We start from the raw sequence: 88883 nt of genomic DNA, 5'->3' as shown, positions 1-88883 counted from the left end.
GCTCCTGTGAATGGGTGTGTGACAACCTCATTCTGGCACACTGATGCCGTAGGGGGCCGTCCACCCCATCACCACAGGGAGTGGTTTGGCGAAGATTGGTTATTATGGGTACTCGCACCGACACTGTGTCGATAGATCACGCGGTATGGGTCTCGGCGTTCGCCGGGACGACACCGAGTGTTTCGCTAGCGGTGCGCCGAAACTCAAAAGCCTAATGCGACCGCGCCAGACAGAACGCCACCACCTGCTCCAGCGCGCTCTTCATCGGGGAGGACGGGAATAGCGCCAGCGCGTCCACGGCCATGGCGCCGTAGTGCTGGGCGCGGCTGAGCGTGTCCTCGAGCGCGCGGTGCTTGTTCATCAGCCCGATGGCGTGATCGAGATCGCTGTCGCCGATCTCGCCGCGCTCCAGCGCGCGGATCCAGAAGGCGCGCTCGGTGTCGTTGCCCCGGCGGAAGGCAAGCACGACGGGCAGGGTGATCTTGCCCTCGCGGAAATCGTCGCCGGTGTTCTTGCCGAGCTTTGCGCTCTTGCCGCCATAGTCGAGCACGTCGTCGACGAGCTGGAAGGCGATGCCGAGATTCATGCCGACCGAGCGGCAGGCGGTCTGCTCGGCCTTGGGACGGTTGGCGATGACGGGGCCGACCTCACAGGCGGCGGCGAACAGCTCGGCGGTCTTGCCGCGGATCACGGCGAGATATTCGTCCTCGGTGGTCGCTGTGTTCTTGGCGGCGGCCAGCTGCATCACCTCGCCCTCGGCGATGGTGGCGGCGGCCGCGGAGAGGATGTCGAGCGCGCGGAGCGAGCCGACCTCGACCATCATGCGGAAGGCCTGGCCGAGCAGGAAGTCGCCGACCAGCACGCTCGCCTCGTTGCCCCAGAGCATGCGCGCCGACAGCTTGCCGCGGCGCATCTCGCTCTCGTCGACGACGTCGTCGTGCAGCAGCGTGGCGGTATGCATGAACTCGACCGAGGCGGCCAGCTTGATATGGCCGTCGCCGGTGTAGCCGGCGAGGTTGGCCATGGCGAGCGTCAGCATCGGCCGCAGCCGCTTGCCGCCGGAGGAGATCAGATGGTTGGCGACCTCCGGGATCATGGTCACGTCCGAACCGGTCCGCGACAGGATCGTGGCGTTGACGCGCTCCATGTCAGGGGCGACAAGGGCAACCAGCTCTTCGATCGACGCGCCGGGAGTTTCGAAAGGTACGATGACGGCCACGCCGGTCTCCAATATTTGCCCCGGAGGGGCTATTCTGACGGAAAGACAATAGAAACTGGCGGCGGATGCGGCAAGGCCCGCGGAACCATTGACATTTGCCGCTTTAGCCCCCTTTCAGGCAAGGAAACCTGCGTTTTGCGTGAACTGGTTCGGACCAACGATATGGTGCTGGTGTCGGCGATCGGCGCGCTGCTCGACGGCGCCAACATCCATCACCTGGTGCTGGACCAGAACATGAGCATCATCGAGGGCTCGCTCGGCATTTTGCCGCGGCGGATCCTGGTTCATGAGGACGACGCCCAGGAGGCGAGGGAGCTCCTCACCGAGGCCGGCCTCAGCCACGAACTGCGCGGCGATGAGTGAGGCCGCAGATATTACCGAGGACGCTTTTCTCGGCGGGCAGTTGCGCCTGAGGCAGAAGCGGAGTGGCCACAGAGCCGGGCACGACGCCATTCTGCTTGCGGCGGCGACGGAGGCCCGTCCCGGGGACCGCGTGGTCGATTTCGGCGCCGGGATCGGCACGGCCGGGCTGGCGCTGGCCCGGCGCGTCGCTGGTATCGGGCTGAGCCTGGTCGAGATCGATCCGGAGCTGGCCGAGCTCGCGCGCGCCAATGCAGCCGCGAATGCGCTTGCCGCCGAGACCATCGTGCTCGATGTCACGGCCGACGCCACCGCCTTTGCGGCAAACGGGCTGTCGCCCGACAGCGTCGACGCGGTGCTGATGAATCCGCCCTTCAACGATCCGGCCCGGCATCGCGGCTCGCCGGACCAGGCGCGTCACACCGCGCATGTGGCGACCGAGGAGACCCTGCATGCCTGGGTGCATGCAGCGCGTCGCATCCTCCGATCGAATGGTGTGCTGACATTGATCTGGCGCGCAGATGGCATCGCCGATGTCCTGGCGGCGCTGTCACGCGGCTTCGGCAGCCTTTCGATCCTGCCGGTTCACGGGGAGGCGGGGCGGCCTGCGATCCGCGTGCTGGTGCGTGCGGTCAAAGGCGGCCGGGCTCCGACGCGATTGCTGCCGGGCCTCATGCTCAACGACGAGTCGGGCGCGTCCAAAAAAGAGGTGACGGAGATTCTGGAGGGGAGAGCGGCCTTGCCGCTGGTGGAACCGTGACGGCTTACTGCGGAAGCGATTCCGGCTGCTGCTCTTGCGGGGACGTCAAGCGGATCGCCATGAACAGCGCACCGACCAGCAACATCAGCAGATAGATTTTCATGGTGTTCTCCGCTGCCCCATTGCAGCCTCCCGACGGGAAATCTGCAAAACACGTTCCAGGCACTTCCAATGACAGTCGCGTGATAAGAAATGGTTAATCAGAGGTAACGGCATGGCCGAACAATTGAAAGATCGTGAGAGTTCCGGCCTGGCCGACAAGCTCATGCAATATCTGCCGGCGCGTTTCCGCCCGGGCACGGCTGTCGTGCCGGTGGTGCGGCTGTCCGGCGTGATCGGCGCGGTGACGCCGCTGCGCCCGGGCATGACGCTGGCGGGCGTCGCGCGGGTGCTGGAGCGTGCGTTCTCATATCGGCACGCCAAGGCGGTGGCACTGGTGATCAACTCGCCTGGCGGCTCACCGGTGCAGTCGCGCCAGATCTATCTGCGCATCAAGCAGCTCGCGGCGGAGAAGAAGCTGCCGGTGCTCGTGTTCGTCGAGGACGTTGCGGCCTCCGGCGGCTACATGATCGCCTGCGCCGGCGACGAGATCATCTGCGATCCCTCGTCGATCCTCGGCTCGATCGGCGTGGTCGGCGGCAGCTTCGGTTTCCAGGAGGCGATCAAGCGGCTCGGCATCGAGCGGCGCCTCTATACGGCCGGCGCGCACAAGGCGATGCTCGATCCTTTCCTCCCCGAGAACCCCGACGATGTCGCCAAGCTGAAGGCGCTCCAGCGCGAGATCCATCAGATCTTCATTTCCCTGGTGAAGGAGAGCCGCGGCGCGCGCCTCAAGGGCGCGGACGACGCCCTGTTCACGGGCGAATACTGGGCCGGCGAGAGTTCGATCGCGCTGGGGCTCGCCGACAGCATCGGCGATCTCCGCTCAACTCTTCGTGCCCGCTACGGCGAGAAGGTTCTCACCCCTGTGATCGCGCAGCCGACCGGGCTGCTCTCCGGCATTCTGGGCCGGAAATCGCCCGGCGCGGGGCAGCTTTCGGCCATGGAATCAATGGCCGGCCTGCCGGACGATCTGATCTCGGCGCTTGAGACGCGAGCGATCTGGGCGAAATTCGGGTTCTAGGCCGAGCCCTCCCGCGCCATTTGGCCTCTTGGCCTCCCGATTGCGGCGCAGCCCCGACTGCGCAACAATGTGCGTGGGGGCTGAGCACTAGACGAGGATCGACAGATGCCGCCGTTCGTCGCTTTCGCGGGCGTCCTGGGTGGGCTTGCCGTGGTCCGCTGGGCCTACAAGACCGCTGTCCGGATCAATCAGGAGCTGGAGGAGATGCGCCTGTCGCGTGTCGCCGAGGCCGCCCATATGGGGAACATCCAGACGCTGAAACGTGACCCCGTGACTGGAGCTTACCGGCCGGGGTAGCGCTCTCAACACGTAAGGTGCCGTAGGGTGGGCAAAAGCAAAGCGTGCCCACGACAGCACCTCAATCCTGGAAAGATGGTGGGCACGGCGCAAGCGCGCCTTTGCCCACCCTACGGCACCTCCCGGGATGAGGCCTGATTGGCCCGAATCCGCCCCGTTTGCCTTGATTCCCACCCCCGCCGTCGATACGGTCCCGCGCGATTCAAACCCCCCCGCGAGAGCCTGATCTGACGATGGACGCCTCATTGCCCGCCCATATGCGCCCGGAACGCTCGTTCCAGGGCTTCATCCTCGCGCTCCAGCGGTTCTGGGCCGAGCAGGGCTGCGTGATCCTGCAGCCCTACGACATGGAGATGGGCGCGGGTACCTTCCATCCGGCGACCACGCTGCGCGCGCTCGGGCCAAAGCCCTGGAACGCGGCCTATGTGCAGCCCTCGCGCCGTCCCAAGGACGGCCGCTACGGCGAGAACCCGAACCGGATGCAGCACTATTACCAGTTCCAGGTGATCATGAAGCCGTCGCCGCCGAACCTTCAGGAGCTGTACCTGAAGTCGCTCGCCGCAATCGGCATCGATTCCGCCGTGCACGACATCCGCTTCGTCGAGGACGATTGGGAGAGCCCGACGCTGGGCGCCTGGGGCCTTGGCTGGGAGTGCTGGTGCGACGGCATGGAAGTCAGCCAGTTCACTTACTTCCAGCAGGTCGCGGGCTTCGAATGCGCGCCGGTTGCGGGCGAGCTCACCTACGGGCTCGAGCGTCTTGCGATGTATGTGCAGGGCGTCGACCGCGTCTACGACCTCAACTTCAACGGTCGCGAGGGCGACGCCAAGGTCACCTATGGCGACGTCTTCCTGCAGGCCGAGCGGGAATATTCGAAGCACAACTTCGAAGTCGCCGACACTGCGATGCTGTTCGAGCAGTTCAAGATGGCGGAAGCGGCCTGCCGGAAATATCTCGACGCCGGCTGGAAGGACGACAAGCGCGAGGCGCATCTGATGGCGCTGCCGGCCTACGACCAGTGCATCAAGGCCAGCCACGTCTTCAACCTCTTGGACGCGCGCGGCGTGATTTCGGTGACGGAGCGGCAGAGCTACATTCTGCGCGTGCGCGAATTGGCAAAAGCCTGCGGCGAGGCCTGGATCCATACTGAAGCGGGCGGAGCGGCCTGATGCCCGAACTTTTGCTTGAACTGTTCTCGGAAGAGATTCCCGCGCGCATGCAGGCTAAGGCGGCGGACGATCTGCGCCGTCTCGTCACCGATAAGCTCGTTGCCGAAGGCCTGGTGTACGAGGGCGCGAAAGCGTTCGCGACGCCGCGCCGCCTTGCGCTCACCGTGCACGGAATCCCCGCGCGCCAGCCTGATCTCAAGACCGAACGCCGCGGGCCCAAAGTCGGCGCGCCCGAGGCGGCCGTGCAGGGCTTCCTGAAAGCGACGGGCTTGAAGTCGCTGGATGAAGCAAAAATCCAGCGCGACCCCAAGGGTGATTTCTACATCGGATTGATCGAGAAGCCCGGCCGCGACGCGATCGACGTGCTCGCGGAAATCCTGCCCGTCATCATCCGCACCTTCCCCTGGCCGAAATCGATGCGCTGGGGCGCGCGATCGGGCAAGCCGGGATCGCTGAGCTGGGTGCGCCCGCTGCACGCGATCACCGCGACGTTCGGGCTCGAGACCGAAGAGCCTGATGTCGTGAAGTTCGAGGTCGACGGCATCGAGACCGGCCAGACCACCTACGGCCATCGCTTCATGGCACCGGACGCGATTTCCGTGCGCCGTTTTGAAGACTACGAAGCGAAGTTGAAAGCCGCAAAGGTCATCCTCGATCCGCAGGCGCGCAAGGACATCATCTTCGCCGACGCCAAGGAGCTGACCTTCGCGCAGGGCTTCGAGCTGGTTGAGGATCAGGTGCTGCTCGACGAGGTCTCGGGCCTCGTCGAATGGCCCGTTGTCATGATGGGATCGTTCGAAGCGGAATATCTCGCCATCCCGGACGAGGTGATCCGCGCCACCATCCGCAACAACCAGAAGTGCTTTGTGGTCAAGGATACCAAGACCGGGAAGCTGACCAACAAGTTCGTCCTCACCGCCAATATCGAGGCGACCGACGGCGGCAAGGTCATCGTATCAGGCAACGAGCGCGTGATCCGTCCGCGCCTGTCGGATGCGAAGTTTTTCTACGAGACCGATCTGAAGACGAAGCTCGAGGATCGTCTGCCGAAATTCGAGCAGATCGTGTTCCATGAGAAGCTCGGCACCCAGGCCGCGCGCATCGGTCGCATCGAGAGGCTCGCCGCCGAGATCGCGCCGCTGGTCGGTGCCGACGTGGCGAAGGCGACGCGCGCCGCGCATCTGGCCAAGGCGGATCTGCTGACCGAAGTCGTCGGCGAATTCCCTGAAGTGCAGGGGCTGATGGGCAAGTACTACGCGCTGGCGCAGGGCGAGGATGCCTCCGTCGCCGCGGCCTGCGAAGAGCACTACAAGCCGCAAGGGCCCACCGATCGCGTGCCGACCGATCCGGTGAGCGTCGCGGTGGCTTTGGCGGACAAGATCGATACGCTCGTTGGCTTCTGGGCGATCGACGAAAAGCCGACGGGGAGCAAGGACCCCTATGCGCTGCGCCGCGCGGCGCTGGGCGTGATCAGGCTGATCGCCGAGAATGGGCTGCGGCTCTCGCTCACGAAGGTTGCGGCTTCCGCACTTGCTGGCTTGTTGGTGAAGCCTGCCGATGCCACGAGGCTTCCGAGCGATCTGCTCGCCTTCTTCGCCGACCGCCTCAAGGTCCAGCTCCGCGAGCAGGGCGCGCGGCATGATCTTGTCGACGCCGTGTTCGCGCTCGGCGGTCAGGACGATCTCCTGATGATCGTCCGCCGGGTCGAGGCGCTGGGAAAATTCCTGGAGAGCGACGACGGCAAGAACCTGCTCGCCGGCACCAAGCGCGCCAGCAACATCCTCTCGATCGAGGAGAAGAAGGACAAGCGTAGCTTCGACGGTGCGCCCGATGCTGCGCTTTATGGTCTGACCGAGGAGAAGGCGCTGGCAAAGGCGATCGGCGAAGTGCAGGCGGAGGCCAGCGCCGCCGTTGCCAAGGAGGATTTTGCCGCCGCGATGAGCGCGATGGCAAAGCTGCGCCCGCCGGTCGATGCGTTCTTCGACAAGGTTCGCGTCAACGACGACGATGCGAAGGTGCGCGAGAACCGCCTCAAGCTGCTGAACGAGATCCGCAGCGCCACGCGCGCGGTGGCGGATTTCTCGAAGATCCAGGATTGAGGCCGCGGTCGCGCGGCAAACACCGCTGTCATTCCGGGGCGCGCGTAGCGCGAGCCCGGAATCTCGAGGTTCCGGGTTCGGTCCTCCGGACCGCCCCAGAACGACAGAGAAGAAAAAGCCCCGCCCGGCGGGGGGAAGACCGGGCGGGGCCTGATGTCCGATTTAACACTGCTCGCGCCAGCCTGATGTGACGCGCCGGACATCTAGTGTCAGCCAGTCGATGTCAGTCCAGCACCTCGACGATTCGGCGCGAGCGCGGCTCGACCAGCACGGTTTCGCCGTTCACGACGGTGTAGCGATAGGTGGTGGCACCGAAGCGTTGCGGCACGTCATAATAAGTGACGCCGCTTTCGGGTAGGGTGGCGCCGACCACGATGCGATCCGGAATGCGGAAGGCTGGCACACGTTGCTCGACGACATAGTCGCGGAAGGCGGGCCGCTGGTCGGCCGCAATGGTCGGAGCGCTGTCGACCACGGCGGGCGCGCGTCCGACGGTGACACCGCTTTGCGCCTGCGCCGCAACGGGCGAGCCGATCGCGGCCGCGAGCGCTGCAAGAGCGAGAATCCTGTTCCGCATGGACAACTCCTTCGACGTGATTTTATTTTCGGGCGCGTCATTGGCGCGACCGGTTGGCCAATGCATGCACCCTTCGCAATGTTCCGGGAAAAGGCCTGCCGCATTCGCGGCAATTTCAGGCAGTTTTCGTGGGTGCCGGAACTCGCATCGCGTCTTGCGCGTCTCTACTCGCGGAACCGGGAGGGCTATGATCCGCCCGCGATTCGCCCCACCTCCACAGAAAGATAGTTCATGCACATCACCGTCGCCCACATTTCGCCGATCCTGTCGTTGATTGCGGGCGTGCTCATCCTGATCATGCCGCGACTCCTCAACCTGATCGTCGCGATCTTCCTCATTGTGAACGGTGCGATCGGGCTCGGGCTCCTGAAATGGCTCCGCTTCTAGGCGTTCATTTTCCGGAACTGTCCGACTTGCGCGGGCCCGCCCAAAATGGTGTAAGGCCCGCGAATTCCCATTCCTCTCGCAGGTTGTGTGCAAGCTATGGCCAAAGCCGCCTCGAAGCCCAATAAAACTCCAGCGAAATCAAAGTCTTCCGCCAAGGCGAAAGCCGCGCCGGCGGCCCGCAAGACGCTTGCCAAGAGCGCACCCAAGCCGGTCGCCAAAACGGCCGCGAAGGCTGCTGCCAAGCCGGCCGCGAAGGCTGTGACCAAGGCGGCTCTGCCGAAGGTTGCCGCGAAGCCTGCACCGAAAAAGACTGTACCGGCCAAGGCCGCGCCAGCCGCGGGCAAGGCCGGCAAATGGGTGTACACGTTCGGTGACGGCAAGGCCGAAGGCCGCACGGAGATGCGCGACCTGCTCGGCGGCAAAGGTGCGAACCTCGCCGAGATGGCCAATCTCGGCCTGCCGGTGCCTCCGGGCTTCACCATCCCGACCTCGGTCTGCACCTACTTCTACGCGCACGACAAATCCTATCCGAAGGAGTTGCAGTCGCAGGTTGAGAAGGCGCTCGACTATGTCGGCAAGTTGACCGGCAAGATCTTCGGCGATGCCAAGAACCCGCTGCTCGTCTCCGTGCGCTCCGGCGCGCGCGCCTCGATGCCGGGCATGATGGACACCGTGCTCAATCTCGGCCTCAACGACCAGACCGTGGAAGCGCTGTCGGAATTGTCGGGCGACCGCCGCTTCGCCTATGACAGCTATCGCCGTTTCATCACCATGTATTCGGACGTGGTGCTCGGCTTCGAGCACCATCACTTCGAGGAAATCCTCGACACCTTCAAGGACGGCCAGGGCTACACCCTCGATACCGACCTCGCCGCCGAGGATTGGGTCGAGCTGGTCGGCAAGTACAAGGACGCCGTCGCACGCGAGACCGGCAAGGACTTCCCGCAAGACCCGCACGATCAGCTCTGGGGCGCGATCGGCGCCGTGTTCTCATCCTGGATGAACGCGCGCGCGGTGACCTACCGCAAGCTGCACGACATTCCGGAATCCTGGGGCACCGCGGTCAACGTGCAGGCCATGGTGTTCGGCAACATGGGCGAGACCTCGGCGACCGGCGTTGCGTTCACCCGCAACCCCTCGACCGGCGAGAGCAAGCTCTACGGCGAGTTCCTGATCAACGCGCAAGGCGAGGACGTGGTGGCGGGCATCCGCACGCCGCAGGACATCACCGAGGAGGCGCGCCAGGAATCGGGCTCCGACAAGGCGTCGATGGAAGCGGCGATGCCGGAGGCCTTCAAGGAGCTGACGCGGATCTACACGCAGCTCGAGAAGCACTACCGCGACATGCAGGACATGGAGTTCACCGTCGAGCGCGGCAAGCTCTGGATGCTGCAGACCCGCGGCGGCAAGCGCACCGCCAAGGCGGCGCTGCGCATCGCCGTCGAGCTCGCCAATGAAGGCCTGATCTCGAAGAAGGAAGCGGTGACGCGCATCGATCCGGCTTCGCTCGATCAGCTGCTGCATCCGACCATCGATCCCAACGCCAAGCGCGACGTGATCGCGACCGGCCTGCCGGCATCCCCGGGTGCGGCCTCCGGCGAGATCGTGTTCTCCTCGGACGAAGCGGCCAAGCTTCAGGGCGACGGGCGCAAGGTCATTCTGGTCCGCATCGAGACCAGCCCGGAAGACATCCACGGCATGCACGCCGCCGAAGGCATTTTGACCACCCGCGGCGGTATGACCTCGCACGCGGCGGTGGTCGCCCGCGGCATGGGCAAGCCCTGCGTCTCCGGCTGCGGCACCATCCGCGTCGATTACGGCCGCGGCACCATGAGCATCGGTTCGCGCACCTTCAAGACCGGCGACGTCATCACCATCGACGGCTCGCTCGGCCAGGTGCTCGCCGGCCGCATGCCGATGATCGAGCCGGAGCTGTCCGGTGAGTTCGGCACGCTGATGGCCTGGGCTGACCAGGTCCGCAAGATCGGCGTCCGCGTCAACGGCGACACGCCCGATGACGCGCGCACCGCGATCAAGTTCGGCGCCGAAGGCATCGGCCTGTGCCGCACCGAGCACATGTTCTTCGAGGAGACGCGCATCCGCACGGTGCGCGAGATGATCCTCTCCGAGGACGAGCAGTCCCGCCGCGCGGCGCTGGCAAAACTGCTGCCGATGCAGCGCGCCGACTTCGTCGAGCTGTTCGAGATCATGAAGGGCCTGCCCGTCACGATCCGTCTGCTCGATCCGCCGCTGCACGAGTTCCTGCCGCACACCCACGCCGAGGTCGAGGAAGTGGCACGCGCCATGAATACCGACCCGCGGCGCCTGGCTGACCGCGCGCGCGAGCTCTCGGAGTTCAATCCGATGCTCGGATTCCGCGGCTGCCGCATCGCGATCGCCTATCCGGAGATCGCCGAGATGCAGGCGCGTGCGATCTTCGAGGCGGCGGTCGAAGCCGAGAAGCGCACCGGCAAGGCCGTCGGCCTCGAGGTGATGGTGCCGCTGATCGCGACCAAGATGGAGCTCGACCTCGTCAAGGCGCGGATCGATGCGACCGCGCAGGCGGTGATGCGCGACACCAACACCAAGCTGACCTATCAGGTCGGCACCATGATCGAGCTGCCGCGCGCCTGTCTGCTCGCGGCCGAGATCGCAGAGTCGGCGGAGTTCTTCTCGTTCGGCACCAACGACCTGACGCAGACCACCTACGGCATCAGCCGCGACGACGCGGCGAGCTTCCTCGGTCCCTATGTCGCAAAGGGCATCCTGTCAGTCGATCCCTTCGTCGCGCTGGACCAGGAAGGCGTCGGCGAGCTCGTCAAGATCGGCGTCGCGCGCGGCCGCAAGACGCGGGCGAAGCTCAAGGTCGGCATCTGCGGCGAGCACGGTGGCGATCCCGCCTCCGTCGCCTTCTGCCACAACATCGGTCTCGACTACGTCTCCTGCTCGCCCTACCGGGTGCCGATCGCCCGGCTCGCAGCGGCGCAAGCCGCACTCGGCAAGGCAATCGCCAGCCAGGCGTAAGCAGAGCTAAATGCTGGAATGAGAGAGGCGGGGCCGAAAGCCCGCCTCTTTTTCGTTTTCGCGATGCTCTCGCCAACCCGTCATTGCGAGCGCAGCGAAGCAATCCTGAATCTCTCCACGGCGGCAGCCTGGATTGCTTCGTCGCAAGAGCTCCTCGCAATGACGAGGTGGAAGCTCGGACAACTAGGAACCACGCGCGCGTCCCGTAATGATACGCGCCAGCAAGAGTTCCTTCACCATTCGCGTTGACCTCTTGTTTACCGCTTCGCGTGACGACGCATTTACCACCGTGCGCGATCACCCCGTGAAAACACCTGCGATCGCTTGAGTGTGCTGCACGCGCAACGCCGATTAACGCCCCGGCAACCTAAATTGGATACTTACGATAAAGATCGAATTGCACGGATGTACTGCGTTTCGATTTTTCTGGCGTAAGCGTAGCGTGAGCGTATCGATGTCTGTGTTGCGTAACCATCCGAAGGGCGCGCGGTTCGCGTCCTTCGGCATCGGTCTCTGCATCTTCGCATTGATGCCGAGAGAGACCGGCTATCAGGATATTGCCTCTCTGCTGGCGCGCCAACCCGGCGTCGCCGAGCGTTGGCAGAAGCAGGTGTTCTCTGCGGCGTCCTCGATCCAGCTCGCCACCTACAGCTTTTCCCGCCCCATCGGCACCTCGGTTCCGCAGAGCGCGATGGTTCGCCTGGCGAGCCTCGATGGCCGCGACGTCACCGGCGCGATCAGCCGCAATCCGGCGCTGCAGGCTGCGCCGCGCTACCAGGCTTCCGACTTTCCCAAGGTCGATCGCTCCATGAAGGGGGATCGCCTCGCCACCGTGACCCCGACCGAGACTCCCGAAGCGCCCGCTGCGGCGCCGGCGCAGCAAGATCCCGCGACGTCGAACAGCTCGGTGTTCGGCGCCAAGACTGCCGCGCTGCCGCAGGCGATGTCGCCGGAATCCGCGGCCGCGCTCGATCCCGAGCTGCAGGAAGCACTCCGCGCGCCGCCGCTGCCGCAGTACTCCAATCCACCGCGCGCCAGTGACGCGGCGCGCGCGCTCGCGACCGCGCCGCTCGAGGCGCTTAAGCGGACCACTGCGCCGACGACGCCGGTGCGGGATCCCTTCAGCGTCAAGACCTCCAACCTGTTCTTCGGCAGCTCGTCGCTCGGCGGCAATCTCGAAAGCATCGAGAGCTGGCAGCCCGGCGCCGAGCCGCTGATCGTGATGCCAGATCCCGACATGAAGGTGACGGCCTCGCTGTCGCCGCCCACAGTGGACATCGCCAAGGATATCGAGAGCGGCGAGAGCGTCGCGCCGAAAGGCGAGGTCAACGCCGACAACCAGCGCGCCAGATCGCCGGCGGAGCGTCTCGCGCTCGACGACAAGTCGCGCGCGAAGTCCGAGAAGTGCCTTGCGGAAGCCGTCTATTTCGAGTCGCGCGGCGAGGCCGTGCGCGGCCAGATGGCCGTCGCGCAAGTCGTGATGAACCGCGTGTTCTCCGGCAAGTATCCCGATACCGTGTGCGGAGCTGTCTATCAGAACAAGCACCGCCATCTTGCCTGCCAGTTCACCTTCGCCTGCGACAACAATGCCGACGTGATCCGCGAGCCCGAGATGTGGGAGCGCGCCAAGAAGATCGCCAAGGCGATGCTCGACGGCCAGATCTGGCTGCCCGAGGTGGGCAAGTCCACGCACTATCATGCCTACTGGGTGCGCCCGTCCTGGGTCGCCGAGATGAAGAAGATGTACAAGACCGGCGTGCACACCTTCTATCGCCCGCGCGCCTGGGGCGACGGCAGCGAGGAACCGAGTTGGGGCACGCCAGCCCAGACCGCCGCGCTGTCGGCCGAGCTCGCGCAGGAAGCGAAGAGTTCCGCGGAAATGGGTGCGAGCGAGCGGCGCTGAGGCAATCAATCGTCGCGGCAGTGAAGGTGCGCTCCCTCTCCCGCTCGCGGGGGAGGGTGGGGGAGGGGGTGTTTCCACAGGCGAGAACCCCAGTGTGGAGAGAGCCCCCACCCGGCGCTTCGCGCCGACCTCCCCCGCAAGCTGGAGAGGTGCAGCCAACCCCGGGGCTCAGAGCGGTGATCTCACATCTCAATATCCAGCGCGCAATCAAAGTTCGGCGCTGAGTGCGTCAGAGCGCCTGCAGAAGCGTAATCGACACCGGTCGCCGCGATGGCCGCGATCGAGTCCAGCGTGACGCCACCGGACGCCTCCAGCTTGAGACGACCCTCGTTGATCCGCACGGCCTCACGCAATGTTGCAAGGTCCATGTTGTCGAGCAGCACGGCGTCGGCCATCCCGGTATCGAGCACCTCGCGCAATTGCGCCAGCGTATCGACCTCGATCTCGATCTTGACGAGATGGCCGGCATGGGCGCGGGCGCGCTCCAGCACCGCACCGATGCCGCCGGCGACCGCGATGTGGTTGTCCTTGATCAGGATCGCATCGTCGAGGCCGAAGCGGTGGTTGAAGCCGCCGCCGCAGCGCACCGCGTACTTCTCCAGCGCGCGCAGCCCCGGCGTGGTCTTGCGCGTGCAGCAGATGCGCATTTTCGTGCCTTCGGTGCGGGCGACATAGTCGGCCGTGAGCGTCGCGACGCCCGACAGGCGGCCGACGAAATTCAGCGCGGTCCGCTCCGCCGTAAGAATGGCACGCGCCGGCCCCGAGATCGTCAGCACCTGCTGTCCGCGGACAACGCGTGCGGCGTCACGGACGTGCGCGCGCACGTCGATGTCGGGCGAGAGCTTCTGCAACGTCGCCAGCGCCAGCGGCAGGCCTGCGATCACGCCCGACTGGCGCGCGACCAGAATGGCTTGCGCCCTGGTCGCTTCCGGGATCGTCGCCAGCGAGGTGATGTCGCCGGCGCGGCCGAGGTCCTCGTCGAGCGCGCGCTGCACGGCTTCGCCGATCGCAAGCGGTGAGAGGAAGGCGTCGGGATAGAGCAGGGAGGTGGGGGTAATCATGGCAAACTCCGTCAAGCGATCATGGGTTGCGCAACGCGCGGCAGGAAGTTCATGCTCTCCGCGATCTCGCGCACTGCGGCGAGGGTCGTCATCGTTCGCCGCGCCTGCGCAGGGACGTCAGCGGGATGGTCGGAGCGGAAATGCGCGCCGCGACTCTCGCGCCGGCTCCACGCCGAGGCGGCCACGAGCAGGGCGGACGTCGCCATATTGCGCAGCGCGAGGCTGGTTGCCTCGCGTTCGAGCGCGGCGAAGTGGTGCACGGCCTCGGTGAGGCCGTCGCCCTTGCGGATCACGCCGACATGGGCGCTCATCATCGCGCGCAGCCGCTTCCCGGCCAGAGCATCCGGCGTGCCGCCGCGCGGTGTCACCAATGCGTCGGGGAGGCGGGCGGGCGCGGGGATCGAGCGGCCGGCGATGTCGTCGGCGATGCGCGCGGCGTAGACCACCGCCTCCAGCAGCGAGTTCGAGGCGAGCCGGTTGGCGCCGTGCGCGCCGGTCGACGACACCTCGCCGCCGGCCCAGAGTCCGTCGATCGAGCTGCGGCCGCGCGCATCCACGGCGATGCCGCCCATGTGGTAGTGCGCGGCGGGCGCAATCGGGATGGCTTGCGTGGCCGGATCGATGCCGGCGGCAATGCAGCTCGCATGCACGGTTGGAAATTTGTCAGCGAAGCGCGCGCCCAGCGCCTGCCGCGCATCGAGGAGGGCGCCGCGACCGGCCGCGATCTCGGCGAATACGCCGCGGGCCACGATGTCGCGCGGCGCCAGCTCCGCGAGCGGGTGACGCGCCGGCATGAAGCGCTCGCCATTGCCGTTGATCAGCGTTGCCCCTTCACCACGCAGTGCTTCGGTCGCGAGTGGTGCGGGATCGCGGCCGACCATGATGGCGGTCGGGTGGAATTGCACGAATTCCGGATCGGCGATCACGGCACCGGCACGCGCGGCGATGGCGAGGCCGGAGCCGCTGGCTTCCATTGGATTGGTCGTGACGGCGTAGAGATGTCCGATGCCGCCTGTGGCAAGCACCACCGCGCGCGCAGCGAGCAGGAACGGTCGAGCCGTGGGATTGCCGGCTTCGCGCAATTGAAGGCCGGCGACGGCGCCGTTCTCGGCCAAGAGGGCTTCGGCGACGAGCCCTTCGATGACGCGGATCGACGGCGTGCGGCGTACCGCGTCGCTCAAGGCCGCGATGATCGCGGCACCGGCACCATCGCCTCGCACATGCACGATGCGCCGGGCCGAATGTGCCGCTTCGCGTCCCACGGCGAGCCTGCCTTCGAGATCGCGATCGAAGGGGACGCCATAGGTCAGGAGATCGTGGATGCGCGGCGCGGCCTCGCGCGCGATCCCAAGTGCGACCGCCTCGTCGACGAGGCCGCCACCGACCGCGATGGTGTCGGCGGCGTGGGCTTCGGGCGTGTCACCCTCGGCCACCGCCGCGGCGATGCCGCCTTGCGCCCATGCGGATGATGCGCCCTGTCCGAGCGGCGCGGCCGAAATCAAGGTCACCGGCCGCGGCGCGAGCTTCAGCGCGCAGAACAGTCCGGCAAGGCCGCCGCCGACGATGACGATATCGTCGGTGCGGGTGAGGTTGTGGATGTTGTTGGTCATTGTTCTCTCCATTCACTCTGCCGTCGTCCCTGCGAACGCAGGGACCCATACGCCGCGGCGGAAGTTGTTGTGCGAAGCTGCGCGTTGCCTTTCTTCGCCAAACATCTTCCTGTGGTCAGCGCGACGAGCGCGAGCGCTCGCGCGGGGGTCCCGGATCTGCGCTACGCTTGTCCGGGACGACAGCTGTGTGTGACGCTGCATGTGTTGTTAATTCTTCAGATTGATCATCCGCTCGACCGAGCGCCTTGCGCGATCCGCAAGTGCGGGATCGATCGTCACCTCTTCGCGGAGCGTCAGCAGGCTGTCCAAAATGTTGGCGAGCGTGATGCGCTTCATGTGCGGGCAGAGATTGCAGGGGCGCAGCATCTCGACGTCAGGCAGCTCGGCGCGCACATTGTCGGCCATCGAGCATTCCGTGATCATCACCAGCCGCCGCGGCCGCTTTTCGCGCACCCAGTTGATCATGTGCGCGGTCGAGCCGGTGAAGTCGGCTTCCGCCAGCACGTCCGGCGGACATTCGGGATGTGCGATGATCTGCACGGACGGATCGGCCTCGCGAAAGGCGCGCAGCTCTTCGCCCTTGAAGCGCTCGTGCACCTCGCAGGCGCCTTTCCAGGCGATGATCTTCACGTCGGTCTTCGAGGCCACGTAAGTGGCGAGATAGCGATCGGGCAGGAAGATCACGCTTGGCGCGTTCAGGCTCTCGACCACCTGCACCGCGTTCGAGGAGGTGCAGCAGATGTCGACCTCGGCTTTCACCTCCGCCGAGGTGTTGACGTAGGCGACGACAGGCACGCCCGGAAATTTTTCGCGGAGCAGGCGCACGTCGGCGCCGGTGATGCTGGCGGCCAGCGAGCAGCCGGCGCGCGAATCCGGGATCAGCACCGTCTTGTCCGGGTTGAGCAGTTTTGAGGTCTCCGCCATGAAGTGCACGCCGCACTGCACGATGACATTGGCCTCCACCTTGGTGGCCTCGACCGCGAGCTGCAGCGAGTCGCCACCAATGTCGGCGACGCAGTGGAAGATCTCCGGCGCCTGGTAGTTGTGGGCGAGGATCACCGCGCCCCGCGCTTTCTTCAGGTCGTTGATCGCCTTGATCGTCGGCGCCATCAGCGGCCACTCGATCGGGGGGATGACGTGCTTCACGCGCTCATAGAGCGGGGCGGTGGCGCGTTCGATCTCCGCCGTCCATCCCAGCGAAGGCGTCGGCAGCGCGCGCGCTGCGGGCGCTGGTGCGGGGCGGGGAGAGGAGGCGAGATGGCCCTGCGGCCGGTTGGCAAAATCGTCTGGACCGTAGATTTCAGTGATCGGCATTAAAGCCTCCCTCGTATGTCATTTATACTCAATATGAGTATATGTAGGGCCTGAGTAATCCGGCCGAGGGGCCGGAGCGGGTTTCATCGATCCTCATATATGCTCAATATGAGTAAATCAAAAGTAGCACGCTCTGCCGAGGACGGCTAGGTCCTGCCGCACACAATCTCGTCAGGTCGTCGTCGGACGCGTCTGGCGAGGCCAGATTGAAACGCAATGCTCCCGCGGCAGCCCCTCGTGGAATGCAACCGTTTTTGATTTGGGATTTTCATGCAAATGCATTAAATGACGCATTCGCGGCCGCCTCTTTGCGAATCCGCCAATGACAGACGGGGAAATACCATGTCGACATCAGTGGGCGAACTCGCTCCGGCCTCACGTTCCTCCAGCTGGCGTACCCCCGCCGTCATCATTTTGTGCGGCTGCGCGATCGGCATGCTCGGCTTTGGCCCGCGCTCGGCGCTCGGTTTCTTCGTGCAGCCGATGAGCCATGAATTCTCCTGGGGCCGCGACGTGTTTGGCCTCGCCATCGCCTTTCAGAATTTGCTGTGGGGACTGGGTCAGCCCATCGCCGGCGCGGTCGCCGATCGCTTCGGCCTGTTCCGGGTGATGTGCGTCGGGGCGCTGCTCTATGCCGGCGGCCTCTTGCTGATGCGCTATTCCTCGACGCCGCTGTCGCTCAACATCGGTGCCGGCGTCATGGTCGGCTTCGGACTCGCCGGCTGCTCGTTCAATCTGGTGCTGTCGGCATTCACCAAGCTGCTGCCGGCCGAAAAGCGCGGCCTCGCGCTCGGTGCCGGCACGGCCGCGGGATCATTCGGGCAGTTCCTGTTCGCACCGATCGGCGTCGCGTTGATCGACAATTTCGGCTGGCAGCAGGCCCTCTCCGTGTTCGGCTTCCTGATGCTGCTGATCATCCCGCTGTCACTGGCGCTCTCGACGCCGCCGGCTGCAACTACGGCCAGTGCGACGCCGGCGGATGAGCAGACCATCACCAGGGCGCTCGCCGAAGCCTTCGGTCACCGCTCCTATGTGCTGCTGGTGCTCGGCTTCTTCACCTGCGGATTCCAGCTCGCCTTCATCACTGTGCATCTGCCGGCCTTCCTGGTCGATCGCGGCATCTCGACGCAAACCGGAGGCTGGGTGATCGCGGCGATCGGCCTGTTCAACATCATCGGCTCGCTCAGCGTCGGCTATCTCCAGAACTCGCTACCCAAGCGCTACATCCTCTCGGCCATCTACTTCACGCGTGCGCTCGCAACCCTCGCCTTCATTTCGTTCCCGATCACGCCGTTCTCGGCGATCGCGTTCGGTGCGGTCTCCGGCCTGACTTGGTTGTCCACGGTGCCCCCGACCTCGGCGCTGGTGGCGCTGATGTTCGGCACGCGCTGGCTTGCGACGCTGTACGGCTTTGCCTTCGTCAGCCATCAGGTCGGCGGCTTCCTCGGTGTCTGGTTAGGGGGCATCGTCTTCGAACGCTTCGGTTCCTATACGCCGATCTGGTGGCTCTCGATCCTGTTCGGCGTGCTTTCCGCGCTGATCAATCTTCCGATCGTGGAGAAACCTGTCGTTCGGGCGGTTGCGCAGCCTGCCTGATCGGCTAAACATCCCGGTCAAACCAGTCAGGGAGTTCAGCTGTGGCCACATTCAAGGCGATCCGGATCGACAAGGCGGACAAGGGCACCACTGCCGCGCTGACGCAGTTCGATGAAGCCGAACTGATGGACGGCGACGTCACCGTCCGCGTGGAATGGTCGACGCTGAACTACAAGGACGGCCTCGCGCTCACCGGCAAGGCGCCGGTGGTGCGCCGCTTCCCGATGATCGCCGGCATCGACTTCGCCGGCACGGTCGAGCAATCCTCGCATCCGCAATGGAAAGCGGGCGACAAGGTCGTCTGCACCGGCTGGGGCATGGGCGAGACCCATCTCGGCGCCTATGCCGAGATGGCACGGGTGAAGGGCGACTGGCTGGTCGCCTTGCCGCAAGGCCTGTCGGCCCGCGATGCCATGGCAATCGGTACCGCCGGCTTCACTGCGATGCTCTCGGTGCTGGCACTCGAGAAGCACGGTCTCTCGCCGAAGAGCGGCCCTGTGGTGGTGACGGGTGCTGCCGGTGGCGTCGGCTCGGTCGCCACCGCCGTGCTCTCCAAGCTCGGCTACCACGTCATCGCCTCGACCGGCCGCGCCTCGGAGGCCGACTATCTGAAGCATCTCGGAGCAGCCGAAATCATCGACCGCAACGAATTGTCGGCGCCGGCTAAGCCGATCGCTAAGGAGCGCTGGGCGGGTGGCGTCGACAGCGTCGGCTCGACCACGCTGGCGAATCTGCTCTCGATGACGAAATACGGCGGGGCCATAGCGGCCTGCGGCCTGGCCGCCGGCATGGACCTGCCGTCATCCGTCGCGCCCTTCATTTTGCGCGGGGTGTGCCTTCTCGGCATCGATTCCGTGATGTGCCCGATCGAGCCGCGGAAAGCCGCCTGGCAGCGCCTGGCGTCAGATCTTGATCGGACTAAACTATCTGAAATCACTCATGAAATTTCCCTCGACCAGGTTTCGGAGTGGGGCGCAAAAATCCTGGCCGGCAAGGTCCGCGGCCGCATCGTGGTAAAAATTGTCTAACGGCGTTCAGACTTTACCAACCAAGCTGCTTCAATGTCGCCATGGTTAGTATGGTAAGCAGCGGGTAAAGAGATAAGGCATCGCCCGCCGCGGGGGTTAGTTCGGAGTTGAGCATGCTTGCGCGTATTGTGTTGGGGGCTGTCACGGCGGCAGCAACGTTTGCGCCGGCCCTTGCCGGAAGCATGAACGCCGACGAGGCGCGTCGCTTCGTGGCAGGCAAAGTGTTTGCCTTCACCTGTTTCGACGGCACCCGCGGCGCGGGCCGCATCCTGGACGATCTCGGCGCCGCCGGTGCGGTGCAGTTCTCCGGCGCGGGCCCGGTCAAGCATCTCCGCCTGCCCGGCAATACGCTCCAGATCCGTGGCCAGAATGTCTGCGCCTCGATCAAGGGCATTCCATTCGAGCCTTGTTTCAACCTGGAAAAGACCGACGATCGCAGCTTCCGCGGCTCGGTATCGGGGATGGGCTTCGCCTATTGCGACTTCCATCACCAGGGTGGCAACCAGATGCTGATGGCGCGCGCTGCGGCGCGTCCGCGCTCGCTGCACAGGACAGAGCACACCGGTTCCGTCGGCGCGTCCAACACCGAAGTTGCCGCGCGCGTCGAGACGCCGCGTGTCGAGAGCGGCCGGCTCGAACCGGTGAAGTCGGAGATCAAGTCGGAGCCCGCCAGGAACGAGGGCCCGCTGGAGCTGCGCCGTTCCACTCAGTGAGACGGCTGCGCGGGATAGCCCGCGTACTTTGTCGTTGAAGACGTTCATCGAACGCCAAGCCGCCGCGCCGTAGTCATACGGACGGCGGCTTTCATGCGTTGGTAGCTGTTCGCGCGCCAGTTTGCGGACGGCCGGGGGGCGCGGCCCGATAAAAGGGTTCAACGATGTCGCTGTACTTTTTCCGCATCAGCACCGGTCGCTATTCCGGCGCCGCCGACCAGCCGTACGAGTTCGACGATCGCACAGCCGCCTGGACCGAGATGACCGAGGTCTGCGCCAATCTGCTCGGCGGCATCGCGCGCAGCCTGAAGCCGAACGCCGAGTGGTGCATGGAGCTGCTCGACGAGGACAAGAAGCCGGTCTTCCGCATCAGCCTCGTCGGTGAGAGCGTAACGCAGCGGGGCGGGGGTCCTATCACTGCGTGTGATTAACCTGTTAAGCGCGCATACCGTGCTGAAATTCAAGGGGTTTTCCTACCGATCCCGTATTTGCCGGGAGGCCGCGTTAACCAAATTGGAATGGTGAACGCATAGTTTTTGGACAAGGGCGATCAACGCCGAGGGCGGCTGGCAATGACTCGGCCGCGCATTCCCTAGGGGAAGCATGCCCATGTTGAGCCTCGTTCAGAATTTGCGGATTGGGACCAAGCTGGCGATCTCATCGGCGGTCGGCATCCTCCTGGTCCTCGCGATGATAGCAGGTCAGGTGATCGGAAACGGCAACGTGCGCCGGTCAAGCCAGACGGCGTCCGAGCAGCAGGAGCTCGCACGCGAGGCAGTCGAATCCAAGCTCGCGGCGCGCGCCATGCAGCTCGCCGCACGCGACATCCGCCTCGCCAATAATTCAGATGAGCTGCAGAAGGCGCGCGACGCGCTGGTCGAACGCGCCGGTCATTTGGTGAAGGTTGCCGACGCAATGCTCACGCTCTCGCACGTGCCGGAAAACCGCGCGAGGATAGAGAAGCTCAAGGTCCTCACGGCGAACTACCTCAAGGGAGCTCAGCAGCTCGCATCCGTGCGCGGTGCCGCCCTGGCTCTCACGGGTGAGGATGCCGCTACTCGCCTCGCCAAGCTCGTCGATGAGGGGACGCGTCTCGCCCGCGAGGTCACGTTGCCGATCGCAGGCGAGATAGACCAGGCTGCCAATCAGATTGCCGACGTCGCCAGGCACAGAAGCGAAGAGGAGATTGCGGCCTCCGCGCGGGAGATGGCGTCCAGCGAGCATATCGCAATGGTCGTCGGCGCTTTCACGGCGCTCGTCCTCCTCGGCTCCTGGCTCACGTCGTTCCTGACCATCGCACGGCCGATCCGCGCGCTCACGGTGGCCATGGACAAGCTCGCCGGCGGCGACTTTTCCGTGGTGCTGCCCGGTCTCGGCCGCAAGGACGAGGTCGGTGGTGTCGCGGCGGCTGTCGAGAAGTTCAAGATCGTGTCCGAACAGAAGGCGCGCGAGGAGGCCGAGGCCAAGATCAGGCAGGATCAGGCTGCAGCCGCGCAACGCAAGGCCGAGATGTCCAGGCTGGCCGATGGCTTCGAGGCGGCGATCGGCGAGATCGTCGATACCGTGTCATCGGCCGCGACTGAACTGGAAGCGTCTGCGTCGACGCTCACGTCGACTGCGGCGCGCGGACAGGAACTCACCACCATGGTTGCTGCCGCCTCCGAAGAGGCGTCCACCAACGTGCAGTCGGTGGCGTCAGCGACCGAGGAGCTGTCGTCGTCGATCACGGAGATCAGCCGCCAGGTGCAGGAATCCGCGCGCGTCGCCAGCGAAGCGGTCAGCCAGGCCCGCACCACGACCGACCGCGTCGGCGAATTGTCGAAGGCGGCGGCGCGGATCGGCGACGTGGTTGAATTGATCAACACCATCGCCGGCCAGACCAATCTCCTGGCGCTCAATGCGACCATCGAGGCCGCGCGCGCCGGCGAGGCGGGCCGCGGTTTTGCCGTCGTCGCCTCCGAGGTCAAGGCGCTCGCCGAGCAGACTGCGAAGGCGACCGGCGAGATCGGCCAGCAGATCGCCAGCATCCAGACCGCGACCGAGCATTCGGTCGGCGCCATCAGGGACATCAGCGACACCATCGAGAAGCTGTCGGAGATTTCCTCGACCATCGCGGCTGCCGTCGAAGAGCAGGGCGCGGCGACGCAGGAGATCTCCCGCAACGTGCAGCAGGCGGCGGAGGGCACCCATCAGGTGTCCTCCAACATCACCGACGTGCAGCATGGCGCGAGCGAAACCGGCTCGGCATCCTCGCAGGTGCTGGCGGCGGCGCAATCGCTGTCCGGCGACAGCAACCGCCTCAAGCTCGAGGTCGGCAAGTTTCTCGGCACCGTGCGCGCCGCCTGAACCGCGACATTCCTCGGCAGATCTGCTTGCAACCGCCGCGTGACTGCGCGGCGGTTGCGCGCGTTCGTAATTCGACGCCGCGACCCTTGGCGCGCGGGGTTAACTTTCCGGAAAAGCGACGCAGTCATGATTGCCGCAATTTCCCGGATGCTGAGTCGTCCTTCGCGTATTGCGTCTCAATCGTTGGAGCACATTCATGAGTGGCATTTCCATTCGCCTCACTCACAAGGTCATGGCGATCGGACTGTTCGGCCTCATCGGGCTCGTCGCCTTCGGCACGATCTACCAGATTGGCAGCCTCTCCCAGGACACGTCTCGCGACGCCGCCGAAGAGGCGCGCAGGCTGTCCGATCTGAACCAGCGGATCACCCATCAATTGCTCGAAGCGCGCCGGGCCGAGAAGGATTTCCAGCTTCGCCGCGATCAGTCCTATGCGAAGCGTCACGCCGAACTTGCTTCCAACATTACCCACAATCTTGATCGTCTCGGCAGCGCGACGCGTGCGGCAGGGTACGCGGCAGTCGGGGAAAAGGCGTCACTGGTCCGCGCCGGCTTCGAGAGATATGTGAGCGAATTCGCGGCCGTCGAACGGGCCGAGGTCAAGCTTGGATTGAACGAAACCCTCGGGTTGTCAGGCTCGTTGCGCACGGCGGTGCACGACATCGAGACCAAGCTCAAGGACGTCGACGATCCCAGGCTCACCAGCGGCATGCTGACGATGCGTCGTCACGAGAAAGATTTCATGTTGCGCCGCGACCCGAAATACCTCGACGCCCTGAAGAAGACGGCGACGGAATTCTCCAGGCAAGTCGAGGCTTCGGCGATCCCGCCGGCCGTCAAGGCCGATATCGGCAAGAAGCTCTCCAAATACCAGGACGACTTCGTGGCGTGGGTAGCCGGCGCGCAGGATCTGGCCGCGCACGGCTCGGCGATGTCCAAGGAATTCCGCACCATCGAGCCCGTGCTCGACGAGATCGAAAAGACCGTCAGTCAGCGATATGACGCGGCGAAGGCCGCCGAAGAGTCGATGCGGGCCTCGATCAAGCTCTGGATGTGGGTCGCACTCGGATGCTCCATCCTGCTGGTGGGGAGCGTGTCCTTCTTCACCGGCCGCTCGATCTCGACCGCGCTGATCGCCATGGTGCGGTCGATGACCGGTCTGGCAAACGGTGACACCTCCGTCGTGATCCCCGGCGTCGGCCGCAAGGACGAGATCGGCGAGATGGCCGGCGCGGTGGCGGTCTTCAAGACCAACATGGCGGAAGCCGATCGGCTGCGCGCCGAGCAGGCCGAAGCGGACGCGCGTGGGCGAGAGCAGCGCAAGCTCGACATGCAACGGCTCGCCGATACGTTCGAAGGCGCCGTCGGCGAGTTCATCGAGACGGTGTCGTCGGCGGCCACCGAGCTCGAGGCGTCGTCGAATACGCTGACCCACGCCGCCGAGCGCGGCAACGGGCTTGCCACCGCCGTGGCGGCAGCCTCGGAGGAGGCGTCCGCCAACGTGCAGTCGGTGTCGTCCGCGAGTGAGGAATTGACCTCCTCGGTCTCCGAGATCAGCCGCCAGGTGCAGGAATCGGCGCGTGTCGCCGACGTCGCCGTCGGCCAGGCTCAGCGCACCAATGCGCGCGTCGCCGAACTGACCAAGGCGGCTTCCCGCATCGGCGACGTCGTCGAGCTGATCAACACCATCGCCGCGCAGACCAACCTCCTGGCACTCAACGCGACGATCGAAGCGGCGCGGGCGGGCGAAGCCGGCAAGGGTTTTGCGGTGGTCGCGACCGAAGTGAAGGCGCTTGCCGAGCAGACCGCGAAAGCCACCGGCGAGATCGGTCAGCACATCGGTGCGATCCAGACTGCGACAGACGAGTCCGTCGGCGCGATCAAGGAGATCGGTGACACCATCGCGAAGATGTCGGAGATCTCGTCGACCATTGCCGCTGCGGTGGAGGAACAGGGCGCCGCCACGCAGGAGATCTCCCGCAACATCCAGCACGCCGCGCAAGGCACTTCCGCAGTCTCGTCGAACATCGCCGACGTCCAGCGCGGCTCCGGCGAAACCGGGGCTGCCTCGGCGCAGGTGCATTCGGCCGCGCAGTCGCTGTCGCAGGAGAGCAACCGGCTCAAGAGCGAGGTCGCGCGCTTCCTGGAATCAGTACGGGCGGCTTGAGGCGGTCGTCCGGTGCATGTGGTGGTGCGTCGTGTTTCGCATCGCAGCACGAGGTGTCCTTGCAGCAGCAAGAGACGGTTGCGGAGAAAATAACGCCCGACGAGACCGACCCGTAGTTTTACGTAGGCTCCTGTTAACGCCTGCTTGCAATTATAGGGCGCAATCTTACGGGATAAGAACCAGCCAGCATTGTTGAACTGACCTTCGCCCGGTCGTCCGTCGTGACGCCTGCGGCGCGGGTGACGTGCGCGCTGCCAGGGTATCATCGGGATTTGTGTGATGTCGAAGTTGTCGATCGTTTTCAAGCTTCTGACCGTGCTGTCGGTCCTCGTTCTGTCGCTCGCCGGGGTCGGCGTGACGGCGATCGGCACCATGCAGAATATCAACGCTCACACGGTCGAGATTGCACAGAGCTGGCTGCCGAGCGTGCGAGCGCTCGGGTCCATGCGCGCCGACATCAACGAGCTGCGCGTTGCGCTCCGTTTGCACCTGATGCAGGACACCGCCGAAGGCAAGGAAGCCGCCGAGAAGCGGCTGGCCGGCTTGCGTGAGCGCATCGAGAAGACGCGCAAGGTCTACGAGCCGCTGATCACGGCCGCCGAAGAGCGCGCGCTCTATGAGCAATGGAGCAAGGCGTGGGGCGAATATCTGAACGGCGTGCAGGAGACGATGGCGCTGTCGCGCAAGAGCGTCGGCCGCTTCCCGACCGACGCCAACGAGATGTTGCAGACCAAGGTCGCCAAGATGGCCCAGGCCGCCGATCCCCTGCTTCAGAAGGGCATCGAGCTCAATAACCAGGGCGCCGAGCTGGAGACCAGGCAGGCGGCCGACAGCTACGCCACCATCTTCCGCGTCCTGGTCGGCATCATCGTGCTGTCGGTCGTGATCGCGATCGGCGCCGCCTATTATCTCGTGCGCGACGTCTCTCGCGGCATCGCCTCGATCATTCGTCCGATGCAGTCGCTCGGCGAAGGAGACCTCTCGGCCGAAGTGCCGCATCGCGGCGAGAAGACCGAGATCGGCTCGATGGCGGATGCGCTCCAGATCTTCAAGGAAGCGCTGGTTGCCAAGAAAGCCGCCGATGAGGCGGCCGCACGCGACGCCGAGGCCAAGATCGAACGTGGTCGCCGCGTCGATGCCATCACGCGCAATTTCGAGGCCATGATCGGCGAGGTCGTCGAGACCGTGTCGTCGGCCTCGACCGAGCTCGAGGCCTCCGCGGCCACGCTGAGCGGCACGGCGCAGCGCGGCCAGCAACTCGCAACCGTCGTTGCGGCTGCGTCCGAGGAAGCTTCCACCAATGTCCAGGCGGTCGCGTCCGCCTCGGAGGAGCTGTCGTCCTCGATCACCGAGATCAGCCGCCGCGTGCAGGATTCGGCGCGGATGGCCGCGGAAGCCGTCGAGCAGGCGGCGCGGACCAACGATCGCGTCAACGCGCTGTCGCAGGCGGCCTCCCGCATCGGCGACGTCGTCGAACTCATCAACACCATCGCCGGCCAGACCAACCTGCTGGCGCTGAATGCGACCATCGAAGCGGCGCGCGCCGGCGAAGCCGGTCGCGGCTTTGCCGTCGTCGCCTCCGAGGTCAAGGCATTGGCCGAGCAGACCGCGAAAGCGACCGGCGAGATCGGGGCGCAGGTTGCAGGCATTCAGTCCGCAACGCAGGAATCCGTCAGCGCCATCCAGGAGATCGGCGGCACCATCGAGCGGTTGTCCGAGGTGTCTTCGGCCATCGCCGCCGCCGTCGAGGAGCAGGGCGCCGCGACGCAGGAGATTTCGCGCAACGTCCAGCAGGCCGCGCTCGGCACGCAGGAAGTCTCGTCCAACATCACCGACGTGCAGCGCGGCGCGATCGACACCGGCTCGGCCTCGGGCGAAGTGCTCTCGGCGGCGAAGTCGCTGGCGACCGACAGCACCCGCCTGAAGGTCGAGGTCGCGCAGTTCCTGGAATCGGTCCGCGCGGCCTGATCTTTACGCGCTCGCCTGCGGAGCCGGCGGCGGTGCGACCTGCCGCCGGAACAGGATGCGCTGGTAGAGCCAGCCGATCGCGACCAGCACGACGCCGAGGCACATGAACGACAACGCGCGGTAGACGCCCGTGAGCGTCGACATGTCGATGACGAAGGCCTTCAGGATCGTCAACGCGATGACGGCAGCCGAGGCCAGCCGTGCGCGCTCCGAGTTGACGAGAATGCCGACCCCCAGCAACGCCACGCCGAAGGCGAGCCAGCCGATCGAGTAGGTGTATTGTTCGGCGCCCGTCGTCGCGCCGGTGGAGAGGATCGGGCCGTGATAGAAGCGGCGGATCTCCAGCGTGACATAGGCGAGCGCGAACACCAGCGCGCCGCCCGCAATCGTGTTGGCGTAGACCTTGCCGCGCATCCCCACCACTGCGTAGGACAGCAGCAGCATCAGCACCGCCGGCAGCGCATAGCCGAGCAGCAGCAGGTTGAACACGGCGCCGCCGACGTCGATGTGCCAGATCAGCGGGTTCTCCAGGATCAGGAGGCCGAACACGCTGATGAGCCCGCCGATCGCCGTCAACACGACCGCGCCGACATTGTGCACGATGCTGCGGCTGCGCAGCCGCAAGCGCTCCAGCCCGATCGCCATCGCGAGCGTGACGCAGACCTGCAGGGCGAATTCGAGCAGCGACGGCGGCGAGGTCATCCGGCCATTGGTCGCAAAGTGCCGGATCTCCATGAAGGCGAGCAGCGCGGTGAACAGGATCGCCGCGGTCTCGACCATGCGCAGCGGCGCATCGTCGGCGCGGCGGCGCAGGAAGATGCTCGCGGCCCAGAACGAGGCCGCCGGCAGGCCATAGCCCCAGAGCAGCCAGTTGAAGATCGGCGTGGTGCCGACGGCATCGCCGACGATGCGCGGATCGTAGCCAATGCGCGCGGTGACGATGCCGGCGAAGATGGCAGCGAGCCAGCGCAGGAATGGGATCGGCCGCTGCATCGAGATCCAGGCGGTGCCGAGCGACATCAGCGCCAGCGCAATTGTGAGCCAGCCCTTCTCCAGCGCGAAGGTCAGCGCCAGCGCCAGCGCGCCGAGCGTGCCGGTCGCGAACAGGGCGGTGGAGACGGCGACGCCCGGCCGGGTTTCGCGCCGTGTAAGCGCTTCGGTCGCAGCACCGAAGGCGGCGGCAAGCAGCACCGCGAGGATCGCGAACGGGATCGAGCGGTCGAGATGGGCGATGCGCGCGTAGAGCGCGATGAGGATCGCGATCGGCGTGGCGACGGCTGCGGCCGACCACACCACGGGAATGATTGCAGAGTTGGAGCGGCCCTGCGCGAGGAAGCCCGCAACGCCGAAGCCGATGGCGAAGATCGCGGCCATCACCAGATGCAGCGTCACCGAGCTGTCGATCGCGGCCGGTCCAACACCTGCGATGGGGCCGCCCGGCAGCACCAGCATGTCGGGATTGGCGCGCACCGCCCATTCGGCGAACACGATGAAGACGGTCGCTGCGGCCGCACCGAGCGCGCCGGTCGCCGCCGGCGCACGCCAGGCGACGAGAAGCGTCGCGCCGACGAGAAGCGTGAACGCGATCAGCGCCAGATCCGCATGTGCGCTCGACAGCACGATCAGCATGGCGCCGAACAGGTAGGCGCCGAGCGAGCTCGATGAGACCGGCTCGATCTCGCCGTCCTCGATGCTGGGGCCGAACATGAAGCCGCAGACGACGAGCAGCGCGGCGAGCACGAAGCCTGCGATGACATGGAAGGCGTGCGGCGCGACCTGCAACTCTTCGCTATCCAGACCCGGGAAGATCCAGAGCACGGCAAAGGCGATCGTCGTGACCGCCAGCCAGCGCCACAGCCGGATGCGCGCGAGGCCGAAGCTCGCGGCGGTGACGATTGCGAGATAGATGTAAAGAGCCCAATAGTCCGGCTTGCCACTGGAGACGAGCAGCGGCGTCGCGAAGGCGCCGACCACGCCGAGGCCGGCCAGCGCCGGCCCGTGCAGCAGCGCGGCGGCGAGCGTGCACATGGCCACGATGCCGAGCAGCACGAAGGCGGTGGCGGGCACGAGGAAGCCGTAGAGCGCATAGGCGGCATAGATGGTCGCGAACGCCACCGCCGTACCCGCGGCGGTGAGGATCGCCGGGATGTTGGCGATCGGCAGCGCCTGGATGTTGGAAATGCTTTCCTTGCGCCGCGACCACTCGCCGGCCCCGAGCAGCGCAGCTGCGAACAGGCCGCCCAGGAACACGCGCACGCCGGGGCCGAGCAGACCGGCCTCGATCGAATAGCGCACCATGAAGAAGCCGCCGAGCGCCAGTGCCAGGCCGCCGATCCAAACCACCCAGCGGGTGCCGAGCTGCTCCTCGAAGCCGGGCGCAGCAGCCGGCACTGGAGGTGGTGCGGCAGCCGCGGGGCTCGCTTCGAGCGGCGGCGGTGAAAGCTCTTCGGTGACGAGTGGCGGCGGCGCCGGTTCGGCTTCGGGCGCAAGCGGCGGCGGCTCGGCGGCCGTCGTCGCGGGCGCGGGGGCCTGCTCCTGCGCGGGCATGAGCGGCGGCGGCTGCACCTGCCGTTGCGCGTAGAACATCTCTTCGAGCGAATTCAGTCGCCGGCGCAGCTCGGCCGCCTGGCTGGAGGCCTTGATCGCGATCAGGAAGGCGGCGATCGCAATGATCCACGCAAAGACGTCAAACGGGCCGTCGAACATAAAGCCTCCAGGCGACCGGCGGGCAGGGGCCGGTCACATAGTATGTCGGGTCAACGCCGGGAGCGCACGCGCAAGCCCGGCGCGGGCCGCTCCTGGAGCACGTCACGCCGGAAGCGATAGAGCGCCGCCGGCCGTCCGCCCGTCTGTGTCGACATCACCCCGGTCGGTTCGACCAGGGCTTCCATTTCGACCAGGCGGCGGAAATTCTGCTTGTGCAGGTGCCGGCCTGAGATTGCCTCGACCGTATGCTGCAGTTCGGTAAGTGTGAATTCGGGCGGCAAAAGTTCAAAGACGACAGGACGATACTTCAGTTTTGCACGCAGCCGCGCGATCGCCGTGGCGAGAATCCGGCGGTGATCGAACTGCATCGAGGTCCCGAGCGGGGGAAGCGTCTTGCGCGCTAATGCCGCAGGGCGGCCGTCGCGCCGCGCCTCCTCGACCAGCCCGGCCTCGTACAGGAGCTCGTAGCGGTCGAGCACCCGCTCCTCGTCCCAGGCCGCCCCGTCGAGGCCGAAATAGAACCGCACGCGATCCCTGCGCGGCAGCGCGCGCGTCGTCTCCGGCGTCTCCTCCGCGGCCCATTCGGTCAGCGCGGGAATGATGTCGCGGGCGATGATCGCCGGCGGCTCCTCGCGCCGGTCTTCCCACGGGAAGAAGCGATACCATGGCGCGAAGCTCGCCGCATTGGCTGCAAGCTCGCCGTCCACCGCGCGCGTCAATGCGAGATAGCCGATCGACACCATATGCGCGCCGGTATCGCCGGCCTCGGCATGGCGGCCGCGATCGCCGAAGGTGTAGAGCTGCTCGACATAACCAAGCCGCAAGCCCGCCTGTTCCTCGACCCAGGCGCGCAGGCCGATGTCGAAGGTGCGGTGCGCGAGCGCGTCGAACGGGCCGAACGGCAGGCCGGCAAGCCCGTCACTGCCGCGCGCGGTGAGGATCAGCGGCTCGTGCCCCTCGATCGCGACGATCGCCGCGGTCAGGCCGATCTCGATCGGCGTCAGCAGCGTCTCGCTCATGCGGCTGATATCGCGGGGGTTGAGAGAAAAATATGCCGATTGATTGAGCCGGCCTCTCCACGAACTCGCTGCACCTCTCCCGCTTGGGGGGGAGGTCGACGCGCTCGAAGAGCGCGGCGGGTGGGGGCTCTCTCCCCACGGGGGTCCTCGCTTGCGGATATACCCTCTCCCCAACCCTCTCCCGCAAGCGGGAGACGGGGCGCACCTGCGATGTGGCGCGCAGCTGTCATTCGAGCTCGATCACGAAGGGGCGGCCCTCGACCATCATCGCGCCGGGGCCGATCTCGTCGAGCGCGCGCAGCATGCGGCCGTCGCGTCCCAGCGCACGATCGGCAAGGCCGACGATGCGCCGGTTCGGCGAGGCGATCGGCGATGCCGAGCGGATCTTCCTGGCGATCTCGAGCTCGTCGCGGTTCGGATTGAGCGCGCACACCGCCGCAAACGCGCTCGCAGTGGAGCGGCTGATGCCGGCATAGCAATGCACCACCAGCGGCGCACTGCGGTCCCAGCCGCGGACGAAGTTCAGCACCTGATCGATATGGGTCTCGGACGGTGCGACGAAACCGTCCATCTCCTCGGTGATGTCGTCCATCGAGACCTTGAGATGGTTGGCGGGCAGCACGGACACCGGCCGTGCCACCTGCTCGACATTGGCCATCACGGTCAGCACGTGGCTGGCCCTGGTGAGGCGGACGGTTTCGGGAAGCGCGGCGAGGGAACAGACGTGGATCATGGGGGACCTTTTTGCCGCCGAGTATAGCCGGTGCCGTAGGGTGGGCAAAGCGGAGCGTGCCCACCACCTTTGTCGCAAACGCGAAAGGACGTGGGCACGGCGCAAGCGCGCCTTTGCCTACCCTACGGCGCCTACGCGAACACCGCGCCAAACCGCTCCAGAAACTGCTTCTCGGCCCGGGCCGCCGTCCACGGCGTCAGATAGTCGCGCCGGACGCTGTCGGAGAGGCCGGGATCCTTGCCGAACAGACGCCGCGCCTCGCTTTCGCTGAAGCCGGCAAGCTCGGTCGCTTCCAGATAGGCCGCCCCGCGATCGGCGGCCTTGATCGCCAGCGTGATCTCCTCGGGCAGCACCGGCGGCAGGCCGAAGCGGACATGGATGGCGCCGAGCAGGCGTTTCTCCACCGCCTTGTAATGGCCGTCGAGCACCGCCTTGAACGGCGAGATCATGTCGCCGATGACATATTCGGGCGCATCATGCAGCAGCGCTGCGAGCCGCATGCGCTGGTCGACCCGCGGCATCTCGTGCCGCATCACGGTCTCCACCAGCAGCGTGTGCTGCGCGACCGAAAAGATGTGCGTGCCAACGGTCTGCCCGTTCCAGCGCGCGACGCGCGCCAGCCCATGCGCGATGTCGGCGATCTCAACGTCGAGCGGGGAGGGATCGAGCAGATCGAGCCGCCGTCCCGACAGCATGCGCTGCCAGGCGCGGGACGCCACGTCGCGTGCAGTCTTCTTGGCCGTCATTTGACCTTGAGGCGCGGCTTGCGCTGCGACTTGCTGCAGCTGGCGTGACAGTGGCAGTCGACGAGGTGGTCGTTGACCATGCCGGTCGCCTGCATGAAGGCATAGACGATGGTCGGGCCGACGAATTTGAAGCCGCGCGAGGACAGATCCTTCGAGATTTGCACCGACAGCGGCGTCGAGGCCGGCACGCTCGCGGTGGTCTTGAAATGATTGACCTTGGGCCGTCCGTCCATGAAGTCCCACAGCAGTTTCGAGAAGCCGGGACCCTTCTCCATGATGTCGAGATACGATCTCGCGCTCGCGATCGTGCCGTCGATCTTGGCGCGGTTGCGCACGATGCCGGCATCGTTCATCAGCGCGTGCACCTTCTTGGCATTGTAGCGCGCGATCTTCTCCGGCTGGAAATCGTCGAAGGCTTTGCGGAAATTGTCGCGCTTGCGCAGGATCGTGATCCAGGACAGGCCGGCCTGGAAGCCGTCGAGGATCAGCTTTTCGTAGAGCGCGCGGTCGTCATATTCCGGCACGCCCCATTCGGTGTCGTGATAGGCAACATAGAACGGGTCATCGCCGGGCCAGGGGCAGCGGGTTTTTCCGTCGGGATGCAGGCGGGGAGCGCGGCTCATGCGATGGGTTGCTTGGCTGGAATGCGAACGACGTCCGGTTCCGCAAGCTTCAAGATGAGGCCGCCTGCGGTGAGGGGCTGGCCGGCATCGAGCGCGTCTGCGACACGGTCGATGCGCACCAGGGCAATGCCCTTGCCGCCGGATGTCGAGCCGATGGTGCCGACCGGCTTGTCGCCGGCAAGAATGGTCGCGCCTGCCTCGGGCGAGGGACCATCGAGCAGCACCTTCACGCTGCGGGTACGCGCGGTGCCGCGATGCTGCATGCGCGAGACGACCTCCTGGCCGACATAGCAGCCCTTGTCGAAGTCGACGCCGGCAAGACGGTCCATGTTGGTCTCGTGCGGAAACGCATCGCTGTACATGAAATCAAGCCCGCCGCGCGGCACGCCGAGCGCGATGCGGTGCGCCTCGTATTCGGCGGCGTCGACCAGCTCGGCCCCGATGAGGTCGGAGAGTTTCTGTTTGAGATCCTCAGGGATCAGGATGCGGGTGCCGAGCGCTTCGTTGCGAGGATCAGCGAAGGCGAGGTCCGGCTGCGCCGCAGGCTGGCCGTCCCAGGCGGCGAGCACGCCGAGATCAAGGTTTTCCACCGTGACCTTGGCGCGCAGCTTGTAGAATTTCAGCTTGGTGGCGAAGCTCTCGGCCAGTGCTTTGGGGCAGTCGATCAGGAACCCGCCGCCGTGACCTGCGGGGACTTCCGTGATCAGGAAATCCACGATGATCTTGCCCTGCGGCGTCAGCAGCGCGCCGAATCGCCCCAGCCCCGGCTTCAGCCTGTCGAGGTCGGTCGTGACCAGGCCGTTGAGGAAGTTGCGCGCATCCTCGCCCGCGACCTTGACCACGCCCCGGTCGGGAAGAAACGCTGATTTCATGCGAAAATCTCTTGCGACATGTTGCTCCGGAACGTAAGCCCGCGAGGCATAAACGACAAGACCTCGAGCCCTGCGCTTGGGGATGAGAAGGGCCTTCAGCCATGACCCAGCGTTTCGATGTGATCCTCAAAGGCGGCACCGTCGTCAACCAGGACGGCGCGAATGTTCGCGATATCGGCATCACCGGCGGCCGCATCGCCGAGCTGGGGCCATTGTCGCAGGCCTCGGCCGCGGAGGTCATCGACTGCAAGGGCCTGCACATCCTGCCCGGCGTGATGGACACGCAGGTGCATTTCCGCGAGCCCGGGCTGGAGCAGAAGGAAGACCTCGAGACCGGTTCGCGCAGTGCCGTGATGGGCGGCGTCACCGCCGTATTCGAGATGCCGAACACCTCGCCGCTCACCGTGACTGAAGCCACCTTCACCGACAAGGTGAAGCGCGCCCATCACCGCATGCATTGCGATTTCGCTTTTTTCATCGGCGGCACGCGTGAGAACGTGCAGGACCTGCCGGTGCTCGAACGTGCGCCTGGCTGTGCCGGCGTCAAGGTGTTCATCGGCTCCTCGACCGGCGCGCTGCTGGTGGAGGACGACGAAAGCCTGCGCCGCATCTTCCAGGTGATCCGCCGCCGCGCGGCCTTCCATGCCGAGGACGAATACCGCCTCAACGACCGCAAATCGCTGCGCATCGAGGGCGACCCGCGCTCGCATCCGGTGTGGCGCGATGAGACCGCGGCGCTGATGGCAACGCAGCGCCTGGTCAAGCTCGCGCACGAGACCGGAAAGCGCATCCACGTGCTGCATATCTCGACCAAGGAAGAGATCGAGTTCTTGCGCGACCACAAGGACGTCGCCTCCTGCGAGGCGACGCCGCACCACCTCACGCTGGCTGCGCCCGAATGCTACGAGCGGCTCGGCACGCTCGCGCAGATGAACCCGCCCGTGCGCGGCGCCGATCACCGCGCCGGCATCTGGCGCGGCATCGAGCAGGGCATCATCGACGTGCTCGGCTCCGACCACGCCCCGCATACGCTGGAGGAGAAGCAGAAGACCTATCCGGCTTCGCCCTCCGGCATGACCGGCGTGCAGACGCTGGTCCCCCTGATGCTCGATCACGTCAATGCGGGCCGGCTTTCTCTGGCGCGCTTCGTCGATCTCACCAGCGCCGGCCCCGCGCGCCTCTACAACATGGCCTGCAAGGGCCGCATCGCCGCCGGCTACGACGCCGATTTCACGGTCGTCGATCTGAAGCGCAGCGAGACCATCACCAACAAATGGGTGGCGTCGAAAGCTGGCTGGACCCCCTATGACGGGTTGCGCGTCACCGGTTGGCCCGTCGGCACCTTCGTCCGCGGCCGCCGCGTGATGTGGCAGGGCGAGCTGGTCACGCCCGCGCAGGGCGAGCCGGTGCGGTTTCTGGAGACGCTGAAGCAGTAGCTTGCCGCGCTCGTTGTGATCCGTCATCCTGAGGTGCTTGCCATGCAATGCTCTCGCATTGCATGGCAAGCCTCGAAGGATGAGCGGCCCCGCTAGCGGCCGTGCCCTTCGAGGCCTCCGCTACGCTCCGGCACCTCGGGGTGACGGGGATAGTATGCGTATGATGGGAGACTATCCAATGAGCCAAAGTGCCCTCATCGCCACCGAACAACTTGCCGCCATCCTCGGCGATCCCAACCTGCGCCTCTACGATTGCACGACCTACAACGAGCCGGTGCCGCCGGGCAGTGACGTACCGTATCGCGCAGTCCCCGGCGACAAGACCTTCGCCGCAGGCCACATCCCCGGCGCCGATTTCCTCGACCTGCAAGGCGAGTTCGCCGACACCTCCGCGCGCCCCCTCTTCATGATGCCTGATGTCGGCCAGTTGGAGGCCGCCTTCGGCCGCCATGGCCTCGATGCGAGCAAGACCATCGTGCTCTACAGCATCGGCACGATGATGTGGTCGACGCGGTTCTGGTGGATGCTGCGTTCGCTCGGCGTCGATGCGCTGGTGCTCGACGGCGGCTTCGACAAATGGAAGGAGGAGGGACGTCCAGTCGAGACGGGCGCACCGAAAGGCTATCCGGCCACGACCTTCAAGGCCACGCCGCGCGCGGGCTTCTTCGTCGACAAGAATGTCGTGAAGGCACGGATCGGTGATCCCTCGACGGCAATCGTCAACGCTCTCTTGCCGCAATTTCACCAAGGCCTCGAGCCGAGCCGCTACGGCCGGCCGGGCCGCGTGCCGGGCAGTATCAACGTTCCCGCCCCATCGCTCGTCAATGCCGACAAGACGCTGACAAGTCTTGCGGATGCGGAAGCAAAGTTCGTCGCCCAGGGCGTCACGCGCGACAAGACCGTGATCTGTTATTGCGGCGGCGGCATCTCGGCGACGATCAACCTCTTGCTGCTGACGCAGCTCGGCTACGACAAGCTGACGCTCTACGACGGCTCGATGGGCGAATGGGCACGGGACCTTTCGCTCCCGATCGAGACGGATTAGGTGGGCGGCTCTTACCTCCCCTGGAGGGGAGGGTAAGAAAGTCAGGAACTTTTTTCCTTGGTTTGCATCCAATGTCCGGAACCAATGGAGATAAGGTGCCCGCCATGCCAGGGACCGCAGCCGGCCTGTCCGCCGGCGTCAGGACATCGGAAGTCGAGCTGATCGAGCGCGCGCGGCGCCGTGACGAGGCTGCGCTCCGCGAGATCATGCAGGCCAACAATCGCAGGCTCTATCGCCTCGCGCGCGGGATATTGCGCAGCGACAGCGAGGCCGAGGACGTAGTGCAGGAAACCTATGTCCGCGCCTTCACGCATCTCGATGGCTTTCTGGGTGAAGCCGCGCTGTCGACCTGGTTGTCGCGCATTGCGATCAACGAGGCGCTCGGGCGCTTGCGCAGTCGGAAGCCGCAGGTCGAGCTGGGATCGGTGCCGGAGGCAACGCTGGAAGCACAGATCATCCAGTTTCCCCTTTCGTCCGCCGCAACCGATCCGGAAAAATCCATGGCCCAACGCGAGATCCAGCGTGTCGTCGAACACGCGGTCGATGAATTGCCCGATGCCTTCCGCATGGTCTTCATCGCGCGGGTGATGGAGGCCATGAGCATGGAGGAGACGGCCGAACTGCTCGGCATCAGGCCCGAGACCGTCAAGACGCGGTTGCACCGTGCGCGCACCCTGCTGCGCGAGAACGTCGAGAAGAAGATCGGCCCCGTCGTGATGGACGCGTTTCCGTTCGCCGGACAGCGCTGCGAGTGCCTGACGGAGGCGGTGCTCAGGCGCCTTGGCATCGGCTCATGATTTTTCGGGAACGTTCGCGCAAAACACCCATCCAATCCCTGTGAAGCAACGCGCCGGCCAACGTCCGGCACCACAGGAGCATCGAGCCATGTTCACCCGACGGAGCGCGGCGATCGCCGCGGCCATTCTGTTGTCGAGTCCCGCGCTGCTGCAAAGCGCCGGCGCAGCCGACAAGCCCACCGATCCTCAGATCGCCCACATCGCCTACACCGCCGGCGTGATCGACATCAACGCCGCCAAGCAGGCGCAGAAGAAGGCGAAGAGCAAGGACGTCAAGGCATTTGCCGAGGACATGCTGCGCGACCACGAGGCCGTCAACAAGCAGGCGCTGGCGCTGGTCAAGAAGCTGAACGTCACGCCGGAGGATAACGACACCAGCAAGACGCTGTCGAAGCAGGCGAGCGACAAGCTGGCCGAGCTCGACAAGCTGGACGGCGCCGCCTTCGACAAGGCCTACGTCGCCAACGAGGTCGCCTACCACAAGGCGGTCAACGGCGCGCTGGAGACCCAGCTGATCCCGTCCGCGAACAATGCCGAGCTGAAGAGCCTGCTACAGACGGGCCTGAAGATCTTCCAGGGACACCAGCAGCACGCCGAGCACGTCGCGGCAGAGCTGAAATAGGGGAGTGGCAATGATGCCGGAGCGACTGGCTTCGATCGCCATAGCACTTGTCCTTGCGGCGATGGTCGCGCCGGCACACGCCGCGACGATCGAGATCACGATGGACAATCTCGTGATTGCTCCGGCCGAGGTATCGGCGAAGATCGGCGATACCATTACCTGGGTCAACAAGGACGTCTTCGCCCACACGGCCACGGCGAAGAACGGCGACTTCGACGTGACATTGCCGCCGAAGAAATCGGCGACATCGGTTCTGAAGAAGACGGGAGTGATCGACTATTACTGCCGCTATCATCCCAACATGAAAGCGACGCTCAAGGTCGAGCCGTGAGGGGAGGGAGCAGGTTCCTGATCGCCGCGGGAACATCTCCCGGCCGCCGCGAGACTAATGCTTGTCGGCGGCAAGCGGCTTCCGTGCGATAAACGCGGCAGACTTCGCGAAGGCTTTCGCCAAATCCGTTCGCAAAGTCATTCATCCGTTGACTGGCCCCGCCCGCGTGGCGGGGTCATTTTCGCGGAAAGCTCACTGCCTTGCGAGCGTGACCGAGAACTCGCCGTTGCGGATGCGACCCGGAAAACCCTCGACGAACTTGGCGACCGCGTCCTCGCCATAGGTCCCGACGAGCTCGGCGAAGGCCGCAAACAAGCTCGCCTGCGCCAGGCAGTCGCCGTCGACGCCCTCATGGCGCGCTTCGGCCCAGGCCTCGTTGAGATAGCTCAGTGCGGCCTGCTTCTGCTCGTGATCGGGCAGCGGCGCGCGGTCGGGGGCGTAGGAAATCGGCTGGCTCATGAAACTCGATCAGGGCTGGGGCGCGATCCACGGCGATGCGCTGTGCGAGAGGTGTAGCACGCACATTAACGACCGCTAGGCCACATCTTTAAGAACGGTTAACGGCTGTGAACAAAGTCGATGACAGGGTTCCACCGACTGCCCCAATCCTCATGGTGATAAGGCGCGTCAGCGCCGTCTCGAACCATGGAAGGCCCCGCTGCCGCAGCTGGGCCTTCCATCCTTCGAGACGCGCGTTCCGCGCTCCTCAGGATGAGGAGTTACGGCTGAGAGTGCAGTTGGTGAGAGCTCAGTTCGCGTAGCGCGCCGTCAGATCGCGCGAGATCTTCGAGCCTTCCTCGATATAGCGGCGGATCGCCACCGTCGCCGCCGGCGTGCAGCTCCGATAGGTCTGCTGAAAGCCGTTATAGCCGCGGTTGAAGCCGGCGATCATGCGGGTGCGGCGCTCCCCGGAGGGGGTTTCGGCATCGATCAGCGCCTGCATCTCGTTGCGCCATTTGTTGCCCTCGTTGGACCCGCAGATGCCGCGCAGATAGTGCAGCCCGCCGAGGATCTCCGCCAGCCGCTGCAAATCGCCGTCAAACGGCGCCGCCCCGTCCTGGGCCCTCGCGGGTCCGGAGGCGCAGGCGAGAATCAGGGCAAAAATGGCCAGAAATCGCGTGGACATCGGCGGGGTGTATGCCTCTTCGAGGCTGTTGACGCAAGGCGACGCGAGGGCGGTACGCTCCCTCTCCCGCTTGCGGGGGAGGGCTGGGGAGGGGGTGTCGCCGCGGGCGAGAACCCCCAAGAGGAGAAAGGCCCCACCCGCCGCGCTCTTGCAAGCGCGTCGACCTCCCCCGCAAGCGGAAGAGGTGCAGCGGAGCCCGGAGCTGGCTTCAGGTTATTACGAGCCGCGCGGCGGACTGGATGACCTCGTCCAGCCCCCCGGTCAGCTTGAGGTCTCCGAGGCCCGCCAGAACGTCGGGGGCGATCCAGCGGTAGTCGTCGAGCTCGTCGTTCAGGACCGGCTCCCGGGCCACCCAGCGGGCGGCAAACGACATGATCAGATAATGGCCGGCGCCAGCCGTCGCCGGCAGCACCTCGCGCCAGCCGGCGAGGCCGACGATTGCGATGTCGAGCCCGGTCTCCTCGTCGACCTCGCGGCTCAGGGCCTGATGCAGCGATTCGCCGAATTCGACCCGGCCGCCCGGGAGCGAATAGAAGCCCTTGGCGGGCGAGCGGGCGCGGCGGGTCAAAAGCACCTTGCCGTCGCGGAAAATCGCGGCGCTGACGGCGAGCTGGGGATGGGTGGGCTGGATAACCGAAGCCATTTCTCAAAGGACCTAATTCTTAAAGGACCTAATTCTTAAAGGAGTTGGCTCAGTTCGCCATGATGGTGTCGACGTCGGCTTCCGCCCCGCCATTGATGATGCCGCCGCAGGCGGCGATCAGCGGCTTGACCCAGAGCGTGGCCTGCTCGGCGAGGCGGACGCGGGTCGTGTCCTTCTCGACCTCGCGCATGGCCGAGCCGACCGCGGTCAGGATCGAGGTCATGGTATCGGTGATGTGGTCGAACTGGGCGCGCACGTTGGGGTTGGCCTTCTCATAGGCCTCGATAGCCAGATCCCGCGCCTTGAAGTTCGACGCCGTGAAATGCTCGGCATAGGACAGCGGCGACCAGGTCAAAAAATCTTCCGCGCATTCCGGCATGTCCGGAACCATTTCCAGCAGCATCACGGCTTCATTGAAATGGTTGAGATAGTCGGTGGCAAGCCCGGTCCGCGGGTTGATATTGGCCACGCGCAGCCGTTCGGCCCAGTCGGCGGCCTCGGGGCCCGTCTGTGCATGCGTCCGCGCGGGTTGGGAGGCCGTTGAGCTCATCTGCCGCAGTGTTAACGTTCGGGGTTAAAAGGACCTGAACGGACCCTATATAGACACCCTGGGATGTGTGGACGCTTCGTCATAACTTCGGCCCCCGCGGCTTTGCGGCAACTGTTCGGCTATGTCGAGCAGCCCAACTTCCCGCCCCGGTACAATGTCGCCCCGACACAACCGATTCCGGTCGTGTTGATGGAGAATGGCGCGCGCCATTTCCGCCTGATGCGCTGGGGATTGCTGCCGGGCTGGGTCAAGGACCCCAAGGGCTTTACGCTCCTGATCAATGCCCGCTCCGAGACGGTGCTGGAGAAGCCCGCCTTCAAACGCGCGATTCGCCGGCGCCGCGGCCTGATCCCGGCCGATGGCTATTACGAATGGAAGGTGGAGGACGGCCGCAAGCAGCCCTTCTTCATCCACCGCGCCGACGGTGCGCCGCTCGGCTTTGCCGCATTGTTCGAGACCTGGGCCGGGCCGAACGGCGAGGAGCTCGACACGGTCGCGATCGTCACGGCTGCGGCGGGCGAGGATCTCGCCGCGCTGCATGACCGCGTACCCGTCACCATCAGCGAGCGCGATTTCGAGCGCTGGCTCGACATCAGGGGCGACGAGGTCGATGCCATCCTGCCGCTGATGACCGCGCCGCGCATCGGCGAGTTTGCCTGGCACCCGGTCTCCACCCGCGTCAACCGCGTCGCTAATGACGACGATCAGTTGCTGCTGCCGATCAGCGCGGAGGAGATGGCGGCGGAAGCCGAGGCGGCGAAACCAAAGAAGGCAGCGCGGAAGGCGGCGGCCGGGCCGGCCGATGACGGGCAGGGGTCGTTGTTCTAGCTCTGCCGCCGTAGGGTGGGCAAAGCGAAGCGTGCCCACGATCACTCACCGAAGGAAACGGATGGATTGGTGGGCACGGCGCGTTGCGCCTTTGCCCACCCTACGACAGCGGAGTTCTAAACAATCTCCCTTGCCCGCAGCGCCGCGATCTCAGCCGCATCGAATCCGAGCTCGCCCAGCACCGCGTCCGTATCCGCGCCGAGCTCCGGCGCCATCCGGTCGAGCCTGCCGCCGCCATGGGCGAGCTTGAAGCCGCTGCCGGCAAAGCGCAGGCGGCCGTATTGCGTGTCCAGCTGCTGGATCGCGCCGCGCGCCTTGATCTGCGGATGGTCGATCACCTCCTCGACCTTCCAGATGCTCGCGCAGGGCGCGCCGGCGTCTTCCAGGATCGTCTCCCATTCGCGCGCCGGCCTGGCCGCGAGCGCCGCTTCGATGATGGCGCGCAGCGCCGGCTCGTTCTCGTTGCGCGAAAACCAGTCGGCAAAGCGCGGGTCGCTCAGCGTGTCCTCGCGGCCGAGCGCGCTCATCAGCGCGCGGTACTGCTTCTCGTTGTTGACGGCGAGCAGGATGTGGCCGTCGCCGCACTTGAACAAATTCGCCGTGGTCCTGCGGCTCACGGCCTGGTTGCCCGAGAGTGTCTGGCGATGGCCGGCGACCGACCAGTCCGCGATCTGTCCCGACAGAAACGCCATCGTCGCCTCCAGCATGGAGACATCAATGAGCTGGCCCTTGCCGGTGCGGTCGCGCTGATACAGCGCGCTCGACACGCCGAACGCGGCCGTGGCGCCCGACAGCACGTCGCACACCGCAAAGCCCGCGCGCGTCGGTCCCGTCTCGGGATGGCCGGTGATTGCCATGATGCCTGACAGCGCCTGCATCTTGCCGTCATAGCCGGGCCGCAGGCGATCCGGGCCGGTCTGGCCGAAGCCTGAGACCGCGCAATAGATCAGTTTTGGATTGATCGCCGACAGTGCCTCGTAGCCGATGCCGAGCTTGTCCATCACGCCCGGACGGAAATTCTCCATGACGACGTCGACCGATGCCGCGAGCTTCTTCACGATCGCGATCGCCTCCGGCTTCTGCAGATCGAGCGTCAGGCTGCGCTTGTTGCCGTTGACGGCCTGGAACGCCGGCGCGAGGCCGCGGTCGGCCCATTCGCGGCTGAGCGGGGTGCGGCGCATGTCCTCGCCTTCGCGCCGCTCGACCTTGATGACATCGGCGCCCAGCAGCGCGAGCTGGTAGCTGGCATAGGGGCCGGCCAGCACTTGCGTGAAATCCAGGATCTTCACGCCCTCGAACGGTCGCGTCACGTCGCTCTCCCCTTGTTTGTTTTTGTCGGAGGACGTCAGGCGGCGCGGTTGCCGCGCGCGATCTCCTTCTGCTTGTCGAATTCGGCGCGGCGGCGGGCCAGCTCTTCCGGCGACAGCTGCGCGACGTTGTTGTAGTCGAGCTTCCAGGAGGCGTCCTCGCTCCAGCGCAACGGCGACTGCATCGTCGTTTGCGGGCCGCTCGCGCTCTCCAGCAGCTTGAGCGCCAGTTCCAGCGTCTGCGCCTGCGAGGCGACGTCGTGTGGCTTGCCGGCGGAATTGCCGAGCGGGAAGTCGGAGAACAGGAAGCGCGGCACGGCGGCGTGCTCGATGATGTCCTTGGCGCAGCCCATCACCACGGTCGGAATGCCGTTGGCCTCGAGATGCCGCGCCACCAGCGCCGTGGTCTGGTGGCAGACCGGGCAGTTCGGCACCAGCACCGCGACGTCAACCTTGTCCGCAAGGCAGCGCGCCAGGATGTCCGGTGCGTCGGTGTCGAGCGTGACGCGATGGCTGCGGTTGGTCGGCGCGCCGAAGAAGCGCGGGGCGACCTCGCCGATGCGGCCGGCGGCGGACGCCTTCAACAGCTGCGGCAGCGGAAACCAGGTGCCGTTGTCGGTCGCCGAGGTGTGCTTACGGTCGTAGCCGATATGCGAGATGCGCAAATCGTGCTCTTTCGACGTGTCGCCGTCATAGACCTGGTAAAACTTTGCGCTGCCGTTGTACGCCGCGCCCGGTCCCTGGTCGCCCTTGGCGGGATCATACGGCGCAGCGGTCGTGATGATGGTCACGCGCGACTTTGCCAGCGGCTTCTTCAGCGGCTGGAACGGCGCCTCGGTGTAATGCGCCCAGCGATACGCGGTGGTGTAGCCAATCGCCGCGTAATAATCGCGGGTGCGCTGCATGTAGGGGACGGGGGAGTCGTAATCGGGCGCAAAGCCGAATTCGTCGTCGCGCGGCGCGGACATGGCGCGTCTCCTGGTTCTTGGTTGGCGACAGATTAGAGATAGTTTTGGGGTTGCTCAACGGGGGGAGGGGAGATGCAGGCCTGAATTGCAGATGACGATGGTGCGGCACGCGCGGTGCCACTTACCCCTCCCTGGAGGGGGAGGGTCGGCTCACATTGAGCGCAGCGAAAATGTGAGACGGGGTGGGGTGACGGTCTCACCACATCCAACAGTGCCCGAGTGGAGAGATCACCCCACCCCGCTCGCGCTTCGCGCGATCGACCCTCCCCCTCCAGGGGAGGGTAAGTCACTTGAACACGTGCAGTGCCACATATTGCAGCAGCATGATCGCCTTGGCGTCGATGATGCGGCCGTCGGCGATCATCGCCAGGGCCTCGTCGATCGAGAGCTCCAGCACCTCGATGTCCTCGCCCTCGTGCTCGAGGCCGCCGCCGTCGCTGACACGCATCGAAGGCTCGTATTCGGCGACGAAGAAATGGAGTTTTTCGGTGATGGCGCCGGGGCTCATGAAGGCCTCGAACACCTTGTGGACGTGGTGCAGGCGGTAGCCGGTCTCCTCCTCGGCCTCGGCGCGGATGCGCTCTTCGGGCTCGGCGTTGTCAAGCACGCCGGCGGCGGCTTCGATCAGGAGATCGTCGTAGCCGCGGATGAAGGCCGGCAGGCGAAACTGGCGCACCAGGATCACGGTACGCCCAGCGCGGTTATACGGCAGCACGGCGGCGGCGTTGTCGCGCTCATAGGTCTCGCGGTGCTGCGTCTGCCACTCGCCACTGGCGCGCCGGTACTCGAACGTGGTGTTCTTCAGCGTGGTCCAGCCGTCCGAGAGCACGCGGACGTCCTTGATGCGGACGCGGTCGGAAATGGTCATTTGCTTGATCTCAGTTGCTTGGCGTGGTCGCGCGGCCGTCGAGCCACTTCTGGAACATCACGGATGTCGATAGCTCGAAGCCCAGCGAGCCGTAGAACGCATTGGCCTGCGCGTTCTCGCGGCGGACGAGGAGTTGCAGCTTCGAAATTCCCGCCGCGCGCAGCCAGTCCTCGGCCGCGGCCATGATGACGCGGCCATGGCCGCGCTTGCGGCCGTCGGGATCGACCGCGACGTAATAGACCCAGCCGCGGTGGCCGTCATGGCCGACCATGACGGTCGCCACGATCGCGCCGCCATCGCGGCCGATCAGCACGGTGGAATTGTCGCGCCGCCGCGCCAGCGCGATGTCGGCATGCGGGTCATTCCAGGGACGCGTCAGGCCGCAGCGCTGCCACAGCGCGACAACCTCCTCGACATCCGCATCCCCGATCGCGTCGATCGCAAGAGCGGTCACAGCACCTTCCCCGGATTCATGATGCCGAGCGGATCGAGCATCGCCTTGATGGCGCGCATCAGCTCGATCGCGGTCTTGTCCTTGACGTCAGGCAGCTCGTCGCGCTTGAGCACGCCGATGCCGTGCTCGGCCGAGATCGATCCGCCCATGCGCAGCACGATCTCGAACACGACGGCGTTCATGTCGTGCCAGCGCGCCAGAAAATCCGCGGTGTCGGCGCCGATCGGCTGGCTGACATTGTAATGCAGATTGCCGTCGCCGAGATGGCCGAACGGCACCGGACGCGCCCCAGGGATCAGCTTCACCACGGCAGCATTCGCTTCCTCGATGAAATCGGGCACGGCGGCGATCGGCACCGAGATGTCGTGCTTGATCGAGCCGCCCTCCGGCTTCTGTGCCGACGACATCTCCTCGCGCAGCTTCCAGAAGCCGTTGCGTTGGGTAAGGTTGGCCGCGATCACGGCGTCGTCGACGATCTCCTCTTCCATGGCGCGGGCGAGGATCGTCTCCAGCGGCGTGCGGGCGTCGTCGCCGGGGGACGACAATTCCATCAGCACGTACCAGGGATGCTTCTCTGCGAGCGGATCGCGCACGTCGATGCCGTGTCGCACCGAGAAATCGACCGCCATCTCCGACAATAGTTCAAAACTCGTCAGCGCATTGGCGGCCTCGCTCTGCGCGATGGTCAGCAGCTTCAGCGCCGCCGCCGGCGACTTCAGCCCGACATAGGCGGTCTCGACCGCCCGCGGCTTTGGAAACAGTTTCAGCGTCGCCGCCGTGATGATGCCAAGCGTGCCTTCGGCGCCGATGAAGAGATTGTGCAGATTGTAGCCGGTGTTGTCCTTTTTCAGCTTCGACAGCACGTTGAGCACGCGCCCGTCGGCGAGCACGACCTCGAGCCCCAGCGCCATCTCGCGCGCCACGCCATAGGCGAGTGCGGCGGTGCCGCCGGCATTGGTGGAGAGATTGCCGCCGATGGTGCAGCTTCCTTCCGCGCCGAGCGAGAGCGGAAACAACCGGTCCACCTCAGCCGCCTTCGCTTGCGCGATCTGCAGCACCACGCCGGCCTCGCAGGTCATGGTATTGGAGGCGGTGTCGACCTCGCGGATCTTGTCCAGGCGTCGCAGCGACACCACCACCTCGCCATTGTGCGGCGTCTGGCCACCGACCAGCCCGGTGTTGCCGCCCTGCGGCACCAGCGCGATTTTATGCGCGGAGGCGAGCTTGCAGATTTCGGAAACCTCCGCCGTCGAGCCCGGACGCAGCACCAGCGGCGAGCGGCCGTGAAACAAATTGCGCTCCTCGGTGACGTAAGGCTCGATGTCGTTCGCATCGGTGATCGCATGGCGCTCGCCGACGATCTTGCGGAATTGTTCGATCAGCTCGGGCGCAAGTGGAGGGATCGCAGGCTTATTGATATTCATTGTCTCGTCTCTACTTCCACTCTTGTCTCTTGCGCATGGTCTTATCGGAAAACCGCTGCGCACTTTTCCGGATCATGCGCTATCTTGCCACCGCAGCCCGGCGCAGCCGGTCATTGATCGCTTCGCCAAGTCCTTCCTCGGGAATCGCCATCACCGCAATCCCCCGCGGGCTCTTCACGTCGAGGCTGCGAAGATAGCCGAATAGATTGGCGGCGGCTTCATCGAGATCACCGGTGGGCGACAGATTCATGACGGCGACGGCCGCATCGACGCCGTGCAGGCGCTCAGAGCCGAACGCCAGCAGCGCTTCTCCGGGCGCAACGTCCTGCGCGCGAAGCCGCACATGGGCGCGCGGCGCGTAATGCGAGGCCAGCATGCCCGGCGCCAGCGGCTGGCTGTCGTCGCTCTCGGCCTCCACCGGCGGCCGCGCCAGGGGCGCGCCCAGCACCGCCTCGATCCGCTCGCGCGACAGCCCGCCGGGCCGCAGCAGCATCGGCGCATCGAAGCAGCCGACGATGGTCGATTCCACGCCGACCATAACGGGCCCGCCATCGACGATCAGGTCGATCCGCCCTGCAAGGTCGCTCTCGACATGGGCCGCCAGCGTCGGCGAGACATGGCCGGAGATGTTGGCGGACGGCGCCACCACGGCGCCGCCGAAAGCGCGGAGGATTGCCTGCGCCACCGGGTGCGCGGGAATGCGAATCGCAACCGTGTCGAGGCCCGCGGTGGCGAGATCGGCCACCGGGCAGCCCTCCGTCTTCGGCACCACCAGCGTCAGCGGTCCCGGCCAGAACGCTTCCGCGAGCTTCAGGGCGCGCGCGTCGAACAGGCCGATCCGCCGCGCGGCGGCGATGTCCGGGACATGGGCGATCAGCGGATTGAAGGCCGGCCGCCCCTTGGCGGCGTAGAGATGGGCGATCGCGGCGGCATTGGCCGCATCCGCCCCGAGCCCGTAGACGGTCTCGGTCGGAAACGCGACCAGCCCGCCGGCGGCCAGCGTGCGGCCCGCAGCCTCGGCGCCGGCCGCGCCGGCCGGTAAAATCAGCGTTTCAAGATCCGTTTTCACAGGGACAAAATTCCTCATGCCGGCCGCTTGCGGTGCGCCAAACCCGACGCTATAAGCCGCCTTCTTGTCGGAGTGTGGCTCAGCCCGGTAGAGCACTGCGTTCGGGACGCAGGGGTCGCAGGTTCGAATCCTGCCACTCCGACCAGAAATCATTAGGCTTTTTCTTCTGATTTCGATCCTCGGTCAAGTTGACCACCGTTTCGGCCACCGGAACGTATCGGCTCTTTTGGCCAATGGCCGCGGCTGCTCCCTGGAGGAAGTCCGGGTGGTGATGGCCATAGGTGTCCTGCAGGACTTCGGGTGACATGCCCAGGAACCCTGCCGCCTCCCAGATTGGCACGCCACGCTGCATGAGCCACGTCGCAGCGGTATGGCGCAGGGTGTGGGGTGTGACCCTCCCGGGGAGGCGGGCAAGCCCTACGGCGGTCTTGAAGCCCTTTTTCACCGAAGCTACCGGCTTGCCGTTGAACTCAACAAAGCACTCTGTGATCAGCTTACGGTTCCACCAACGCCGAAGGTGGGTGAGCAGCCGAGGCGGGATGGGGGCTGGCGTCTGTCGCTTCTTTGTCACGCGCTTGCCAATGGCCTTACGATAAAAAATGCCGCGCTCGAGATCCACGTACGAACGCCCAGTTGTCGCATATGGCGACGCCGATGCGATCGCGCCTGCACGAGTGCCAGTATACAGGCCGATCAAGATAAACCGCGCGATATGACGCAGAGGCCTTCGGTGCGTGGCGACCGGGCCGCCCTTTGACGTTCCCGAGTGGATCGTCTGCTTCTCGCGATACCTCCAACAATGCCAAAGCAACGCTGCGGCCTCCTTGCGAGTCAGCCATCGGTCGCGGGCCTCACCTTTGGGAGGGAGCGACACTCGCACTACGCCGCGGTGAAAGCCTTCCTTTGCATGGTGATTGATCGCGGCGCGCAGTGTCTCAAGGTCGCGGCGAGCACCACCCGGACTGCCACGATGCTTGGTGTAGCCTGCACAAGTCTGGGCATTAACCTGCGCCAGCTTCTTGCCACCCCAATACTCGTTGAGTCGCTCAATTCGGGCCTCGATCTCGAACTGGTCGCCGGGCTCGCCAATGTCTGTCAGATAAATCGAGAGGACATCAGCACAATCGATGTCCTCAATATCTTGGCGGCGCCGTTCGGGTTGATACTTACGAGCGATGTAGTCTGCTAGGGCTTGCTCCGCTTTTGCTGGCGGCTTTTTTTCAGACGTGCTCGCAACGCATCCTGTGGCGATATGGCGATTGCCGTCTTTGATGATCCAGACAGCTTGGTGGACGACCTTGCCGTCTCTATATCTGGGCTTGCGTTTGTAGAGCCGAGCTCCCTTGCTTGGACGCGGCATAGTTTCCTCATTTCATTGATGGCTTCCAGGGTGGTGTAGTCTTTTCCGGCAATACGCTCCACGCACAGGCGACCGCGCATGGCTTCGCGCCGCAATCCTGATGCAGTCATTGATCCGTCGGGAAAGGCCAATTTGGCTGCAGTTGATAGGCGCAGAGGTGCGTCAGACGCTACGTTCTCGAGACTCGACTCCATTTGACGTGCTCAGTCGCCGGTACCAGCGGCGATTGTTTCACGTGACTCGTCCTAAGACTGAGTGGGAGAGAAAGGTCGAAACACCGGATAACCGTGTGTACTTGTAAGATATGTTAGCTACGAGCAGGGATCAATAGATCATCAGCTCGGCGAAGCTCGCGCGCTCAGTCGCTATCGTAAATGTCAGCTTCACTTGCAAGCAAGCGCGCATGCCGGGCGAAATCAAAGTCGTCATTTTGAATGAACCTCAAGTCGTCAGTGCCGACTTCCTCAAACAATCGCTTCGACGATAGGCGGGACCAATTGAGCACTGCTGATGTCTTGATGGCTGCGTATGTGGAGCCCGCAAAAAAAATTGTCCATCCACCTCGAAACAACCACTCCTGAACTTCCTCCACGAATTCTCTATCCAGGCGATGGCGCCCCCATAAGCGGCGTAACGTGAGATCAGAGAGACGTACGCGGCTAGTCGGCGTACCTTCCTGATTTCGAAGCTCAATCAGACGCAGCAGCAGGATTGCACACTCCTGTGCCGTCAGAAGACGAGGCGTTAAGGGGGTTCTCATGTCGCACCATAGCACATAAAAATGTTATTGACAGCATATTATAGGGCCTATAAAACCAAAAAGCCGATGCCGGGTTCGTCCTAGCATCGAAATTGCTCAATGGTCGGAAAGCGGACGAAGCAGGGTGTGCCGGTCCAATACCGGGCTCCATGTTAGACCTTTGATGCGCCTATTGCTGAATTCGTGGCAGCGCAGTCATGCGCGAGGCGCGTCAAAAAGCGATTCCGATCTAGGATTCAATCAATCGAGTAGCATCTAAGCTGCGCGAATGACGAAGTGCCGGCTGGCGTTTTGCTTACACAAAGTAAGGAGACGTGAGCCTATGTCCCAAGAACTAGTTGCCACACCGCACTCATACGATGAACTGCTAGACCGCCTTGACCATATCAAGGAGGAATACCGGCGGGTTGATCAGCGCTACCGGCTAGCTCTGTACGAGATGTTCGCGGACGCAATGAAGATTGCGATGGCGATCGAGGCTGACCGCGAGCGCAAGGATCAGTTTCTGAAGAGCGTTGGACAAAAATCGGACGTCGTTTATGCCGCAATGATCTTCATCACGGGCGCCAAGTCGGAGGAGGCTCGCAAGAAAGCCTCAAAAGCGGCGCGCGCCCTCCGGTACTTGGTCGAGCAAATTGGAGTTTCGGTCAACAACATCCCTGAAGCCCTACAGAAGCATGGCGGCATCCAGAAACTCGCTGGGCTGGCAGCTATCAACGATCCACGCAGGAAATCACCGCCTATCGCACCTGGGTCCAATACTGCAGAGCAGGGCGAAGCGGATCATTCTGACGCAGGGCACCGGAAAGAGCAGAAAAATGTGTTTGATAGGCAGGTTCAAGTTGGTCTGCCGCCAAAACTCAGGGCTAAATTGGACCGCCTCGCCGATAGCACAGAGATAGAAATTATCGGCCTTGTTCGTGTCCCAACCGGTGGGCGGCCGACCATCGAAGTTCGGCAGATAACCCCTTTGAGTAGTTCGGGCGAGCACGAAGAGGACGAAGACGACTGGGGGGAATGATGGCGCGTGCCAAGGTTCGCTTTAAGCGAACCTTGGCACCGCTCGTTTTAGTGCCGCGTCGGATGGATCGACTCCCATCTTAACTCTTGGTCACTCTGAGATCACATGAAATTCAACTTCTACTCCGCCGATATCAACGAAGACTACGATCCTGCAAAACATCTGAAAAAATTCGAGACGCTGAGTGAAGCTCACGACCGGCGCCGCCGCTTGATCAGTGTTCTTCCCGAATATGGAGAGCCTGGCCGCGCCCTCGCCGAACGTCTAATTGAATGCGGTTTTTTCAGATGCCGTTCGGCCGGGTGTCCAGTCTGCCTGCGCGCCTTCCGCCGCTGGTGGGGCTCAACGCTGGCCGAATACATGGCCCGCGACCCAGAGTTCTGGTTTACGGTCAGCATTGTACCGCCAGACCTGTTCGACCTCGGTCATCTCGACGGCTTCAACTGTGACAGGCTTAAAGATCGCGTACGTAAACAAATTGGTCGAGGCCCAATAAGCGCGCCAGTAGTCCTGGGCGGCATCGATTACGACCTCAAGCACTTTGACGATGGCCGCTCTGCGAGATGGTGCCCTCATCTATATCTTCTTCTTAGCGGAGGAGGGAAAGCTCTAGTTGAAGGTACCTTCCGTCGCCACTACCCAAAAAGTGGGGACGTTGAAAGGCCCGTGGTCGTCACCTCTCAGAAGACCCGTGACAAAGACTTGGTGACCACCGCCACTTATACCTTCAAGGCGCGCTTCAAGAATCGAATGCCATCTACGGATTCCCGTGGCAACGCAGATACGAAAGAGGACGAACTGGCAGTGCATCACCAGGCAGAACTCGCGATTCTCCTGGATCGACAGGGCTTCCTCGGCCGGATGATCCGGCATGGTGACGATCCATCCTTTCCTGCGATGAAACTTCGTTAAGCAGTGAAGACTCTTGTGACGGACCGGTCCACGGCTGAGCAGAATCCTGGTCGTGGACACTGACCAGTCCTCCTGTCAGACCATGGCTGAAAGCAAGAGCCAGTCGCGGACGACATGCCAGTAACGGACCTGTCCGCGACTGGACTTGCTCGGCTCGCCTATTAGAAGGCTCTCAGAAGCGAGTTGAGGGGCGTCGTCGCCCTGCAGTGTATAATGTAAACTGTCAGCATGGCTTTCTGAGTAGACGACAAGCGCACTAATTTTGCTGCGGCGATGCACGATACCAGACCTTTCTACACATTCGAGCTCGTCAATATTTCATTCTCTAATAGGAAGAGCCACGCGACTGTTGCTTGATTCCGTGGTTTCGAACGCTCAAGCTTTGTTTTTCGAAATCAGTGCTGCCTCAGACTCACACCGGCGTGCGATTACTCTGGATGCCCGGAATACACGGTAGAGTCTCGTGACATAACTTTCCGCCTCCACTAACCGTGAATTCGATCAACGCGGTCAAACGCAATTTGGAGGGGCGGTTCTCACCATGAAATGTTGTGTGAGCCTGTGCCGCTACCGCCGATGCGGACGCGCCTGAGCGAGCACCTTAGCCGGAAGGGTGCGCTTGCGCCTAGGTCGTTAGCCTGTCCCGCGAGAATTTCGCGATCTTGTAAATGCCCGTTGGGAATGCAGCCGCGAAGCTGCGGCGAACCACGGAGAAATGATCATGAGTTACGACAGCATCCTCGCCGGACTAAACGCGCTCGCGGACAGCGAGCTAAGAGCAAATGCTATTAAATGCAGTCCGCAGCAGTTTCAGGAGCTTACCCACGCTATCGCAGCATGCGAGAGAAGCCCGCTGCTCCCCGATGAGATTGAAGAATTATTCGATTTCATTGCAGATAGCGGGAGTTTGAGGTTCGAGGCCCGAAAGATAAAGGACGACTCGCCATTCATTTTGCGGACGAGCTCGGCAGAAGGGTTGTCCGAGTTAACGGCTAAGCTATGGGGGTGCGCTGGCCTCGCCCGAAAGGTGGCGGAGCTGCGGTCGGACTTGGCGCTTGCGGTACGTCGCATCACCGAGCTCGATAAGGGGCTCTTAAAGCTGGCGGGCCACGTTGAGGATATGGCAGCGGAAGCGGATATAGCGTGAACTGGGCGCGTCGGTTGAGCCGAGTCGCTAAAGATGTTTAGAATAGAAGGCGCGGGCTCTACATTTTAGTGGGGCCCGTTTTCTTTTTTGCCCGCACGCCGAGAGCACTGAGCGCCTCGACCGCATTGCCGGGCTAGACGGGCGTCGAAATACTTGGATTCCCGTTGTGCCGACGATAGCCTGTTGCAGATGATCGCAGCTCAGTCACCCCAATCGCCCTCTGGAAAATCGCGCAGCGAGCGCCTCCGCTTCCTTTTAATCTCCACGGCTGCCCGCGCACATCCGGCCAATCCATCGTGCCGTCGCGCGAATTGCCGGAGCTTGGTGGCCGGGACATCCCGAGAGTAGATGTATTCCAGAGCTCTTACCCAGCGGCTCTTTTGCTTGTGGTTCGCGTTAGGCAAGACTGCTTCGATCAAAACGCGGATCGAGGTCATGCCTTTGCGCTCTGCGATGCCCAGCTGGCCGGCGAGGGCGCGAGCCGACCGCTTTGCGATTTTGCGGTGCTTCCAATCCCTGTAGACGGAATAGACCGCTTCCATCACGTTGTAGATTTCGAACCGTCCGCCACGCAGCCTCAGTCCTGTTGCTGCTTCCATTGCGGGGCGAATGGCCGCTGCGAGTTCGGGCGACAAGCGCCTAGCGAGTCTTTTGTCTTTTTGGGTGGTCTGCATGATGATTTTTCCCATTTTTTCTCAGGCGATATGTCTGAGAAATTAGGGTCGCCTGAGGCGATCATTCGTGCGGAAAAACAGGTATTTCTCATCCAGAATAGATTGCCGATACAGATCAGCAAAATTTCGCGAAAACAGTCGAGAACGCGTTGTTGGGCGGCATTCTCGACGACAGAAAAGATATGCGGCCACCGGGCAGGCTCAATGAATCGTATGAAGAAGCGCTCCCGCGACCCGGAGGTTGTCTTGCTGGGCAGCAAGTCGTTCCGCCGCCAATATCGCAACATAGAGCTCGCGGCGGATGTTCGGCAGGAACAACGTTACCATCTTGCCCGAGCCAAACACATGTCCTACCGGCAGTTTTCTGGCTACTGCGCACACCTCGGCGGGCTGTCGAATTAGAACCCGGCAGTTTGTGATATCCATGGCCGCGGAAACGATACTGTCCCTTAAAATAGTGAACCGCGCGCCGAGCGGTCTCCCATCGTCGTCCAGACCGACGACATAGACCTGTTCGAATGCAGCAGGTTCCGATTTCTGACCCATGACAAGATTCTGGGACAAGCTATCATCGGAGCTCGACGCCTTTGGCGAACTTCTTGGTTTTGATCGCTGAGATATTGGTCTGCATCATATCCTTTTCTGCGGTCGGGCTGTAGCTGAGGTGCCAGCCCATGAAATCGTGTGCAGGCGCATTCACCGGGAAGCCATGAGTCGCACCTCCGTACTCGATCATCTGCACCGGAACCGACCGCTTCTTCTGCGCCAGTTCCAGACACCACTTTGGATCATTCGCATCGTCTTGATCGCCCATAAAGATGACAATCGGTCCGGTATACACCGCGGAATGCTGCAATGATGGACTGCAACCTGGAGCAACCGCGAATGCCGCCGCAAAGTGCTGCCTGTGATCGTTCTCCTGGCTGGTCATCGACACGAGTGCGGTCGTAGCTCCGTTGCTGTAGCCCATGATGTAGACCTCATCAGCTTTGGCGAGCTTCTTGGCGATGAGGTAATCGAGCGCGGAATAGGCATCGTCGGCACGGCGACGACCCCAGTGCAGGTCAGCGGGCCCGCAACTGCGATCAACATAACGCGTCGTGAAACTGTCGAGCACCAGCGCACCGCTGCCTTGGACATTGAGCACATCGGCAACATGCTGCGTCCACTCTTTAGTAAGCGTCGACAAGCCATCGCAGCCATGGAGCACGAGCACGAATGGCACCGGATTCTTCGTATCCTTTGGGTAGATGAAAGCGTTCAACTCGCCATCCCTCTGCACTTCGGCGAACTCCTCCGGCGCGCCGTTCTTGAAGTTCTTCGAGAAGCCGGAGCCGTAGGGCCTGTCCTTAGACCAGTGTTTGGCCGAATTGTGTGGGTAGTCACCCTTCCAAGGAATTCTCACTTGTTCGGCCGACGCTTCCGTGGACAATAGCAGCAGGATCAAAAGGAATGCACGTTTCATTCTTTGGCTCGCTGTTTGGAGTTTCCAGATGAATGATGAGCAAAGACGCACGCCGGTCGCCCGGGTGAACCAGTATGGATGCATGGGTTGACAGGGCCGGGCTCGCAAAAGGAGCCCGGCATCAGCATTACGTCTATCCCTCGACCGAAGCGTATATCAGGAAGCCAGCAATAAAACTGATGATCCAGGCGACGGCGTAGTACGGCCGCTGCTTGAGGCGCTTAGCCCTTAGAAACAGATAGACGGGCTGGAATAGCACGGCTGTGACACGGGTTACCCGAGAACCGTACCCGGCCTGCTTTAATTTTCGATCATCGAGCCAACCGAGCAAAGCATTGACGAGAAGAGGAATCTGGAACGGCAGCCCTTTGCTCGGGTGATAGGGAAGTCCCAGTACCAACGACCGAGCCGCAGCTTCCTGATTGCTCGCGGTCACGACTGCCTCGATTACTCCGATGAGCAGAGGCAAGAGCGCGAGCGTCCAGACGTAACCATTACCGATGTACTGACCCGAAATCGCGGGCGGCTCCGCCGCAACAAACTCCGCGAGATCGCTTTCACGCAGGCTTTTCCATTCGGACATGCCTTTCCGCCAAACCTGCGTGTCGGTCTTGAGCTCCTTCCTCTTCAATAGCTCGCTGATAGCCGAAGCGGGCACAGGTCCTTGCCGGGAGCCATTCGCCACGTAGTACCACTCTGTTGATGGCTGGTTGTTCGGGTCTCCGAAGTTTGGCAGCGGGGGTGGTGCAGACAGTTCTTCAGTCATTTGGTTTTCCTGTTTCAAGGCAGTCTTTTGGAATTCGCCCTCGCTTCGATCCAAAATCTCGCTAATATGGAATATAGTCCCTAGAGACTATATGCCCGATGGTGCTCCATCGTGCAATGCACGATTGGCGCGTCATTGTTGGCAAGAATGTCCGGCGTATTCGCCAGCAGCGTCGAATGACCCAAGAGAAGCTGGCGTTCGAAGCTGACCTGGACTTGACCTACATCGGCGGGATCGAGCGAGGGCGGCGTAACCCCAGCCTTTTGGCGATGGCCCGAATTGCTGAGGCTTTGTCGGTGCCGCTCGTCAAGCTCTTGAGCGAGCAGTGAAGCATATTTTGGATAAATACCGAGGGAGTTAGTATTCGTCAGCCCTCATGATCGTGATTATCCGTTCGGTGACGGAGGGATCTGCTGGGTTGGGCGAATGGAAGGTAAGAGATTTGTCGTAGTAGTCGATCTTGAACGCGACGTGCGTCCCTTCGAAATCAAAGACGCCAAAATCGTGCTCCTTGTGTGGGTCGTTGGCCTGACAGAAGTCGTCGAACACTGCAATGGTTTTGACCAGACGTTTGACCGCCTCAGCGCCTAGTTCTGCGATCCCCGTGGTGATCACGGCTCCGCCGCCGAGAAGGTGCTGCCGAAGTTCGTCGTTGAGCGCGCGAATGCGATCCGTGTCCGTCTGCATGGACATGGCTGTTTCTCCATCTCTGTTTTGGTGGTTCTGCCTGGGTCGGCGTTGATCAGCGCCCGGCATGGTCAGCGTATAAAAGCCCGGGCCGTGGTCCGGGCTTGGCGACAAGTTTCGAAGGCTACTCTGGGCCGGGGTTGACGAGGCCTACCTGGGCGATGTGCCGCACGTAGGTCCCCTTGTCGGGGTAGTCGCGTAGCCGAAGGGTCAAGACTTGGCCCTCGCGCTTGGTCACCAAGCAGGGCCACCAGCCGTATCCGGGGTCATCGTCCTCAACGAGCACCAGTTGGCCGACATCGATGCTCTCCCACGTGCGCGGCAGGCCAGCAGCACCAACGCCACCAGCTCTTGCCTTTTCGGGCGCCGGTGCGGGTTGATGAACGTGGCTATCGTCTTCGGGCGCCTCGAGCGCTGCCTTAAGCTTGCTAAGGAGATCGCGCCGGATCGGTGGTACGAATGCCTTACCGCTTGCGTACAGCCTCCCCACGGGCAGCTTCATTCCGATCTCGGTGACTGCTGGCGAGGCCGCGTGCACGGACGCCAACTTCATTTGAGTCGCGGCGCTAACGACCTTCTCGTTGAACTCCGGAAACCGGGCGCCCCGTGGTTTTCCATCCTCATCAAGGCCGAAGACAAAGAGCTTGTCTGGGGCGTTGGCCGTTTTCTTCTCTGGCTGTTTTCCCATATTTCTCCTCCTTAAAAACGGACGGGGCCCGATAAGCGAGCCCCGTGGTCGGCAATTCTAGCGATGTCGTGGCTTGGCCACAGTGGCGGGTCAGATGCCCGCCGAGACAAACTAATCACGGATTGTTCTCCACTATAAATTGCAAAGTCGTTACTAGACCTTGTAGAGCGAGTATAGACGAATCGCGTTTCTGCCTCAAGCAAATCATTCGCCGCAAACGTGTTCTAAGTGACTGTTTTTACGTCTATTTTTGCCTTCTTTAACGGTATTCGGTCGCACCTCTGGTGCAGGTGGCAGTAGCCGATTTGGCAGGCATGCCGGTCGTCAATTCGGTTGCCGTTGCAAAGGTTCAGGCAGTCGCCTGAGCAAAACCGCCAGATAGCGTTCTGCACAAATCGCGCGAACCTCTTCGGGAAGACAGGGTTCAATGTGCGCGCATCGATACGGCCGGCTAACGTCCTGATGATCTCAGCGCACCCACCCGGTCTGTAGCAGGCCGCGCCATAAGCATGAGAACTATCGCAGTCCTGTAGAATGCCCGTGCGATGCAGGAAGTTGTGAACCAACGTGTCCACCGCGATCATCGCGGTACCAGTTTCAAGCCAGAGTGATCGGTGCTCGCGCGCTCCGATCAGCAAGGTCGAAAGCGTCATCATCAGTATCTTGTCGGAGACGCCGTAGACGTTGCGAAGGGGGCCGATCAAGGCTTCCTGCCGCGCGGCTTCCAGCTCGGCCCTGGTCGTACCCCTCGCGCCGTCCAGTTGGCTGTCGATCCAGCCCACCAGGTCGTCGTTCGCAAGGTCGCGAACGAACAAGAAGAGCGAGTACGCGGTTTGATTCAGTCGGCCGTTGCGAAGGTGCGGCCGGGGCAGGGGGCACGCATCGATGTGGTCGGGCTCGGCGCAGGTGAAGCTTGTCTTGTCGTATCGACAACCCTCGAAATGCCAGTAGCTGCGCAGCTTAGGGCAGGCGGACGGATTCATCTCGTTAGCTGCAATCGCCGACCAGGACGCGGTGCCATGCCTGTGTATGTAGTCGCGCGCGACGCGATCTGAGATGCCTTGGAAGCTAAACGTCGTAACGAGCCAATCAAAAATCGGCGGTGTGTCGGCGAGCCCGACAGCTCGATCTAGACCTGCGTGCCGAACCTCCTCGTCGATCTCGTCAAGGAACGACATCGATCCGGCGACCGCGCAAACAGTCCGGATCAAACTTTCGGCCCGTCCCAGCGGATCAATGGTTTTCGCCGGGACCAGCCTTTTGCCGGAGGGACCCTTTGCCGAGCGTCGACCCGAAACGCTGGTTGCTAGATAAGAGATATTAGCCTCCGTTGAGCATCACTATCGCCATCGATGTAGCGCTGCGTCGTCTGGATGGATCGGTGGCCGGCCAGCAATTGGACGTCGCGCAGCGAGCCGCCTGCCTTGTGAACCGAGCGAGCCGCTCGCGTAATGAAAGTTCGACGCCCCGAGTGCGAGGAGCATCCTTCGAATCCAAGTTCGTCATAAGCGCGACTGAACCAGACAACGATGCTCATCGGTGTCATCGCGCCGCCGCGCTCCGATCGAATGAGGGGGCCGTGCCCCTCACACCGCCGCCGTGCATCGACGAGGGTCTCTCGGAGATCTGGATGAATCGGAATTGACCGACCGCTGCGCTTCTTGGCGATTTTGTCGCGAACTTCAAGCGTGCCGGCTACTTCGCCACTTGGGTCCAATAGCATGGCCCATGTCAATTTGGCGATCTCGGCGGCGCGAAGACCTGCCTTGACCGAGAGCAAGACGATGAGACGGTTGCGAAGCGGGTGGCGAGAGTGCGCGGCGAAAAACAAGAGATCGTCGATGTGATCAGTCGAAAGCGTCTTCGCTTGCTTGCCAGCCATTTCATTCAAACCAGTTACGAGCAGATTCTAGAGAATCTGACTATGAGCGCAAGGGGAATTTGCGCGCTGCAAGCTGAACAGATTGTCCGCCACTGGAAGCTCCTCATCCGGTTCGATGAACGCGATCTTGTAAATGGGATCTGCGATCGCGTTCGCGACGCATAAAGCCATTTAGGAGAATGAAAATGAACAAAGATAAGCCGACGACAAAAAAGGCGATCAGGAAAAAAATCAAGCTAAGCGACGCAACAGCAGCGGTGGCAATCGGAATGACGGATAAGACGATGACGGAGTGTATGGATATCATTCGTAGGTATCGGGGAAAATGCAGTGTCTTTCGTCAGCGCTTCCTTGACTTGAAGAAGGCCAATCGAGTTACGAAGGTGAGAATAGCGAGGGAGTTCGTCAAAACACTTGAAGAAATGGAGTATGAGGCTCGCGTTGCCGCGCAAAATTTGAGAGTTCGCTTGCCAACACATAAACCGCTCGTTCAGTCTGAGATCGTAACGTATCTCGCAGGCCGAGCGGCGCGAGAAGCCTAGTGCATCACTTCGATGGGGTCAGGACAACTGTCCCCATCATTGCTCTGATGTCAAACCAGCAAGCTAAGAGTGTGTCTTCGCGCCAAGACCATAGCCTCCGTGCGACACGCGCAGCAACTGATAAGGAAATCAGAATTTTCTTATCAGTGTCGACTGACTCCGCTTTGGTAGAAAGCTTGTCAGTCATTTTGGGACCCGGACGCATTTGGCGGCTCAAAAAATCAAACTTGTAAATGATGCCGTGATGGCAATTTGCGCATCACCGCAATGTATCAGGAGAGAGATCAATGTCGAGAAAAGCGAGACTGACGGATCGAAGGATGATAGCGAGAGTCCCGACCAAAGGAGACGAGATGACAACAGACGACGACGTCGACAATTGGCTGGAAAACGCCGTCGCCGCCGACAGTGTCGGAAAGAGCGAAGTCGAATTGCGCGCCCAGCGCGCCTACGCCTTAGAGGGGCTCGTGACGGCCCTCGCCGTCGATGTTGCCAAAGAACTGACGGTGCTGAGCGCGATGGATATCGAAACTATCGACCCCGACCAGCATGTCGAGACGATGACCGCGCTGCTCGAGGCGGATGAATTCGTCACTCTCTTGTTGCTCTCGATTGACGAGATCAGCCGGCAAGTCGCTAAAACTCGGAACACTCGGCGGCAGTCCGGGACAGGACGTCGCAAGCGAACGGAAAAAGACAAGAAAACGTCGCTCCATTAGAGACTGACAAAGAAGAAACTGTCTCGGCGCAGAACTCGGCGTCGAGACTTTTTTAGCTCAATAAAGATCTAACATGCTCTTCAAGGCAGTCCAATGACCAGTCTAAAACCTGATCTCATCCGATGCTTCGCTGGAATTCGGTGGCATCGGGCGATTGCCTGAAGGTAGCAGTATTAAGATGAATGGCAATCGCGGGCTACCAGCGCCCGCGATTACGACATATTAGTCCCTGCGCGCAAGACGATTGACGCCATCCTCAAAAGCAGGTGCATCTGGGACGCGTGGCAAGAAAGCGAGCGGACGCAGGTTCCGACTGATAAGAAAATGAGAGAAAGCTTATCAGTTCGCGTTTGGCCCGATGCTTTAAATTGATTTCGCTACGGGGTTTGCGGGCTTGCAGCGATCTTAGCAAGGGAATTTAACAAACGCTAATCAAGCGAGGGCAGCTTCGCGATCATTCGTCAGGCTCATGACCTTGAGGTCAGGGGGACGACTTCCTCCCTCTCCACCACAACAAAACGTTTAGGGACGAATAGCGTAGATCGTTGATCAAAGCCGTCCCTCACGGGCCGAAGGGCCTGCTCTTGCGAGCCCGTAAACGCTCGCCTTCATGCGCGCAGGCGCGCTTCCTTGTTGGATGATCGTCAGACGTTCGTTTGTATCCTGGAAATGCCCTTACCGTACCAATTGCCAATACTTTACGATCTGGCAATTCACCAAAGGTTGTGAGAGACTTGTTCACAACGGGGGGCGCTTTGGCACGTATTCGTTACATCGAAATCAAGAACTTCAGATCCATTCGCGAATTCAACTGGTGGCCGTCGCCTGGTATCAATTGTCTGGTCGGGCCGGGGGATATCGGCAAGTCATCGATCCTGGATGCTATTGATTTGTGCCTTGGCGCGCGCCGCAATTTCCAGTTCACCGACGCAGACTTCTATAATCTTGACGTGGACAAGCCGGTTATCATCACAGTTACGCTCGGCGAACTCGATGACTCTCTCAAGAATATGGAAGCCTATGGCAATTACCTGCGTGGGTGTAACGCAGAAGCTAAGACGATTGAGGACGAGCCAGAAAAAAGCTGTGAAACCGTTCTTACGTTCCGCTTAACGGTCGCAGGCGATCTCGAACCGGTGTGGACGTTGGTTTCCGATCGCGCTGAGGCGCAGTCGCAATCTCGTAACCTCAACTGGAGCGACCGAGTCCGGGTAAGCCCGACGCGGATTGGCGCGCTAACCGACTATAACCTCGCATGGCGTCGCGGCTCGGTCTTGAACCGCCTCTCCGAAGAGAGAGCCGATACTTCCGCCGCCCTCGCAAAGGCGGCGCGCGAAGCTCGATCCGCATTCGGAGACGAAGCCGACGCTCAGCTTGGCGAGACTCTTGGGATCGTTGCGAAGGCTGCAAAAGAGCTCGGCATTCCTGTGGGGGACAAACTCAAGGCTATGCTGGATGCTCATTCGGTGTCGTTCGGCGGCGGAACAGTATCGCTTCACAGTCAGGAAGGAATTCCCCTTAGAAGCTTAGGACTCGGCTCAACGCGCCTTTTGATTGCGGGGCTCCAGCGCAAAGCAGCAAAAGACGCCACAATCGTTCTTGCCGACGAACTGGAGCACGGCCTTGAGCCTCATCGAATTATCCGGCTTCTTAGTTCACTGGGTGCCAAGGAAAAGAAACCACCTTTGCAAGCGTTCTTGACCACGCATTCGCCTGTGGCTGTCCGTGAACTGTCTGGTGGCCAGCTCTTTGTGGTCCGCGAGGTTGACGACAAGCACTGCGCAACAGTGCTCGGCACGGAGGACGCCGTACAGGGAACCATTCGCAGTTTTCCCGAGGCGTTCCTTGCCAAGTCCGTCATCGTCTGCGAAGGGGCTAGCGAAGTTGGCTTTTTGCGTGGGCTAGACAATTACGATGTATCGCAGGGCCGGTCATCATTGACGGCGCTTGGCATCGCGCTTGTCGATGCCGGAGGTTGCGATCACATCTATAAGCGCGCAAACGCCTTTGTGCGTCTAGATTACCGGGTCTGCGTATTCCGTGATGACGACAAGCAGCCGGATCAAACTGTGGAGAAGGCCTTCACGGACCTAGGGCACAGCTTGTTCAAATGGCGGAAGGGGCGGGCGATAGAGGACGAATTGTTCCTCAGCTTATCGGATGACGCCGTGCTCAGCTTGCTCGCCCGCGCAGAAGGGCTTCATGGGGAAGAGCTCATCGATGCTCACATCAGCTCAGAATCCCTTGGAGCACTGTCCTTGGGCGATTGTAAAACGGACTTGTCGGAAACGAACCGCAATATTCTCGCCAAGGCCGCCCGAAGCAAAAAGAACAGCTGGTTTAAGTCCGTCCGCTTAATGGAGGGGGTTGCTGAAGACATCGTCGCGACGGACACAACTGCGGACGAAGGATTTTGGAATGTCGTCAACGACGTCTACGAGTGGATAAATGAATCCTGATGGCCGACATCAATCTGCTCGACATTAAACGCGGCACTGTCACGGCTCCGGCGGGGTGCGGCAAGACGCATCTTATCGCGCAAGCGATAACAAAGGAGACGCCCGAGAAACCCATTCTCGTTCTTACCCACACCAATGCCGGGGTCGCCGCTCTTCGCGGGCGACTGGAAAAAGCGGGCGTTCCTTCAAAGTCTTACCGCCTTTCCACCATCGATGGCTGGGCGATGCGCCTTATCTCCACTTTTCCAAAACGCAGTAATGCTGACCCCAAGATCCTCAAGCTGGAGAATCCCAAGACTGACTATCCTGAAATTCGGGGCGCTGCTGCCCGAATGCTCAAGGCCGGGCATGGACTTGATGTTCTCGCTTCCACCTATAGCCGGCTGTTTGTAGACGAGTATCAGGATTGCAACGTCCCGCAGCATGCCATCGTTTATTTCATGGCTCCGGCGTTCCCTACCTGCGTCTTGGGCGACCCAATGCAAGCGATATTTGACTTTCAGGGAAAGCTTGCTGACTGGGACGAGCACGTGTGCAAGCATTTTCCTCTTGCCGGTGAGCTTACCATACCGTGGAGATGGAAGAATGTCGGTGAGGAGAAGTTCGGCCGCTGGTTGCTAGATGTTCGCAAAGAGCTTTTCGAAGGAACTCCGATTGAGCTAAAGTCGCTGCACGCCAATGCCTCCTGGATAGATACGAGCGGAAAGGATGCGTTCGAGCGGAGGCTGTCAGCTTGCCAGACGAAGGCGCCAAACGCGAATGGCTCCGTGCTCATAATCGGTGACAGCACGAGCCCTCAAATGCAACGGCAGTTCGCCAGTCGGACGCCAGGCGCCACAGCCGTTGAAAGTGTAGACCTTAGAGACCTTGTTAGTTTTGCGCGTAATCTCGATCTGAAATCAACCAAGGCACTGGATCAAGTCGTCTCGTTTGCTGAAGACGTTATGACGAGCGTCGGCGGCGCCACTCTGCTGAAGCGGGTGGAAAGCCTAAAAGCCGCAAGGAATCGAAAGCCAGCTTCAGACCTAGAGGGTTCTGCCATCCGTTTCGCCGATCGTCCTAGCCATGCAGGCGTACGAGAATTGCTCGGTGCGATGGGTGAGCAGCCTGGTGTGCGGAGCCATCGCCCAGGGATTCTAAGGGGGTGCATCAGAGCGTTGCAGATGGCCGAAGCTGACGGTGGCCCGAGCTTTCACGAAGCTGCAGTTACTGTCAGAGAACAATCCCGCGCACTCGGTCGTCCACTGCCGAAGAGAGCGGTCGGCAGCACGTTGCTGCTAAAGGGGTTGGAGGCAGACGTGTCCGTCATCTTGGATGCGGACGACCTCAACCGTCGAAACCTTTATGTGGCGATGACACGAGGCTCTCGCCGGCTCGTCGTTTGTGCAAGCAAGAGTGTGCTCAAGCCTGCCTGATCAACGCGGAAACCGACCGATCCCTTGTGCGCGAGTCTGATAGGGCCAGGTGGCCTTAACCACACCCACGCGAAGACATACGTTACGCAGGATAATCCAGACATCTCGTACAAAAACATCATCATATGCACCGTCCCACGCGCGATCTCTTGATTGGCATTCGTACTTCTCGACTTCCGCAAAAGCCTGCCATTCTCGCCCGCAAAGCCATTCAAGTTCACCGCATACACGGCCTCCAGCAACTCCTGCATATCCGCAACATCATCGAGACCCTCGCAACTGTGAGTCGCCTATAGGCCGCGCGAGGTCTGCTTGGCTGGCATCAACATTCAGCGTAGAGTGCAGCGCAAGCGGGAGCGTCGAGCCAAATGAAATATGCCCTTGTAGCCAAGCAACGGGTTGAAGCCTTTCCTGGCGGAAAGGCAACGTGCTCCAGGTGCAATGGTGAAGTTATTGCCAAGTGCGGCTCGCAGAGAATGTCGCACTGGGCTCATCGGGGACTACAGGATTGCGATTCCTGGGTCGAAAAGGAGACCGAGTGGCACCGTGCTTGGAAGGATCGCTTTCCGTCCGAGTTCCAAGAGACCATTCTTCATGATGAGGCAACGGGAGAGCGGCACGTCGCTGATGTCTGCACCAGCCATGGGCTCGTGATTGAGTTTCAGCATTCGTATCTCGACTCGAAAGAACGGGTCGCGCGCGAGAGTTTCTACAGCAACATGCTGTGGATCGTGGATGGCGCGCGCTTAAAAGGCGACTATCCAAGGTTCATGAGAGGGATGGATGGGCTTAGACCTATTATCGTTGGGCATTTTCTTCTCAGATTCCCGGAAGAGTGCTTCCCCAAGCTGTGGCTTGAAAGCTCAGTGCCCGTGATCTTTGATTTCCGGGGGATCGACGTAAGAACGTCTCCCGATCCGCTCAAGGATACGCTTTGGTGTTTGCTTCCGGGACGAGCGGAGGGCCATGCCGTTGTTGTTGGCATGTCACCTGAGCAGTTTGTGCGTGTGGCTCCTAGTCGCGCTCAGCTGATACAAGCGAAGGAGATTCTTTCGAATTTCTCCCAGGTCCTTCGAGAGCTGCGCGCCCAACAGCAGTATCGGCCAATCCCGCCAGGGCGGCCTAGCCCGCGCCTTTAGTATGTCGCTAGGATTTAGCCTCGTTAGCGAAAGCTACTCCACTCCCTCCGAGAACTACGGCAAAGACCTGCGCCCCGCGCCGGTCACGCATGCAAGGCGGTCCACTGATCGATGACGAACACGATCCCTTTGACTGAATCCTCGTTCGCCACTTATCTGGCGCTTGCTACCACTGCGTCCGGTACGGAAAGCTTTGGTCCCGTCCCGGACATCCAGGCGGAGAGGCGCAAGGAACAAGATGCTCGACTAAAGGAGATCAGGAGTCTGCTGTTCAGGTTGGATAGCGGCTTACTGTTGGACGCGGTCTCGATCCTTCGCAAGCCGATCCTGATCGCGGCGCTTCTCGGGCGTGTCGACCCGGCGCAGTACGCAATAATAAACTACATAAGGGACGCTCTCGCTCAGCCCGATGACGACCACAAGGATCGGCACTTCATCGTCCCCTTCGACGAAGAGGCGAGCTGGAAGCAGGCGATCTCAAATGCACGCCGCGCGATGGAGCTAGCTGATTTCAATCATTACGACATCAACCGATTTTCTCGAGCCCACGCAGTCGCCGACGCTTGTATGCGTTGGGAAAGACGTGGATTTAAGGTCGCGTTATCAACATTCGGACCGAACTTGGACGGCAAAGACGTGTCTAGGATATGCGCGGACATTGAAGCCACAATTCAGTCGATCGGCGGCAGGAACGTTATCAACGGCATCTTGGCATGGCACACCGCCAACGGGCGCATTTACGAAGGATCGCTTCTGTACGGCCGGGTGGTTGATCAGCTAGGTCAGCATCGAGAGCCAAGTGTCCCATTTCATTTCCTATACAATCTGGCTCTCAAGCACCTCAACGCGGCGCAAACGTCGAGACACCCCAAGGATGATTTCGGGCAGGTGATAGAATTCGCGCGCGATTTAGGTGCCGTATTCGACGTCGAATCGTATGTCGTCTACGAGAACATGAGCGTCGCACTCGGCAACTTTCACCATACGCTGGTGGACCGCATCTTCTGGGATGAACTTTTCGGATTTCAACAGTGGCAGCCGACTGTAGCGGAACATCTGCTGAAGGAGTGGCTCGGTCATGTTGAAGCAGCCGGAATCCCCCTGCCTGCTATTCCGCTGGCGAAATGGAGGCGCATCGTTTCATCGCTGTTCAAAGTGTCATCGGTGGACAAGTTTGTCGTCACCCACCCCTGCGAGCACGTAGATGCTGAGCTGGGACTTGCTGGCGTCAGCCACCTATTTGAGCTGCTCACCATAACTGCCGAGAAGCTCAACGACGGCTATTGTACTCCCTTCGACACTTCCAAGCGGAACGCTCCGTACTTCCCGCTTTATCGGCTCAGCCAGGAGGTTTGGCTGATTCCTCCGCGGGCGATTCTCGGGCGGGCAATTTACGAGCGGGTCTACGCGCTCCTGCGCGGCGGGAAGAATTCTCAGCTTGAGCGGGTGATGGGCGCGGCCCTCGAACTCCTGACAGCCGACGCAATCGCGAGCACCGGCAAGGCACCGGAAATCCTGGGCGAGCAATACAAGGAAGGGGCCGCCAGGAAGTCCCCCACATTCGAGGTCGATTTAGCCTCGGAAACGGACCGGGACCTGATTTTGCTTGAGTGCAAGAAAAAGCCGCTGACCAATGCGGCGAGAGCCGGCAATTCCTTGTCCGCGGCAGTCGATTTGGCGCAAGGCTTCCTCGATCCTTTGGTCCAGATGGCCCGTCACGAGAAGCATCTCTACGGATCGGGGTTGCACTTCGTCAGCGGTAAGTCCTTGCATCTCAACGGACGGCATCTGACGAAAGTCAGCGTCACAATGACCGATCACGGGTCAATGCAGGATCGGGTCTTCTTACGTGGCCTGATTGGCGCTTTATACGGGGTTAAACTCACGGCCGTAGATCCCGCCAACCAAAGGGAGGCGCAAAAGGTAAATGATGCGATTGCGGCACTTCAGGATGGCGTCACCGCGATACTCACTTTGACCGGCGAACCCACAGACAAGTTTCTCCACCGCTATTTGCCCTCTTGCTGGTGGCTGTCGATCGATCAGCTGTACTTCCTTTGTCGCAGGTCCGCTGATCTCCGCGCGGCGCTGGCACCACTCGGGAGCATTACGTTCGGCACCGGGGATATAATGACGGAGGTTTCTCACAGCGCGCGTATGGGCCTCCTCGCCAAACACAGGCAGCCTTGACGAATGAAGCCACGCGTTTGCAAGAGATCCGCCATCCCCGTCCCACCAACGCGTTCAATACTGCGGCCGCTTCAGCAGGTCGGGCAGCCTTGAGATTGCCTTGGCTATCCGCCTTGCCTCATCGCGTGACAGGTATTGGTGGGCGTACTGGTAGCCCCAGTTGTGGAGATCCTGCCGATGTAGGACGCAGCATACGGTGAAGCCGTTGCCGTCCGTCACTCGGAAGCATTCCTCTTCCTCCTCCATAGTCCACGGCGCTGGAAATCGCCGGAGATTGTCCATCAGATTCGGCGATGTGCTGGAGTGCCTTTGAGGGATTTGCCGGAGGCGTAGCTCGGTCGCCTGGTCTCTTCGCTTTTGAGCCGGTCCCGCTGATCGCAAAGATCGTCGACCTTGGCTTGCATCCGGCCAAGGAGTGCTTCGGCCGAAGCCGTGGCAATGCCCGCCCGTTGGAGTTGGAGGATTTCCTTGCGCTGCCGACCGATCTGCCTGTGCATGTGCTCGATCTCCGAGCGGATGAATTGGAGTGTAGGCATGGCCAAACCTGGGATTTTTGTCCAATAGAACGAAACAAGAACAATGAGTCAAGGTGTTACTTGAGGATAGGGAGCGAGAAATGGCGCGCAGTGACGCTCGCCCCCTCGGCGGTTCCCTCTGCTTGTGGTAGTTAGCGGTATTGCGAACAACCGATTGGGATTATGCGTAGTGAGCTCCATTGATGAGTCTCAGCCAAAGTCTCCTGCCAAGAAGGGCGGAAAATCGCGATCCTATTCGGACAGAACGCTCAAGCTGCTTTTTGCGCTCTGCAAGAATCAGTGTGCGCACCCCGAGTGCGCTCAGGCCGTTATCCAAGCTGCGACCAAGCAATCATCCAATCAAGTCATCGGGGAGATCTGTCATATCTATGCGCACAGTGGGAAGGGGCCTCGGGGAAATCCCGCGATGACGGAGGACCAGTTGCGCGAGGCGGACAATCTCATCGTGTTTTGCCCAACGCATCACGCCATTATCGATGCGCAACATGAGACATACCCCGCAAGCCTGTTGAAGCAATGGAAGCTACAGCACGAGCGCGCTTACCGCGAAAAGCTGACTGCGAAACTCACTGATATCGGTTTTGCTGAACTAGAGGTCGCGGCAAAGGCGTTGCTTGCGCCCTCAGTTGCGGCAAATGGTGACTACCAGACGATTCCGCCGGCCGAGAAAATCGAGAAGAACAAGCTGCGTTCAACGTCGACAATGTTGCTGACTTTGGGCGCAGCCAAATCAAGGGAAGTTGAGAGGGTTCTCCTGGCGTCATCTCAGCTAGACAGCGAATTCCCGGATCGCCTAAGAAGTGGCTTCGTTGCCGAGTACAAGGCATTGAAAGCAGAAGGTTTAGATGGCGATGATCTTTTCGTCGCCATGTACGAATGGGCCGGAGGAGAGGGCGATAAGGGACGGGAGGCCGCTGGCCTTGCGATACTGACGCACCTCTTTGTCATCTGCGACGTATTTGAGAAATGAGCCGATGACATTCTTCCCGACCAAGTATGTGCCCCTCGACGCCTCGGTGCTTGGTGTCGCCTCGATACTGCTCAGCAAGTTAAAATCGAATGACACTGTTTCGACCCTGTGGGATCGTGTGAGGATGCACCCGCAGGTAAGGACATTTGATCGATACGCTGAGGCCCTGACCCTTCTCTTTGCGGCCCATCTCATCGATATCCGTAATGGAATCCTTGTTCAGCCGAGCGGCGCCGGGTCAGCCACATGATAGTTCGCGTTTGGTCCGATCTGCCGACGTTCAGGGAAGCCCGGTTTGAGGAAGGCTTTAATGTCGTCATGGCCGATACCACGGAGGATTCCAAGGAGACCGAGAGCACGAACGGGCTTGGCAAAACGACCCTCATCAGAATCGTGCATTTCTGCCTCGGCATGGAGATCGGAAGAGACAAAGTGCTCACGCATCCCGATCTCGCCAATGTGACGTTCGGTCTAGACATGTTGGTCGATGGCGAGATGGTGGCCGTCAAGCGCAATACGTCATTGCCGAAGCAGGTGATCGTAAGTGCGTGGTTCGTCGACGGGCTGCGCATCGAAAAGGAGAAGATCGATGCCGAGTTTGTCCTCATAAGCACCGATGACTGGAAACTAGCGCTCACCAGCCGGTTTTACCCGCCAGCTAAAGGGGTCGCCGTTCGGCAGCCATCATTCAGGGATATACTTCTGTATCTCGTCCGCTTGGGTAAAGCGGCCTTCACCGATCCGCAAATGGCGTTCCAAGGGCAATCGGGGCCCGGTAAGCGGCTCGATATCAGCTTTCTCCTGGGGCTGAACTGGGGATTGCAGGACGCCATCCACGAGCAGATTGCCAACCGTAGCCATCTCAACGACGCTTCGAAGGTGAGAAAGGCTGCAGAGGAGGCGGGAGCGCAAAGATCAATCGGTGAGCTTGAGGCCGAACGTGTAGCTCTAGAGGCGCAGCTCAATGCACGGAAGAAGGAATTAGATTCGTTCAACTTAAGAGACGACTACCGTGACCTGGAACAGCAGCTGAGCGGAGTCGATCGAGAACTCCATGATGCGATCAACGAGAACTTCTCGGATACCCGGTTGCGCGACTTCTACCAGGAGAGCGCATCCGAGGTTCCCGAGGCAGATTCAGCCCGTCCAATCGCGATCCTCAAGGAGGCGGGCGCCATCTTTAAAGAAGAGGCTCTGCGTAAGCTAAGTGAGGTCGCAACATTTCACGAACAGGTTTACCGCAACCGCAAAGAGTTTTTGAGGGCGGAGATCAATCGGCTCGCAGTTGCCATAAAGGCCCGCGACGTTCAGATAGATCGACTTTCGTCGGAGAAGCAGCGGGTTCTTAAGGTCCTCCGATCAAGCGGTGCAATCGAGACATTGATTGTGCTCCAGCGGACACACACCGACCTAAATGCTCGATATCAAGTCTTGGTCTCGCAGATCGAGGACCGCAAGCAGGTCGATCGACGGTCTGATGAACTGACCGCAACGATTGCGCGTGATAGAACCATACTTAAACAAGATCTTGATGACCGTCGTCAGCAGGTAGATGAAGTGAGGGCTCTCTTTGCGGAGTACACCCAGGATCTGTACGGGCGGCCTGGCCGCCTCGGTGTGGATGTTGGTTCGAATGGCTACTCGTTCTCGTTTACCATCGATCGACAGGGAAGCGATGGCGTCGATCAGATGGTGGTGTTCTGTTTCGACCTAACGATCGCGAGTGTATGGGCCAAGCACAAAAGGGGTTTCCCGGTGCTGATCCATGACAGTAGCCTGTTTGCCGACGTGGACCCGAGGCAATACGCCAAAGCCTTAAAATTGGCGGCGATCAATTCGGAGAAGTACGGCTTTCAGTACATATGCTGTTTGAATGTTGGATCATTGCCTAAGGACCATTTCGGAGAGTTCTCTCTGGAGCCCTATGTCAGGCTCAGACTTCATGATGAAAGCGTCGAGGGACGGTTGCTTGGCAAACAACTGCCGCCGCGGGAGAAGAATGCTAGCTGAGAGGCTAATGGATAACCCTGCTGTGGCGAGTCCCATTGACATAGATGACTTGAGGGAACCCCAAATCCGACTGTATGGACTGTCCAATGCTGATGGCGTCTATACATTTTATCATGACGAGACCAACAATATCCGTCGGTTGCACATCAACGCCGGCCGTCTCAACGTCGCTGAACTGAGCGTTTTCGTGTTGGGCGGCCTCGTACACGAGGGCGGACCGCGACCAATCGAGCTACAAGCGCTTCGCGAAGCGATGCGCATTCAAAAGTCGGCCGGGGAAATCAAGCTTCAACACGTGGCAAAAGGCGGTTTCCTAGACGTCTTAGGTTCCCGAAAGCTGACTACGTTCTTGCAGTGGATCGCCGGCAGCGAGCTGACTATCCACTATCACCAGCTTGATCCGCTCTACTGGTCGATTGTCGATATCATCGATTCAATTTTGCCTAACCTCGGTGATCCCGGACTCTTTCCCTACCATGTCTTGCTCAAAAGCGACTTGGCCATGGTGCTTCGCTGCGATATCGGGGCAACAGTCCACCTGTTCCATGCTTACGGGTATCCGGGTCTAGCGCCAGAGGGGCGCAAACCGTTTCTGCAGCAACTGGTGGAGCTGGTTGATTACCACAAAGCTGTCTTGCCGACCGACAATGCAATGATCCTCAGAAGTGTTCTGCGAGCCGGTAGATCGTTGAAAAGTCTGGACTTCATCGAAGGGTATCCGTCCAACCTTCTAATCGAGGAGTTCAGCACCTTCTATTTAGGGCGCATCGCATTGTTCAAGAACTCCAGCCATGTCTTCGACATGGAGGACAATATTCGCGGTCTTCTCTTGAAGAGCCCGCTGACCAGCAACGGCCGACCCGTAACGAGCTTTCGCTTTGCCGATTCCAAGCACGAGCCCGGCATTCAGCTATCAGATGTTGTGGTTGGCGTGCTCGGGAAGATGCATAGCTATTTCACTCATACGGAACGAGATGAGGTAGCTGAAGATCGGGCGGCACTGAACGAGGTGGGCCTAGAGAATGCCGTTCTCCTTCGGGACCTCATTTCTAGATCGCATAAGACTAATATCGGCTTCCTTAATCACGTCGCAAACATGCACGACTTGGACAAGCTCAATCTTTTCCTTCGATTCCTGGATGGCATCTACGCATGAGTCGTGGATGATGGTCGCCAGGACAGCGCAGTAACCAGGCGGATTAAACCCCACACCGCTCGTCATGTGGTGCTCGACAACGGGCCATGCTGTCCTCTTCATTCACCAGGCTTGTTTCCCAAGGCTTCGGCAAGATAGGAGATAGCGCTTGCAACGGATGGTCGTTGACACGAACAGCCTCAAGTCGGATGGGCTGAGCTCGGTAGCAGCCACGCCAACCGGTCGGTTGCTCGGGTAAGCGGTCCGCTCTGGATCACTGGCCTCCCCACATTGAAAATCGGGGGATTCTCAGCCGAAAACGCCCAAGACCGCGGCTTCCGGCTTGACCCACTAAAATTACTTGTTCTAATTTTGTTCTCAATGGGCCGGGGCCGATTCTGCGAGCCGCGGCGTCCCTATAAATGACCACAGCAGCCGCCCTGATCCGGACAGGAACCATGCACGAGATCATCTGTCCCCATTGTGACAAGGCCTTTAAGGTCGATGAGTCCGGTTACGCGGATATCTTGAAGCAGGTCCGCGACGCCGATTTCGCAGAACAACTGCACGAACGTTTGGAACTGGCGGCGCGCGACAAGCAGAGCGCTGTGGAATTGGCAAAGGCCCAGGTGAGCAACGATCTGCAAAAGACTGCAGCCGCCAAGGACGCCGAGATCCTGGAATTAAAATCCAAGCTTAAAGGGAGTGAGGTTGCGCAGAAGCTCGCCGTGACCGAAGCGCTCAGTGCTCTCGAGAAGGAGCGTGACAGGATCGCAAACGCGCTAGCTGAGTCCGAGCGTGAAAAGAAGGCGGCCTCGGAGCTCGCTGAAGCGCTTTTGGCGAGCGAGCAGCACAAGATCACCGCCGCCAAGGAAAGGGAAATCCAGGAGCTGAAGGCCAAGGTCCAGGCTGTTGAGCTTGAGAAGAAGCTTGCAGTGACCGAAGCGGTCGGCGTCCTCGAGAAGGAGCGCGATGAGCTGAAGAGCGGCATCAAGCAGGTCCAGCTTGAAAAACAGCTCTCCGAGAAGTCACTGAAGGATAAGTACGAGACGCAGATCAAGGATCGCGACGACGCGATCGAGCGCCTAAAGGATATGAAGGCCCGCTTGTCCACAAAAATGGTGGGCGAGACACTCGAGCAGCACTGCGAGACCGAGTTCAACCGGGTGCGGTCGATGGCCTTTCCGCGGGCGTACTTCGAGAAGGACAACGATGCGCGGACCGGCAGTAAGGGTGATTATATCTTCCGCGACTCGGACGAGGCCGGCACCGAGATCATCTCGATCATGTTCGAGATGAAGAACGAGAGCGACAGGACCGCCACAAAGAGCAAGAACGAGGACTTCTTCAAGGAGCTCGATCGGGACCGCACCGAGAAGGGCTGCGAATATGCCGTTCTGGTCTCACTGCTCGAACCCGACAGCGAACTCTATAACGCGGGCATCGTTGACGTCTTCCACCGCTACCAGAAGATGTACGTTATCCGGCCGCAGTTCTTTATGCCGATGATTACGCTTCTGCGGAACGCGGCTACCAACTCTTTGAAATACAAGACGGAGCTGGCGCTTGTTAAGGCGCAGAATATCGACATCACGCAGTTTGAAAATCAGCTTGAGAGCTTCAAGAGTGGTTTTGCTAGGAATTACGACCTCGCCTCAAGGAATTTCCAGACGGCCGTCACCGAGATTGATAAGTCCATCGACCATCTGCAGAAAACAAAAGATGCATTGATCGGTGCAGACCGCAACCTCCGCCTCGCGAACGACAAGGCGCAGGATGTGACGATCAAGAAGCTGACGCGGGGTAATCCAACGATGGCGGCGAAATTCGCGGAGCTTAAGAATCAAATTGAGGCCGCCGAATAATTGGCCCCTCCCATAAGGCGGCTCCCTCCAAGCCATGACAATTCCTCCTCAGCTTTGGTCGTTCACGGAGAAGCACCAGCGCTTCTTCAAGTTTAAAGAATGCCTTGCTGCCGGCGATCAGTCGCCATGCGAGGGCCAGATCGTTCGCGCTCACATCATCCCTCGCTCTCAGCTGAAGCAGATTGCCCAGGATGGCCACGTCGTCGCGGTTCCCACCTCGCTGCTCGCCATAATGAAGATGCAGCGGATAGGGTTCGAGGCAAAAGAGATTGGAGTGGGCGAATTCTCAACCATGAACTGCTTCTGTGCGGGTCATGACAAAGCTCTCTTTGCGCCAGTCGAAGACGCACCACTCGTGTTCTCATCCGAGCAGCTCGCGCTGTTGCACTATCGGGCAATCGCTGCCGAGTTCTATCAGCGTAACAGCCAGCTGGAGTCGGCGGAATCGGAGCTGGACTACGAATCGAACGAGCCGCCGAACCCTAGATTTTCCTGGATTGTCATGTGTAGCGACCAGGCCACCGAGGAGGCGCATCAGGCCTTGGTTCGTACCGAGAGATTGATCTCAGCCCGACGCTTCAACGAACTTGGTAGCCTGGTCGTGCGTTTCGATGCGGTACCCGCGGTGATGGCGGCCGGCGCCTTCCGGCCAATATATGACTTCGCCGCGAAATCCGTTCAAAGGTCTGTCGACCTGTGTTGCTATGTTTCGATGCACTTGCTTGCCGCCGACGGCGGAGCAGTTTTGGCTTTCACTTGGCTTCGACGCGACCAGCCTGCAGAGCAGTTTGTCCGTACGTTTGCCGCCCTACCGAGAGAGCAGATGGCTTCGCTTGCCGTTCAATGCGCATTTGAGCACGTAGAATTCACCTGCATGTCTGACTCGTGGTGGAGCGGCTTAAAGCGCCCGATGCGAGGCTCGCTATTGGAACGCGTTAGGCGGGCGAACTCTTTATCTTATCGTCGCTCGCCCCGTTGCCTATCTTATCGCATCCACTATGCCGATTGGCCCGTCGCAGAGGTCCGCTAATCGCGGCTATTTCTGCGGCTGGCGCATTTCGCGCGCAGGGTGTTGGAGGTAACGCTCGGCATTCCGCTGTTCGACCGTCGTTACCATGGGTCCAGCCTTCTGCTGGAAGGGTTTGGTGTCTCTCATCCGGGGCGTCGAGCAGGTATCTCCGATCTTTTTCCGCTCCAATTAAGAAAGCGGGGTGAGTTGCCTGATTGATCAGGAAGCCGACAAACGGAGTCAGTCCGCGGACTGATAAGGAAACTAACAAAACGGAGTCAGTTGATGACTGATAAGGAAATAGCTGAAACCTTATCAGTGTGATGAACGAGCGGAATGGCGCTGCCACACAGGATTGAACTAAGGTCGCAATCCCGGTTGGTATTGATTTTACTGCGATTTTCGGCCCAGCGATCTGTTTTTGTGTGGCACTCTTGGGTGGCGCCGTGAAACAATTCTTACCACATTCGGCGGGAGCTCGCCACGTAGGAAACGGAGTTGACCAATCCTCCGATTGCGTCGGTGAAGGGTTGCGTGGACCATGCCCCTGCCCTCGAAGAGCGCAAATACTGCACATCCGAGCGACTCTTACTCTGACGACAGCCGGCGGACTTCCCCCGGTTTGAGGTTTACCTCGCCGAACGTTTTCAGCTGCTTCTCGGACAGAACCGCTGGGACGACCTGCGCTGTCCAGCCCTCCGGTACGGCCGCGAGGACCAGAGTTACCGCCTGACTCGGCTTGGCAAGCGCGAGCCAAATCTCAGTCCTGGATCCCGAATCGGGAGTCACCTCAACGACCGTAAATTCGTTTCCGAACGACTCTGCCATAAGGACCAATTCACGCGCAGGGCAGCCGTTTCTATGGCGGGCTCACTCAGGCGGTTTCAGTCCGGGGATTGTAGCCACTGGTTCATGTGCGAGCCGGTCTCGCACTGTCGCGCCTTGCGCACGATCTGATCGCGCAGCGGCCCGTGAGGGAGCAACTCGGCTTGCTCGCGCAAGCGCTTGGCCTCTTCAGCGAGGCGCTCTTCAAGAGATCGAGTCTGTTTGAAACGACGCCGCGTCGACATGGCGCTGCTCCCTTGTTGGCCCTTGTTGGAGGGGGGCGGGAGCGCTACCGGCGTTCTCATCACAGATAGCAGCCGAGGTCCGGTCTGTGATGGCCGCAGCGTGCGCCTGTCCGCAGCCGCCGGGCAAGGACTATCTTTTGCGCGCGCGCTGGAACTCTTCAGGAACGCCTCAAAGGGCGTAAGCGGCTCAAACCAAGGATTCAGCGGCATTTGGATCAATTCGGCCGATGACGTGAAAGCGTTGGACCGCCCCGCACGACGTTGCCTGGGCGTCAACCAGCCCATTTTCATTTGTGAAGCCACATATTAGCCTAGCGGGAAAACCTTCCGAGGCGAGGGGCCCGATGAATCTCGAAGACTTGTACCGACTTCTGCGCAGCGAGCATGTCCAGGCACAAGGGATCGTCGATACCCTCGAGGAACCCCTCCTTGTGCTTGACCTGGGCGGAAGTGTTCTGACAGCCAATCGCGGGTTCTACGAAACGTTCAGGGTTGGACGGGACGACACGGTTGGGCGCAGCCTGTTCGACCTGGGCGACGGTCAATGGGACATACCCGAACTCAGGCGCCTCGTCGGCGACATCATTCCAAGGTCCACCGCCGTCGTCGGCTACGAAGTTGCAGCCGACTTCCCGGCCATCGGACCGCGAACAATGCTGGTCAGCGCCCGTCGTCTGGTTCACCCCGATAATAACAGCTCCAGCGTCCTGATCCTGTTCGAGGACGTGACCGACAGACGCCATAGCGACGCTCAAAAAGACATTCTCCTCGCCGAGACGCGGCACAGGATGAAGAACCTCCTCGCGATCGTTCGCTCTCTTGCCAATCAGGGCGATGTGGAAGGCCGGTCAGCGAAGGATTACCGGGACGCCTTTCTAGGGCGACTCCAGGCTGTGACCGAAGCCGAGACCCTCGCGCTGGCCAGCAGCGCCGAGGCCGATCTGAGTGCTCTGGTGGAGCAATCGTTGAAGGCTGCGGGCCCGGATCGATACCGGGTGGTCGCCGGACCGGTCATTCGCCTCAGCCGCCGCCAAGTCGTGCCGATGACTCTCATTCTGCATGAATTGGTCACCAACGCCTGGAAATATGGTGCGTTCTCCAAGCCAGGAGGGCTGGTACACTTCGGCTGGCGCAGGTCGGAGGAGGAGGGGGGCAAGGCCGTCCTTCACCTTGATTGGCGCGAGGAAAACGGCCCACCCGTCACTCCGCCCACTCGCTCCGGCTTCGGCTCCAGGCTGATCGATCTCAGCGCGGTGCAGGGCCTAGGGGGTTCTGTGGAACTGAAGTACGAGCCCACCGGTTTACGAGTTCACATCACAGCGCCTTTGGAGTCCTAAAGACCGGGGAGCACTCATGGACGACGCTCCCCGAATATTGGTTGTCGAAGACGAGTACCTGATCGCACTGGAGCTCGACACCGAGCTGAGGGCCGCTGGCTACCGCGTGATCGGCCCGGTCCCGGACATAGATGGCGCTTTAGAGCTTTTGAAGGTTGAGCGGCCCGACGCCGCCATTCTCGATGTCAACTTGGCGGGCAAATGGATCACCCCGGTTGCGGAGATGCTCCGGGCGATGTCCGTGCCCTTCATTCTTGCCAGCGGCTACGTTGCCGCTGACCTCCAAGCCCATCCCGCCCTGCGAGACGCGGTCAATGTCGGGAAGTCGTGGAGACCTGAGTATCTACTCAAAACCCTTCGGAGCGCCTTGCGGGAAACGTAAGGGTATTACCCTATCGCTCCGGCCCCTTCGGTCCCTCGCAGAGATTCACTTAGACCGTCGACATTTCGGCTTTGGCTCAAGGGCGTCGAGCCCACCTGGCCGGAACGACTCGTCGATCGGTGCGGACAGCCGCGCGACGCGCCGCTGGCTTTCTTCTTGAAGTCTGTCAACTGCTAGTGTACTGTCTCGTGTATCGATACTGGCCGAACAACTGTTCCGCTTTCGCCTCAGATCCTGACGGCGCGCACGTTTCAGACATTCTCCATCATCGACTAACCGGACGGCTGGCGGCAACTTTGCGCGCCAGGTCCTGCGCGTATAAGGAAAACCTGATGAACACCGGTACAGTGAAGTGGTTTAATACCCAAAAGGGCTTCGGCTTTATCCAGCCATCAAACGGCACCAACGACGTCTTTGTTCACATCAGCGCGGTCGAACGCGCCGGTATGGGAACGCTGACGGAAGGTCAGGCGCTGTCTTACGATGTCGTCGCAGACCGTCGTACTGGCAAGTCCGCTGCCGAAAATCTTCGTGCTGCTTAATTGAGAGCACGACAGACCTGTCGCTCTAGCCACGGATGTACTGGTAGAGCTTGTGGTCCTGCCCCGCTCCCGAGTTATCGGGGCGGGGTTTTTCGTTCGAGCAAGTAGAAAGATCGAGAAGCGCACGCCCTGCGGCTTTCTTTGAGTGTTGCGCCAATGCTCGGTGACAACATCAGCATGTTCACCAGGCGCATCGGGAACGTGACCCCTCAGTGCCAAGCAGGAGATCCAATGAGCATAGTAAAACGTCATCTGGCCGAGCAAGAAGAACGCATGGTCCTGATCGAGGAGATTTGCATCGATACAGGGGCGCTCGTCTTGGATACTGCCACAGACGAAGTCTACTTCTCCGCGGACGAAGCGGCTTACAAGAACGCTTACGTCACGGTATTCCAAGCCTGGGCAAAGGGCACGATCAAGGGCACCGCAGAACAGATATTCGAGGCGACAAAATCCATTCTCGAAGACTAAACAAGACCGCAGATACACAAACGCCGAGGAAGCAAATATGCCGTACGCCTATAAGCTAAATGAAGAGGTTCGGCACCAAGCTCAAGGTCCCCAAGGACGCGCCGCAACTGAATTGCCAAGGATCTACACGATCGTACAGTGCATGCCGATCGAATCCGATGGACGCGTAAGATATCGTATCAAGTGCACGTCCGAGAACATTGAACGCGTCGTTACGGAAGATCAGCTTTCTTATTTTCACTGATCTCCGCATCCCGAAGCGCTCATCAGACAGTGCCCGGAGCAGCAGGGAGCAAAAAATGTCAGATCGGCGCGAGCTATACCGGAGCCCAAACGGGGACGCATGGTTCATCGCACGCGAGCCCACAAACGGTTACGCCTTCATCATCCACCAGCCTAATGCGCCCTCTGGTGGCCGGCTATCTCACATTGAGCTAGGCGAGTTCTTGCGTGACGGAAAGGGACCCGAGCAGCAAGCATTGTTGCGATTGATCGGAAGGCTGGTCGACGTTCCACCGTTTGCGTAGGATCCTTGCACTCATCGATCACGGCCGACTCGCCTAATGACGCTGAACGGCCCCCTTCAAGGCCCGGCAAGTGAAGGCGGGTCTACCACTTCTTTGTCGGTCGACACGTTCGCCTACCGACCGCAGGAATTGCCTCAGCCCCCTGCTTGCCGCGATAGTCTCGGTCGTCCGCGAGGATGTGAGTCGAACCTTGAGCACGAAGCGCCGACGCCCGCCTTAAGGGGTCATCGAGTCACTTCGCGTAACCCTGTGATCGCAGCCACGCGATCCGACGCTCTCCGTTCATCCACTCGTCAATATCGGCTTTGCTCGCGAAGCCCGTAATCTCTCGCACTTCTGCGCCCGGGTACTCTGCAATGATAGCCCAATCGCCCTCGGATTTACGGACTGGTTTGAAGCTCACTTTTATCTTTGCCATGCTGAATTATGTCAGAAGGCGGCCGAAAAGGGAACCTCGTTTGAGCCGTATACGGCCTGCTGAATAGCAGTTGCCACCTTGGTCTTGCGCCGTCGGAACGCACGGATGCCCCGTCAAGGACCGAGGCTTCGTTGCTGTCCGGTGGTAGCATTTGACCCGCTTTGGTCTCCCGTCGATCCTTAATTTGCAGGTCCGCCGGGTGTGGTCTCGCTAGGAGCGGCGGTCATTGTGACATCATGGCCCTCCTGCAGCGCGATCGAAGCCGCGGCAATTGCGGCCTCGAACGCAGCCCCCTTCGTGGCGTATCGATTCTCCTTCTTGCCTTTGCGGCGTAAGCGCCACGTGCTGCCTTTTGCAACTATCTCGAATTTCGCGAGCCCCATAGGTTGTCCTCCTAATTTTGCACGCCTTTCGCCGCAGTGAAGCGAGAGTTCAACCGGGTTAGCTTTGAGCGTGCTGCCAGCGAGAGGTGACGTCGGCGCCAGTCTTGTTCAGGTGCACATGCTGATCGACGTGATCGACCCAGGAAAGCGGAATGAAGTGGTGATGCCGACAGTCCGGCGAACTCTGTTTCGTCAGCTTGATCTTGTCCGTTCCATCGAGATGATCAACTTTTCCCACCATTTTCCTATCGGACGAAATCACGTCCATGTTTTCTTTGATCTTGGAAACGTCTGTCATCGGTATCTCTCATTTAAGAATAGTAGGAGTCGATCGACGAGCTAAACATCCAGTGCTCCCAGCGCTCAACGTTCCTCCATCAGGCCGCCCGCGCGAGCGAGAGCCGCTTCTGGCCGAAGTAGCGCGTGATTTCGGTAAGTGTCATCGCGTTCAGGACCCGGTCGGCAGAGACCCCGCCCTTGCGGGCCATCAGGACGCCCCAGTGGTCGAGCTCGGGAATCGAGTGCGCGTCCGGATTAATGCTCAGCATGCAGCCAAATTCGAGGGCTGCGCGGTGCCAGCGCCAATCCAAGTCGAGACGCCACGGATGTGCGTTGATCTCGACGACGACGTCGTGCTTCGCGCAGGCCCGCAGCACCTTCTCGACGTCGATTTCGTAGCCTGGCCGCCGCTGGAGCTGTCGTCCCGTCATGTGGCCGATGATGGTGGTGTGAGGGTCGGAAATAGCCCGAAGCAGGCGCTGCGTCTGGGCCTTGCGGTCCAATTTGAACCGGCCGTGGATGCTGGCGACCACGAAATCGAAGCGTTCCAGAACGTCGTCGTCATAGTCTAGCGACCCGTCCGCCAGGATGTCGGACTCGATACCCTTGAGGATTCGGAAGTCCTTGCCAAAGCGCTTGTTCAGGCGGTCGGCTTGCCGGTGCTGCTGCGCGATCTCCTCAACCGAGAGACCACCGGCATAGTGCGCTGACTTGGAATGGTCCGCGACCCCGAAATACTCGAAGCTCCGCCGGCGCGTGGCCTTGGCCATGGTCTCCAGCGTCTCGGTGCCGTCGGAGGCATCAGTGTGGCAGTGAAGAATGCCGCGCAGGTCCTGGTCGGTGACGAGCTTCGGGAGCTTGCCTTTCAGAGCCGCCTCGATCTCGCCGCGCCCCTCCCGGAGCTCAGGGTCGATGAAGGGCAGACCGAGGGCGCGGTAGATCTCAGCCTCCTCGCCAGCGATCAGCGTGCGCCCCTTGTGCAAGCCGTCGGCGACTAACCGCATGCCCTTCTCGGCGGCTAAGGCTTGGAGCTGCTCGACGTGGCCGGCGGAGCCGGTGGCGAAGAGAAGGGCGGCGCCGAAGTGCTTGCGGTCGGATACTCGGATTTGCAGCCCGTCGGCCGATGGCGTCGATGTCTTGTCCGGCTTGACAGCCTCCGCAACGATCGCAAGATCGCCGACGAGTTCGCAGCCTCGGCGGAAATCGCCGGCGACCGTCACACGTTTGAGTTCGGGGCGGGACTTGCGGATCGAATCCTTCGCGTGCGCGAGCAGCGCGGCAGCGCGGTGCAGATGAAGGCGGCCTTCTCCGCTTTTGGCGATCGCGAGGTTCTGCAGAATCTTGGTCTGCAGCGCGGCGCCGAGTCCTTTCATCTTCTTGATGCGGTCATCGTTGGCGGCGGCCTCCAACTCCGAGAGCGAGCCGATGCCGAGATCCTTGTACAGGCGCAGCACCTTCTCCGGACGAAGTCCGGGCACAGCGAGCATCTCGAGCACGCCCGCGGGAATCTCCTTCCTCAGCTTTTCGAGGCTGGGATGACTGCCCGTCTTGTGAACCTTGGTGATGGTGTCGGCAATAGCATCGCCGACGCCCGGGATCTCAGTAAGCCGATCTTCGGCAACCAGCACGTCCAGAGGAACGGCTAGGGCCGCCAGGCTGTCGGCGGCCCGAGAGTAGGCTTTCGCCCGGTACGGATTGCCGCCCCGCAAGGCGGTGCGCTGCGCGTACTCTCGAAGGAGACTTGCCACTCCGCGCGCGTCGAGCGAAGGCATTCAGCCAGCCTCCCTCTCTGGGCTTTGCGGCGCCGCCGTAGCACCTGGCCGGCGATCGAGAGAGGCCTCGAGTTTCTGGGCTGCGCGAAAGTCCTCAAGGTGCTGGACATTGGGGCCGTAGGCCGCCTCTTTCTTGAGGAGATTGTAGATCCGGCCGGCCACCAGTTGCAGATGCTTCATCCTGCCGTGCGGCATCGCTCTCGCTCTGCAGAGCGCGCGAAGGGCATAGGCGCGGAAGTAGTCGAATGCGTCTGACATGACTTCAGTAAACGCCGGCTACCCCTCATGGTTCGACCAGCAGCCTGGATCTCATTCTCCGATGCCGGCGCGGCGGCGACTTCGCGGTGCCGGCGTCCCGGCCTGATTGCTGCGTCAATCCGAACCGGGAAAACTTGGAACCTCTGGGCGCAGCGTATGTTGTGCCCGGCCAGTACTGGAGGACAACATGAGCAAGAAACTTCTTCTGCTGCTGACGGCCGCTTCGCTTCTGACGGGTCCGTCGTTCGCGCAAAATCCGCCGGCGACCGACCGCCCGAACAACAATGCGGTCAACAATTCCGGCGAGAACAATTCCGACAAACCGGTTTCGGGGGCCAACAGCTTCACCGAGGGCCAGGCCAAATCGAAGATCGAGCAGGCGGGTTACGCCGATGTGACGGGTTTGAAGAAAGACGACAACGGGGTGTGGCGCGGCAAGGCCAGCAAGGGCGGCACATCGACGAACGTCAGCCTTGACTTCCAGGGCAACGTCAACGCGGCGAAGTAACCGGGCGCAGCAGTTAACACGGACAAGGACTCAAAATGACCGTCACGATTTCACGTCTCTACGACAACTACTCCGACGCGCAGCGCGCGGTGACGAACCTCGAAGCAGCGGGTCTGCCGCATTCGGACTTGAGCATCGTCGCGAACAATTCCGACAACTGGTACAGCAGCGACAAGAAGATTGACCGCGACCGCGATGGTGTCGACGACCGTGCCGAAGGCGCCGCCAAGGGTGCCGGCGTCGGCGCGGGTCTCGGCGGCGCTGCCGGTCTGCTCGCGGGCCTCGGGCTACTGGCGATTCCGGGCCTGGGCCCGGTGGTCGCGGCCGGATGGCTCGCCTCGACGGCGCTGGGCGCGGCCGCGGGCGGCGCCACGGGCGGAGTCGTCGGTGCGCTGACGCAAGCGGGCGTTTCCGAGGAAGAAGCACCTCTCTATGCCGAAGGCGTAAGGCGAGGCGGCACGATGGTTTCGGCCCGCGTTCCTGACGGCGATCGTGCGCGGTACGAAGCGATCCTCGACCAATCGGCCGTCAATCTACGCGACCGCAGCGCGGCTTGGCAAAAGTCGGGGTGGAAGAGCTACGATCCGGCGGCGCAACCATACGGGGCGGACGAGGTCCGCCGCGAGCGCCAACTCTACGGAGCAGGCGTACGGTAAGGTCAGTCGGTGACCCGCCTCCGAGGCGGGTCTCCTTTTGGACGCGCCAACGATCGAATACTGGAGCCGAAAATGAGCCGCGGAATGCCATCGATGACCGCCCTCTTGGGCATGCTCGCTATCGCCGGGTACCAGAATCGAGACAAGCTGGCGGAGATGTTTCGCAACGCAACCTCCGGGCAGCCGGCTGCAGGCAACAAGGACTCGCTAGGCGGCATGCTCGGCAACTTGGGCGGCCTCGTCGGCGGCGGTGGCGTTCGCTGCTCAACGGCGGGATCGGCGAACTTCTCGAGCACTTCAAACAGAACGGTCAGGGTGACGCCGCGCAGTCCTGGGTCGATCACGGGCCGAACCGGGAGGTCACGCCGCCCGAACTTAGGCAGGCGATCGGTCCGGATGTCCTGCAGAAGCTGGAACAGCAGACCGGACTGTCGCAGCAGGAGATACTCGATCGCTTGGCCCGCGAGCTGCCGACAGCCGTGGACAAATACACGCCCGACGGACGGCTTCCTTCTTCGTCTGGCTAACGCAACGCGCACTTGGAGGAAAACATGGGCATCATCTGGACGATCATCATAGGTTTCATCGCGGGTGTCATCGCGAAATTCATCATGCCGGGCGATAACGAGCCGACTGGTTTCATTCTGACCACGATCCTCGGAATCGTAGGAGCGTTCGTGGCCACCTATCTCGGTCAGGCGCTGGGCTGGTATCGGCCCGCCGAAGGAGCGGGGCTAGTCGGCGCCGTCGTCGGTGCGATTATCGTTCTGTTCGTTTACGGGCTGGTCGCAGGCAGAAGCCGTCGGGCTATTTAGTTCACAGCGTGTCGCCCCAGCGTCGAAAAGCCGTAAGCGACGTGGCCCGTTTTGAAGCTGTGTCCGTGAAGCGCGGGCGCTATCGATACCCCCACGTTCAGAGTGTTCGTTGAAAACACCGTGCTTTGTTCTGCGAGGAACCCCTGCGCAACACTATCGTTGTGCTGATCTTCGGGACAGCAAAGGATACGATCATGGACCGCGAACATGTGAAGGGCGCCGCCGACAAGGCAAAAGGCGCCATCAAAGAAGGTGCCGGCAAGCTCACTGGCGACAAGGGCATGGAAGCCGAAGGCAAGATCGACAAGGCCAAGGGATCCGCCCACAACGCTGCGGGGGACGTGAAGGATGCGGCGCGGGACGCCGCTGACGCCCTCAAGAAGTAAGCAGAAGAAGCGAAGATCAAAAACTGGCCGCCTCCGGGCGGCCTTTTTTGCGCCATTTGAGATGGCGGGGGCTTTCAGCCGGAGATCAGAGGAACGAAGCGGACCTCCTCTATCCTTTCCTCGACGAACCTACCGTCCGGCTCGCGTGTCAGCTTCGTCAGCCACTGCACACCGTCAGGATCGCCGAGCGGGATGAGCAGTTGTCCCGACGGAGCTAGTTGAGCCTTCAGGACCGCGGGCGTCTGCGCGCCGGCGGCCGACACCAGGATCACGTCGAACTCGCCGCCTTCCGGCCATCCTGCGGTCCCGTCGCCATGACGCACATCTACGTTGCGGCAGCCGAGATGCCGAAGGCGCGACCGTGCGCGCTGCACCAATGCCTCATGGCGCTCGAGCGCGCAGACCTCCCGCCCAAGCTTGGCGGCGAGCGCCGCCAGGTAACCCGAACCCGCGCCAATCTCCAGAACCCGGTCCGATTTGGCGATCGCGGCAGCCTCGAGCATCTTGGCGACGATGTAGGGCTGAGAGATGGTCTGCCCTTTCGGAATCGGTACGGCAATGTCTTCGTACGCGGCTTCCGCGAACCGCCGATCAAGGAAAATTTCGCGGGGGACCTGCCGCATCGCAAACAGGACCCGCCTGCTGCGAATGCCGCGGCTGGCAATCTGCACGTCGACCATCGCGTCGCGGAGGAAGCGGGACCTCTTGGACCGTTTGCTCTCCCTGACCGCGCGCATGACCTCTCCAGGCATGGACGATTTCGCTCCAACAGATAGAAAACTCGGAAGCCCGCGACTTGCTCCTCGACGAGACGGCTGGGTCGCTCTCGCCGACGAGACCGAGTTCGCTGCCGATGAGTGAATCGCGGAGCTGCCGTCAGGAACGTGCCCGCAACGGGAACGACCGCCTCCGGATCGAATTGATTTCGCGGAAACCGAGCCCGGAGAACGCTCATGAAATGGATCTTCAAGGCGGCATGCGTGGCCGCAATGGCGCTGGCATCGGCCTCCGGCGCGGACGCCAAGGGCTGCATCAAGGGCGCCATCGTCGGCGGCGTCGCCGGCCACATGGCCGGTCATGGCAAGCTCGGCGCGGCGGCCGGCTGCGCGATCGGCCATCATGAGGCTAACAAGCAGAACCCGAAAAATTCGAATGCCCAGGCGCCGTCGGGACAGAAGTGATTTCCGGATCGGGCCTCCATAGTGTTGGAGAGACGCGATGAAATCGACGGTGTCGGCGCTCGTTCTTGGACTTGCCGTCACGACTTCCATGGTCTTGGCTCAACCGGCGAGATGGACCACCTACTCCATCCCGCAGACAGGTACCTCGGTCGATTTTCCGGCCTCGATCTTTACCGAAGAGGCGGGCCGGCCGGACGGCTACGGACAGCGATTTCGGACTGCTGACGGCCGAGCCGACCTTACGATACAGGCCGTATCCAACGTCTCGAATGATTCACCCGCTGCATTTCTCGCAAAGAAGCATCCGCCCGCGCGCATTCAGTACAAGCGAACGACGCCTCGGTTCTTTGCGGTGTCCAGCTACAAGGGCGACAAGGTCTGGTACAACCGGTGCAACTTCTCGAGCGGATTTATCCACTGCGTCCTGCTCAACTACCCGGCGAGCGAAGAGCGCGAGTGGGACCACATCGTAACGCGCATCAGTCTCTCGCTGAGGGGCAGATAAGGCGGGTGCGGGGTGGCCCTCGCGCGGGCTGCGCGTGCCTATGCCCGTGGCTTCGAGAACACGGATCCGAGAGGCCGCCGCCTTTGGCTATCCTCGCGAGCGCTAGTTCTGAATAGCGGGTCGTGAGACCTTTGGCTATCCGCGACAGGCGCCGTAGTTCAACGGCGGGCGACGGTCCCTGCAGTTCAATAGGGCGGCAAGGCTATCGTTCCTCCGATCTGCCCGCGGCTCGCCGATCTGTGGTTCACGCCGTAGCCGCCGCCCGTCCGGCCTCGGTGATGCGATACTCGATATCTCCGGATGGAAGCGGTTCGGTTTCCACGAGACCGAGCTCCACGAGCCGCGCCACGATTTCATGGTCGAACGTCGGCGGGCTGACCCAGGATTCGCCGAGGAGCTTCCTCAGAAAATTCCGCTCCAGATCGGTCAGCTCCATGCTCCAACTCCGCTCGCCGACTTCGTCCGGCACATTGCGGCGCGTCATCCGATCCGGCCGCTTCATCCCTGGGAAATCAACTTTTCGCCCCGGATTGTGCCAGGAACAGAGGCATCGTGGCCCCGTTGATTGCCAAAGACAACACCCAGGAGGTCAACATGACCATGGAAGATCGCGAGACGTTCAGCCTGATCGGCAGCGACAAGGTCGAGGGCACGAACGCGTACGACGCGAAGGGCGAAAAGGTCGGCTACATCGAGCGCGTCATGATCGACAAGATCAGCGGCAACGTGTCGTACGCGGTGCTCAGCTTCGGCGGCCTGCTCGGCATCGGCGACGATCACTATCCGCTGCCATGGCAGACGCTGAAATACGACACCAACCTCGGCGGCTATGTAGTCACCGGCATTTCCCAGGACCAGCTCCGCGGCGCCCCCAAATACGCCGACGAGAGCAGTTGGAATTGGAGCGACCCGGCGACGACGCGCTCGTTGAACGCCTATTACGGTGTGCCGGTGGCTTGACACGGCGCATTACGGTGCTTGGCTGGCTGACGGCGGAGGTTGCTCTTCCGCCGGACTGCGGACCAGCGCACTGCCGCACGCGAGACGACCCGGCTCGGTCGCCGAGGAGATTTGAAAGTGAGTGATGCCGTTCGTGTTCTGGTCGTGGAGGATGAAGCTCTCATCGCAAGCTTCGTCGAGGACGCCTTGTCCGACGGCGGTTTCGAGGCCTGCTCGGTCCATTCGGGGGAAGAGGCCATGTGCACCTTTTGCGATGGCCGCGAGGGATGTCGAGTCCTGCTGACGGACGTCAACCTGGGTGACGGCATCAGCGGCTGGGAGCTGGCGCGGCAGATCAGGGAAATCACGCCTGGCTTTCCTGTGGTCTACATGACGAGCGCCAGCGCGCCTGACTGGCAATCGCAGGGCGTCGACGGCAGCGTCCTGATCCAAAAGCCCTTTGCGCCGGCGCAATTGGCTGCCGCCGTCTCGCAGCTACTTGATACCGGAGCCTCGCCGGCTTGAACCGGAATCGTGGTGAGTTTCCGATGCTTCGATCGTGCCCACATCGGTTGCGGCTGATCGTTAGCGTTCTTTGACTTGGTGTGCGGCCGCGGCGTGCGCCCCCGCGACCAGCATCCAGTCCCGCAGCAGGCCTCTGTCCTCTCTGGAAAACGACGCACGCCGCTTGAGATCCTCCAGCGTCTCGCCGGGATGGCATCGCTCGAAATCCTCGCGGATTAGCGACTCGAGGTAGGTCCGGTCCCAAGCGCCGGCTGAATCGAGATGCTGGTGCGAGTAGGTCTTCATGGTTGCCGTTTCGGGGCACGCGCAGTCGAGGGCGTCCGGATGCGGCACAACGGTAAGAGCGATTGTTGGTTTACAAATGGGATCTGTCCGTCGCGGACGGTTTCGCTGGCAGGGCGTCGAGGCGGGAACCTGTGCAGGTCCACGCCGTTCGCAACCACGGGGGGCTCGCCTTGAAGGAGCCGTCACGATGATCGAAACCGAGACCCTCTTGGAAAAATGCCCCCGCTGCGGCGCCTGGCCGATGGCCGCGAGCCTGCAGCGGACGTCATCCGCGCAGCCGGATGTCCGGTTCAGGTGTCCAAGGTGTCACGGTGACGAGGCGGGCCGGCTGCGGCGCCCGTTCGTGCCGCGCCACCCGCCTCGGACTCTTGATGCGGCCTGAGATGAAGATCCGCTCCCATTCCGAAAGCCACATCGTCGAACTCGAAGACGGCTCGCGCTGGCAGATCTTTCCGGGCGATCTCGACCTGACGCTCGACTGGAAGCCCGAAACCGAGCTGACGGTCGTCGAGGCCAAAGATGAGGTCGCCACCCACGAACTGCTGGGGGCTGGCGGGAAGGTGCGTGTCAGGCCCCTCGGCGACAGTTGGCCTGCGAAGGACACCAAGGATGCGCTGAAGGACGGATGACGCGCTTGCGGCTACGGAGGAGGCCGCGACCCGCCTGGAAGCGGGCCGGAATGGCCATGGAAGACGAGAAGACCCGATTGCTCGCCGAAGCCCAGAGGTGCAGCCGCCTTGCTGCTTCCATCACCGATCCCGAGGTGATCGAGCGGCTCTCCGCCCTGACGGAAGAATACCAATGCCGGGCCAATGCTTCGCCGGACCCGAAGGACGGGTAGGGCTGAGTCAAATTTCGCCGGAACCAGAGAACAGCACGGCGGGCGGCGTCGCGCGCGGCGGCGGAATGGATCTTCCGACAGGAGATCCGGGTCTGCTCTTGGCGTCGTACCTCTTGGCCAGATCAAGCAGTCTTCTGCGCGTAAACGGGTCTGCCTTCTCCGCCAGATCCCGCGCCCGCTGCGCGAACCCGCTGTAGAACTCTTCCATGACGCCACCCTGCAACAACACCACGGACGCCGATCTTCGACGGTCTTCGGCGTTCGCGTCAAGAGATCGCTTGTGCCCGCAAGGCGAAGGGCACTACGCTGATCGGCGGGGGAAGCCAAATGTCGATGCTGCATCCTATCCGGAAGCCGTGCCCGCACTGTGGGCGGCCGATGAAGCTTGTTCGCGACGCCGCCGCCAGAGGCGGCGAGCGCTACGTCTGTCCCGAGTGCGACGACGACCCGCTGCACGATCCCGCCGCCCGGAAGTGGGTGGACGGCCCGCTGCGGCCGCCGGCGAAATAGGGGTGCAGAAGGACGGTCTGGTCTGACGGCCAGGAAGACGCTGGGACTGGCAAG

At 62.0% G+C, this 88883-nt stretch carries 94 protein-coding genes, 1 tRNA gene and 2 pseudogenes; 55 read left to right on the top strand and 42 right to left on the bottom strand.

All coding sequences use genetic code 11. The annotated features are described in order from the left end of the window. Window positions 1–211: 211 nt before the first annotated feature. Window positions 212–1219 carry a polyprenyl synthetase family protein gene (locus tag GGD66_RS31460; protein ID WP_026202916.1) on the bottom strand — a complete coding sequence of 336 codons (1008 nt, stop codon included), beginning with the start codon at window positions 1217–1219 and terminating at the stop codon, window positions 212–214. 135 nt (window positions 1220–1354) lie between these two features. On the opposite strand from GGD66_RS31460, the gene GGD66_RS31455 reads away from it, so the two are divergent. The 6 genes from GGD66_RS31455 to glyS all read left to right on the top strand — a co-directional run bounded on the left by GGD66_RS31455 (window position 1355) and on the right by glyS (window position 7027). Next, window positions 1355–1582: a DUF2007 domain-containing protein gene (locus GGD66_RS31455; RefSeq protein WP_018323354.1), complete on the top strand. Its 228-nt coding sequence runs from the start codon at window positions 1355–1357 to the stop codon at window positions 1580–1582. Then, window positions 1575–2339, top strand: a complete 765-nt coding sequence (locus tag GGD66_RS31450) for a tRNA1(Val) (adenine(37)-N6)-methyltransferase (protein ID WP_092262411.1) — start codon at window positions 1575–1577, stop codon at window positions 2337–2339. Before GGD66_RS31455 ends, GGD66_RS31450 begins: the two co-directional genes overlap by 8 nt. A 214-nt stretch (window positions 2340–2553) precedes the next feature. After that, complete coding sequence (locus tag GGD66_RS31445) at window positions 2554–3462, top strand: S49 family peptidase (protein WP_092262413.1); 909 nt, start codon at window positions 2554–2556, stop codon at window positions 3460–3462. Between the two features lie 105 nt (window positions 3463–3567). Next, window positions 3568–3759, top strand: coding sequence for a hypothetical protein (locus GGD66_RS31440; RefSeq protein WP_008131462.1), 192 nt, complete (start codon window positions 3568–3570; stop codon window positions 3757–3759). Window positions 3760–3992: 233 nt separating this feature from the next. Then, a complete protein-coding gene (locus GGD66_RS31435; protein WP_018323356.1) occupies window positions 3993–4928 on the top strand; it encodes a glycine--tRNA ligase subunit alpha in 936 nt (311 codons plus the stop codon). Then, a complete protein-coding gene (gene glyS, locus GGD66_RS31430) occupies window positions 4928–7027 on the top strand; it encodes a glycine--tRNA ligase subunit beta (protein WP_183260258.1) in 2100 nt (699 codons plus the stop codon). Before GGD66_RS31435 ends, glyS begins: the two co-directional genes overlap by 1 nt. A gap of 223 nt (window positions 7028–7250) precedes the next feature. On the opposite strand, the gene GGD66_RS31425 is transcribed toward glyS, so the two are convergent. Then, entirely contained in the window at window positions 7251–7604 is a 354-nt protein-coding gene (locus GGD66_RS31425; RefSeq protein ID WP_092262610.1) for a DUF1236 domain-containing protein, read from the bottom strand. Window positions 7605–7835: 231 nt separating this feature from the next. Here GGD66_RS31425 and GGD66_RS31420 point away from each other — a divergent pair, with 231 nt between their 5' ends. The 3 genes from GGD66_RS31420 to GGD66_RS31410 all read left to right on the top strand — a co-directional run bounded on the left by GGD66_RS31420 (window position 7836) and on the right by GGD66_RS31410 (window position 12918). Beyond that, complete coding sequence (locus GGD66_RS31420) at window positions 7836–7991, top strand: DUF3096 domain-containing protein (protein WP_008562090.1); 156 nt, start codon at window positions 7836–7838, stop codon at window positions 7989–7991. 96 nt (window positions 7992–8087) lie between these two features. Then, window positions 8088–11015 carry a pyruvate, phosphate dikinase gene (gene ppdK / locus GGD66_RS31415; protein WP_177237507.1) on the top strand — a complete coding sequence of 976 codons (2928 nt, stop codon included), beginning with the start codon at window positions 8088–8090 and terminating at the stop codon, window positions 11013–11015. 454 nt (window positions 11016–11469) lie between these two features. Beyond that, entirely contained in the window at window positions 11470–12918 is a 1449-nt protein-coding gene (locus GGD66_RS31410; RefSeq protein WP_183260256.1) for a cell wall hydrolase, read from the top strand. Between the two features lie 182 nt (window positions 12919–13100). Here the strand turns inward: GGD66_RS31410 and nadC are convergent, their stop codons facing one another. From nadC to nadA, 3 genes are all read right to left on the bottom strand, one after another. Further along, window positions 13101–13979 (bottom strand): carboxylating nicotinate-nucleotide diphosphorylase, encoded by an 879-nt coding sequence (nadC, locus tag GGD66_RS31405; protein ID WP_183260254.1) that lies wholly within the window; start codon window positions 13977–13979, stop codon window positions 13101–13103. An 11-nt stretch (window positions 13980–13990) separates the two neighbouring features. Then, on the bottom strand, window positions 13991–15589 hold the full coding sequence (locus tag GGD66_RS31400; protein WP_183260252.1) for an L-aspartate oxidase: 1599 nt from the start codon (window positions 15587–15589) through the stop codon (window positions 13991–13993). Between the two features lie 207 nt (window positions 15590–15796). Then, a complete protein-coding gene (gene nadA, locus GGD66_RS31395) occupies window positions 15797–16903 on the bottom strand; it encodes a quinolinate synthase NadA (protein ID WP_183260251.1) in 1107 nt (368 codons plus the stop codon). Between the two features lie 342 nt (window positions 16904–17245). Between nadA and GGD66_RS31390 the strand changes: the two genes are divergently transcribed. From GGD66_RS31390 to GGD66_RS31360, 7 genes are all read left to right on the top strand, one after another. After that, window positions 17246–18499 (top strand): MFS transporter, encoded by a 1254-nt coding sequence (locus tag GGD66_RS31390; RefSeq protein ID WP_092262434.1) that lies wholly within the window; start codon window positions 17246–17248, stop codon window positions 18497–18499. 41 nt (window positions 18500–18540) lie between these two features. Next, on the top strand, window positions 18541–19527 hold the full coding sequence (locus tag GGD66_RS31385) for an MDR family oxidoreductase (protein ID WP_183260249.1): 987 nt from the start codon (window positions 18541–18543) through the stop codon (window positions 19525–19527). A gap of 113 nt (window positions 19528–19640) precedes the next feature. Further along, window positions 19641–20240 (top strand): hypothetical protein, encoded by a 600-nt coding sequence (locus GGD66_RS31380; protein ID WP_183260247.1) that lies wholly within the window; start codon window positions 19641–19643, stop codon window positions 20238–20240. A gap of 164 nt (window positions 20241–20404) precedes the next feature. Next, window positions 20405–20671 (top strand): DUF6894 family protein, encoded by a 267-nt coding sequence (locus GGD66_RS31375; RefSeq protein ID WP_183260245.1) that lies wholly within the window; start codon window positions 20405–20407, stop codon window positions 20669–20671. 178 nt (window positions 20672–20849) lie between these two features. Further along, window positions 20850–22586, top strand: a complete 1737-nt coding sequence (locus tag GGD66_RS31370) for a methyl-accepting chemotaxis protein (protein WP_183260243.1) — start codon at window positions 20850–20852, stop codon at window positions 22584–22586. A 196-nt stretch (window positions 22587–22782) separates the two neighbouring features. Continuing rightward, window positions 22783–24753 (top strand): methyl-accepting chemotaxis protein, encoded by a 1971-nt coding sequence (locus tag GGD66_RS31365; protein WP_183260241.1) that lies wholly within the window; start codon window positions 22783–22785, stop codon window positions 24751–24753. A gap of 279 nt (window positions 24754–25032) precedes the next feature. Beyond that, entirely contained in the window at window positions 25033–26721 is a 1689-nt protein-coding gene (locus GGD66_RS31360; protein WP_177237509.1) for a methyl-accepting chemotaxis protein, read from the top strand. A 3-nt stretch (window positions 26722–26724) separates the two neighbouring features. Here the strand turns inward: GGD66_RS31360 and GGD66_RS31355 are convergent, their stop codons facing one another. The 6 genes from GGD66_RS31355 to GGD66_RS31330 form a co-directional block, all read right to left on the bottom strand. Then, the gene (locus tag GGD66_RS31355) at window positions 26725–29427 is read right to left on the bottom strand and encodes a DUF2339 domain-containing protein (RefSeq protein WP_183260239.1); all 2703 of its coding nucleotides are present in this window, start codon (window positions 29425–29427) and stop codon (window positions 26725–26727) included. Window positions 29428–29477: 50 nt separating this feature from the next. Further along, a complete protein-coding gene (locus GGD66_RS31350; RefSeq protein ID WP_183260236.1) occupies window positions 29478–30446 on the bottom strand; it encodes an NrtR DNA-binding winged helix domain-containing protein in 969 nt (322 codons plus the stop codon). Window positions 30447–30672: 226 nt separating this feature from the next. Beyond that, window positions 30673–31179, bottom strand: a complete 507-nt coding sequence (locus GGD66_RS31345) for a tyrosine phosphatase family protein (RefSeq protein WP_018323373.1) — start codon at window positions 31177–31179, stop codon at window positions 30673–30675. A gap of 131 nt (window positions 31180–31310) precedes the next feature. Continuing rightward, window positions 31311–31925, bottom strand: coding sequence for a YfbR-like 5'-deoxynucleotidase (locus tag GGD66_RS31340; RefSeq protein WP_183260234.1), 615 nt, complete (start codon window positions 31923–31925; stop codon window positions 31311–31313). Beyond that, window positions 31922–32548 (bottom strand): DNA-3-methyladenine glycosylase I, encoded by a 627-nt coding sequence (locus GGD66_RS31335; RefSeq protein WP_092262461.1) that lies wholly within the window; start codon window positions 32546–32548, stop codon window positions 31922–31924. Before GGD66_RS31335 ends, GGD66_RS31340 begins: the two co-directional genes overlap by 4 nt. After that, window positions 32545–33420 (bottom strand): folate-binding protein YgfZ, encoded by an 876-nt coding sequence (locus tag GGD66_RS31330; RefSeq protein WP_183260232.1) that lies wholly within the window; start codon window positions 33418–33420, stop codon window positions 32545–32547. The genes GGD66_RS31335 and GGD66_RS31330 overlap by 4 nt, the downstream gene beginning before the upstream one ends. Before the next feature lie 101 nt (window positions 33421–33521). On the opposite strand from GGD66_RS31330, the gene GGD66_RS31325 reads away from it, so the two are divergent. The 5 genes from GGD66_RS31325 (at window position 33522) to GGD66_RS31305 (ending at window position 37651) form a co-directional block, all read left to right on the top strand. Further along, window positions 33522–34856, top strand: a complete 1335-nt coding sequence (locus GGD66_RS31325) for a dihydroorotase (RefSeq protein ID WP_183260230.1) — start codon at window positions 33522–33524, stop codon at window positions 34854–34856. A gap of 178 nt (window positions 34857–35034) precedes the next feature. Next, window positions 35035–35901, top strand: a complete 867-nt coding sequence (locus tag GGD66_RS31320; protein ID WP_183260227.1) for a sulfurtransferase — start codon at window positions 35035–35037, stop codon at window positions 35899–35901. Window positions 35902–36005: 104 nt separating this feature from the next. Then, window positions 36006–36698: an RNA polymerase sigma factor gene (locus GGD66_RS31315; protein ID WP_177237511.1), complete on the top strand. Its 693-nt coding sequence runs from the start codon at window positions 36006–36008 to the stop codon at window positions 36696–36698. An 88-nt stretch (window positions 36699–36786) separates the two neighbouring features. Then, complete coding sequence (locus GGD66_RS31310) at window positions 36787–37320, top strand: DUF4142 domain-containing protein (protein WP_177237512.1); 534 nt, start codon at window positions 36787–36789, stop codon at window positions 37318–37320. A 10-nt stretch (window positions 37321–37330) separates the two neighbouring features. Continuing rightward, window positions 37331–37651 carry a cupredoxin domain-containing protein gene (locus GGD66_RS31305; protein ID WP_092262473.1) on the top strand — a complete coding sequence of 107 codons (321 nt, stop codon included), beginning with the start codon at window positions 37331–37333 and terminating at the stop codon, window positions 37649–37651. 192 nt (window positions 37652–37843) lie between these two features. On the opposite strand, the gene GGD66_RS31300 is transcribed toward GGD66_RS31305, so the two are convergent. From GGD66_RS31300 to GGD66_RS31285, 4 genes are all read right to left on the bottom strand, one after another. Then, window positions 37844–38110 carry a hypothetical protein gene (locus tag GGD66_RS31300; protein WP_018323382.1) on the bottom strand — a complete coding sequence of 89 codons (267 nt, stop codon included), beginning with the start codon at window positions 38108–38110 and terminating at the stop codon, window positions 37844–37846. A gap of 289 nt (window positions 38111–38399) precedes the next feature. Continuing rightward, on the bottom strand, window positions 38400–38777 hold the full coding sequence (locus GGD66_RS31295) for a TIGR02301 family protein (RefSeq protein WP_018323383.1): 378 nt from the start codon (window positions 38775–38777) through the stop codon (window positions 38400–38402). 208 nt (window positions 38778–38985) lie between these two features. After that, window positions 38986–39420 (bottom strand): NUDIX hydrolase, encoded by a 435-nt coding sequence (locus tag GGD66_RS31290; RefSeq protein ID WP_092262476.1) that lies wholly within the window; start codon window positions 39418–39420, stop codon window positions 38986–38988. Between the two features lie 49 nt (window positions 39421–39469). Next, window positions 39470–39970 (bottom strand): hypothetical protein, encoded by a 501-nt coding sequence (locus tag GGD66_RS31285; RefSeq protein WP_018323385.1) that lies wholly within the window; start codon window positions 39968–39970, stop codon window positions 39470–39472. A gap of 63 nt (window positions 39971–40033) precedes the next feature. Between GGD66_RS31285 and GGD66_RS31280 the strand changes: the two genes are divergently transcribed. Then, window positions 40034–40798 (top strand): SOS response-associated peptidase, encoded by a 765-nt coding sequence (locus GGD66_RS31280; RefSeq protein WP_183238650.1) that lies wholly within the window; start codon window positions 40034–40036, stop codon window positions 40796–40798. 116 nt (window positions 40799–40914) lie between these two features. Here GGD66_RS31280 and GGD66_RS31275 read toward each other — a convergent pair whose 3' ends face one another. The 6 genes from GGD66_RS31275 to GGD66_RS31250 form a co-directional block, all read right to left on the bottom strand. Next, window positions 40915–42108, bottom strand: coding sequence for a CaiB/BaiF CoA-transferase family protein (locus tag GGD66_RS31275; protein WP_092262482.1), 1194 nt, complete (start codon window positions 42106–42108; stop codon window positions 40915–40917). 35 nt (window positions 42109–42143) lie between these two features. Continuing rightward, entirely contained in the window at window positions 42144–43073 is a 930-nt protein-coding gene (locus tag GGD66_RS31270) for a glycine reductase (protein WP_092262485.1), read from the bottom strand. 286 nt (window positions 43074–43359) lie between these two features. Then, window positions 43360–43941 (bottom strand): NUDIX domain-containing protein, encoded by a 582-nt coding sequence (locus GGD66_RS31265; RefSeq protein ID WP_092262493.1) that lies wholly within the window; start codon window positions 43939–43941, stop codon window positions 43360–43362. A 10-nt stretch (window positions 43942–43951) separates the two neighbouring features. Beyond that, window positions 43952–44395: a GNAT family acetyltransferase gene (locus GGD66_RS31260; RefSeq protein WP_092262496.1), complete on the bottom strand. Its 444-nt coding sequence runs from the start codon at window positions 44393–44395 to the stop codon at window positions 43952–43954. Continuing rightward, the gene (locus tag GGD66_RS31255) at window positions 44392–45819 is read right to left on the bottom strand and encodes an FAD-binding oxidoreductase (protein ID WP_183260225.1); all 1428 of its coding nucleotides are present in this window, start codon (window positions 45817–45819) and stop codon (window positions 44392–44394) included. Before GGD66_RS31255 ends, GGD66_RS31260 begins: the two co-directional genes overlap by 4 nt. A 79-nt stretch (window positions 45820–45898) precedes the next feature. Continuing rightward, on the bottom strand, window positions 45899–46888 hold the full coding sequence (locus tag GGD66_RS31250; protein WP_183260222.1) for an L-threonylcarbamoyladenylate synthase: 990 nt from the start codon (window positions 46886–46888) through the stop codon (window positions 45899–45901). Between the two features lie 68 nt (window positions 46889–46956). On the opposite strand from GGD66_RS31250, the gene GGD66_RS31245 reads away from it, so the two are divergent. Next, window positions 46957–47033, top strand: a tRNA-Pro gene (locus GGD66_RS31245). Between the two features lie 171 nt (window positions 47034–47204). On the opposite strand, the pseudogene GGD66_RS42265 reads toward GGD66_RS31245, so the two are convergent. After that, window positions 47205–47762, bottom strand: a pseudogene (locus GGD66_RS42265) (tyrosine-type recombinase/integrase); the annotation flags it as partial. Between GGD66_RS42265 and GGD66_RS42260 the strand changes: the two are divergent. After that, window positions 47688–48077: a hypothetical protein gene (locus tag GGD66_RS42260; protein WP_312014206.1), complete on the top strand. Its 390-nt coding sequence runs from the start codon at window positions 47688–47690 to the stop codon at window positions 48075–48077. The pseudogene GGD66_RS42265 and the gene GGD66_RS42260 overlap by 75 nt on opposite strands. On the opposite strand, the gene GGD66_RS41705 is transcribed toward GGD66_RS42260, so the two are convergent. Continuing rightward, complete coding sequence (locus GGD66_RS41705; RefSeq protein ID WP_246789049.1) at window positions 48074–48358, bottom strand: excisionase; 285 nt, start codon at window positions 48356–48358, stop codon at window positions 48074–48076. The genes GGD66_RS42260 and GGD66_RS41705 overlap by 4 nt on opposite strands. Before the next feature lie 248 nt (window positions 48359–48606). Further along, on the bottom strand, window positions 48607–48840 hold the full coding sequence (locus GGD66_RS41195) for a hypothetical protein (RefSeq protein WP_210321724.1): 234 nt from the start codon (window positions 48838–48840) through the stop codon (window positions 48607–48609). A gap of 490 nt (window positions 48841–49330) precedes the next feature. On the opposite strand from GGD66_RS41195, the gene GGD66_RS31235 reads away from it, so the two are divergent. From GGD66_RS31235 to GGD66_RS31225, 3 genes are all read left to right on the top strand, one after another. Continuing rightward, window positions 49331–50029, top strand: a complete 699-nt coding sequence (locus tag GGD66_RS31235; RefSeq protein WP_183260220.1) for a hypothetical protein — start codon at window positions 49331–49333, stop codon at window positions 50027–50029. A gap of 105 nt (window positions 50030–50134) precedes the next feature. After that, the gene (locus GGD66_RS31230) at window positions 50135–50941 is read left to right on the top strand and encodes a hypothetical protein (RefSeq protein ID WP_183260218.1); all 807 of its coding nucleotides are present in this window, start codon (window positions 50135–50137) and stop codon (window positions 50939–50941) included. Between the two features lie 721 nt (window positions 50942–51662). Then, on the top strand, window positions 51663–52088 hold the full coding sequence (locus GGD66_RS31225) for a hypothetical protein (protein ID WP_183260216.1): 426 nt from the start codon (window positions 51663–51665) through the stop codon (window positions 52086–52088). Between the two features lie 200 nt (window positions 52089–52288). On the opposite strand, the gene GGD66_RS31220 is transcribed toward GGD66_RS31225, so the two are convergent. From GGD66_RS31220 to GGD66_RS31205, 4 genes are all read right to left on the bottom strand, one after another. After that, entirely contained in the window at window positions 52289–52777 is a 489-nt protein-coding gene (locus GGD66_RS31220; RefSeq protein WP_183260214.1) for a hypothetical protein, read from the bottom strand. Between the two features lie 186 nt (window positions 52778–52963). Continuing rightward, window positions 52964–53308: a hypothetical protein gene (locus GGD66_RS31215; protein ID WP_183260212.1), complete on the bottom strand. Its 345-nt coding sequence runs from the start codon at window positions 53306–53308 to the stop codon at window positions 52964–52966. A gap of 22 nt (window positions 53309–53330) precedes the next feature. Further along, a complete protein-coding gene (locus tag GGD66_RS31210; protein WP_183260210.1) occupies window positions 53331–54227 on the bottom strand; it encodes a dienelactone hydrolase family protein in 897 nt (298 codons plus the stop codon). A gap of 133 nt (window positions 54228–54360) precedes the next feature. Next, window positions 54361–54993 (bottom strand): DUF4339 domain-containing protein, encoded by a 633-nt coding sequence (locus GGD66_RS31205; protein ID WP_183260208.1) that lies wholly within the window; start codon window positions 54991–54993, stop codon window positions 54361–54363. 98 nt (window positions 54994–55091) lie between these two features. Here GGD66_RS31205 and GGD66_RS31200 point away from each other — a divergent pair, with 98 nt between their 5' ends. Beyond that, window positions 55092–55322: a helix-turn-helix domain-containing protein gene (locus tag GGD66_RS31200; RefSeq protein ID WP_183260206.1), complete on the top strand. Its 231-nt coding sequence runs from the start codon at window positions 55092–55094 to the stop codon at window positions 55320–55322. 28 nt (window positions 55323–55350) lie between these two features. Here GGD66_RS31200 and GGD66_RS31195 read toward each other — a convergent pair whose 3' ends face one another. The 4 genes from GGD66_RS31195 to GGD66_RS31180 form a co-directional block, all read right to left on the bottom strand. Next, window positions 55351–55686, bottom strand: coding sequence for a DUF3768 domain-containing protein (locus tag GGD66_RS31195; RefSeq protein ID WP_246789048.1), 336 nt, complete (start codon window positions 55684–55686; stop codon window positions 55351–55353). 118 nt (window positions 55687–55804) lie between these two features. Then, window positions 55805–56368 carry a hypothetical protein gene (locus GGD66_RS31190; protein WP_183260205.1) on the bottom strand — a complete coding sequence of 188 codons (564 nt, stop codon included), beginning with the start codon at window positions 56366–56368 and terminating at the stop codon, window positions 55805–55807. 224 nt (window positions 56369–56592) lie between these two features. Next, the gene (locus GGD66_RS31185) at window positions 56593–57546 is read right to left on the bottom strand and encodes a hypothetical protein (protein WP_183260202.1); all 954 of its coding nucleotides are present in this window, start codon (window positions 57544–57546) and stop codon (window positions 56593–56595) included. 128 nt (window positions 57547–57674) lie between these two features. Then, window positions 57675–58250 (bottom strand): site-specific integrase, encoded by a 576-nt coding sequence (locus GGD66_RS31180; protein WP_183260200.1) that lies wholly within the window; start codon window positions 58248–58250, stop codon window positions 57675–57677. Window positions 58251–58435: 185 nt separating this feature from the next. Here GGD66_RS31180 and GGD66_RS31175 point away from each other — a divergent pair, with 185 nt between their 5' ends. From GGD66_RS31175 to GGD66_RS31150, 6 genes are all read left to right on the top strand, one after another. Beyond that, window positions 58436–58792 carry a hypothetical protein gene (locus GGD66_RS31175; RefSeq protein WP_183260198.1) on the top strand — a complete coding sequence of 119 codons (357 nt, stop codon included), beginning with the start codon at window positions 58436–58438 and terminating at the stop codon, window positions 58790–58792. Window positions 58793–59145: 353 nt separating this feature from the next. Next, entirely contained in the window at window positions 59146–59511 is a 366-nt protein-coding gene (locus GGD66_RS31170; protein ID WP_128957203.1) for a hypothetical protein, read from the top strand. Window positions 59512–60266: 755 nt separating this feature from the next. Further along, on the top strand, window positions 60267–61970 hold the full coding sequence (locus GGD66_RS31165) for an ATP-dependent endonuclease (protein ID WP_183260196.1): 1704 nt from the start codon (window positions 60267–60269) through the stop codon (window positions 61968–61970). Next, a complete protein-coding gene (locus tag GGD66_RS31160) occupies window positions 61970–63385 on the top strand; it encodes a UvrD-helicase domain-containing protein (RefSeq protein WP_210321722.1) in 1416 nt (471 codons plus the stop codon). Before GGD66_RS31165 ends, GGD66_RS31160 begins: the two co-directional genes overlap by 1 nt. 368 nt (window positions 63386–63753) lie before the next feature. After that, the gene (locus GGD66_RS31155) at window positions 63754–64524 is read left to right on the top strand and encodes a competence protein CoiA (RefSeq protein WP_183260194.1); all 771 of its coding nucleotides are present in this window, start codon (window positions 63754–63756) and stop codon (window positions 64522–64524) included. A 111-nt stretch (window positions 64525–64635) separates the two neighbouring features. After that, window positions 64636–66714: a hypothetical protein gene (locus GGD66_RS31150; protein WP_183260192.1), complete on the top strand. Its 2079-nt coding sequence runs from the start codon at window positions 64636–64638 to the stop codon at window positions 66712–66714. A 281-nt stretch (window positions 66715–66995) separates the two neighbouring features. Here GGD66_RS31150 and GGD66_RS31145 read toward each other — a convergent pair whose 3' ends face one another. Beyond that, a complete protein-coding gene (locus GGD66_RS31145; RefSeq protein WP_312014205.1) occupies window positions 66996–67211 on the bottom strand; it encodes a hypothetical protein in 216 nt (71 codons plus the stop codon). A 445-nt stretch (window positions 67212–67656) separates the two neighbouring features. Here GGD66_RS31145 and GGD66_RS31140 point away from each other — a divergent pair, with 445 nt between their 5' ends. The 6 genes from GGD66_RS31140 to GGD66_RS31120 all read left to right on the top strand — a co-directional run bounded on the left by GGD66_RS31140 (window position 67657) and on the right by GGD66_RS31120 (window position 74260). Continuing rightward, window positions 67657–68220 (top strand): ABC-three component system protein, encoded by a 564-nt coding sequence (locus tag GGD66_RS31140; protein WP_183260190.1) that lies wholly within the window; start codon window positions 67657–67659, stop codon window positions 68218–68220. Between the two features lie 4 nt (window positions 68221–68224). Continuing rightward, window positions 68225–68470: an ABC-three component system middle component 6 gene (locus GGD66_RS42470; RefSeq protein ID WP_409362388.1), complete on the top strand. Its 246-nt coding sequence runs from the start codon at window positions 68225–68227 to the stop codon at window positions 68468–68470. After that, on the top strand, window positions 68467–70230 hold the full coding sequence (locus GGD66_RS31135) for a DUF2326 domain-containing protein (protein ID WP_183260188.1): 1764 nt from the start codon (window positions 68467–68469) through the stop codon (window positions 70228–70230). Before GGD66_RS42470 ends, GGD66_RS31135 begins: the two co-directional genes overlap by 4 nt. A 7-nt stretch (window positions 70231–70237) precedes the next feature. Continuing rightward, window positions 70238–71386, top strand: a complete 1149-nt coding sequence (locus tag GGD66_RS31130) for a DUF3800 domain-containing protein (RefSeq protein ID WP_210321721.1) — start codon at window positions 70238–70240, stop codon at window positions 71384–71386. A gap of 437 nt (window positions 71387–71823) precedes the next feature. Continuing rightward, complete coding sequence (locus GGD66_RS31125; protein ID WP_183260307.1) at window positions 71824–73230, top strand: DUF2130 domain-containing protein; 1407 nt, start codon at window positions 71824–71826, stop codon at window positions 73228–73230. A gap of 34 nt (window positions 73231–73264) precedes the next feature. After that, window positions 73265–74260, top strand: a complete 996-nt coding sequence (locus tag GGD66_RS31120) for a hypothetical protein (protein WP_183260186.1) — start codon at window positions 73265–73267, stop codon at window positions 74258–74260. An 863-nt stretch (window positions 74261–75123) separates the two neighbouring features. Here GGD66_RS31120 and GGD66_RS31115 read toward each other — a convergent pair. Next, window positions 75124–75309 (bottom strand): hypothetical protein, encoded by a 186-nt coding sequence (locus GGD66_RS31115; protein WP_183260184.1) that lies wholly within the window; start codon window positions 75307–75309, stop codon window positions 75124–75126. A gap of 344 nt (window positions 75310–75653) precedes the next feature. On the opposite strand from GGD66_RS31115, the gene GGD66_RS31110 reads away from it, so the two are divergent. From GGD66_RS31110 to GGD66_RS31095, 4 genes are all read left to right on the top strand, one after another. Beyond that, window positions 75654–76646, top strand: coding sequence for a sensor histidine kinase (locus tag GGD66_RS31110; protein WP_183260182.1), 993 nt, complete (start codon window positions 75654–75656; stop codon window positions 76644–76646). Between the two features lie 16 nt (window positions 76647–76662). Then, on the top strand, window positions 76663–77028 hold the full coding sequence (locus GGD66_RS31105) for a response regulator (RefSeq protein WP_246789047.1): 366 nt from the start codon (window positions 76663–76665) through the stop codon (window positions 77026–77028). A 332-nt stretch (window positions 77029–77360) separates the two neighbouring features. Continuing rightward, the gene (locus GGD66_RS31100) at window positions 77361–77570 is read left to right on the top strand and encodes a cold-shock protein (RefSeq protein ID WP_183260180.1); all 210 of its coding nucleotides are present in this window, start codon (window positions 77361–77363) and stop codon (window positions 77568–77570) included. A gap of 231 nt (window positions 77571–77801) precedes the next feature. Beyond that, window positions 77802–78041, top strand: coding sequence for a hypothetical protein (locus tag GGD66_RS31095; RefSeq protein WP_027558111.1), 240 nt, complete (start codon window positions 77802–77804; stop codon window positions 78039–78041). Between the two features lie 1124 nt (window positions 78042–79165). On the opposite strand, the gene GGD66_RS31090 is transcribed toward GGD66_RS31095, so the two are convergent. From GGD66_RS31090 to GGD66_RS31075, 4 genes are all read right to left on the bottom strand, one after another. After that, window positions 79166–79369: a hypothetical protein gene (locus GGD66_RS31090; RefSeq protein ID WP_183260179.1), complete on the bottom strand. Its 204-nt coding sequence runs from the start codon at window positions 79367–79369 to the stop codon at window positions 79166–79168. 58 nt (window positions 79370–79427) lie between these two features. Further along, window positions 79428–79667, bottom strand: coding sequence for a DUF2171 domain-containing protein (locus tag GGD66_RS31085; protein WP_183260178.1), 240 nt, complete (start codon window positions 79665–79667; stop codon window positions 79428–79430). 79 nt (window positions 79668–79746) lie between these two features. Next, the gene (locus GGD66_RS31080; protein ID WP_183260177.1) at window positions 79747–81420 is read right to left on the bottom strand and encodes a DNA polymerase/3'-5' exonuclease PolX; all 1674 of its coding nucleotides are present in this window, start codon (window positions 81418–81420) and stop codon (window positions 79747–79749) included. Next, window positions 81421–81678: a hypothetical protein gene (locus GGD66_RS31075; RefSeq protein ID WP_183260176.1), complete on the bottom strand. Its 258-nt coding sequence runs from the start codon at window positions 81676–81678 to the stop codon at window positions 81421–81423. A 187-nt stretch (window positions 81679–81865) separates the two neighbouring features. On the opposite strand from GGD66_RS31075, the gene GGD66_RS31070 reads away from it, so the two are divergent. From GGD66_RS31070 to GGD66_RS31050, 5 genes and pseudogenes are all read left to right on the top strand, one after another. Continuing rightward, the gene (locus GGD66_RS31070; protein ID WP_183260175.1) at window positions 81866–82186 is read left to right on the top strand and encodes a PepSY domain-containing protein; all 321 of its coding nucleotides are present in this window, start codon (window positions 81866–81868) and stop codon (window positions 82184–82186) included. A gap of 35 nt (window positions 82187–82221) precedes the next feature. Continuing rightward, window positions 82222–82842: a hypothetical protein gene (locus GGD66_RS31065; RefSeq protein WP_183260174.1), complete on the top strand. Its 621-nt coding sequence runs from the start codon at window positions 82222–82224 to the stop codon at window positions 82840–82842. Between the two features lie 72 nt (window positions 82843–82914). Next, window positions 82915–83369: pseudogene (locus GGD66_RS41700) on the top strand (YidB family protein). A 24-nt stretch (window positions 83370–83393) separates the two neighbouring features. Beyond that, window positions 83394–83657, top strand: a complete 264-nt coding sequence (locus GGD66_RS31055) for a GlsB/YeaQ/YmgE family stress response membrane protein (RefSeq protein ID WP_183260173.1) — start codon at window positions 83394–83396, stop codon at window positions 83655–83657. Between the two features lie 194 nt (window positions 83658–83851). After that, window positions 83852–84043: a CsbD family protein gene (locus GGD66_RS31050; protein ID WP_028153403.1), complete on the top strand. Its 192-nt coding sequence runs from the start codon at window positions 83852–83854 to the stop codon at window positions 84041–84043. A gap of 74 nt (window positions 84044–84117) precedes the next feature. Here the strand turns inward: GGD66_RS31050 and GGD66_RS31045 are convergent, their stop codons facing one another. After that, the gene (locus tag GGD66_RS31045; RefSeq protein WP_183260171.1) at window positions 84118–84780 is read right to left on the bottom strand and encodes a protein-L-isoaspartate(D-aspartate) O-methyltransferase; all 663 of its coding nucleotides are present in this window, start codon (window positions 84778–84780) and stop codon (window positions 84118–84120) included. 216 nt (window positions 84781–84996) lie between these two features. On the opposite strand from GGD66_RS31045, the gene GGD66_RS31040 reads away from it, so the two are divergent. Together GGD66_RS31040 and GGD66_RS31035 are read left to right on the top strand one after the other, a co-directional pair. Next, the gene (locus GGD66_RS31040) at window positions 84997–85224 is read left to right on the top strand and encodes a hypothetical protein (RefSeq protein ID WP_183260169.1); all 228 of its coding nucleotides are present in this window, start codon (window positions 84997–84999) and stop codon (window positions 85222–85224) included. A gap of 37 nt (window positions 85225–85261) precedes the next feature. After that, on the top strand, window positions 85262–85729 hold the full coding sequence (locus GGD66_RS31035; protein ID WP_183260168.1) for a hypothetical protein: 468 nt from the start codon (window positions 85262–85264) through the stop codon (window positions 85727–85729). 244 nt (window positions 85730–85973) lie between these two features. On the opposite strand, the gene GGD66_RS31030 is transcribed toward GGD66_RS31035, so the two are convergent. Continuing rightward, window positions 85974–86165 carry a hypothetical protein gene (locus GGD66_RS31030; protein WP_183260302.1) on the bottom strand — a complete coding sequence of 64 codons (192 nt, stop codon included), beginning with the start codon at window positions 86163–86165 and terminating at the stop codon, window positions 85974–85976. Between the two features lie 158 nt (window positions 86166–86323). Between GGD66_RS31030 and GGD66_RS31025 the strand changes: the two genes are divergently transcribed. Further along, window positions 86324–86689, top strand: a complete 366-nt coding sequence (locus GGD66_RS31025; protein ID WP_183260167.1) for a PRC-barrel domain-containing protein — start codon at window positions 86324–86326, stop codon at window positions 86687–86689. A gap of 117 nt (window positions 86690–86806) precedes the next feature. Then, the gene (locus GGD66_RS31020) at window positions 86807–87193 is read left to right on the top strand and encodes a response regulator (protein WP_183260166.1); all 387 of its coding nucleotides are present in this window, start codon (window positions 86807–86809) and stop codon (window positions 87191–87193) included. Between the two features lie 60 nt (window positions 87194–87253). Here GGD66_RS31020 and GGD66_RS31015 read toward each other — a convergent pair whose 3' ends face one another. After that, on the bottom strand, window positions 87254–87478 hold the full coding sequence (locus tag GGD66_RS31015) for a hypothetical protein (protein WP_183260164.1): 225 nt from the start codon (window positions 87476–87478) through the stop codon (window positions 87254–87256). A 383-nt stretch (window positions 87479–87861) separates the two neighbouring features. On the opposite strand from GGD66_RS31015, the gene GGD66_RS31010 reads away from it, so the two are divergent. Together GGD66_RS31010 and GGD66_RS31005 are read left to right on the top strand one after the other, a co-directional pair. Beyond that, a complete protein-coding gene (locus GGD66_RS31010) occupies window positions 87862–88107 on the top strand; it encodes a hypothetical protein (RefSeq protein WP_183260162.1) in 246 nt (81 codons plus the stop codon). 50 nt (window positions 88108–88157) lie between these two features. Beyond that, a complete protein-coding gene (locus tag GGD66_RS31005) occupies window positions 88158–88319 on the top strand; it encodes a hypothetical protein (protein ID WP_183260160.1) in 162 nt (53 codons plus the stop codon). A gap of 7 nt (window positions 88320–88326) precedes the next feature. Here GGD66_RS31005 and GGD66_RS31000 read toward each other — a convergent pair whose 3' ends face one another. Beyond that, the gene (locus GGD66_RS31000; protein WP_183260158.1) at window positions 88327–88527 is read right to left on the bottom strand and encodes a hypothetical protein; all 201 of its coding nucleotides are present in this window, start codon (window positions 88525–88527) and stop codon (window positions 88327–88329) included. Between the last annotated feature and the right edge of the window lie 356 nt (window positions 88528–88883).

The organism is Bradyrhizobium sp. CIR48, from assembly GCF_014198315.1.
In the GTDB taxonomy this organism is placed as follows: domain Bacteria; phylum Pseudomonadota; class Alphaproteobacteria; order Rhizobiales; family Xanthobacteraceae; genus Bradyrhizobium.
The sequence above is the reverse complement of the archived record's forward strand: the minus strand, read 5'-3'. Positions and strand labels throughout refer to the sequence as shown.

What these genes read in the sequence shown, in the direction of transcription:
- GGD66_RS31450 (WP_092262411.1), top strand. Translation starts at nt 1,575, where the DNA reads ATGAGTGAGGCCGCAGATATTACCGAGGACGCTTTTCTCGGCGGGCAG.
- GGD66_RS31445 (WP_092262413.1), top strand. Translation starts at nt 2,554, where the DNA reads ATGGCCGAACAATTGAAAGATCGTGAGAGTTCCGGCCTGGCCGACAAG.
- GGD66_RS31440 (WP_008131462.1), top strand. Translation starts at nt 3,568, where the DNA reads ATGCCGCCGTTCGTCGCTTTCGCGGGCGTCCTGGGTGGGCTTGCCGTG.
- GGD66_RS31435 (WP_018323356.1), top strand. Translation starts at nt 3,993, where the DNA reads ATGGACGCCTCATTGCCCGCCCATATGCGCCCGGAACGCTCGTTCCAG.
- glyS (WP_183260258.1), top strand. Translation starts at nt 4,928, where the DNA reads ATGCCCGAACTTTTGCTTGAACTGTTCTCGGAAGAGATTCCCGCGCGC.
- GGD66_RS31425 (WP_092262610.1), bottom strand. Translation starts at nt 7,604, where the DNA reads ATGCGGAACAGGATTCTCGCTCTTGCAGCGCTCGCGGCCGCGATCGGC.
- GGD66_RS31420 (WP_008562090.1), top strand. Translation starts at nt 7,836, where the DNA reads ATGCACATCACCGTCGCCCACATTTCGCCGATCCTGTCGTTGATTGCG.
- ppdK (WP_177237507.1), top strand. Translation starts at nt 8,088, where the DNA reads ATGGCCAAAGCCGCCTCGAAGCCCAATAAAACTCCAGCGAAATCAAAG.
- GGD66_RS31410 (WP_183260256.1), top strand. Translation starts at nt 11,470, where the DNA reads ATGTCTGTGTTGCGTAACCATCCGAAGGGCGCGCGGTTCGCGTCCTTC.
- nadC (WP_183260254.1), bottom strand. Translation starts at nt 13,979, where the DNA reads ATGATTACCCCCACCTCCCTGCTCTATCCCGACGCCTTCCTCTCACCG.
- GGD66_RS31400 (WP_183260252.1), bottom strand. Translation starts at nt 15,589, where the DNA reads ATGACCAACAACATCCACAACCTCACCCGCACCGACGATATCGTCATC.
- nadA (WP_183260251.1), bottom strand. Translation starts at nt 16,903, where the DNA reads ATGCCGATCACTGAAATCTACGGTCCAGACGATTTTGCCAACCGGCCG.
- GGD66_RS31390 (WP_092262434.1), top strand. Translation starts at nt 17,246, where the DNA reads ATGTCGACATCAGTGGGCGAACTCGCTCCGGCCTCACGTTCCTCCAGC.
- GGD66_RS31380 (WP_183260247.1), top strand. Translation starts at nt 19,641, where the DNA reads ATGCTTGCGCGTATTGTGTTGGGGGCTGTCACGGCGGCAGCAACGTTT.
- GGD66_RS31375 (WP_183260245.1), top strand. Translation starts at nt 20,405, where the DNA reads ATGTCGCTGTACTTTTTCCGCATCAGCACCGGTCGCTATTCCGGCGCC.
- GGD66_RS31370 (WP_183260243.1), top strand. Translation starts at nt 20,850, where the DNA reads ATGTTGAGCCTCGTTCAGAATTTGCGGATTGGGACCAAGCTGGCGATC.
- GGD66_RS31365 (WP_183260241.1), top strand. Translation starts at nt 22,783, where the DNA reads ATGAGTGGCATTTCCATTCGCCTCACTCACAAGGTCATGGCGATCGGA.
- GGD66_RS31360 (WP_177237509.1), top strand. Translation starts at nt 25,033, where the DNA reads ATGTCGAAGTTGTCGATCGTTTTCAAGCTTCTGACCGTGCTGTCGGTC.
- GGD66_RS31355 (WP_183260239.1), bottom strand. Translation starts at nt 29,427, where the DNA reads ATGTTCGACGGCCCGTTTGACGTCTTTGCGTGGATCATTGCGATCGCC.
- GGD66_RS31350 (WP_183260236.1), bottom strand. Translation starts at nt 30,446, where the DNA reads ATGAGCGAGACGCTGCTGACGCCGATCGAGATCGGCCTGACCGCGGCG.
- GGD66_RS31345 (WP_018323373.1), bottom strand. Translation starts at nt 31,179, where the DNA reads ATGATCCACGTCTGTTCCCTCGCCGCGCTTCCCGAAACCGTCCGCCTC.
- GGD66_RS31340 (WP_183260234.1), bottom strand. Translation starts at nt 31,925, where the DNA reads ATGACGGCCAAGAAGACTGCACGCGACGTGGCGTCCCGCGCCTGGCAG.
- GGD66_RS31335 (WP_092262461.1), bottom strand. Translation starts at nt 32,548, where the DNA reads ATGAGCCGCGCTCCCCGCCTGCATCCCGACGGAAAAACCCGCTGCCCC.
- GGD66_RS31330 (WP_183260232.1), bottom strand. Translation starts at nt 33,420, where the DNA reads ATGAAATCAGCGTTTCTTCCCGACCGGGGCGTGGTCAAGGTCGCGGGC.
- GGD66_RS31325 (WP_183260230.1), top strand. Translation starts at nt 33,522, where the DNA reads ATGACCCAGCGTTTCGATGTGATCCTCAAAGGCGGCACCGTCGTCAAC.
- GGD66_RS31320 (WP_183260227.1), top strand. Translation starts at nt 35,035, where the DNA reads ATGAGCCAAAGTGCCCTCATCGCCACCGAACAACTTGCCGCCATCCTC.
- GGD66_RS31315 (WP_177237511.1), top strand. Translation starts at nt 36,006, where the DNA reads ATGCCAGGGACCGCAGCCGGCCTGTCCGCCGGCGTCAGGACATCGGAA.
- GGD66_RS31310 (WP_177237512.1), top strand. Translation starts at nt 36,787, where the DNA reads ATGTTCACCCGACGGAGCGCGGCGATCGCCGCGGCCATTCTGTTGTCG.
- GGD66_RS31305 (WP_092262473.1), top strand. Translation starts at nt 37,331, where the DNA reads ATGATGCCGGAGCGACTGGCTTCGATCGCCATAGCACTTGTCCTTGCG.
- GGD66_RS31300 (WP_018323382.1), bottom strand. Translation starts at nt 38,110, where the DNA reads ATGAGCCAGCCGATTTCCTACGCCCCCGACCGCGCGCCGCTGCCCGAT.
- GGD66_RS31295 (WP_018323383.1), bottom strand. Translation starts at nt 38,777, where the DNA reads ATGTCCACGCGATTTCTGGCCATTTTTGCCCTGATTCTCGCCTGCGCC.
- GGD66_RS31290 (WP_092262476.1), bottom strand. Translation starts at nt 39,420, where the DNA reads ATGGCTTCGGTTATCCAGCCCACCCATCCCCAGCTCGCCGTCAGCGCC.
- GGD66_RS31285 (WP_018323385.1), bottom strand. Translation starts at nt 39,970, where the DNA reads ATGAGCTCAACGGCCTCCCAACCCGCGCGGACGCATGCACAGACGGGC.
- GGD66_RS31280 (WP_183238650.1), top strand. Translation starts at nt 40,034, where the DNA reads ATGTGTGGACGCTTCGTCATAACTTCGGCCCCCGCGGCTTTGCGGCAA.
- GGD66_RS31270 (WP_092262485.1), bottom strand. Translation starts at nt 43,073, where the DNA reads ATGTCCGCGCCGCGCGACGACGAATTCGGCTTTGCGCCCGATTACGAC.
- GGD66_RS31265 (WP_092262493.1), bottom strand. Translation starts at nt 43,941, where the DNA reads ATGACCATTTCCGACCGCGTCCGCATCAAGGACGTCCGCGTGCTCTCG.
- GGD66_RS31255 (WP_183260225.1), bottom strand. Translation starts at nt 45,819, where the DNA reads ATGAATATCAATAAGCCTGCGATCCCTCCACTTGCGCCCGAGCTGATC.
- GGD66_RS42260 (WP_312014206.1), top strand. Translation starts at nt 47,688, where the DNA reads ATGCCAAAGCAACGCTGCGGCCTCCTTGCGAGTCAGCCATCGGTCGCG.
- GGD66_RS41705 (WP_246789049.1), bottom strand. Translation starts at nt 48,358, where the DNA reads ATGACTGCATCAGGATTGCGGCGCGAAGCCATGCGCGGTCGCCTGTGC.
- GGD66_RS31235 (WP_183260220.1), top strand. Translation starts at nt 49,331, where the DNA reads ATGTCCCAAGAACTAGTTGCCACACCGCACTCATACGATGAACTGCTA.
- GGD66_RS31230 (WP_183260218.1), top strand. Translation starts at nt 50,135, where the DNA reads ATGAAATTCAACTTCTACTCCGCCGATATCAACGAAGACTACGATCCT.
- GGD66_RS31225 (WP_183260216.1), top strand. Translation starts at nt 51,663, where the DNA reads ATGAGTTACGACAGCATCCTCGCCGGACTAAACGCGCTCGCGGACAGC.
- GGD66_RS31220 (WP_183260214.1), bottom strand. Translation starts at nt 52,777, where the DNA reads ATGGGAAAAATCATCATGCAGACCACCCAAAAAGACAAAAGACTCGCT.
- GGD66_RS31215 (WP_183260212.1), bottom strand. Translation starts at nt 53,308, where the DNA reads ATGGGTCAGAAATCGGAACCTGCTGCATTCGAACAGGTCTATGTCGTC.
- GGD66_RS31210 (WP_183260210.1), bottom strand. Translation starts at nt 54,227, where the DNA reads ATGAAACGTGCATTCCTTTTGATCCTGCTGCTATTGTCCACGGAAGCG.
- GGD66_RS31205 (WP_183260208.1), bottom strand. Translation starts at nt 54,993, where the DNA reads ATGACTGAAGAACTGTCTGCACCACCCCCGCTGCCAAACTTCGGAGAC.
- GGD66_RS31200 (WP_183260206.1), top strand. Translation starts at nt 55,092, where the DNA reads ATGGTGCTCCATCGTGCAATGCACGATTGGCGCGTCATTGTTGGCAAG.
- GGD66_RS31195 (WP_246789048.1), bottom strand. Translation starts at nt 55,686, where the DNA reads ATGTCCATGCAGACGGACACGGATCGCATTCGCGCGCTCAACGACGAA.
- GGD66_RS31190 (WP_183260205.1), bottom strand. Translation starts at nt 56,368, where the DNA reads ATGGGAAAACAGCCAGAGAAGAAAACGGCCAACGCCCCAGACAAGCTC.
- GGD66_RS31185 (WP_183260202.1), bottom strand. Translation starts at nt 57,546, where the DNA reads ATGTCGTTCCTTGACGAGATCGACGAGGAGGTTCGGCACGCAGGTCTA.
- GGD66_RS31180 (WP_183260200.1), bottom strand. Translation starts at nt 58,250, where the DNA reads ATGGCTGGCAAGCAAGCGAAGACGCTTTCGACTGATCACATCGACGAT.
- GGD66_RS31175 (WP_183260198.1), top strand. Translation starts at nt 58,436, where the DNA reads ATGAACAAAGATAAGCCGACGACAAAAAAGGCGATCAGGAAAAAAATC.
- GGD66_RS31170 (WP_128957203.1), top strand. Translation starts at nt 59,146, where the DNA reads ATGACAACAGACGACGACGTCGACAATTGGCTGGAAAACGCCGTCGCC.
- GGD66_RS31160 (WP_210321722.1), top strand. Translation starts at nt 61,970, where the DNA reads ATGGCCGACATCAATCTGCTCGACATTAAACGCGGCACTGTCACGGCT.
- GGD66_RS31155 (WP_183260194.1), top strand. Translation starts at nt 63,754, where the DNA reads ATGAAATATGCCCTTGTAGCCAAGCAACGGGTTGAAGCCTTTCCTGGC.
- GGD66_RS31150 (WP_183260192.1), top strand. Translation starts at nt 64,636, where the DNA reads ATGACGAACACGATCCCTTTGACTGAATCCTCGTTCGCCACTTATCTG.
- GGD66_RS31145 (WP_312014205.1), bottom strand. Translation starts at nt 67,211, where the DNA reads ATGCACAGGCAGATCGGTCGGCAGCGCAAGGAAATCCTCCAACTCCAA.
- GGD66_RS31140 (WP_183260190.1), top strand. Translation starts at nt 67,657, where the DNA reads ATGACGGAGGACCAGTTGCGCGAGGCGGACAATCTCATCGTGTTTTGC.
- GGD66_RS42470 (WP_409362388.1), top strand. Translation starts at nt 68,225, where the DNA reads ATGACATTCTTCCCGACCAAGTATGTGCCCCTCGACGCCTCGGTGCTT.
- GGD66_RS31135 (WP_183260188.1), top strand. Translation starts at nt 68,467, where the DNA reads ATGATAGTTCGCGTTTGGTCCGATCTGCCGACGTTCAGGGAAGCCCGG.
- GGD66_RS31130 (WP_210321721.1), top strand. Translation starts at nt 70,238, where the DNA reads ATGGATAACCCTGCTGTGGCGAGTCCCATTGACATAGATGACTTGAGG.
- GGD66_RS31125 (WP_183260307.1), top strand. Translation starts at nt 71,824, where the DNA reads ATGCACGAGATCATCTGTCCCCATTGTGACAAGGCCTTTAAGGTCGAT.
- GGD66_RS31120 (WP_183260186.1), top strand. Translation starts at nt 73,265, where the DNA reads ATGACAATTCCTCCTCAGCTTTGGTCGTTCACGGAGAAGCACCAGCGC.
- GGD66_RS31115 (WP_183260184.1), bottom strand. Translation starts at nt 75,309, where the DNA reads ATGTCGACGCGGCGTCGTTTCAAACAGACTCGATCTCTTGAAGAGCGC.
- GGD66_RS31110 (WP_183260182.1), top strand. Translation starts at nt 75,654, where the DNA reads ATGAATCTCGAAGACTTGTACCGACTTCTGCGCAGCGAGCATGTCCAG.
- GGD66_RS31105 (WP_246789047.1), top strand. Translation starts at nt 76,663, where the DNA reads ATGGACGACGCTCCCCGAATATTGGTTGTCGAAGACGAGTACCTGATC.
- GGD66_RS31100 (WP_183260180.1), top strand. Translation starts at nt 77,361, where the DNA reads ATGAACACCGGTACAGTGAAGTGGTTTAATACCCAAAAGGGCTTCGGC.
- GGD66_RS31095 (WP_027558111.1), top strand. Translation starts at nt 77,802, where the DNA reads ATGAGCATAGTAAAACGTCATCTGGCCGAGCAAGAAGAACGCATGGTC.
- GGD66_RS31090 (WP_183260179.1), bottom strand. Translation starts at nt 79,369, where the DNA reads ATGGGGCTCGCGAAATTCGAGATAGTTGCAAAAGGCAGCACGTGGCGC.
- GGD66_RS31085 (WP_183260178.1), bottom strand. Translation starts at nt 79,667, where the DNA reads ATGACAGACGTTTCCAAGATCAAAGAAAACATGGACGTGATTTCGTCC.
- GGD66_RS31080 (WP_183260177.1), bottom strand. Translation starts at nt 81,420, where the DNA reads ATGCCTTCGCTCGACGCGCGCGGAGTGGCAAGTCTCCTTCGAGAGTAC.
- GGD66_RS31075 (WP_183260176.1), bottom strand. Translation starts at nt 81,678, where the DNA reads ATGTCAGACGCATTCGACTACTTCCGCGCCTATGCCCTTCGCGCGCTC.
- GGD66_RS31070 (WP_183260175.1), top strand. Translation starts at nt 81,866, where the DNA reads ATGAGCAAGAAACTTCTTCTGCTGCTGACGGCCGCTTCGCTTCTGACG.
- GGD66_RS31065 (WP_183260174.1), top strand. Translation starts at nt 82,222, where the DNA reads ATGACCGTCACGATTTCACGTCTCTACGACAACTACTCCGACGCGCAG.
- GGD66_RS31055 (WP_183260173.1), top strand. Translation starts at nt 83,394, where the DNA reads ATGGGCATCATCTGGACGATCATCATAGGTTTCATCGCGGGTGTCATC.
- GGD66_RS31050 (WP_028153403.1), top strand. Translation starts at nt 83,852, where the DNA reads ATGGACCGCGAACATGTGAAGGGCGCCGCCGACAAGGCAAAAGGCGCC.
- GGD66_RS31045 (WP_183260171.1), bottom strand. Translation starts at nt 84,780, where the DNA reads ATGCGCGCGGTCAGGGAGAGCAAACGGTCCAAGAGGTCCCGCTTCCTC.
- GGD66_RS31040 (WP_183260169.1), top strand. Translation starts at nt 84,997, where the DNA reads ATGAAATGGATCTTCAAGGCGGCATGCGTGGCCGCAATGGCGCTGGCA.
- GGD66_RS31035 (WP_183260168.1), top strand. Translation starts at nt 85,262, where the DNA reads ATGAAATCGACGGTGTCGGCGCTCGTTCTTGGACTTGCCGTCACGACT.
- GGD66_RS31030 (WP_183260302.1), bottom strand. Translation starts at nt 86,165, where the DNA reads ATGGAGCTGACCGATCTGGAGCGGAATTTTCTGAGGAAGCTCCTCGGC.
- GGD66_RS31025 (WP_183260167.1), top strand. Translation starts at nt 86,324, where the DNA reads ATGACCATGGAAGATCGCGAGACGTTCAGCCTGATCGGCAGCGACAAG.
- GGD66_RS31015 (WP_183260164.1), bottom strand. Translation starts at nt 87,478, where the DNA reads ATGAAGACCTACTCGCACCAGCATCTCGATTCAGCCGGCGCTTGGGAC.
- GGD66_RS31010 (WP_183260162.1), top strand. Translation starts at nt 87,862, where the DNA reads ATGAAGATCCGCTCCCATTCCGAAAGCCACATCGTCGAACTCGAAGAC.
- GGD66_RS31005 (WP_183260160.1), top strand. Translation starts at nt 88,158, where the DNA reads ATGGCCATGGAAGACGAGAAGACCCGATTGCTCGCCGAAGCCCAGAGG.
- GGD66_RS31000 (WP_183260158.1), bottom strand. Translation starts at nt 88,527, where the DNA reads ATGGAAGAGTTCTACAGCGGGTTCGCGCAGCGGGCGCGGGATCTGGCG.